This is a genomic window from Bradyrhizobium ontarionense, from assembly GCF_021088345.1.
Taxonomy (GTDB): domain Bacteria; phylum Pseudomonadota; class Alphaproteobacteria; order Rhizobiales; family Xanthobacteraceae; genus Bradyrhizobium; species Bradyrhizobium ontarionense.
The window spans coordinates 7655899-7771241 of sequence record NZ_CP088156.1 but is presented as its reverse complement, the minus strand read 5'-3'; the positions used below and the strand labels follow the sequence as shown (position 1 = coordinate 7771241).

69 protein-coding genes and 1 tRNA gene (1 of these 70 running past the window's edge) are annotated in these 115343 nt (G+C 63.5%); 36 read left to right on the top strand and 34 right to left on the bottom strand.

Annotated elements, in window-relative coordinates; translation table 11 throughout:
- Positions 1-316: 316 nt before the first annotated feature.
- From xoxF5 to LQG66_RS33935, 6 genes are all read left to right on the top strand, one after another.
- Entirely contained in the window at positions 317-2119 is a 1803-nt protein-coding gene (gene xoxF5 / locus LQG66_RS33960) for a lanthanide-dependent methanol dehydrogenase XoxF5 (RefSeq protein WP_231320156.1), read from the top strand.
- Positions 2120-2251: 132 nt separating this feature from the next.
- Positions 2252-2731, top strand: a complete 480-nt coding sequence (locus LQG66_RS33955; protein ID WP_231328051.1) for a c-type cytochrome, methanol metabolism-related — start codon at positions 2252-2254, stop codon at positions 2729-2731.
- Between the two features lie 63 nt (positions 2732-2794).
- A complete protein-coding gene (locus tag LQG66_RS33950; RefSeq protein WP_231320155.1) occupies positions 2795-3904 on the top strand; it encodes an S-(hydroxymethyl)glutathione dehydrogenase/class III alcohol dehydrogenase in 1110 nt (369 codons plus the stop codon).
- Positions 3905-3937: 33 nt separating this feature from the next.
- Positions 3938-4501 carry an S-(hydroxymethyl)glutathione synthase gene (gene gfa / locus LQG66_RS33945; protein WP_231320154.1) on the top strand — a complete coding sequence of 188 codons (564 nt, stop codon included), beginning with the start codon at positions 3938-3940 and terminating at the stop codon, positions 4499-4501.
- 347 nt (positions 4502-4848) lie between these two features.
- The gene (locus LQG66_RS33940; protein WP_231320153.1) at positions 4849-5301 is read left to right on the top strand and encodes a (2Fe-2S)-binding protein; all 453 of its coding nucleotides are present in this window, start codon (positions 4849-4851) and stop codon (positions 5299-5301) included.
- 2 nt (positions 5302-5303) lie between these two features.
- Positions 5304-7637, top strand: a complete 2334-nt coding sequence (locus tag LQG66_RS33935; RefSeq protein WP_231320152.1) for a xanthine dehydrogenase family protein molybdopterin-binding subunit — start codon at positions 5304-5306, stop codon at positions 7635-7637.
- Positions 7638-7708: 71 nt separating this feature from the next.
- On the opposite strand, the gene LQG66_RS33930 is transcribed toward LQG66_RS33935, so the two are convergent.
- Entirely contained in the window at positions 7709-8107 is a 399-nt protein-coding gene (locus tag LQG66_RS33930; protein WP_231320151.1) for a transposase, read from the bottom strand.
- Between the two features lie 283 nt (positions 8108-8390).
- On the opposite strand from LQG66_RS33930, the gene LQG66_RS33925 reads away from it, so the two are divergent.
- Positions 8391-9329, top strand: a complete 939-nt coding sequence (locus tag LQG66_RS33925) for an acetamidase/formamidase family protein (protein ID WP_231320150.1) — start codon at positions 8391-8393, stop codon at positions 9327-9329.
- Positions 9330-9337: 8 nt separating this feature from the next.
- Here LQG66_RS33925 and ccoG read toward each other — a convergent pair whose 3' ends face one another.
- The gene (gene ccoG / locus LQG66_RS33920; RefSeq protein WP_231320149.1) at positions 9338-10819 is read right to left on the bottom strand and encodes a cytochrome c oxidase accessory protein CcoG; all 1482 of its coding nucleotides are present in this window, start codon (positions 10817-10819) and stop codon (positions 9338-9340) included.
- Positions 10820-11286: 467 nt separating this feature from the next.
- Positions 11287-12084, bottom strand: coding sequence for a fumarylacetoacetate hydrolase family protein (locus LQG66_RS33915; protein WP_231320148.1), 798 nt, complete (start codon positions 12082-12084; stop codon positions 11287-11289).
- Positions 12085-13141: 1057 nt separating this feature from the next.
- On the opposite strand from LQG66_RS33915, the gene LQG66_RS33910 reads away from it, so the two are divergent.
- Positions 13142-13756, top strand: coding sequence for an SOUL family heme-binding protein (locus LQG66_RS33910; RefSeq protein ID WP_231320147.1), 615 nt, complete (start codon positions 13142-13144; stop codon positions 13754-13756).
- A gap of 263 nt (positions 13757-14019) precedes the next feature.
- Here LQG66_RS33910 and LQG66_RS33905 read toward each other — a convergent pair whose 3' ends face one another.
- The 12 genes from LQG66_RS33905 to LQG66_RS33850 form a co-directional block, all read right to left on the bottom strand.
- A complete protein-coding gene (locus LQG66_RS33905) occupies positions 14020-14796 on the bottom strand; it encodes a cyclase family protein (protein ID WP_231320146.1) in 777 nt (258 codons plus the stop codon).
- Positions 14797-14844: 48 nt separating this feature from the next.
- Positions 14845-16224 carry an FAD-dependent oxidoreductase gene (locus LQG66_RS33900; protein WP_231320145.1) on the bottom strand — a complete coding sequence of 460 codons (1380 nt, stop codon included), beginning with the start codon at positions 16222-16224 and terminating at the stop codon, positions 14845-14847.
- Complete coding sequence (locus tag LQG66_RS33895) at positions 16221-16835, bottom strand: cysteine hydrolase family protein (RefSeq protein WP_231320144.1); 615 nt, start codon at positions 16833-16835, stop codon at positions 16221-16223. Before LQG66_RS33895 ends, LQG66_RS33900 begins: the two co-directional genes overlap by 4 nt.
- Positions 16832-18892, bottom strand: a complete 2061-nt coding sequence (locus LQG66_RS33890; protein ID WP_231320143.1) for a hydantoinase/oxoprolinase family protein — start codon at positions 18890-18892, stop codon at positions 16832-16834. Before LQG66_RS33890 ends, LQG66_RS33895 begins: the two co-directional genes overlap by 4 nt.
- The gene (locus tag LQG66_RS33885; protein WP_231320142.1) at positions 18889-20622 is read right to left on the bottom strand and encodes a hydantoinase B/oxoprolinase family protein; all 1734 of its coding nucleotides are present in this window, start codon (positions 20620-20622) and stop codon (positions 18889-18891) included. Before LQG66_RS33885 ends, LQG66_RS33890 begins: the two co-directional genes overlap by 4 nt.
- Complete coding sequence (locus LQG66_RS33880; RefSeq protein WP_231320141.1) at positions 20619-21503, bottom strand: isocitrate lyase/PEP mutase family protein; 885 nt, start codon at positions 21501-21503, stop codon at positions 20619-20621. The genes LQG66_RS33885 and LQG66_RS33880 overlap by 4 nt, the downstream gene beginning before the upstream one ends.
- Before the next feature lie 43 nt (positions 21504-21546).
- The gene (locus tag LQG66_RS33875) at positions 21547-22248 is read right to left on the bottom strand and encodes an ABC transporter ATP-binding protein (RefSeq protein WP_231320140.1); all 702 of its coding nucleotides are present in this window, start codon (positions 22246-22248) and stop codon (positions 21547-21549) included.
- Positions 22241-22984, bottom strand: coding sequence for an ABC transporter ATP-binding protein (locus LQG66_RS33870; RefSeq protein WP_231320139.1), 744 nt, complete (start codon positions 22982-22984; stop codon positions 22241-22243). The genes LQG66_RS33875 and LQG66_RS33870 overlap by 8 nt, the downstream gene beginning before the upstream one ends.
- The gene (locus LQG66_RS33865; RefSeq protein WP_231320138.1) at positions 22984-23955 is read right to left on the bottom strand and encodes a branched-chain amino acid ABC transporter permease; all 972 of its coding nucleotides are present in this window, start codon (positions 23953-23955) and stop codon (positions 22984-22986) included. Before LQG66_RS33865 ends, LQG66_RS33870 begins: the two co-directional genes overlap by 1 nt.
- Complete coding sequence (locus LQG66_RS33860; protein ID WP_231320137.1) at positions 23952-24824, bottom strand: branched-chain amino acid ABC transporter permease; 873 nt, start codon at positions 24822-24824, stop codon at positions 23952-23954. Before LQG66_RS33860 ends, LQG66_RS33865 begins: the two co-directional genes overlap by 4 nt.
- A 332-nt stretch (positions 24825-25156) precedes the next feature.
- Positions 25157-26380 (bottom strand): ABC transporter substrate-binding protein, encoded by a 1224-nt coding sequence (locus LQG66_RS33855; RefSeq protein WP_231320136.1) that lies wholly within the window; start codon positions 26378-26380, stop codon positions 25157-25159.
- Positions 26377-27201, bottom strand: a complete 825-nt coding sequence (locus tag LQG66_RS33850) for a GntR family transcriptional regulator (protein ID WP_231320135.1) — start codon at positions 27199-27201, stop codon at positions 26377-26379. The genes LQG66_RS33855 and LQG66_RS33850 overlap by 4 nt, the downstream gene beginning before the upstream one ends.
- 159 nt (positions 27202-27360) lie before the next feature.
- On the opposite strand from LQG66_RS33850, the gene LQG66_RS33845 reads away from it, so the two are divergent.
- The 3 genes from LQG66_RS33845 to leuD all read left to right on the top strand — a co-directional run bounded on the left by LQG66_RS33845 (position 27361) and on the right by leuD (position 31449).
- A complete protein-coding gene (locus LQG66_RS33845; RefSeq protein WP_231320134.1) occupies positions 27361-29349 on the top strand; it encodes an oxidoreductase in 1989 nt (662 codons plus the stop codon).
- Between the two features lie 61 nt (positions 29350-29410).
- The gene (leuC, locus tag LQG66_RS33840; protein WP_231320133.1) at positions 29411-30832 is read left to right on the top strand and encodes a 3-isopropylmalate dehydratase large subunit; all 1422 of its coding nucleotides are present in this window, start codon (positions 29411-29413) and stop codon (positions 30830-30832) included.
- Positions 30829-31449, top strand: a complete 621-nt coding sequence (leuD, locus tag LQG66_RS33835; RefSeq protein ID WP_231320132.1) for a 3-isopropylmalate dehydratase small subunit — start codon at positions 30829-30831, stop codon at positions 31447-31449. The genes leuC and leuD overlap by 4 nt, the downstream gene beginning before the upstream one ends.
- A gap of 950 nt (positions 31450-32399) precedes the next feature.
- Here leuD and LQG66_RS33830 read toward each other — a convergent pair.
- From LQG66_RS33830 to LQG66_RS33780, 11 genes are all read right to left on the bottom strand, one after another.
- Positions 32400-34079 carry a methyl-accepting chemotaxis protein gene (locus tag LQG66_RS33830; RefSeq protein WP_231320131.1) on the bottom strand — a complete coding sequence of 560 codons (1680 nt, stop codon included), beginning with the start codon at positions 34077-34079 and terminating at the stop codon, positions 32400-32402.
- 233 nt (positions 34080-34312) lie between these two features.
- Positions 34313-35752, bottom strand: a complete 1440-nt coding sequence (locus LQG66_RS33825) for a M20/M25/M40 family metallo-hydrolase (RefSeq protein ID WP_231320130.1) — start codon at positions 35750-35752, stop codon at positions 34313-34315.
- A gap of 130 nt (positions 35753-35882) precedes the next feature.
- A complete protein-coding gene (locus LQG66_RS33820) occupies positions 35883-36230 on the bottom strand; it encodes a RidA family protein (RefSeq protein ID WP_231320129.1) in 348 nt (115 codons plus the stop codon).
- Between the two features lie 7 nt (positions 36231-36237).
- Positions 36238-37371 carry an NAD(P)/FAD-dependent oxidoreductase gene (locus LQG66_RS33815; RefSeq protein WP_231320128.1) on the bottom strand — a complete coding sequence of 378 codons (1134 nt, stop codon included), beginning with the start codon at positions 37369-37371 and terminating at the stop codon, positions 36238-36240.
- Positions 37368-38786 carry an NAD(P)/FAD-dependent oxidoreductase gene (locus LQG66_RS33810; RefSeq protein ID WP_231320127.1) on the bottom strand — a complete coding sequence of 473 codons (1419 nt, stop codon included), beginning with the start codon at positions 38784-38786 and terminating at the stop codon, positions 37368-37370. Before LQG66_RS33810 ends, LQG66_RS33815 begins: the two co-directional genes overlap by 4 nt.
- Positions 38783-39079: a (2Fe-2S)-binding protein gene (locus tag LQG66_RS33805; RefSeq protein ID WP_231320126.1), complete on the bottom strand. Its 297-nt coding sequence runs from the start codon at positions 39077-39079 to the stop codon at positions 38783-38785. The genes LQG66_RS33810 and LQG66_RS33805 overlap by 4 nt, the downstream gene beginning before the upstream one ends.
- Before the next feature lie 34 nt (positions 39080-39113).
- Positions 39114-40253, bottom strand: a complete 1140-nt coding sequence (locus LQG66_RS33800; protein WP_231320125.1) for an NAD(P)/FAD-dependent oxidoreductase — start codon at positions 40251-40253, stop codon at positions 39114-39116.
- Positions 40254-40261: 8 nt separating this feature from the next.
- Positions 40262-41071, bottom strand: coding sequence for an ABC transporter permease (locus tag LQG66_RS33795; RefSeq protein WP_231320124.1), 810 nt, complete (start codon positions 41069-41071; stop codon positions 40262-40264).
- A complete protein-coding gene (locus LQG66_RS33790; protein WP_231320123.1) occupies positions 41068-41958 on the bottom strand; it encodes an ABC transporter permease in 891 nt (296 codons plus the stop codon). The genes LQG66_RS33795 and LQG66_RS33790 overlap by 4 nt, the downstream gene beginning before the upstream one ends.
- Entirely contained in the window at positions 41955-42998 is a 1044-nt protein-coding gene (locus LQG66_RS33785; protein WP_231320122.1) for an ABC transporter ATP-binding protein, read from the bottom strand. The genes LQG66_RS33790 and LQG66_RS33785 overlap by 4 nt, the downstream gene beginning before the upstream one ends.
- Before the next feature lie 249 nt (positions 42999-43247).
- Positions 43248-44279 (bottom strand): ABC transporter substrate-binding protein, encoded by a 1032-nt coding sequence (locus tag LQG66_RS33780; RefSeq protein ID WP_231320121.1) that lies wholly within the window; start codon positions 44277-44279, stop codon positions 43248-43250.
- Positions 44280-44497: 218 nt separating this feature from the next.
- Here LQG66_RS33780 and LQG66_RS33775 point away from each other — a divergent pair, with 218 nt between their 5' ends.
- From LQG66_RS33775 to LQG66_RS33660, 24 genes are all read left to right on the top strand, one after another.
- Entirely contained in the window at positions 44498-45412 is a 915-nt protein-coding gene (locus LQG66_RS33775; protein WP_231320120.1) for a LysR substrate-binding domain-containing protein, read from the top strand.
- A 724-nt stretch (positions 45413-46136) separates the two neighbouring features.
- A complete protein-coding gene (locus tag LQG66_RS33770; RefSeq protein ID WP_231320119.1) occupies positions 46137-46817 on the top strand; it encodes a 4'-phosphopantetheinyl transferase family protein in 681 nt (226 codons plus the stop codon).
- Positions 46818-47069: 252 nt separating this feature from the next.
- Positions 47070-47342 carry a DUF6072 family protein gene (locus LQG66_RS33765; RefSeq protein ID WP_231320118.1) on the top strand — a complete coding sequence of 91 codons (273 nt, stop codon included), beginning with the start codon at positions 47070-47072 and terminating at the stop codon, positions 47340-47342.
- A gap of 466 nt (positions 47343-47808) precedes the next feature.
- On the top strand, positions 47809-48027 hold the full coding sequence (locus LQG66_RS33760) for an MbtH family protein (RefSeq protein ID WP_231320117.1): 219 nt from the start codon (positions 47809-47811) through the stop codon (positions 48025-48027).
- A gap of 107 nt (positions 48028-48134) precedes the next feature.
- Positions 48135-48785, top strand: coding sequence for a hypothetical protein (locus LQG66_RS33755; RefSeq protein WP_231320116.1), 651 nt, complete (start codon positions 48135-48137; stop codon positions 48783-48785).
- Positions 48786-49131: 346 nt separating this feature from the next.
- On the top strand, positions 49132-50814 hold the full coding sequence (locus LQG66_RS33750) for a cyclic peptide export ABC transporter (RefSeq protein ID WP_231320115.1): 1683 nt from the start codon (positions 49132-49134) through the stop codon (positions 50812-50814).
- Positions 50815-50869: 55 nt separating this feature from the next.
- Complete coding sequence (locus LQG66_RS33745) at positions 50870-51835, top strand: prohibitin family protein (protein WP_231320114.1); 966 nt, start codon at positions 50870-50872, stop codon at positions 51833-51835.
- 568 nt (positions 51836-52403) lie between these two features.
- A complete protein-coding gene (locus tag LQG66_RS33740) occupies positions 52404-58931 on the top strand; it encodes a non-ribosomal peptide synthetase (protein WP_231320113.1) in 6528 nt (2175 codons plus the stop codon).
- Between the two features lie 10 nt (positions 58932-58941).
- A complete protein-coding gene (locus LQG66_RS33735; protein WP_231320112.1) occupies positions 58942-60483 on the top strand; it encodes a serine hydrolase domain-containing protein in 1542 nt (513 codons plus the stop codon).
- A complete protein-coding gene (locus LQG66_RS33730; RefSeq protein ID WP_231320111.1) occupies positions 60480-61550 on the top strand; it encodes an HAD-IIIC family phosphatase in 1071 nt (356 codons plus the stop codon). The genes LQG66_RS33735 and LQG66_RS33730 overlap by 4 nt, the downstream gene beginning before the upstream one ends.
- Positions 61547-61846 (top strand): acyl carrier protein, encoded by a 300-nt coding sequence (locus LQG66_RS33725; protein WP_231320110.1) that lies wholly within the window; start codon positions 61547-61549, stop codon positions 61844-61846. The genes LQG66_RS33730 and LQG66_RS33725 overlap by 4 nt, the downstream gene beginning before the upstream one ends.
- Positions 61846-63102: an ACP S-malonyltransferase gene (locus LQG66_RS33720; RefSeq protein WP_231320109.1), complete on the top strand. Its 1257-nt coding sequence runs from the start codon at positions 61846-61848 to the stop codon at positions 63100-63102. Before LQG66_RS33725 ends, LQG66_RS33720 begins: the two co-directional genes overlap by 1 nt.
- Positions 63095-63952 carry a 3-hydroxyacyl-CoA dehydrogenase family protein gene (locus LQG66_RS33715; protein WP_231320108.1) on the top strand — a complete coding sequence of 286 codons (858 nt, stop codon included), beginning with the start codon at positions 63095-63097 and terminating at the stop codon, positions 63950-63952. Before LQG66_RS33720 ends, LQG66_RS33715 begins: the two co-directional genes overlap by 8 nt.
- A gap of 1 nt (position 63953) precedes the next feature.
- Positions 63954-64208, top strand: a complete 255-nt coding sequence (locus LQG66_RS33710; protein WP_231320107.1) for a hypothetical protein — start codon at positions 63954-63956, stop codon at positions 64206-64208.
- Entirely contained in the window at positions 64205-65398 is a 1194-nt protein-coding gene (locus LQG66_RS33705) for an acyl-CoA dehydrogenase family protein (RefSeq protein WP_231320106.1), read from the top strand. Before LQG66_RS33710 ends, LQG66_RS33705 begins: the two co-directional genes overlap by 4 nt.
- A 2-nt stretch (positions 65399-65400) precedes the next feature.
- The gene (locus LQG66_RS33700; RefSeq protein WP_231320105.1) at positions 65401-66963 is read left to right on the top strand and encodes an amino acid adenylation domain-containing protein; all 1563 of its coding nucleotides are present in this window, start codon (positions 65401-65403) and stop codon (positions 66961-66963) included.
- 8 nt (positions 66964-66971) lie between these two features.
- Positions 66972-68042, top strand: coding sequence for a GNAT family N-acetyltransferase (locus LQG66_RS33695; protein WP_231320104.1), 1071 nt, complete (start codon positions 66972-66974; stop codon positions 68040-68042).
- Between the two features lie 41 nt (positions 68043-68083).
- Positions 68084-68740, top strand: coding sequence for a sulfotransferase family 2 domain-containing protein (locus LQG66_RS33690; RefSeq protein ID WP_231320103.1), 657 nt, complete (start codon positions 68084-68086; stop codon positions 68738-68740).
- Positions 68741-68744: 4 nt separating this feature from the next.
- A complete protein-coding gene (locus LQG66_RS33685; protein ID WP_231320102.1) occupies positions 68745-76295 on the top strand; it encodes a hybrid non-ribosomal peptide synthetase/type I polyketide synthase in 7551 nt (2516 codons plus the stop codon).
- Positions 76288-86466, top strand: coding sequence for a type I polyketide synthase (locus LQG66_RS33680; protein ID WP_231320101.1), 10179 nt, complete (start codon positions 76288-76290; stop codon positions 86464-86466). The genes LQG66_RS33685 and LQG66_RS33680 overlap by 8 nt, the downstream gene beginning before the upstream one ends.
- A 37-nt stretch (positions 86467-86503) precedes the next feature.
- Positions 86504-89116: a non-ribosomal peptide synthetase gene (locus LQG66_RS33675; RefSeq protein WP_231320100.1), complete on the top strand. Its 2613-nt coding sequence runs from the start codon at positions 86504-86506 to the stop codon at positions 89114-89116.
- On the top strand, positions 89109-93476 hold the full coding sequence (locus LQG66_RS33670) for a type I polyketide synthase (protein WP_231320099.1): 4368 nt from the start codon (positions 89109-89111) through the stop codon (positions 93474-93476). Before LQG66_RS33675 ends, LQG66_RS33670 begins: the two co-directional genes overlap by 8 nt.
- Positions 93473-100456, top strand: a complete 6984-nt coding sequence (locus LQG66_RS33665; protein WP_231320098.1) for a type I polyketide synthase — start codon at positions 93473-93475, stop codon at positions 100454-100456. Before LQG66_RS33670 ends, LQG66_RS33665 begins: the two co-directional genes overlap by 4 nt.
- Positions 100457-100460: 4 nt before the next feature.
- The gene (locus tag LQG66_RS33660) at positions 100461-105878 is read left to right on the top strand and encodes a type I polyketide synthase (RefSeq protein WP_231320097.1); all 5418 of its coding nucleotides are present in this window, start codon (positions 100461-100463) and stop codon (positions 105876-105878) included.
- Positions 105879-106497: 619 nt separating this feature from the next.
- On the opposite strand, the gene LQG66_RS33655 is transcribed toward LQG66_RS33660, so the two are convergent.
- The 8 genes from LQG66_RS33655 to LQG66_RS33625 all read right to left on the bottom strand — a co-directional run bounded on the left by LQG66_RS33655 (position 106498) and on the right by LQG66_RS33625 (position 114976).
- Positions 106498-106573: transfer RNA gene (locus LQG66_RS33655), tRNA-Lys, on the bottom strand.
- Between the two features lie 174 nt (positions 106574-106747).
- Positions 106748-107362: a Spy/CpxP family protein refolding chaperone gene (locus LQG66_RS33650; protein WP_231320096.1), complete on the bottom strand. Its 615-nt coding sequence runs from the start codon at positions 107360-107362 to the stop codon at positions 106748-106750.
- A gap of 150 nt (positions 107363-107512) precedes the next feature.
- Positions 107513-108838 (bottom strand): TRAP transporter large permease, encoded by a 1326-nt coding sequence (locus tag LQG66_RS33645; RefSeq protein WP_231320095.1) that lies wholly within the window; start codon positions 108836-108838, stop codon positions 107513-107515.
- Positions 108835-109401 carry a TRAP transporter small permease gene (locus tag LQG66_RS33640; protein ID WP_231320094.1) on the bottom strand — a complete coding sequence of 189 codons (567 nt, stop codon included), beginning with the start codon at positions 109399-109401 and terminating at the stop codon, positions 108835-108837. Before LQG66_RS33640 ends, LQG66_RS33645 begins: the two co-directional genes overlap by 4 nt.
- A 137-nt stretch (positions 109402-109538) precedes the next feature.
- Positions 109539-110573, bottom strand: coding sequence for a TRAP transporter substrate-binding protein (locus LQG66_RS33635; protein ID WP_231320093.1), 1035 nt, complete (start codon positions 110571-110573; stop codon positions 109539-109541).
- A 272-nt stretch (positions 110574-110845) separates the two neighbouring features.
- A complete protein-coding gene (locus LQG66_RS33630) occupies positions 110846-112423 on the bottom strand; it encodes a 2-isopropylmalate synthase (protein ID WP_231320092.1) in 1578 nt (525 codons plus the stop codon).
- Between the two features lie 141 nt (positions 112424-112564).
- Entirely contained in the window at positions 112565-112693 is a 129-nt protein-coding gene (locus LQG66_RS37295) for a hypothetical protein (protein ID WP_256460593.1), read from the bottom strand.
- 2073 nt (positions 112694-114766) lie between these two features.
- Complete coding sequence (locus LQG66_RS33625; protein WP_231320091.1) at positions 114767-114976, bottom strand: hypothetical protein; 210 nt, start codon at positions 114974-114976, stop codon at positions 114767-114769.
- 182 nt (positions 114977-115158) lie between these two features.
- Between LQG66_RS33625 and LQG66_RS33620 the strand changes: the two genes are divergently transcribed.
- Positions 115159-115343, top strand: partial view of a hypothetical protein gene (locus tag LQG66_RS33620; protein WP_231320090.1) — the 5' end (the start) only. Its footprint extends 1294 nt past the window's final position; the window shows 185 of its 1479 coding nt (coding positions 1-185); its start codon is at positions 115159-115161; the stop codon falls past the right edge of the window.

Here is a 115343-nt window from a genome sequence, read left to right as displayed (position 1 = left end):
CAAATTCCTGGCGCATCAGCTCAGGCAATGTCCCTGTTTGATCCTCCGCCTTCACCTCTGTGACGTCAAGCGAAACGTCAACTCCCAGTGGAACCGGGATGGTGCAAATTGATGCTGTGCAGCAAGAACGTGTTTCATGTTGCGGGCCAGCAAAGCAAAAATCTCCTTCAAAAACTTCTCCGCGCTTCACTCTTGAGCAAGCGTCTTTCTCTTTTGGGCAAGTTTCCCGGTTGGGAAGTGGATAATGAATGATGCCGAAGAACCAATACTGGGCCGCGCCATGCGGAAGCTCAGTTGAACCCGGGAGGAAAAGACGATGCGAAAGGTACTACTCGCAACTTGTCTGACGTCAGTCGCGGCACTTGCCGCGGGTGGCGCATTCGCCAGCGAAGAGCTGGTCAAGATGTCGGCAAACCCGAAGGACTGGGTGATGCCGGCGGGAGACTACGCCAATACGCGTTACTCCAAGCTGAACCAGATCAACGCCCAGAACGTCGGCAAGCTGCAGGTCGCCTGGACGTTCTCGACTGGTGTGCTGCGCGGTCACGAAGGCGGACCGCTCATCGTCGGCAACATGATGTATGTGCATACGCCGTTCCCGAACAAGGTGTATGCGCTCGATCTCGCCCAGGACAACAAGATCGTCTGGCGGTACGAGCCGAAGCAGGACCCGAACGTCATTCCGGTGATGTGCTGCGACACGGTCAATCGCGGCGTGGCCTATGGTGACGGCAAGATCTTCCTGCATCAGGCCGACGACAAGCTGGTCGCGATCGATGCCAAGACCGGCGCCCAGGTCTGGACCGCAGTCAATGGCGATCCGAGCAAGGGACAGACCGGCACCTCGGCTCCGCTGGTGGTGAAGGACAAGGTCCTGGTCGGTACGTCCGGCGGTGAGTTCGGCGTTCAGTGCAGCATGACCGCTTACGACATCAAGAGCGGCAAGCAGGTCTGGAAGGCCTACTCCGAAGGTCCCGATGACCAGATCCTGTTCGACGCCAACACGACGGCGCTCGGCAAGCCGGTCGGCAAGGACTCCAGCCTGAAGACCTGGCAAGGCGACCAGTGGAAGACCGGCGGCGGTTGCACCTGGGGCTGGGTCTCCTACGATCCGCAGCTCGACATGGTCTATTACGGTTCGGGCAACCCCTCGACCTGGAATCCGAAGCAGCGTCCCGGCGACAACAAGTGGTCGATGACGGTCTTCGCGCGCAATGCCGATACGGGCGTGGCGAAGTGGGTCTATCAGATGACGCCCCACGACGAGTGGGACTATGATGGCGTCAACGAGATGATCCTGTCGGACCAGGCGATCAACGGTCAGCCGCGCAAGCTCCTGACGCACTTCGATCGTAACGGCCTCGGCTATACGCTCGACCGCACCAACGGCGAACTGCTCGTCGCCGAGAAGTACGACCCGAAGGTGAACTGGACCACCGGCGTCGACATGGACAAGAGCTCTGCGACCTACGGCCGTCCGAAGGTTGTCGATCAGTACTCGACCGACAAGCAGGGTGAAGACGTCAACACCAAGGGCATCTGCCCGGCGGCGCTCGGCACCAAGGATGAACAGCCTGCGGCCTACTCGCCGGATACGCAGCTGTTCTACGTACCGACCAACCATGTCTGCATGGACTACGAGCCCTTCAAGGTGAGCTACACCGCAGGTCAGCCCTATGTGGGCGCGACTCTGTCGATGTATCCGCCGGCGGGTGAGACCCATATGGGCAACTTCATTGCCTGGGACGGCAAGACCGGCAAGATTGCCTGGTCGAACAAGGAGCCGTTCTCGGTGTGGTCGGGCGCGCTCGCCACGGCTGGCAACGTGGTGTTCTACGGCACGCTGGAAGGCTACCTCAAGGCGGTCGACGCCAAGACGGGCAAGGAACTCTACAAGTTCAAGACCCCGTCCGGCATCATCGGCAACGTCACGACCTACGAGACCAACGGCAAGCAGTACGTCGCCGTGCTCTCGGGTGTCGGTGGCTGGGCCGGCATCGGTCTCGCGGCAGGTCTGACGGATCCCACTGCCGGTCTCGGTGCGGTCGGCGGCTACGCGGCGCTGAGCAACTACACCGCCCTCGGCGGCGCGCTCACCGTGTTCTCGCTCCCGCAGTAAGCTAGGCACCATGGCCCGGCGCATGGACAACGTCCATGCGCCGGTTCGCCTACCCCAAAAAATTAAGGGAAAACGCCCTTGCGTAGAATCTGTTTTGCGGTCGCCGCGGCTCTGAGCCTGGCAACCGGCGGGATGACTGTCGCCGAGAACGCCTGGGCCGAAGGCCCCGGAGACCCTACGGCTGTCAAGTCCGAAGAAGGGAAGTACTTCGATAAGGATGGCAATCCGACCTACAAGGTAGGCGCCGACGGATCGGTCGACTGGTACACCTACTCCGGATACCGCCGTTATCACTCTGAATGCCACGTCTGCCACGGCCCCGACGGCATGGGATCGACCTATGCGCCTGCGCTCAAGGACTCGGTCAAGAACATGAGCTATGGCGATTTTCTCGGAGTCGTCGCGAGCGGCCGCAAGAACATAAGCACGGCCCAGGAGAACGTCATGCCGGCCTTCGGCGACAATCCGAACGTCGCCTGCTACATGGATGATCTCTACATCTACCTGCGCGCCCGCAGCAATGATGCGGTGGGACGCGTTCGCCCGGCCAAGCACGAGGATAAGCTGCCTTCCTACACGGAGGCGGAGAACTCCTGCATGGGCAAGAAGTGACTGAAGGGGACCGCGACCAGGACAGCGTCGCGGGCCCGCGAGAATGAAACAGGAGTTGAAGAGATGAAGACGCGCGCCGCGGTGGCTTTCGAAGCCAAGAAACCGCTGGAGATCGTCGAGGTTGACCTCGAGGGCCCGAAGGCGGGTGAAGTGCTGGTCGAGATCAAGGCGACCGGCATCTGCCACACCGATGCCTACACGCTGGATGGATTGGACAGCGAAGGCATCTTCCCCTCGATCCTCGGCCACGAAGGCGCCGGCATCGTCCGTGAGGTTGGCCCTGGCGTGACCTCGGTCAAGCCCGGCGACCACGTCATTCCGCTGTACACACCGGAATGCCGCCAGTGCAAGAGCTGCCTCAGCCGCAAGACCAATCTCTGCACCGCGATTCGCGCCACGCAGGGCAAGGGCCTGATGCCCGACGGCACGTCGCGCTTCAGCTACAAGGGCCAGGCCATCTACCATTACATGGGCTGCTCGACCTTCTCCAACTTCACCGTGCTCCCGGAGATCGCGGTCGCGAAGATTCGCGAGGACGCGCCCTTCGACAAGAGCTGCTACATCGGCTGCGGCGTCACCACCGGCGTCGGTGCTGTCGTCAACACGGCCAAGGTCACGCCCGGCTCGAACGTCATCGTATTCGGCCTCGGCGGTATCGGTCTCAACGTGCTCCAGGGTGCCAGGATGGCCGGTGCCGACAAGATCGTCGGCGTCGACGTCAATGACAGCAAGGAGGAATGGGGCCGCCGCTTCGGCATGACCCATTTCGTCAACCCGAAGAAGGTGACCGGCGACATCGTCCAGCATCTGGTCGCGCTTACCGACGGCGGCGCCGACTACACCTTCGACTGCACCGGCAACACCACGGTGATGCGCCAGGCGCTGGAAGCCTGCCATCGCGGTTGGGGCGAATCGATCATCATCGGCGTCGCCGAGGCCGGCAAGGAGATATCGACCCGTCCGTTCCAGCTCGTCACCGGGCGCGTCTGGAAGGGCACTGCGTTCGGCGGCGCCCGCGGGCGCACCGACGTTCCCAAGATCGTCGACTGGTACATGAACGGGAAGATCGAAATCGACCCGATGATCACCCACACGCTCAAGCTCGAAGAGATCAACAAGGGCTTCGACCTGATGCATGAGGGAAAATCGATCCGTTCCGTCGTCGTGTTCTGACCCCAAGCACGCAAAACTGAGGAGGATTGCGCCATGACTGTCCACATCCACCCGTCCGTTGATAACGGCGTCAAACAGGGAAGCGGCCACTTCGCCGGCGGCACGCTGGTCTGCAAGTGCCACGACCGGCCGGTAAAGGTCGGCATCAAGGGCGATGTCGCGCACAACCACGCCTGCGGCTGCACCAAGTGCTGGAAGCCCTCCGGCGCAAACTTCTCGGTCGTGGCCGTGGTGCCGCGGCAGAACGTCACGGTGCTGGAGAACGGCGACAAGCTCAAGATCGTCGATGCCTCCGCCGTCATCCAGCGCTATGCCTGTACCGGCTGCGGCACCCACATGTACGGCCGGATCGAGAACACGGGTCACCCGTTCTACGGCCTCGACTTCATTCATCCCGAGCTGTTCCAGGAGCAGGGTTCGGCGGCGCCGGGATTTGCGGCCTTCGTCTCCTCGGTGATCGAGTCCGGAGTGAAGCCGGAGCAGATGGGTGAGATTCGGGCGCGACTGAAGGAGCTGGGGCTCGAGCCCTATGACTGCCTGTCGCCGGCCCTGATGGATGCGATTGCCACCCACGTGGCGAAAGCAAAGGCGGCCTGAGGGCCGCAGCGCTCGAAGCCTATCAACTAAAGCGTTCCTTCCTGAAGACTTGGTGCCTCGCCTGCCCTCACGCCGGCGAGGCATTTTTTTTCGCGATGTTTTTCTTTTCGCGCGTGAATTTTTTCGCAGTGCGTTAGCTGACGTGCCCAGCCTACGATGCAGCGCCGCACGCTGCTCCCGGGAACACACGCGGCTGTGTAGACCGATGCCCATCGCGGTCTGCTATCATGCGTGGCTTTCCAACAACTCTCAATTGAGCCGGCGCGCGCATCCAGGACATGTGGTCCTGCGCGCGTCCACCAGAGATCAGAACTGACGACCATTGGTCCGACAGAACGAGGGCAATCATGATCAAGGTGAAAATCAACGGACAGGAGCAGGCCTGGGATGGCGATCCGAGCCTGCCGCTGTTGTGGTATCTGCGCGACGAGCTCGGGCTCACCGGCTCCAAATATGGCTGCGGCCAGGCGCTGTGCGGCGCCTGCACCGTATTGGTCGACAAGGAGGCCGCACGCGCCTGCATCACCGCCGTGTCGGACGTGGCGGGCCGCGAGGTCACGACCATCGAGGGCCTGCACCCGACCGGCGACCATCCGGTGCAGAAAGCCTGGCGCCAGGTCAACGTGCCGCAATGCGGCTTCTGCCAGGCCGGGCAGATCATGCAGGCGGCCGCGCTCCTGAGCGCGAATCCGAAGCCGTCGCATGACGAGATCCGGGACGCGATGTCCGGCAACATCTGCCGCTGCGGCTGCTATCAGCGCATCGAGAATGCGGTCCATCTGGCCTCGACGGGGGTGTGATCATGAGCATCATTGCAAATCCCGACATCGCGAAGTCGTCGTCGCGCCGCGGCTTCGAGCGGCACCTCAAGGTCGAGAACGTCTCCCGCCGCGCCATTCTGCAGACGCTGGGACTCGCCGGCGGCTTCGTGCTCGCCGCGCCGCTGTTGTCGCGTCCGGCGTTCGCCACCTATGAGACCGGCGCCGGCAAGATGCCCCACGGCACCGTGGTCGATCCCAAGGTCTTCGTCGCGATCGCGCCCGACGGCATCGTATCCATTCTCGCCCATCGCTCCGAGATGGGAACCGGCGTGCGCACCAGCCTGCCACTGATCGTGGCGGAGGAAATGGAAGCCGACTGGTCGCGCGTGCGCGTCGTGCAGGCGCCCGGTGACGAGGTGAAGTTCGGCAACCAGGACACCGACGGCTCGCGCAGCACGCGACACTATCTGCTGCCGATGCGCCAGATCGGCGCCATGGCACGTAGCATGCTCGAAGCCGCAGCGGCCAAGCGCCTCGGCGTGCCGGCGAGCGAGGTGAAGGCGGTCAACCACGAGGTCGTGCACAGCGCAAGCGGCCGACGCCTCGGCTTCGGCGAGCTCGCCGCCGACGCCGCCAATGAGGCGGTGCCCGCAATCGACACGGTGCAGCTGAAGTCGCCGAAGGATTTCCGCTATCTCGGCAAGGGCCAGGTCAGCATCGTCGACCTGCACGACATCACCGTCGGCAAGGCGCGCTACGGCGCCGATGTCCGCCTGCCCGGCATGAAATACGCCGTCATCGCGCGACCGCCGGTCACCGGCGGCAAGTTGAAGTCGTTCGACTCGGCCGAGGCGCTGAAGGTCCCTGGCGTCGAGCAGGTGCTCGAGGTCAAGGGTTGGCCCTGGCCGTCGAAGTTCCAGCCGCTCGGTGGCGTCGCTGTGATCGCACGCAACACCGGTGCTGCGATCAAGGGCCGCGACGCGCTCAAGATCGAGTGGGACGACGGTGACAATGGGAGCTACGACTCGGTCGGCTATCGCGCCGAGCTCGAAGCCGCCGCACGCCAGCCGGGCCTCGTCGTGCGCCAGGAAGGTGACGCGGAGGCGGCACTGAAATCGGCCGACAAGGTCATCACCGGCGAGTACTATCTGCCGCATTTCGCCCATGCCAGCATGGAGCCGCCGGTCGCGGTCGCCGACGTCAAGGGCGACAAGGCGGAGATCTGGGCGCCGGTGCAGAGCCCCGGCGGCACCCACGAGGACGTCGCCAAGACGCTGCAGATCCCACTTGAGAACGTGACCGTCAACGTTACGCTGCTCGGCGGTGGTTTCGGCCGCAAATCGAAATGCGACTTCGCACTCGAGGCCGCCCTGCTCTCGAAAACGCTGGGCGCGCCGGTGAAGGTGCAGTGGACGCGCGATGACGACCTCCATCACGACTTCCTGCACACGGTGTCGGTGGAGCGCATCGAGGCCGGCCTCGACAAGTCCGGCAAGGTGGTGGCCTGGCGTCACCGCAGCGTCGCGCCGACGATCCTGTCGACCTTCGCGGCCGGCGCCGATCATGCGGCGCCGTTCGAACTCGGCATGGGCCTCGTCGACATGCCGTTCGAGATCGCCAACATCAGCTGCGAGAATCCGGCGGCCAAGGCGCATACGCGCATCGGCTGGTTCCGCTCGGTCTCCAACATCCCGCGCGCCTTCGCGGTGCAGTCGATGGTCGGCGAGATCGCCCACGCCACCGGCCGCGACCAGAAGGACATGCTGCTCGAACTGATCGGCAGTCCGCGTATCGTCAAGCTCGCCTCGGTGAAGGATCTCTGGAACTATGGCGAGCCCTATGAGAGCTACCCAATCGATACCGGTCGGCTGCGCCGCGTCGTCGAGTTCGTGGCCGAGAAGGGCAATTGGGGCCGCTCGGTTCCCAAGGGTCACGGCCTCGGCATCGCCGCGCATCGCAGCTTCGTCAGCTACATCGCGACCATCGTGGAGGTCTCGGTCGACGACAAGGGCAAGCTTTTGGTGCATCAGGTCGACAGCGCGATCGATTGCGGCACCTTCGTCAACCCGGAGCGCATCCAGTCGCAACTCGAGGGTGCTGCGATCATGGGGCTGAGCCTCGCCAAATACGGCGAGATCAGCTTCAAGAACGGCCGGGTGCAGCAGCGCAACTTCGACGACTTCCAGGTGGTCCGGATCGACGAGGCGCCGCTGGTCACCAACGTGCACATCGTGCCCGCCGATGCCGACGCGCCGCCGAGCGGTGTCGGCGAGCCGGGTGTGCCGCCGTTCGCGCCAGCGCTCGCCAACGCGATCTTTGCCGCCACCGGCAAGCGCCTGCGCGCGCTGCCGATCGGCAACCAGCTCGCGACCTGACATCGCTGAAACGAGCATGCCATCGGCCGGAGCGATCCGGCCGATGACGCAACGACCCGAATGTCGGCTGGTCAGCGCCCGTAGCGCACCGAGGCATAGCGGCCGATCACGGCGCCACGTCCCTGCCCCGGCGCGCCGGCCACACCGTGAGGCGTGCTGCCGCAATCCTGGCGCAGCGGCCGCGGTGCGGCTTTCACAGAAGCCGGCGTGTTCGGCTGGCCCCCGACGAGCTTCGTCACCAGCGAACGCAGCCGCTGGTTCTCGATCTCCAGCTCCTTCAAGTGGCGCAGAGCAGGACTGCTGAGACCGCCATAGCGCTTGCGCCAACGATAGAACGTGCGCAGCGACACGCCCGCGGTGCTGCAAATTTCGGCAATCGGAACACCCGACTCCGCCTCGCCAAGCAGAACCAGAATCTCGTGCTCGGTGTGCAGGGAACGACGCATGATCAGAGACCCCGACGCGGCCATCACGCGTATTCTCGCATGAATTCCATGAGCTTGGTAGTGGCCCGGCGCCTCGGCCTCGCGACGGCGCACTGCATGCGCAAGCTGCGAGCGTCGCCGGCCGTGCTACCGCTGCGTCATGGCGGCTAGATCGCTTGCGCCGGCCAATTGGCAAAATTGACGTGACACGCCGGAGCAACGCGGCTCTGCCGGTGCGATGAGCAAGGCTGACCAGTTTTTGGCATTGCCGGCTATCGCATCCTGCCTTGAAATCACCTGTAAGAACCAAGCCCCACGGAGCCAGCCCATGTCGAAACGCCACGAAATTCCCGCGACGCATGAGAGCATGGTGTGGGGCTATCTCGACAGCGCCACGCCGCCCGTGCTCGAAATCGCCTCGGGCGACACCGTGACGCTGCATTCGTTCCCGGCCGGCGGCAAGGAGACGCTTCCCGAGGACCGCAGCCTGGTGCCGGCCAACTACCTCACCGCGCTCGACACCATGATCCAGGGCCCGGGACCGCATTTCATCACCGGCCCCGTCTACGTGAAGGGCGCGCAGCCCGGCGATACGCTGCAGGTCGACATCCTCAATGTGAAGGTCAGCCAGGACTGGGGCTTCGTCTCGATCCTGCCTTTGCTCGGCACCCTGCCGGACGAGTTCACCGACTACGAGACCATCCATCCGAAGGTCGATCACGAGCGCCAGGTCTGCATCATGCCATGGGGCACCGAGATCGCGCTCGACCCGTTCTTCGGCATCATCGGCACCGCGCCGCCGCCGGCGTGGGGGCGCTGCGGATCGCCGGTGCCGCGCAGCTTCGGCGGCAACATGGACAACAAGGAGCTGCGGCCCGGCACGACGCTGTATCTGCCCGTGTTCAACGAGGGCGCGCTGTTCTTCGCCGGCGACGGCCACGGCGTGCAGGGTGACGGCGAGGTCTGCATCACCGCGCTCGAGACCGGCGTCACCGGCAGCTTCCGCCTTACCGTGCGCAAGGACATGGACATCACCTGGCCGTTCGCCGAGAACGCCACGCACCTGATGTCGATCGGGCTCGACGAGGATCTCGACGACGCCGCCAAGCAGGCCGTGCGCGAGATGGTCAAGCACGTCTGCGCCCGCACCAACCTGTCGCGCAACCAGGCCTACATGCTGTGCTCGCTGGCCGGCAATCTGCGCGTCACCCAGCTGGTCGACGGCAACAAGGGCATCCACATGCTGCTGCCGAAAGCCTATCTCTAGGCCCTCCTCTACCGATTGACGAAGCGGTCGTGCGCGGACAGCACGGCCTGCCCGCTCGGATCGACCGCCGAGAACATGACATCACCATCGCGCGGCTCGGTCATCGTGAGCGTCACGCGCAGGGTTTCCGAACCCTCCGGCTCGACCGCGATCAACGCCCCCTGCGCATGGCCGACGATGGCGAGCACCGCATCGACGCCGCTGAGCGCGAGCCTGAAGCTCTGCGGCGCGGCCGACTTGTTGAGCAGCTTCACCGTGTAGGCATTGCGCACCGAGCCGTCGGAGAGCCGCACCGCGAGGGGATCGCGATCGTGCTGCACCGAGAGCACGGCCGTGGTCTTGGTTGCGAACGACACCGCGATCACCGCAGCCAGCGCCACGCAGGCGAGCGCGAGCCCGACCGTCTTCGGCCGCACCAGCCGCGACACACGCGTCTCCCCGACGCGGCCGCGCTCGATGTTGCGCCAGCTCTCGTAGTCGATCAGGCCGCGCGGGCGGTCGAGCTTGGCCATCACGCCGTCGCAGGCATCGACGCAGAGGCCGCAATTGATGCAGGCGAAGCTCGGCCCCTGGCGGATGTCGATGCCGATCGGACAGACCGCGACGCAGGCGCCGCAATCGACGCAATCGCCGGCCGGCAGGCCGTGCGATCGCGCCTCGGCGGCCTTCTTCGCCGACATGCGCGCTTCGCCGCGATAGTCGCGATAGTTGACGGTGAAGGCTTCCGGATCCCAGATCGCGCCTTGAAGACGCGGCCACGGACACATGAAGGTGCAGACCTGCTCGCGCGCGAAACCGGCAAGGCCGTAGGTCGTGCCGGCGAAGGCGAGCGTCCAGGTCAGCGCGGTCGCCGACATCTCGCCATGCATGACATCACGCACGAGCTCCGGCGCGTCGGTGAAGTAGAAGATCAGCGTGCCGCCGGTGCCGAGCGCGATTGTCATCCACAGCACATGCTTGGTCGCGATCTGCGCGATGCGCCGCGCGGAGAGCGGCGCGCCGATGTTCTTCAGCCGCTGCCGCCGATCGCCCTCGACCAGTCGCTCCACCAGCAGGAACAGGTCGGTCCACACCGTCTGCGGACAGGCGAAGCCGCACCACAGGCGGCCGGCGAGCGCATTGACCAGGACCAGGATCAAGGTCGCCAGCAGCATCGCCGCGGTGATGAGATAGAGATCCTGGGGCCAGATCTCGATCGGGCCGAGATAGAGCCGACCATGGGCGAAATCGAGCAGCACCGCCTGGCCCGGCGCGTTCGGCCCGCGGTTCCAGCGCAGGAACGGCGTGACGTAGTAGACGCCGAGCGTGAGCACCAGGATCAGCCATTTCAGCCGCCGGATCGGTCCCTTGACGCCCTGCGGAACCACCGGACCGCCGGCGCTGCGCGGTGACCGCACCGGGCTGCGCGCCTGCGCTTGGCCCTGGCTTTGACCCACGCCCTGCGCCATGCGGCGCGTCCTGGCGTGATCGATCTCGATGGTGATGGCCACGGCTGCCCTCGTTCGCTTGCCTGTTGCAGGCGACGGTACGGGGCGCGGCCGGACGGCTCTTTGTCGGCCGACAAACTTGCGAACGGGTGGCAGTGCTTGTTTGCGCGGGAACAACGATGTTCCGCGTCCGGCAGGCGATGAGGGACCCGGCACCGCGAGTGCCGTGGCGGTAGGCGCACCATCCGGTGGGATGATTGCGTCTGCCGCCCTTCTGGCGACGGTGCGCGGGGCGATCGCAGACCGTCGCGCCGATACTCTTTTCGCGGCCCATCCTTCGAGACGCCCGCCTTCGGCGGGCTCCTCAGGATGAGGTCGGAATCCGCAGAGACGTGTCAGTCCCTCATGGTGAGGAGCGCCGCTTGCGGCGCGTTCAGGCGATGCTCTCGCATCGCCTTGAGAACCACGAGGCCCACATCGACCCGATACGGGAGGAATGAGCAATCGCCTCACCTCTCCGGACCACCTCGTCAGACGATCTTGATCGACATGTCCGGCAGGCCCTCGAGCTTGCACAAGAGCACGTCGCCCTTGACCACCGGGCCGACATTTTCCGGCGTGCCGGAATAGATGATGTCGCCGGCCTTCAGCTCGAACGCCTCGGACAATTTCGCGATCTGCTCGGCGACGTTCCAGATCATCTTGGTGAGATCCGAGTTTTGCCGGATCGTGCCGTTGACCGCGAGCGAGATCGCGCCCTTGGTGAAATGCCCGACCTTCGCCACCGGATGGATCGGGCCGAGCACGGCGGCATGATCGAAGCTCTTGCCGATCTCCCACGGCTTCTTCTCGGCGGCCATGCCGTTCTGCAGATCGCGCCGGGTCATGTCGAGGCCGAGCGCATAGCCGTAGACGTGGTCGAGCGCCGCCTCGACCGGGATGTTGGTGCCGCCGGATTTCAGCGCTGCCACCAGCTCGACCTCGTGGTGATAGTTCTTGGTCAGCGACGGATAGGGATGATCGGCAACCTCGCCAACGGCGACGTTCTGGATCGCGTCGGTCGGCTTCTGGAAAAAGAACGGCGGCTCGCGGTTCGGATCAGAGCCGCGCTCGATCGCATGCGCCGCATAGTTGCGGCCGATGCAATAGATGCGGCGGACCGGGAAAACGCCCTGCTCGCCGACGATCGGGATGGTCGTGGCCGGAACGGCGAAGATCGGCGTCGGGCCGGCCTGCGCGGCGGCGGAGCGCGTCTCCGTCATGATCGCGGCCGCCGCAGCAAGGCTGCCGGCACCGACGAGAAGATTGCGACGTGAGGTGTCTGCCATTGGTTCCTCCTGAAATCAGCCGTTGCGACCGGCCGGGTTTATTTTGTTTTGTGCGCTGGTTCGGCGCCCTCAACTGATAAGCATATCCAGTATGCCAGCGCCACCATGTGCTCACGCGCCGTCCGTCTCGCGGCGCAACATGCGTCCGAGGGGATGCTTCGAGACCCTCGCTCGAGCTGCGAGGGCGCAGGGAAGACCGGACCTCGACTGAGGCCCGTGGCCCGCCTGCTCAAAAAAATGCAGGCGGCAGGTACCACAGGTTCAGCCGGACGACCCGGCCCTCCCTGCGCGATGGGTGGAACGTCTGCTCCGTGCTCTCCCCGGGGGACCGGCTGTCTTGCCCCCGTCACCCGCGCGACACGTCATGTCGCAGCAGGCTTGGCGCCAGCATCGGGGCGCCAGGACCACACGGCTTGAACGTCCGCAACGCTTCCAGTCGTCTTGCGCGTCAGCGCCTGGACTCGTGCGGCCACCGCTCCCCGCCCCTACGTATCGTGACGACGCGTACGCCCCTCAGCATGAGGCGGGATGGAGCGGATCAGATCATGATTTCCGATAAAACGAAATAAGAAAATTTTTACAGGAAGGTCTGGACAGAGGTGATCGTGCTGAGGATGCAGCGGAATTTACTTTTTCGGCGAATCTGCAATTGGGCTATGAAGGACGTCCGCGAACTGCGTTCAGCGATTCCATTCGTTGATTGCGCCCGGGCCTGAGTTGCCCGACGAGGCTAACCGGCCCATCAGCAAGACGTCGTATCCTGGAGCAGACGTCGACGCACACGGAAAAAAGTTGCCCACTCGAAAAAGTGGCCTCATGGTTCGAGACGCGCCGCATCTTGCACCGTTCGCGACTGCTCTACGCGTCGCGCGGCGCTCCTCACATGAGGGTCTTAGATTTTGCAGCGAAGTCCGACCTCATCCTGAGGGCCTGCAGGCGGGCGTCTCGAAGGAGCACGTCACTTGCTGATCCGATGAACCCCTGCCCTCGTTCACCCGTTGAAACCATCAAGCAGCACACCGCCATGACTGAGCCGACACGACCGGGGAGACGCCGCATGCTGATCTGGCTGGCTGGCATTGTCGTGCTCGTCCTGGCCGGCGCCGCCATTGCCGCAGGGCCGATCATGAGCCGGGTCGAACATCCGAGATACGAGGTCGTCAGCCGCGACGGCGAGTTCGAGGTCCGCGCCTATGCGCCGATGATCATTGCCGAGGCCGATGTGCACGGCGCGCGCAAACCTGCGATCGAAGAAGGCTTTCGCATCATCGCCGGCTACATCTTCGGCGCCAACCAGGGACGGATGAAGATCGCGATGACCGCGCCGGTGCAGCAGCAGGCCAGCGCGGCTTCGACGACGCACGATATGACAAGCAGCGACCGCTGGACCGTCAGCTTCGTGATGCCTGCGAGCTGGTCGCTCGATATCCTGCCGCCGCCGGCCGACGCCCGTATCAAGCTGACCGCGCTGCCGGCGCAGCGCCTGGTCGCGATTACCTTTGCGGGCTCGACCTCCGACGGAATCATCGCCGAGAAGACGCGGGAGCTGCGTGACTACGTGCAGCGCAAGGGACTGACCGTCACCGGGACACCGCTGCTCGCATTCTACAACCCGCCATGGACGCTGCCGATGCTGAGGCGGAACGAGGTGATGCTGGCGTGTAGTTGTTAGCCAGGCTTTCGCCCGGACATCGGTGCGCTCCCTCTCCCCGTTCTTACGGGGCCGCGACGAGCTTCGCTCGCGCTGAGAGGGTTGGGGTGAGGGGCAGCCGCACGGGAAGTGCACGTGGAGAGACCTGTACCCGCTCACCCGGATTGCATCTTCGATGCAATCCGACCTCTCCCCGCAGGCGGGGAGAGGTGAAGAGCGAGCAAGCCGCGCGACCGGTGATCAAACGTCCTGCCGGTCAGAGCTAACTCAGATCTTCGCTCGCCTCACCCGTCGATGATCGCGACCGCGCGGGTCCAACCCGCCGACGCCCGCTCGATTTTCACCGGGAAGCACGACACGGTGAAACCCGTCGACGGCAGCTGCTCCAGATTGTGCAGCTTCTCGAGGTGGCAATAGCCGATGTGGCGGCCGGCCTTGTGGCCTTCCCAGATCAGGGCAGCGTCGTGGGTCTCGGCGTATTTCCGGGCGGTGAACACGAACGGCGCGTCCCAGCTCCAGCCGTCGGTGCCGGTCAGCCGCACACCGCGTTCCAAGAGATACATCGTCGCCTCATAGCCCATGCCGCAGCCGGAATTGACGTAGTTGGCCTCACCGAAGCGGGCGCCGGCGGAGGTGTTGACGACGACGATCTCGAGTGGCGACAGCGTGTGGCCGATGCGCTTCAATTCCTCCTCGACGTCCTTGGCGGTGACCACATAACCGTCTTGGAAATGGCGGAAGTCGAGCTTCACGCCCGGCTGCAGGCACCACTCCAGCGGCACCTCGTCGATGGTCCAGGCGCGCTCGCCGCGGTTCATCGTCGGATGGAAGTGCCAGGGCGCATCGAGATGCGTGCCATTGTGGGTCGAGAGATTCACCTGTTCGACCGCCCAGCCCTGCCCGTCCGGCAGATCCTCCGCCTTCAGCCCATCGAAGAATTGCAGCATGCGCGGCAGCCCCTGCTGATGATCGATGTACTGGATGGTCGGATGTGCGCCGGGCGGATCGGCCGGCACGTCGTTCTGCAGAGGCACGGAGATGTCGATCAGCTTGCGGGCCATGGGCGGTCCTCTCCTCTTGTCGCAATCGACATTGTCGCTCCGGCGCGCTCAGTGCGCCAGCCCCGCGACGCGGCCGAGCGCGATGGCCGTGAGCAGGCCGTTGCCGGAGAGATAGCCCGAGGCGTCGGCGCCCGAGACGCCGCACGCGGCGCCGCCGGCGGCGAAGAGATTGTCGATCGCGCGGCCATCCTTGCGGACGACGCGCGCGCGGTCGTCGATGACGAGGCCGCCTTGCGTATGGAACAGCGCGCCGGTCACCTTCACCGCGCGATACGGCGGCACGAGCTGCGGTACGCCGACGAAGCTGCGGCCGAAGCGATCGACGTGCTGCTGTGTCTTGGCGTCGGCCACCTCATCGCAGGTCGCCGCGAGCGCATCGGCCGGCACGCGCATGGCTGCTGCAAGGCTCGCGACATCCTCCGCTTCGAGCACTGCGCCATGGTCGACGGCATTGCGAAAATCCTCGAACTGCGCGGCGATGCCGGCGATGCGCGCGTCGAAGATGGTCCAGGCGATGCCATCCCGCTGCGCCAGCACGTGAGCCGCCTGCTCGGAATAGCCGCTGGCTTCGTTGGAGAAGCGCGCGCCTTGCGCATTCACCTGGAAGCCGCCCTCGGTGATGGTGGCCCAGCTGATGAGGATGCCGGCGGGATGCGCCACCGAGCCGTGGCCCTGATGGCCGCCGAGATCGCGCGTCGCGGCGCTCAGTTGCTCGCCCCAGGTCAGTGCATCGCCCTGGTTGCCGACGTGACCGAAGTAAGTGGCGTCTGCCATTTGCGGAATGTGCCGCGCCACCAGCGCCGGATTGCCGCCATAGCCGCTGCAGGCGAGGATCAAACGACCGCAGCCGATCTGGTCCGTGGCGCCGTCGGGCCTCGTAAAGCGCACGCCGACGATGCGCTGCGTAGGATCGACCAGCAAAGTCGTCGCATGCGCGTCGCAGAGAATGTCGATGCCGGCGGCCTCGGCGGCCGTGCGCAGCCGGTCGATGAGCTCGCGGCCCGAACGGCTCGGCAGGCCGTGCATGCGCAAGGCGGAATGGCCGGGATAGGTGAAGTTGTCGACCAGAGAGAGCGGCAACTGATGGCGGTCAGCGAGCCATTCCAGCGTCGGACCGATCGTCCGTGTGACGAGCCGGACCAGATCAGGGTCGGGCTCAGCATGGGCCTTGCGCGTGATGTCGATCGCAAACAGCGACGGACAATCCTCGATGCCGAGCGCGGCCTGCCAGCGCGTGCCCGCCGCCGGGATCAGTCCCGCCGACAAGGCCGTCGAGCCCTGCGGAACGCCGTCACGCTCCAGCACCAGCACGCTCTCGCCATTCTCGACCGCCGACAGCGCCGCGACGAGCCCGGCGGCACCGGCGCCGATGATCAGGCAGTCGACCGCGACCTCGGGCGCATGGTCGATGGTCTCGACCCTGCTCATGGCGCCGCCAGCTCCGTCATGGCCTCCGCGATCGCGGCGACGCGGCACACCGGCTTCAGCGCTGCAATCGCTGTATCATGCGTCTCCGCCGTGAATGCCGCACAACCGTCCTCCAGCACCACCGTCTCGAAATCGCGGATATGCGCGTCGCGCACCGTCGAGGCGACGCCGCCATTGGTGACGATACCGGCGACATAGAGCTTCTCGATGGCGCATTTGCGTAAGACCCATTCCAGCCGCGTCATGTAGAACGCGGAATAGGCGATCTTCTCGATCGTGATGTCGGCCGGCTGCAGTGGATCCACCAATTGGTGGCCCCAGGCGCCCGGCAGGAAATCGCCCTTGGCGAGGAAGGGCCGCAACTGCTTCAGATGCGGCGAGATCAGGGGCTCACCGCCCTTGCCCGGCACCAGCGTGAACTGCGTCGAGATGACGAAGCCTCCCTTGACGCGCATCAGGTCGGCGAACGGCTTGAGTCGCGGCGGCAGCGCCGCGATCGATGCAGCGGTCTGCCCGGCGCGCCCATAGGCGCCCTTCGGATCGAGAAAGTCGTTCTGCAGGTCGACGATCAGCAGCGCGCTGTGCGTGGTCGGAATGACGTGATCGCTCATGAATGACGCTCCACGATGACGTTGCCGAACGAATCCACCCGCGCCTTGAAGCCCGGCGCGATCACCGTGGTCGCATCGGGCTGCTCCAGGATCGCAGGTCCCGCGATCTCGCTACCGACGGGCAGATCGAGCCGCGCATGGATCGCCGTGCTCCACCATTCGCCGTCGAACCAGACCTCGCGCATGCCGAGCCGGGCCTTGGCGAGATCGGCGCTGGCGTCGGGCGCGAGCGCCGAGAGATCGAAGCGCGGCCGCACGCCGATCGCCGCCGTGCGCAAATTGACGATCTTGATCGGCACGCCCGGCAACAGCCGGCTGAAGCTCTTCTGATAGGCGGTCTCGAATGCGGCGCGCACATCGTCCGCGGTCAGCGCGATCATGCCGTCCTTGATCTCGACCGGGAGCGTGGCGCGGATGGTGTGAGTCTGGCCGACATAGTGCATGTCGAGCTCGAACATGATGTCGATGCGCTCGACCGCTAGCCGCGCGTCCTTCACCACGGCCTGCGCATGCTCCGCCTCGGCCAGCATCCAGCGCGTCAGCGCTGCGATGTCGAGACCATCGACGAACATGTTGAGCGTCTGCACCTGGTCGTGGCGGATGTCGGCGATGACGCAGCCGAGCGCCGAGGTGACACCGGGATAGCGTGGCACCAGCGCCGCCTTGAGCCCGACATCCTTGATCAGCGCCGAGACGTGCAGCGCGCCGCCGCCGCCGAACGGCACCGCCGCGAAACGCGCCGGATCATGGCCGCGCTCGATCGACATCAGCCGAATGGCGCCGGCCATCTTGCTGTCGGCGATGCGCACGATCGCTTCCGCCGCTTCCATCACGCCGAGGCCCAAGGGCTCGCCGACGTGCTTGGCAATCGCACGCTTGGCCGCCTCGACGTCGAGCGCCTTCAGCTTGCCGCCGATCGGCCTGTCCGCATTGATGCGGCCGAGCACGACATTGGCATCGGTCAGCGTCGGGCGCTCGTTGCCGCCGCCATAGCAGACGGGACCCGGCCGCGAGCCTGCGCTCTCCGGGCCAACCTGCAGCAGGCCGCCGGCATCGACATGGGCGATCGAGCCGCCGCCGGCGCCGATGGTCGTGATCTCGATCATCGGCGTGCGCACGACGAGGCCGAAATCGATCGTCGTCTGCGCGGCCAGCGAGGTCGCGCCGTCGACCACCAGCGACACGTCGAACGAGGTGCCGCCGAGATCGCCGGTGATGACGTTGGGGAAGCCAGCAGCCTTGGCAATTTCCGCCGCAGCGATCACGCCCGCGGCGGGTCCCGACAGCGCGGTGCGGATCGGGAAGCGCCGCGCTGCCGCGGTCGACATCACGCCGCCATTGGACTGCACGATGTGGAAGCGGCCATCGAAGGCCTCGCCCGCCAGCGCGTTCTGCAGCTTCTGCAGGTAGGAGCCGACGACGGGCTGCAGATAGGCGTTCAGCGCGGTCGTCGAGGTGCGCTCGAACTCGCGGATCTCCGGCAGGATCTGGCTCGAGCAGGCAACATTGTCGTTGGGCCAGATCGCCTGCACCGCGTCGAGCGCGCGGCGCTCATTATCCGGATTGGCAAACGCGTTGATGAACACGATCGCCAGCGCCTGTGCCCCCTTGGCGAGCAGCTCCTGCGCCCTCGCGGTGACCTGCGCGACGTCGACAGACACGCGAACCGTGCCGTCCGACAGCACGCGCTCATCGACCTCGGCGCGCATGTCGCGCTCGACCACGGGGATGAAGTCGCCCCACAGGCCCCAGGTGTTGCGGCGGTCGCGCCGGCGCATCTCCAAGACGTCGCGGAAGCCTGTCGTGGTGATCAGGCCGATGCGCGCGCCCTTGCGCTCCAGCAGCGCGTTGGTGCCGACGGTGGTGCCATGCACGATCGAACTCAGATCCGATATCTTGCCGAAGCCCTGCAGACCTTCGAGGAAGCCCACCGCCTCGTCACCGCGGTTCGACGGCACCTTGTTGGTGCGGAACGTCCGCTTCGCCTCGTCGAAGTAGAACAGATCAGTGAAGGTGCCGCCGACATCGACGCCGACGATGGTGCCGAGCTTGCTCATGCCGTACCTCCCGCGCGCAACGCGCGTGTGGCGGCCTCGTCGATGGCGCCGTCGGCCGACAGCGCGACCTTGTAGACATCGCGCGCCTGTTCGCACGAGACGAAGCCAAGCGCGACGTCGTGCGCAACCGCCGCCGCGGGCCGCGCCTCCGGCGGGCCCCAGCCGCCGCCTCCCGGTGTCTCCAGCCGCACGCGCCGGCCCGCCTTCAGGTGCAGATCGGTGATCTTGGAGACCATCGGCGGGCTCGCCTCGCCGTCATCGGTCTGCCAGGAGAAGCGATTGAGCGCAGCGCTTCCGCCCCCGGCGACGCCGAACGGCGCCGCCTTGCCGCGCTCGCCGAGCAGCGCCACATCGGCGTCGGCCAGCAGCTCGACCTCGTAGATCGCGCCGACGCCGCCGCGATGGGTGCCGGCACCGGCGGAGTCCGGGCGCAGCGCCCATTGCGTGAACATCACCGGATAGGCCGCTTCAAGAATCTCCACCGGCGGAATGGTCGCGGTCGAGATCGGGTTGTTGGCGTGGTTGAGGCCGTCGGTTTCCGGATTGCCGCCGAGGCCGCCGCCGAAGAAGGAGAACATCACGAAGCGGCTATTGTCCTTGCGATGGCCGGCGATCGACAGCGCGTTGATGGTGCCGAACGGCGCAGCGGTGGCGCGCGACGGATCGGCCTTGGCGAGCGCGCCGAGCACGACGCCGATCAGGCGGAGGATGGTCTCGGTATAGCCCGCGACCGGCTTCGGCGGCCCCGCCGCGAGCAACGAGCCCTCGATGATCTCGAAGCTAATCGGCCTGAGGCAGCCGGCATTGGCGGGCACCTCGGTGAAGATGTGCTTGAGCGCGACATAGCAGGCCGCGATCGTGGTCGAGCGCGAGATATTGATCGGGCCCTTGCAGGCGCCGGACGAGCGCGTGAAGTCGAGCGTCATCGTGTCGCCGGCAATGGTGACGTCGAGCGCCACCGTCAACGGTTCGTCGACGATGCCGTCATTGTCGAGCACGTCCTCGAACGAATAGGTGCCGTCCGGCAGCGAGGCGATCGCAGCGCGCATCAGGGTCTCGGCGCGATCGGAGAACGCCTCGAAGGCATCCGCCACGATGCCGTCGCCATACTCGTCGAGCAGCGCGCGCAGTCTGATCTCACCGAGATCGAGCGCGTTGAGCTGGCCGTTGAGATCGCCCCAGTTCGACATCGGCACCCGCGAATTGGCCTCGATAATCCCCAGGATGTCGTGATTCATGCGCCCGGCCGCGATCAGCTTCACGGGCGGAATGCGCATGCCCTCCTGAAAGCTCTCAACCGCCTTCGGATTGTAGCCGCCGGCGACGTTGCCGCCGATGTCGAGCCAGTGCCCGACCGAGGCGATCCAGCAGAACACACGACCCTCGCGGAACACCGGGCGGACGAGACGGAAGTCGTTGAGATGCGTGCCGCCGTCATAAGGGTCGTTGAAGATGAAGGTGTCACCCTCTTCGAGCCCGCCATCCTTCTCGACCTTGGCGATGACCGCGCGTACGGCGAACGCCATCGCGCCGACGAAGATCGGCAGGCCGCCCTGCCCCTGCACCAGCGTGTCGCCCGTGGTCGCATGATAGATGCCGTGACAGGCGTCGCGCGCTTCGGCGATGGTCGGATTGAACGCCGAGCGATACAGCGTCGCGTCCATTTCGTCGGCGATCTGCTCCAGCCGGCCCTTGAGCACCGCGAGCGTGATGGGATCGAGCATGGTCATGCCTGGCCCTCCGCATCCAGATTGGCGGCCTCGTAGCGGGCGCCCTTCGCCAGGATATCGGCGGTGCCGAGCATCGCGTTGAGGCCGGTGAAGTCGAGCATACGGTCGGCGAACGGCCGGGTCGAGCCGGCCTCGGCCAGCGACGCGTAGTAGGCACGCGCGGCGAAGGCGAGCGCGCGTACGATGCCGCCAGGAAAAATCACGAGCTTGAAGCCGAGCGCGCCGAGCTCGGCCGCGCCGTGAATCGGCGTCGAGCCGCCCTCGACCATGTTGGCGACCAGCGGCCGCTTGGACGCGAGACGGCCCGCGATCGCCGACAATTGCTCGCTGCTCTTGGGCGCCTCGACGAACAACACGTCGGCACCGGCCTCGGCATACTGTTCGGCGCGCGCGATCGCGGCTTCCATGCCCTCGGTCGCCAGCGCATCGGTGCGCGCGATGATCAAGGTCTCCTCGGATTGGCGCGCATCGAGCGCGGCCTTGATCTTGCCGACCATCTCGCCGGCGCCGATCACGGTTTTGTCCGTGAGATGGCCGCAGCGCTTTGGCGTGGTCTGATCCTCGAGCTGGATCGCGGACGCGCCCATGCGCTCGAACAGCCGTACCGTGCGCTGCACATTCAGCGCATTGCCGAAGCCGGTGTCGGCATCGACAACAACAGGAAGGTCGACGCGGTCGCGGATGACAGCGACGGTGTCGGCGACCTCCATCATCGACACCAGGCCAATGTCGGGGCGGCCGAGCTTGGTATAGGCGATGCCGGCGCCGGTGAGATAGAGCGCCTTGAAGCCGGCTTCGGCGGCGATGCTCGCGGTCAGCGCGTCGTACACGCCGGGCGCGATCGTCGTCTCGGCTGATGCCAGAGTGGATCTCAGGCTCATTGTGGTTTCCTTGTTCTTCTCAGTTTCGCTGATGCGCCGATCTCTAGAGACCGAGATAGGCGCGCTTCAGCTCGGCATTGGATTTCAGCTCAGTCGCGAGCCCCGACAGCGTGATGAGGCCGTTCTCCATGATGTAGGCGCGCCCCGCGAGCTCCAGCGACTGCACCACGTTCTGCTCGACCAGCATGATCGCGAGCCCGGATGCCGCAAGCCGCGCGATCAGCGCGAACATCTCCTCCACCATTAGCGGCGACAGGCCGAGCGACGGCTCGTCGAGGATCAGCAGCTTCGGCTCGCCCATCAGGCCGCGCCCGATGGCCAACATCTGCTGCTCGCCGCCGGAGAGCGTGCCGGCATATTGGCGCGCGCGCTGCTTCAGCTTCGGGAACGTCGCATAGACCTGCTCGATTTTTTCAGCCCGGCCGCGCCGCGGCCGGCAATAGGCGCCAAGCTCGAGATTTTCGCGCACCGACAAATTGGGGAAGATCTTGCGTCCCTCCGGCACATGGATCAAGCCGGCCGAGACGATCTGCGGCGCAGCGGCGTGCTCCAGCGCCGCACCGTTGAAGCGGATGGAGCCTGCGGTTGCCGGCACCAAACCCGAGAGCACCTTGTTCAAGGTGGTCTTGCCGACGCCGTTAGAGCCGAGCACGGCGACTACCTCGCCCGCCTTGACGTCGAGGCTGACGCCGCGCAGCACTTCCGTTCCGCCATAGCCGGCGCGGAGATCGCGGACCTCAAGCATGGGCCTGCTCCGCGCGCAGCCGCTCGGCGGCGCCGTGACCGAGATAGGCCTCGATCACCTGCGGATCCTCGCACACGGCCTTGGGCTCGCCTTGCGCGATCATCCGCCCCTGCGACAGCACATAGACCTTGTCGCAGAGATTCATCACGGCCTGCATGATGTGCTCGATCATCAGGATGGTGACGCCCTGGTCGCGGATCGCGCGCACCAGCGGCAGCACGTCGCGGATCTCCGATGGATTGAGCCCGGCCAGCACCTCGTCGAGCAGCAGCAGACGCGGCTTCGTCGCGAGCGCACGTGCCACTTCGAGCCGCTTGCGCCCGGCGACGGTGAGATCGGACGACGCCTTGGTGAGATCGCCGCCGAGGCCGACACGCTGTGCGATCTCGGCCGCCTGCCGCATGGCCTCATCAGCGTGCGGCGTGTGCAGGTAGGCGCCGACGGCGATGTTCTCCTGCACGTTCAGACCTTCGAACGGCTGCACGATCTGGAAGGTGCGCGCGATGCCCTGCCGTGCCCGCACATGCGGGGCCAGCGCGGTGATGTCGCGGCCGTCATAATGGACCGCACCGCCATCGGGCTGCAGGAAGCCCGCGACCATCGCAAACAGCGTGGTCTTGCCGGCGCCGTTCGGCCCGATCAGGCCGGTGATCGATCCCTTGGCGACCGACAGCGAGGCCTGGTCGACCGCCACGAGGCCGCTGAAGCGCTTCGTGAGTGCCTTGACCTCCAGCATCACGCCTCCTTCGCCTTTGCTGGCGCGCGCAGGCCGAGACTCTTCATCAGCATCACCAGCCCGTTCGGCGAGAACGCCACCGACAGCACGAGGATGACGCCGAACACCAGCAGGTCCATGCCCGGAATGCCGCCCGAAACGCACTTCGTGAGTTCGCCTAAACCCAACAGCACAATCGCGCCGATCAGGGGACCGAGCACGGTGCCGGCGCCGCCGACGATGGCCGCGAACAGCGCCTCGATCGAGATCCAAGAGCCGAACGCGACGTTGGCGTCGATGAACAGATAGTTCTGCGCATAGAGGCAGCCGGCGGCCGCGGTCAATGCGCCGGAGATCGCGATCGCCTTCATCTTGACCGCGAACACGTCGACGCCGAGCGCCTGTGCCGCCTGCTCGTTCTCGCGCAGCGCCACGAGATAGGCGCCGAAGCGCGAATGCTCCAGCCACCAGCTGACCAGCAGGCCGATCGCGACGAAGCCGATGGTGATCAGCAGGAAATAGCGGCGATCGGCGAATTGCAGATAGGGCAGCCCGGTCTGCAGCTTCAGCAGGATGCCGGCGGCGCCGCCGGTGAAATCGGTACTGTTGGCAAGGATGCGCGCGACCTCCGCGAAGGCCAGCGTGATCAGCGCGAAATAGGAGCCCTTGAGTCCCGAGCGGAAGCTGAGAAAGCCGATGACGGCGCCGACCAGTGCGCCGAGCGCGATGCCGACGACGAGTGCAATCCACGCGTTGATACCAAAGCGGGTCTGCAGCACCGCCATCGCATAGGCGCCGGCGCCGAAGAAGGCGGCGTGGCCGAACGACGACAGGCCGGCATAGCCGCCGAGGATGTTCCAGCCCTGCGCCGCCAGTGCGATGATCATCATGAAGATCATCAGGTTCAGCAGCGCGCCGGACAGGCAGGCGAAGGCAATCGTGGCGAGCGCGACAACGATGATGGCGAGCGTCGGCAGCCTGGGCCTCATCATGTGCGCGCTCCGAACAGGCCGGTCGGGCGCACCAGCAGGGTGACGATGAAGATCAGGAAGATGCCGATCTGGCCGAGGCTGTCACCGAGAAACAGGCTGGAGGCCGCCTCGACCACGCCGATCAAGAGGCCGCCGATCAGTGCGCCGGGAATCGAGCCCATGCCGCCGAGCACGACGATGGTGAAGGCCACCAGCACGAAGGCCGCGCCGGTCTTCGGGCTGACATAGAAGGACGGCATCAGGAGGCCCGCAGCGACCGCGAGGCAGGCGCAGCCGATCGCAAAGGTCATGGCGTAGACGTGCGGCACACTGATGCCGACGAGGCTGGCGCCGAGCTTCTCCTTCGCCACTGCACGGATCGCCTTGCCGATGTCGGTCTGGTGCAGCACCAGCCAGAGCAGCAAGGTGGTGGCGATGGTGACGCCGAAGCCGACCACGCGCGGGAACGACAACAGCAGCGGACCGAGCTCGACGACCTTGAATGAATAGTCGCTGGTGATCGTCCTCGTGTCCGACTGGAACGCGGCGAGCAGTGCGTTCTCGATGATGATCGACAGTCCCAAAGTGACCAGCAGAATGCCGTTGTCCTTGCCGTGGCTGGCGGGCCCGATGATGAAGCGCTGCAAGGCATAGCCAAACGCGAACATGACTGGGGCGACGACCAGGATCGCCAGATACGGATCGAGCCCGAAGCGCGCGCAGGCGAGCCACACCATGAACATCGCCACCGTCAGCAGCGCGCCGTGGGCGAAGTTCACGATATGCAGCACGCCATAGATCAGCGTCAGGCCGAGCGCGATCAGAGCATAGATCGCGCCCAGCATCAGCCCGTTCAACAGCGCCTCCACGACGATCTGGGGCGAGTACATCACATCCTCTGTTTCAGCAGACGCTGTATGCGATCCACCTGGTACGCGACCCGATTGCCGCTTGCTCGATCTTCACCTCTCCCCGCCTGCGGGGAGAGGTCGGATTGCATCGACAGATGCAATCCGGGTGAAGGGGGTACAGGTCTAGCCGCAGACACTTCCCGTGCGGCTGCCCCTCACCCCAACCCTCTCAGCGCGAGCGAAGCTCGTCGCGGCCCCGTAAGAACGGGGAGAGGGAACGCACCACCGTCGCGGCGAACGCTCGGATCCAACGTGAGCGAGCACTGGGCTGCAGCGTTCTACCGCAGCTCGTGCCTCATCCCCCCGCCCAATCAGCCGTTGATCGGGAACACCGGCTTGGCGTCGGCGTAGTCGGCTGGATAGATCACCTTGATGTCCTTGCCCTGCACCTGCGTGTTCAGCGGCAGCGCGCTCAAGTTCTGGCCCTTGGCGTCGAACTTGGTCTTGCCGTAGGGCATGATGCCGCTGTCGAACTCGCCTCCGGCCAGCGCCTCGATGATCTTGGCGCGGTCGGCGCTGCCGGCCTTCTCGACGGCCTGCGCAAACACCTTCATCAGCGAGTAGTTGATCGGCGTATTGTAGGCGTAGAACTTGCCGGCCGCGGTCACCGTCTCGCGCAGCTTGGCCGTGATCGGGCTCTTCGGATCGCCCCAATGATTGCAATCCATCACGCCCTGAGCGGCTTCCGGAAACTCGTTGACGAACCGGTAGCTCGACGCGGCGCCGCCGAACACGGCGTAGATGCCCTTCGGACGGACGCGCTGCTGCTGCAGGGTGCGCGCCATCAGCACGAACTCGTTGAAATAATGCGACGGCACGATCAGGTCGGGATTGAGCGCGCGCAGCCGCAGCACGACGTTCGACATGTCGCGCGCGGGGGTCGGATGCGCGATGGTCTCGACGATCTGGAAGCCGAGCGACGGCAGCTTCTGCTGCATGATCTTGGCAAGGCCCGAGCCGAACAGGCCGTCCTCGTGCACGATCGCAACCGTCTTCACCGGCTTGCCGGCGTCGTCATTCAACTTGACCAGGTTCTTCAGCGCGACATCGGTCGCCATGCTGAAATTGGGATTGAAGCGGAAGGTGTTCTTCAGGCCGCGCTCGGTGATCGTATCGGCCACCGCACAGTCGACCACGAAGGGCAGATCATAGCGTGCCGCGGTCTGCGTCGCGGTCAGCGCAATCCCTGAAGCAAAGCCGCCGAGCACGGCGGCGACGCCGGCCGACTGCAGCTCCTCGGTCGCCTGCGCGCCGGCTTCCGCATTGGAGCGGCTGTCGCCGAGCACGAGCTCGAGCTTGGCGCCGCCGAGCGCCTTGATGCCGCCGGCGTCGTTGATCTCCTTGACGGCATATTCAGCGCCGATCCTGGCGAGATCGCCATCGAGCGCAAAGGCGCCGGAGATCGGCTGCAGCAGGCCGACCTTCACCGGCGCCGGCTCGGCGCGGAGAAGACCGGGTGCCGCCAGCATCGAGGTGAGCGCAACACCGCTCTTGAGCACGGTGCGGCGTGACAGTGACCTTGAACGACGCGTCATGACTTCCCCACTTTCCTGACTGGCGGCCGCCGGCGCGGGCGCTCCCTGCGGTACACCTCGGCGGTCGGACTCCAGTGCCGGTGCCCTTCGTCGCCCGTCCGTTCGAGGTTCATCTGCAATGTGTAGCGGTCGGGCCGGTAGAGCGCCTGCAGATGCTCCATCGGATGACCTTGCTTGTCGTAGACCGTGCGGCGCAGGGCCACGAGCGGCATGCCGACGTCGACGGCGAGCGCCTCGGCCACATCGGGGCCCGACAGCACGGCGCTGATCTCCTGCCGCGCTGATGCACTGGTCAGCCCCGACCGCTCGATCAGCTCCAGCAGCGGCATGCGTGCAAGATCCTCGCGCGAATAGAGGCGACCGATGCGCTCAGACACATGAGCGACGAGATAGGAGAACGGCACGCCGTCGACGAGGCGGACGCGGACCGAGCGCTGCGAGCGCTCGTCCGGCGCAAGCTGCAGCGCCTCGCGGATCTGGTCGGGCGGCGTGACATAGTCGAAGGCCAGGAGGCGGACGTCGGTGGAGCGCCCCATCTCGATCAGATGCGCGAACACGTTGGCGACGTCGGCCAGCACCGTCCGCACCTTCGACGCCGGGCGATGCACGAAGGTGCCAAGACCGCTCTTCTTCTGGATGAGATCCTCCCCCGCAAGCAGATCGAGCGCCTGGCGGACGGTGACGCGGGAGACGTTGTGCTCCTCCGCCAGCGCGAACTCGCCCGGCAGCCGCTCGCCATCCGCAAGCTCGCCGGATGCGATCTTGTCCTTCAAGAGCAGGTAGATCCGTCGTGCCTTCAGTGGCTCGGACGCGGCGCGCAAGGTGGGCTGGCCCCAGTGATTTTGAGCTATCTTGCTTTCAATACATGAGGTGTATAGAAAATATGACAGCTTAGGTCAACGGGATTCGGCCACCGCAATCGAAGCAAGGATCGAGCCATGGATTGAACCTTGGATCGATCGCTGGGAGGATCACGCGATTTGTCGCAGCATCAGCCATTTGCGCAGGCCCTGAGCCCGCTCGACGTCGGTCCGTTGCGCTTCCGCAACCGCATCTTCGTTCCGGCGCACACGACCAATTTCGGCTGTTATCACCTGCCGAGCCCGCAGCACCTCGCCTATCACCGCGCCCGCGCGCGCGGCGGCGTCGGCGCGATCATCTTCGAATCCATCCGCGTGCACGCCAACTCGCTCGGCCGGCCGCAGGCGGTGTGCGGCTTCGATCCCGCCTGCATCGATCCGTTCCGCCGCATCACCGATGCGGTGAAGGCGGAAGGCGCATCCATGCTCGGCCAGATCATCCATCTCGGCCGGCAGGTCGAGGGCGATTTCGAGCGCACGGTGGCGTGGGGCGCCTCGCCGATCCCGTGGTCGATCTCGGCGCTGCCGCCGCGGCCGATGGACGAGTTCGACATGGAGGAGGTGATCGAAGGCCACCTCGTCACGGCACGCAATCTGGTAGCCGCCGGCTTCGACGGCATCGAGCTGCAGATGGCGCACGGCCATCTGCTGCAGCAGTTCATGTCGCCGCTCTCCAACAAGCGTGATGATGACTATGGCGGTTCACTGGAGAACCGGCTGCGCTTTCCGGCCCGCGTGCTCGCGGCCTTGCGCGCAGAGCTCGGCACCGGCTTCTGCCTCGGCATCCGCATCAGCGGCGATGAATACATCGACGGCGGGCTCGGCATCGACGAGGTCGAGCGCATCGTGCCGATGCTGGCGCGCGGGACACGAATCGACTTCGTCAACGTCTCGCACTCGGCCTATGTCGCGAGCTATTCGCTGGCGACGCAGATGGCCGACATGGCGTTTGACACGGCACCGTTCCGCACCCTGCCCGCGCGCATCCGCCGCGAGCTGCGCGCGGATGGTTTCGACACGCCGGTGTTTGCGGTGTGCCGGTTCACCGGACTGGATGAAGCCGATGCCATGATCGCGAGCGGACAGGCGGATGCCGTCGGCATGGCACGCGCGCATCTCGCCGAGCCGGCGATCGTGAGGAAGTCCATCGGGGGCCGCCTTGACGAGATCCGCCGTTGCATCGGCTGCAACCAGGGCTGCGCCGGCATGCTGGAGCGGAACCTGCCGATCCGCTGCCTGATCAATCCCATCGCGGGGCTGGAAGACCAGTTCGAAGAGCCCGAGGCGCTGCCGCGCGCTGCGGCGAAGAGAATCCTCGTCATCGGCGGCGGTCCCGCAGGGCTGGAGGCCGCGCGTGTCGCCGCCGCGCTCGGACACGACGTAACGCTGTGGGAGCGCAGCGATCGGCTCGGCGGGCAGTTGCGCACGGCCTGGCTGATGCCGAAGCGCGCCAACTTCACGGCGTTCGTGGAGTTTCAGATCGCGGCGCTGACGCGGCTCGGCATTTCCATCGTCTTCAACACAGAAGCAGATGCCACCGCGATTGCGGCATTCGGCGCCGATCGCATCATCCTGGCAACGGGCTCGACCACCACGGCGATGTCTATTCCCGGCAGCGGACCTTTGTTGACCCTGCCCGACGCGCTCCAGGCGCCGGACAGGCTCGGCGCGTCGGTTGCCGTGTTCGACCGCACCGGCGAATGGGGCACGCTGGCAGCGCTGGAACATTTCGCCGACCTCGGCAAGGCCGTGACGCTGTTCGTGCCCGCGGCGAGCTACGCCTGGCGCACCACGGTCTATTCGACGCTCGCCAACAGCCGCCGCCTTCGCGAGCGAAGGGTGCGGATCGCGACGTTGCGCGCGGTGCGATCGTTCGACGGCGAGGTCTTGGAGGTCGAGGATCTCTCGACCGGCGACATCGAGCGCCTCGCCGGCTTCTCGGCGCTGATCGCGATCGACCACAACCGCGCCGACCAGACGCTGTATCTCTCCCTGCGCCGCGCCCGGCTGCCGGTGATCCAGGCCGGCGACAACAATGCGCCGCGCACGGCGCTGGAGGCGACGTATCAAGGCCACATGGCGGCGCGCGCCCCCTTCCCATCAGCATGACGGATGACGACATGAAGAACCGTCGCGCGCTGATGACGAGATCGGTTGAGGACCTGCAAGCATGACGGATGAAGCACGGCAGCAGCGCACGCTGTTCGACAAGGTCTGGGATGCGCATGTGGTGACGCGCCGCGAGGACGGCGCGGACCTGTTGTTCATCGACCGTCACCTCGTGCATGAGGGCTCGTTCCACGCCTTCAACAAGCTGAAGGAGAAGCACGCCAAGGTGCGTCGCCCGGACCTCACGATCGGCGTCGCCGATCATTACGTGCCGACACGGACGCGCGTGCTCAGCGAGATCGCGCCTGACATCGCCGGCATGATCAGGCAGCTCGACGACAATTGCCGCGCCAACGACGTCCGCATCTTCGGCTTCGACGATCCGCGGCAGGGCATCGTCCACGTGGTCGGGCCCGAGCAGGGTCTCACCCTGCCCGGCCTCACCATGGTCTGCGGCGACAGCCATACCTCGACGCATGGCGCGTTCGGCGCGCTGGCCTTCGGCATCGGCGCCTCCGAGGTCGCGCATGTGCTGCTGACGCAATGCCTGTGGCAGAAAAAACCGAAGCGGATGCGCATCACCGTCGACGGCGCCACCGCGCCCGGCATCACCGCCAAGGACATCGCGCTGTCGATCATCGCCGAGATCGGCGCCGACGGCGCGCAGGGGCACTCGGTCGAATATGCTGGAACCACGATCCGCGCGCTGTCGATGGAAGGCCGGCTGACGCTGTGCAACCTCGCGATCGAGAGCGGCGCCCGCTGCGGCATGATCGCGCCGGACGAGACCACATTCGCCTATGTGAAGGGACGACCGTTCGCGCCCGAGGGCGAGATGCTCGATCGCGCCATCGCCGCCTGGCATGACCTCGCGACCGATGCAGACGCGGCCTTCGATCGCGAGATCGCGCTTGATGGCCTGGACATCGCGCCGACGGTCACCTGGGGCATCAGCCCGGAGGACGCACTGCCGATCGGCGCGCACGTGCCCGACCCCGCCGGTCTCGACGATCCATCGCGCGCGAGCCATGTGCGCGAGGCGCTGGACTACATGGGACTGACCGCGGGCCAGGCGCTCGACACGATCCGGATCGACCGCGTCTTCATCGGCTCCTGCACCAACAGCCGCATTGAGGATCTGCGCGCCGCAGCCCACGTTCTCGCCGGCCGCAAGGCGTGCGTACCCGGCCTGGTCTCGCCCGGCTCTCACCTCGTCAAGCAGCAGGCGGAGCAGGAAGGCCTCGACCGCATCTTCATCGCTGCCGGCCTCGACTGGGTCGGCTCGGGCTGCTCGATGTGCGTCGGCATGAACGGCGACCTCGTCCCATCGGGTGAGCGTTGCGCCTCCACGACCAACCGAAACTTCAAAGGCCGGCAGGGGCCCGGCGCGCGCACGCACCTGATGTCACCTGCGATGGTCGCGGCCGCGGCGGTGACCGGCCATCTCACCGACATCAGACCACTGCTGAGGCGCGACGTATGAAGCCGTTCGATATCCTGCGGACCACCGCCTGCGCGCTGCCGCTCGCCAGCATCGACACCGATCAGTTGATTCCGGCGCGTTTCATGAAGCGCTCGCGCGCCGACGGCTACGGGCAATATCTGCTCCACGACATGCGCTTCGACGAGACGGGCGAGGCGCGGCCTGATTTCCCGCTCAACGCGGCGACCGCTGATGGCGCCGAGGTGCTGGTGGCCAGGCGCAATTTCGGCGCCGGCTCCTCACGCGAGGCGGCCGTCTACGCGCTGGCCGATTTCGGCTTTCGCTGCGTGATCGCGTCGAGCTTCGGCGACATCTTCGCCTCCAATGCGGTCAACAACGGCCTGCTGCCGGCGCGAGTCGGCGAAGCCGACGTGGAGGAGATTCTCGCACTGCTGCAGACTGGGGGAACCGCGATCACGGTCGATCTCAATGACTGCCTGATCCGACTCGGCAACCGCACCTTCTCATTCACCGCCGATCCGATCTGGCGCACCAAGCTGCTGAATGGCTGGGACGATCTCGACCTCGCGCTGTCGCTCACCGGCGACATCGTCGGCTTCGAAGAACGCGACAGGGGCCAACGCCCCTGGGTCCAACTGGAAGACAACCAGAGCTGACCGACCTCCAAAAAGAAGGGAGCCGCCTGCACCATCGGTCCAGGCGGCCCAAGTCCAGGGAGGAAACGCCCCAAGAAGGGCTTTGTTTGCTCTACTACACTAGGTGAGTCGCGGGTATCCGGTTGTTACCGGAGGTTGCTGCCCTCAACCGGTTCCCTAGCCAGCCAGGAATACCGCTACGGGATGCTTGCTGCACGAGTCCGGGGAAGAACAAACCACCGTGATCAGCGCCACATCGTCGGTATGACGAGCGGCGGCTTGTCTTGGTCCTCCTGGCTGATCACGCCGTGATCATCACTTGCGTGGTCCAGGCCCGCCTCGGGCTCGATTGCAGGCGACCGGTCGAGCTGGAGCAGTGGAACCGTATCGGATGGAACCGCAGGGGTCCGTGTTGCAGAGTCCGGTTCACCGCCAGCCCGATGTATATCGGAACTCGGCTGATGACGGGGCTGATCAACGGGGTCGTGCATGCGACAGCTCCGAGCCCTGAAGCGACAGTTACTAATCCCCTTCGAGATTAGGCGATATCAACTGCGTTAATCCATGCGCGATCTCGCCGCGTGCGGCTGATTCGACCGCAACGTGACGGAACGCGGTCTCCATGCCATCCTTTCGTGGCCACGCGATGACGGCTTCTGCGCTGCGGCAATCAGACGGCACGGCACATGCGGCGCACACCCGTTCGGCCGCGAGCTGATGGAGATGGGTGTCATTTTCCGACGCGCAGCGCATGGAGAAGCAAGCGTTCCTGCATCGGCGACGTCGTTGGAATTCAACAAGGTCGCACAGATGCGCCGGTCAGCGCCGCGCGGTCCGAACCGACGGAGCAAGATAGGGCCTCTCTCGCGACATCAGCCGAAGCCCACGGCGCGAAAGATCAATGCTCAACGACGAACCTGCAGTGCGGAGACGATTCGAACCGAATCATCTCACTCAGGGTATGATGACTTTCAGGCCGCACGGACCTTGCTCAGGAACTGGTCCACGGCGCTGCGCAGCATGCTGGACTGACCGTCGAGGTCACGGGCATTCGACAGCACATTGCTCGCCGCCGTACCGGTTGCCTCCGCGGCGGCACTGACTCCGCCGATGTGGGCGTTGACTTCGCTGGAACCTGCTGCCACCGACTGGATGTTGCGGGCGATTTCCTGGGTCGCGGCCCCCTGCTCTTCGACGGCTGCCGAGATCCGCATGGTGATCTGGCTCATCTGAGCGATGGTGCCGGTGATGGCGCTGATCGAGTTCACGGCTTCGCTGGTTGAGGCCTGCATCGCCGAAACCTGAGCCGAGATCTCCTCGGTGGCCTTGGCGGTCTGGCTCGCGAGCGCCTTCACCTCGGACGCGACGACCGCAAAGCCGCGGCCGGACTCTCCGGCTCGCGCGGCTTCAATCGTCGCATTGAGGGCAAGCAGGTTGGTCTGCGCCGCAATGCTGTGAATCAGTTGCACGACTTCGCCGATCTTCTCGGCGCCGCTCGACAGTTGCTGGACCGTCGCGTTGGTGCGCTCCGCATCGCCGACCGCCTTGCTTGCAATCTCGCTCGATTGCGATACTTGCCGGAGCACTTCGCTGACCGAGGCGGACAGCTCTTCGGCGGCAGCCGCGACGGTGCTGACGTTATCGGACGATCTCGCCGACGCAGCGCCAACGCTTGAGGCCCGCGAGCTGGCATCGCTGGCTGTCGCCGTCATCGATTGCGCACTCGCCTGCATCCCGGTTGCAGCGGCCGACACCGAACGGACGATGCCATTGACGCTACGCTCGAACTCGTCAGCAATCCTCTGCAACGTCGCCTGACGTTCTGCAGCCGCGCGAGCTTGGTTTTCCGCCTCGAGCTGCTCAAGTCCGCGGATCCGCACGGCATTGTCCTTGAACACCTGCACCGTCTTAGCCATGGCGCCGACTTCATCGCCGCGACCGACGCCCGGGATCTCGTCATCGAGCGAGCCGTCGGCCAGCGACTTCATGCGCGCGCCGAGCACGCCCAAGGGTCGGGTGATGCTACGACCGATCAGCCAGGCGATCACGCCGGAAACGCTGCCAATCATCAGCATCGCGATACCGATCGCCGCGATGAGCGGCTGAAGCTTGAGATCGAGATCGTCCAAATAGGCGCCGACGCCAATGAACATGTTCCAGGCCGGGATGCCCCCCACGTAGGACATCTTCGGGATCGGGAGTTGCTGGCCCGGCTTGACGAAATCATACTGTACCGTGCCCTCGCCGGCTTTGGCGACCATGTCGCGGAGCATCCGTGTCACCGGCAGGCCGTTGACCAGGACCTCGAGCCGGTTGGTGCCCGGCTTGAAGCCGGGCAGGTAAACGACCGTGCCGTCCATGTTGTAGACGAAGAGATAGCCAGTGCCGTTGTCATAGGTCATCGGCTCGATTCGATTGACGAACTCGGCAACCGCCGCCTCCTTTGTCAGCTGACCGGACTCGACTTTTTTCTGCAACGACAGCGCAACGTTGCGCCCGACCTCCATCATGGCTCTCAGCTGATCTGTCCGCTCGGCCAACATCTCGCGCTTGACCATATAGGCCGCGAGAGCACCGGCTACACACAGGCCGATAATCGTCACGCTCACGAGAATGACGAGCTTCCATGTGATCTTCAGATTGAGTTTCACGGTAATTTCCTCGGTCTACAGTGACCGAAGGTTACCGGACGTAGTCTTTTGATTTAATTACTTGCGGCATCCAGCCAGCTGACGCGCCAACAATTCATTGAGCACATCCAAGGGATCGGCATCCGTACAAATACGGATTTAGGTGTCCTGATACAGAGGATGCGTGAGCAACGATGATGCCTGCCGCAACAACTTCCCTCGCGGAGAGGATGAGCCGCAGCGTGGTCAGGCAATCAATCAGCCGCGGGCTTGCCAGAGGATCGGGCCGGCGCGGCCCCCTCACCTTCTCGGCTTGAGCCGACGCGGTCGAGCAGCGCGGCCCCGGTGCGGATGCCGTTATAGAAGCAGTCGATCGTCATGTTCTCGTTCGGCGCGTGATTGGCCTCGTCGGCATTGGCATAGGGAACGACGAAGGCGGGCAGGCCCAGGATCTTGGTGAAGACGTAGTCCGGCAGGCTGCCGCCGGTGCATGGAAATTCGAGCGGCATCACTCCTTGCGCGAGCGCGATCGCATCACGAACGATCACGCCATAAGGCGTGTCGAGCGGCACGCGCGACGGCAGCATGCCCCCGCGCGGGATGAACTCGACCTCCGGAGCGTGCGTTTTCACATGGGCCTCGACTTTGGCCAGCACGTCGTCCGGCGTCATCGCTTCGACCAGGCGGATGTCGCACTTCACGAACGCCTCACAGGGCAGAACGGTCTTGCTGCCGGGGCCGCCATAGCCGCCGTGCAAGCCGTTGATGGTGAGCGTCGGGTGGAACATGAGCCGCTCATAGTAGCCGCGCTCCGCCGGCGCATCGAGGCGGCTGAGACCGAGGCTCGCCTTGGCGCCGTCGAGATCGAGCGGCAGGCGCTTGACCGCAGCGACGTCCAACTCGCTCGGCGGCACGATCGCATCGTGCAGGCCATGAATCGTGATCTCGCCGGCCGCGTTCTTCATCGTCCCGAGCAGATGAACGAGGGTCCAGATCGGGTTCGGCACGATGCCGCCGAGATTGCCGGAATGCACGTCGCGGCTGGCATGCCTGGCGCGAAGCTCGAACGAGCACATGCCGCGCACGCCATAGGTCATGGTCGGCCGCCCCGAGGGATGCATCGGGCCGTCGGCGGTGACCACGAAATCGGCCTTCAACTTTTCGCGATGCTCCGCGACGAAAGCGGCAATGCGCGGGCTGCCGATCTCCTCCTCGCCTTCGAGCAGAAAGATCACGTTGCAGGGCAATTCGCCATGCACCTTGAGATGGGATTCGATCGCCATCAACTGCGCGAAGTGCTGGCCCTTGTTGTCGCCGATACCGCGCGCATAGATGCGGCCGTCGCGGATGGTCGGCTCGAATGGCGGACTCAGCCACAGCTCGAGCGGATCCGGCGGCTGCACGTCGTAGTGGCCATAGAGCAGCACGGTCGGCGCGCCAGGCTTCTTCTGCCAGCGTCCGAGCACCATCGGATGGCCGGCGGTCGGCACCGTCTCGGCCTCGAGCCCGATCTCGCGCAGCATCGTCACCAGGAGCGCGGCGACCTCGGCGATGCCGACATTGTGCGCGCTGATCGAAGGATGACGGACGTAGTCCATCACGCGGCCGAGGAAGCGCTCCTTCTCGGCGTCGATGTGGCGGAACACGGCATCGAGGCCAGCGGAGGGAGACGGCAGATGGCGCGCATCGGTCATGAGCTATTCTCTCGTGTCAAGCGTCCGACATGTCTTGACCGAAACGGATAGGAAATCAATGACCGGAGACGCGCGGGCGTGCACCCGCGCGTCCGTCGCAATCAATGCAAGGGATTGTAATCCGCCATGTTCAACCCTTGATCGCAGTGACGACGATCTCGATCAGCGCGCCGCCGCCAAGATCGGCAACGCCGACGGTGGCGCGCGTCGGCAGATCGTCGCCGAAGAACTCGGTCCAGACCGCGTCCATCTCCTTCTTCTTCGACAGATCCGTGACGAAGATCTGGCCGGAGACGACGCGCGACTTGTCCGTGCCGGCCTCTTTCAGGAAGCCGTCGATCTTGCCGAGGATGTTGCGGGTCTGCTCGCCCATCGACACTGAGGTGTCGTCGGCGATGGTGCCGCCGACGAAGACGAAGCCGTTGGCCTCGACGATGCGGTGGTGGATAGCCGAGCGGATCTTGCGGATGATGGTCATCATGTCCTCATGCTGTTGCTGAAGTGGAAGGATTTCGGAACCGCTCGATGCTGAGCTCTCCGATCTGCGTCTGGGTGCCGCCATGGACGATCAGCTCGGCCATGACGGCGCCGGCGCCGGGGCCGAGCTGAAAGCCGTGCAGGGAGAAGCCGAACTGGTGATAGAGCCCCTCGTGCACGGCGCTTGGCCCGAACACCGGAATGTCGTCCTGCATGCGCGCCTCGATGCCGGCCCAGGCGCGCACGATTGTCGCGCTGCGCATCACCGGAAACAGCTCGAACACCGTGCGGGCGCTGATGGCGAGGCTGCGCCAGTCGAGCACGGTCTCGTTGCGATCTTGGTCAGGAATGGCAAGATGCCCGCCGCCGATCAGCACCGTGCCGTTCTTGAACTGCTTGAACGACAGCTTGCGGCCGCGCAGGATCACCACGGGATCGATGAAATGCGGGACGGGCGAGGTGATCATCAGCATCGGTGCAACGGTCGTGACCGGCACCGGCTCGCCGAGCTGCGCGGCGACGCGGCCGGCCCAGGCGCCGGCGGCGTTCACCAGGATGGGCGCGGCATAGGTGTCCCCCTCGACGTCGACATGCCACAACGTGCCCTCCTTGCGGATGTTCGTCGCAGCCATCCCTTCGCGGACGATCGCCCCGAGCTGTTCCGCCTTGCGGCGGAACGCGGTGGTGGTCTTGGCGGGCTGCGCGGCGCCGTCGCGGCGTGACACCACGCCGCCCGGACAGCTCTCCGCCACAGCCGGCACGAGGCGGCGCAGCTCCGCGCCGTCGATCAGTTCCTCATGGGTGAAGCCGCGCGCATTGAGATCGGCGACGCGGGCGCGGCAGGCGTCGAGCTCCGCGTCGTTCTCGGCGACCAGCACCTGGCCGAAACTCTCGAAGCCGCAATCATCGTCGACGAGTTCGGCGATGTTCTCCCAGATGCCCATTGAGCGGATCGACAGCGGAATCTCGGCGACGTCGCGCGCGAGCTGGCGCACGCCGCCGGCATTGACGCCGGAGGCGTGGCGGCCGGCATAGTCTTTCTCGATCAGGACAGGCTTGAGCCCGGCGAGGCAGAGATGCAGTGCCGTGGAGCAGCCGTGGATGCCGCCACCGACAATGATGGCATCCGCTCTCACCGTCATCCGCGCACCACGGCCTTGGTCGCCTCGTCGCTCTTGGGAAGGCTGGCAAGCTCCGACAGCATGATCGGCTTCACCGGCGCACGCAGGCGATAATAGCCGATCTCCTGCGGGCTCTTGCCGCGCGCCTCCGCCATCAGCTCGGTCACGGTGAGGCCGCACAGCCGGCCCTGGCAGGGGCCCATGCCGGTGCGGCGATAGGCCTTGAGCTGGTTCGGCCCGGTGGCGCCGATCGCGACCGACTCGAGCACGTCCTTGGCCGTGATCTCCTCGCAGCGGCAGACGATGGTGTCGCCTTTCGGAATGCGGAACTGCTTCGCCGGCTGGAACAGGACATCGAGGAAGGCGCGGCCGCGTTCGGCGCGCTTGAGTTCGCTGCACAGGGACTGAACAGATGGAAGCTTGGCCACGGCCTGCGGCGCCAGCGCTTCGACCGCAGCGCGGGCCGCGATACGCCCACGCCAGATTGCGGCCTGCGCGCCGCCGATGCCGGCGCCGTCACCGGCAATTGCGATGCCGGGAACGGAGCTGTTGCCGTCGGCATCGAGCACGGGAGTCCAGCACAGCTGCAGATCGCTCCAATGATGCTCGACGCCAGCGGCCATCGCCAGATTGACGTTCGGCACCACGCCCTGATGCAGCAGCAGGAGCTCGGCCGGCAGCGTCTCGCGCTTGCCAGCGGCGACATAGCTCACGCTTGCAAGCTGACCGTCGCCGCCTGCGGACAATTCCGTGACGCCCTTGATCACCGATACCTTGGCCTTGACCTCGCGCATCATCGCCAGGCCCTTCATCAGATACGGCGAGCTCATGAAGGCAAAGGCATGAGGCAGCGCTGTGATGTAGTTGGTGCGCGGCGTGGTGTCGAGCACGCGATCGATGCGGCCGCCGAGGCGCAGGATCTGGGCCGCGAGCAACCACAGCAGCGGCCCCTGTCCGGCGATCACGGTCGGACAATCCGGCACGAGTCCGGAGGATTTCAGCATCGTCTGTGCCGCGCCCGCCGTCATCACGCCCGGCAAAGTCCAGCCGGGGATCGGGAACGGGCGCTCCTGCGCGCCGGTTGCGACGATGACGCGCCTGGCCTTGATGAAGGCCGAGCCGCCGCCGACGGAAACGCCGAGCTCCAAATTGCGGTCGAGGCTCCACACCGTGGCGCGATGGATGATCTCCGCGCCGCTGTCGCGTGCAGCCTCGGCGATCTCGGCCCCGGACCAGTAGTCGGTGCCGAGCAACGCTTCGCTCTTCACCGGCGTCGAATTGATCGCGCGCCAGACCTGTCCCCCGGGGCCGGCATTCTCGTCGAGCAGCAAGGTGGACAACCCGGCACCGGCCGCCGTGGCAGTCGCAGCGAGGCCGGCCGGACCGGCGCCGATCACCACGACGTCGTATTGATCACGTTTCGGCGCCGCGCTCATTTGCCGATCTCCCGCTTGCCCTTCTGGATTTCGATTTGCATGCCCTCAACGACGGGCACCAGGCAGCCCTGCCGGTTGCCGACGCCATCGATGGTGACGAGGCAGTCGAAGCACACGCCCATCATGCAATAGGGCAGCCGCTTGGCGCCGCTGACGGCCGTAGAACGGCGGACGTCGAGCCCGGAGGCGAGCAGCGCGGCCGACACAGTGTCGCCTTCGCGCGCGGCGACCGCCTGGCCCTCGACATGGATCGTCACCGATCGCCTCGCATCCCCGTCAGTTCGTTTGAACATCGTCGTCTCCGTGGCCGTCTCGGGCCGCACACTTTCAGTAATAGCCACTGCCGCCGGCTCCCACTTCGCTATCGAAGCGCTTGGCCGTGAAGGCGCCGATCAGCTCCGGCTCCAGCGCGCCCTCTTTGACCATCCGTGCGATATCGAAGGCGTGGTTGGCCGCGAGCGTCACGCCGGAATGGCAGCAGGCGACGAAGGCGCCCGGATGCGTCTCCGACTGCTCATAGATCGGAAAGCCGTCCTTCGGCATCACGCGGATGCCGGTCCAGCTCCTGACGACGTTGAGCCGCGAAAGATGCGGGAACGTGCGCTGGGCGCGATCGGCCATCACGGCATTGATCGGATGGTTCTGGACGCGATCGTCGAGCTCGTCCTCCTTGCTGTCACCGATCATCACCGTACCCTCGTCGGTCTGGCGGATCGTCGTCAGGGGATGCGGCAGGAACGGCATCGTGCGCTCGGTCACGACGATCTGGCCGCGCGTGGGTCCCATCGGCGCCGACAGTCCGACCATCGGCGCCAGCGTCTGGTTGGCGTTGCCGGCGGCGAGCACCACCTTGGCGGCGCGCACCTCGCCATGCGCCGTCGTCAGCCTGAACTCGTTGCCGTCACGCGTGATCGCGCTGATCGGCCGCTCCGGCAGATAGTCGACGCCGAACTGCTTCATGCCGGCATGCAGCGCGCGGAAGGTGCGCAGCGAATTCACATGGCCATCGTAGGGACAGAAGCTGCCGCCGGAAACCTCCGGCCCGATCAGCGGCAGCATCTTCTTCACCTCCGCCGCCGGCAGCATCTCCATCTGATAGTCGGCGGCGCCGACCTGGTTGTGCATGCGCGCGACGAGCTGACTGCGCTGCTCGTACTCGGCCTCGCCCAATGTGAGATGAAAGCCGCCATTCTGCTGCAGCACGACGTCGAGGTCCGTCTGCGCCTTCAGCTCCTCGGCAAGCTTCGGCCACGCCTTCGAGCCGCACACGGTCCAGCCGGTATAGGCCGGCATGCCCAGGCCCTTGCTCTGCACCCATACCAGCGCGAAATTGGCGCGCGAGGCGCGCTTGGCGATGTCGCCCTCGTCGAGCACGGCGACCCGCTGGCCGAGCCGGCCCAATCCCCATGCGATGGCGGAGCCGAGCAGGCCGCCGCCGACGACGGCGACGTCATAATCCTTGTTCATCATATCTCCTATCGTCCTGCGTCGCCGCCTTTGGCGGTGAGCACCCGGTCGAGCCCGTAGACGCGGTCGAGCAGGATCAGGACGGTCATGGTGATGGCGATGACGCTGGCTGATACTGATGTCACCAGCGGATCGATGTTGTCCTGGATGTACAGGAACATGCGCACCGGCAAGGTCTCGGTGCCCGGCGTCGCCAGGAACACGGTCATGGTCAGATCGTCGAACGACTGGATGAAGGCGAGCATCCAGCCGGAGACGATGCCGGGCAGGATCGCCGGCAAGGTGACGCGGCGGAACATGGTCCAGCCGTCGGCGCCGAGCGAGATCGCGGCCATCTCGACCGAGCGGTCCATGCCGGTCGCCGACGCCAGGGTCAGCCGCAGCGCGAACGGAAACACGACGACGATATGGGCGATCACCAGTGCCGTGAACGTGCCGCCGATGCCGACGGACGTGAAGAACCGCAGGAAGGCGATGCCGAGCACGACATGCGGGATCATCAGGGGTGACAGGAACAGCGCCGACAGCGCATCGCGACCTCGGAAGCGATAGCGGCTGATCGCCAGCGCCGCCGGCACCGCGAACAACAGCGCGACGCAGGACGACAGCGCGCCGAGCCACAGGCTGACGGCGAAGGCGTGGACGAATTCCGGATAGTTGGCGAGCGCCCTGAACCAGCGCAGCGAGAAGCTCGTGATCGGGATCGACAGAAAGCCTTCCGGCGTGAACGCGACCCAGCACACGACCACGATCGGCGCCACCATGAAGACGACGAACAGCGCGTGGAAGATCAGCGCGACAGGACCGTTCCTGCTCATCGGAACATCTCCTGGTAGCGGCGCTCGATCAGCGCGTTGGAGCCGACCACGATCAGGACCAGCGCAATCAGCAGCAGCACGGCGACCGCGGCCCCCAGCGGCCAGTTCAACGTGTTGAGGAACTCGTCATAGGCGAGCGTCGCCGCGACCTTGAGCCGGCGGCCACCGATGATCGCGGGCGTCGCGAAGGCGCTCGCCGACAGCGAGAACACGATGATCGCGCCCGACAGCACGCCCGGCATGATCTGCGGCAGCACGATGCGGCGGACCACGGTCAGCGAGCCGGCGCCGAGCGACAGCGCCGCGTTCTCGATCTGCGGATCAAGCCGCTGCAGCGCGGTCCACACCGCTAGCACCATGAACGGCATCATCGCATGCGCCAGCGCGATCACCATGCCGGTCTCGGTGAACATGAAGCGGACCGGCGAATCGATCAGGCCGAGCGTCATCAGCAGCTTGTTGGCGAGGCCGTTATTGCCGCCGAACAGCAGCGCCCAGCCGAGCGTGCGCGCCACCACCGAGATCAGCAGCGGGCCGATGATGACCAGGAGGAACAGGCCCTTCCACGGCCCCTGCATGCGGTTGAGGATGTAGGCCTCGGGCACGCCGAACGCCGCCGTGATCAAGGTCGCCAGCGCCGCGACGCGGAAGGTGCGCCAGAACATCTCGGCGTAGTAGGGATCGTCAACGATCTCGATCCAGTTCTTCAGGATGAAGACCGGCTCGATGCCCTTGTACTGGCCCCAATCGTGGAACGACAGCATCACGGTCATCGCCAGCGGAAGCACGACGACGCCGGTGAACAGCATCAGGGCTGGCAGCGCCAGCGTCAGGCCCGCGCGGGTCTCGCCTGCGGACGGTGGATCGGCGCTGATGGCGGCGCTCATGCCGCGCCTCCGGCCGCGCGCAGGCTCATGTCCGCGACCTGCCAGACGAGATGCACCGCTGCGCCCTGCTCCGGCTGCCCCTGGCCGTCGTTCTGCCGGATCACGATCGCGGAGCCGCATTCGGTGTCGCACTGGAACAGCCAGTGATTGCCTTGGAAGATGCGGCTGGTGATCCGCCCGGCGAGACCTGCATCCCCGAAGCTGATCCGCTCCGGCCGCACGCTGATCGTGACGTGGCCGCCGACTCCGGCCGGCGCCGGCGCGCTCCACGCACCAGCGACGAGCTTTGCGGGCGCCGTCGTCCGATCGACGGTCGCGACGAATTCGTTGGTCTTGCCGAGGAACTGCGCAACGAAGGCCGAGGCCGGCTGCTCATAGACCTGCTGCGGCGTGCCGATCTGCTCGATCTTTCCCTTGCTCATGACGACGATGCGGTCGGACAGCGACATCGCCTCGATCTGGTCGTGGGTGACGAGGATCGTCGTGGTGCCGAGATTGCGCTGGATCTGGCGCAGCTCGATCTGCATGTCCTCGCGCAGCCGCGCATCGAGATTGGACAGCGGCTCATCGAGCAGCAGCACGCTCGGACGGATCACCAGGGCGCGCGCCAAGGCGACACGCTGCTGCTGGCCGCCGGACATGCGGCGCGGATGGCGGCCCTCATAGCCGGCGAGCCCGACCAGCGCGAGCGCCGAGCGCACACGCTCCTCGCGTTCGTTGCGCGGGATTTTGCGCATCTCCAATCCAAAGGCGACATTCTCAGCCGCCGTCATGTGCGGAAACAGCGCGTAGCTCTGGAACACGATGCCGAGCCCGCGCTTCGCCGGCGCCATCGCAACGAGATCCTTGCCTTCGAGCCGGATCGTGCCGTGCGAGGGGTCGAGGAAGCCCGCGATCATCTGCAAGGTCGTGGTCTTGCCGCAGCCCGACGGCCCCAGGAACGAGATGAACTCGCCCTTGGTGACAGCGAGGCTGAACTCTTCGACGGCCGTGTTGGGGCCGAAGGATTTGCCGACGCGATCGAGTTCGAGGAAGGACATGCGGGTTTCCGAACAATACAGGACTTAAAGATAAGAGGTGCACGGCAGCGCTGAGCCAATGCTCTCGCCATCACCGCTTCCCGCCTGCGGCGAGAGGTCGGATTGCATCGAAAGATGCAATCCGGGTGATGGGGTACAGGTCTCACCACACGCACTTCCCGTGCGTCTGCCTCTCACCCCAACCCTCTCCCCGTGAAGAACGGGGAGAGGGAGCTCACTGCTGTCTGGGTGAAGAGGCGAAGCAGACCTTTACCTCTCGACCTCACGATTCCAGCGCTTGGTCCATTCCTCGCGCTTTTCGTTCACGACAGTCCAGTCGGGTGCGTAGACCTTGGCGGCGCGCTCGCCGATCGGCGCCATCACGCCGACGCCCTCCGGGACCACGACCGACTTCACCACCGGGCCGTAGCCATATTCCTTCAGCATGGTGAGCTGGATCTTCGGATCGAGCAGCAGCTTGATGAAGCTCGAGGCCAGCGGCGAGACCGCGGCCTTGGCGATAGGACAAGCGGTCGTCAGCAGGCTGACGGCGCCTTCCTTCGGATAGACGAAGTCGACCGGAAAGCCGGTATTGGCGAAGCTCTGCACCCGGCCCGAGCCCCACACCGCGATCACGGCTTGGCCCGACTGGAACAGCTCCGTCATCTTGCCCGGCGACGGCTCGTAGGCGAGCACGTTCGGATTGATGTCGGTCTTGAAGATCTTGAAGCCCGTATCGACATTGGTCTCGCTGCCCCCGTTCATCTTCGCCAGCATCAACAGCGCGTTGAGGCCGTAGGTGTTGTTGATCGGCGGGATGACGAGCTGCTGCTTGTATTTCGGATCCTTCAGGTCGTTCCACGACGTCGGTGCGGCCCAGCCTTTCTCGGCGAACACCTTCTTGTTGTACATCAACCCCGTCGCGACGAGGCCGATCGCGACGGCCTTGTCATCCTTGAAGTGCGCGATGTCGAGGAGATCGCCGGGCAACCCGGTGACCTTGTCGCAGAAGCCCAGCTGGATCGCCTGGTACATCGGGCCGTCGTCGAGGATCGCGACGTCGATCTGCTGGTTGCCCTTCTGCGCCTGCAGCTTGGCGAGCGTATCGGTGGAGTTGCCGGCGACGTATTCGACCTTGACGCCGTTGGCCTGCTCGAACGGTGGGATCACCTCTTCGCGGACCGTCTTCTCGAACGAGCCGCCGTAGCCGGCAACATAGAGCGTCTTCTGTTGAGCGCAGACCGGCGAGGCGGAGGCCAGGACGGCGACGCTCACCGCCGTGAGAAGGTGCATTTGCTTCATGAGGACAGATCTCCCGTTTGCCTTGAATGCACGACGGTATTTCGAGACCGTCGAGGGAGGTCGGACTGGTCGGTGGTGCCGGCAGTCCAGAAGACCTGAAGCCGAACAGCCTAAAAAACGAGCCATCCCTCACCCTGCTAAAAAAGATCGCAGTCGAAGCTTTAATCGTCCAATGAATAATGGCACCCTATCCATGCCGAAATATTATGGATGGGATGATGGCGCGGATCAACTCGCGACAGGTCGAAGCCTTCCGGGCGATGATGCTGACCGGCAGCGTGACGGAAGCAGCCAAGCTGATGGCCGTGACGCAGCCGGCCGTCAGCCGCCTGCTGCGCGATCTCCAGGCGCTACTCAAGATGGAGTTGTTCGAACGGCGCGGCACTGGCCTGGTGCCGACCGCGGCCGCGACGGCGCTCTATATGGAGGTCGAGCGCTCCTTCGTCGGGCTCGACCGCATCACGGCCGCGGCCGAAGAGATCCGCGGCCGGCGCACGGGGACGCTGCGCATCGCGGCGCTGCCCGCGCTATCGAACGGATACCTGCCGCGGTTGGCCGGCGGCTTCCTGCAGGAGCGGCCGAACCTGAACCTCGCCTTCTTCGGCGTGATCTCACCGATCGTGATCGACTGGGTGCTGAACGCGCAATGCGACGTCGGCTTTGCCGAAGTGCCGATCGCGCATGCCGGCCTGCCGAGCATCAAGCTGCCGGCGCTGGCACGCGTCGCCGTTCTCCCGGCCGGTCATCCGCTGGCGGCCAAGAGATCCTTGGTGCCGCGCGATTTCGAGGGCGAGACCTTCATCTCACTCTCGGCCGGCTCGACCAGCCGGCATCTGATCGACCAGATCTTCCATCGCGAGGACATCAGACGGGTGCTGCGGGTCGAGACGACGCTGTCGGAGATCATGTGTGGAATGGTGTCGTCCGGACTCGGCGTCGCAATCTGCGATCCCTTTACGGCCCGCGAGTTCGATGGCCGCGGCGTGGTCATGCGACCATTCATGCCGCGCATCGATTTCGAATTCGCCGCGGTGTTTCCCCCGCAGCGCAGCCCCTCGCCGGTAGCGCTGGATCTGGTCGAATCGGTTCGCCGCGCGCTGGACGAACTCGACCGCGTGTCAGTTGCCGGATAAATCCCGGAAGGCTTGGTGGGCGCACCAGAGATCGAACCTAGGACCCGCTGATTAAGAGGCAGCCGCCTCCAGTTGATATTGAAGCGGATGTTTTCCTACTCAGCCAAACATCGGTCATTGCAGATCGATGGCTTGCATCGGAAATTTCAACCGCAGGACGATCGACACCCGACATGGGCGGCGGAATCAAAATCCGATGAAACGCAGATGAGATCCGAGCGCATTCTGAATCTTCTTCCTCCGTTCGCTCATTGACGAAATTGGAATTCTATCCGTTCAGAACGCACGACCAATCCGGGTCAGGAACGGGAGCGTGCGACAAGCGCGCTCGGCCGCGACCGGACTCACAAGTGAGAGACGATGACTGGACACAATCAAAGTCTCTATCGAAAATTGGATCAAATCAACTTTACGATGTAATATCTGGAGACATATGGAATTCTTGCCAGCGGGATCACGCAGATCCGCCGGCACTTCGCATATCCGATAGCACGCGTTCGGCTGCCACCGATCGTCTCGCACGGCTCGAGTGCTGAGGACCACTATTGCTTGTCTGCTGGCCGGCTGGGACTTGTGAGGGGGAACTGGTGCCGAATGACATCGATGCGCAAAGCCAAACGGCATGCCGAGGGTTCATAACAACATGTCGGTGACGGGTCCGCCGAGTGTATCGGACTGGCGACCGCTTGCTCCGTTAACCGAAGGCGTGGTCGTGGTATGGTGGATGGCAATCGAAGCCACTCCGAACGACGCGGTCGCGCGATGGTCCGCTGTCCTGGACGAACAGGAAAGAGCGCGGGCCGATCGCCTCAGGTTCGCTTCGGATCGTCAGACCTACATCGCAGCCCACGCCATGACCCGCATGCTCCTGGCGGCCGTGGGTGGTCTGCCGGCACAGCAATGGCGCTTCGTCACCTCGCCGACCGGCAAACCCGCGATCGCCTCCGTAGCCGGAGAACCGCCGCTACGTTTCAATCTCTCGCACACCAAGGGGCTCGTCACTTGCGCGGTGGGCTTTGGCCACGATGTCGGAATCGACGTCGAAGTCGGCGACCAGATCGAAGACGAACTCGGTTTGGCCGAGCGCTTCTTCGCACCCGGAGAGGTGTCCTTGCTACGTGGCGTCTCCGCCGACAGACGTCGGGAGACATTTTTGCAGATCTGGACCTTGAAGGAAGCCTACATCAAGACCACGGGAGCGGGCCTGACATGCCCGCTAGCCGGCTTTACCTTTGGCTTCGATCCGATTCATATTCGATTTGGTCCCGACATTGCCGACGATCCCGCAAATTGGCAATTTTTCCAATGGCGGCCGACCGACCGGCACCAGATCGCGCTGGCCGCGCGACACGTCCCCGCCAAGTTGCGGGTTGTTCGGCGCAGGATGAATTGGGAAGATCTGTAACCGCCCCGCGAAGCAATGGCTTGCGAACGCAAACCGACGTCTGATCGACGCTCTTGAGTCGTTAAAAATCTAGACCAAAGCTCAGTGAATTTCCCGGCGCTGGCGAATTGGCTATTGACGAGCGAATGGTGCACGCTCATGATCTACGCAACCTCTGGTTACCATTCAAACTGGAGGTGCGTTCGCGTTGTTTTAGCCGCGGCTATGCCCGTGATGAGATTCTAACGAGCAGTTCCAACCCTGGAGAGACTCATGGAAGAGAGGACAACGAACGCTGTCAAGCTGGTCGGCGAGGTCTTCGTGCCCGGTGCCAGCCAGATGATCGAAGGTCATGTCGCCCGCGGAGCCGCCCATTTTGTGATTGGCGGTCTCGTCGTGGCAGCTTTGGCCCCAGCAGCGCCATTGCTCGCCGGGTTGTTCGGACTCGGAGTGAGGCTCAACTCGTTTTCAAGTTCTATGGACGGCAAGAACCTCTGGAACCAGGTCGAGGTGCGCAAGACAAATCCCGAGCCCCACTCGAAATAGCCTCGGCACTTGCGACGCCGGTGCAGGGGACGGCGCAAGGGACTGGACATCTGCGGTGAAGAGTTGCCAGCCCTCTTTATCGACCGGCCCATTTGCATTCCCGGCCGGAATTTATAATCCCCAATCTCGTCCGGCTTCACAAGGAGGCCGTACGTCTTTGCTGGCGAGGAATTCTCGTCATTCTTCTGCTCCGGCGGAGCGATCGAACCGGTCGAGGCTGGTGCTCAGCTGATTACTCGGTTGCCGCATCAAGTTCGGCTCGTCGAATTTCTGCCAGGCACGCCCGCCGAGCTTGGCTAACACAACTACACGAAACGACCAGCTGAACGCGTTGACGAACCCGGTCTATGCGCTTGGGTGACGATGCACTTGAGCGGCATATTTTTTTGATTTTGCAGTCGGACGATTTGGCAGCAATGCCGATCTTGCTCAAGACGGGCGCGAATGCCCGTGGGGACGAATCGCGATGAGCAGAGATGACGAAGAAGAAGACGACGCCCGCTTCAAGGTGGTGATCAATCGCGAGGAGCAATATTCGATCTGGCCCGCTGGTTGCGGCAGTCCCGCCGGATGGCGCGACGTGGATGTAGCCGGCGCGAAAGCCGAATGTCTTGCCTATAACGAGCAGCACCGGACCGATCTGCGGCCACCGAGCCTGCGCGGGTTGGCCAACGGCGATGCCTGACGGCCGTAGACGCTCGACGTGACCGGTGGTGCCCGTCGCAAGATACCAAGATACAAAGAGGCGCCTATGAGCTTGCTTACACTGCGACCGTGGCGGGATTGACCTCGATGTCGACGGCAGAGAGTTTGGGTGCCGCGATCCACGAGATCTATCTTCGCGGTATCCGTCTGGGCCAACGCGGCGACATTCGTTTGCGAATGACGATGCTGTGCATGTTGATGTCCGCCGTGGTTTGGCTGGCAATCGACTCGGGACCGTCCCGATCGGTCCAGCGGCGGATGCTGCTGGCCGATCTCAAGGACGAAAGCGTCTATCGGCCAGGTGAACTGCCCGCCACGATTACATCGCAGTCCTACGGGATTTCCGCCGGGAGCGGCGGCCCGATCCGGGTGGGGATTGCTACATCGATGTTGATCAACGATCTGGCCAACCCGCAGCAGCGCCGCTGCACGGTGCTGCCGGAAGTGGTCAATTCGGCGCAAGTCGGCATCGCCGACCTGGAATTCGGACTCAACTACGTTGATGCAACCGGAAGCACGGTCGCCTCCTCGCTCCACGGCATCCGCATGCTGGGCCGCGGTGAAGCGCGGTATCTGGACTTTGCGCGACTGAACGCACCGAACTGCGAGGGTTTGCGCGCCGAGATGACCGTGAGTTTCTGCCGCAGCGAGAACGGGACCGACTGCGGCAGCAAGGCGATCGGAGCTGCATTCGGATCGATTCCAATCGTCGCCACCGGCTCGGGTCCGAGGGATTAGAGCGTGTTCGACGGGGCGGGAAACAAAAACAAGATGCCTCGCCCACGGAGCGCGTCTCCGCGACAAGCTTGCCCGACGCTCATGGCTCGCCGCGGCCCGGCCCGGGCCCATACATCGCAACCCGCAGCTGCGGCCGGCCCATTCCTTTCGCAATTCGGGGGCTCGTAACGATGGCCGCAACAAGCGTTGATATGAGTAACTGCGCTCCGTTACGGCCGCTCGCGCCGCCTGGCCGTCAGACCGTGGCATCGCGGGATTGGCAGCCGCGCCGCGAGCGAGGTCGCTTCGCCGTATCGGCTCACGTCGCACATCCATCTATGATCACGGCGGTCGGCGGCCTCGACCATTGAGCACCCATCCCGCCCTCAATCCCTATGGTCCGCTGCTCCGGCTGCTGCGCCAGGAAGGCCGTATCGACTTGCGGCGGATGCTGGTCATGCTGGCGGCGTCTGGCCTCGCAAACACCGGCGTGTTCGTCAGCATCAACGAAGCCTTTGGCCACGTCAGCTCGGGAACCTTGCACTGGCGAGAGGGGGCGCTGTTTGCCATCCTGGTCCTGTTGTATCTGATGGCGCAACGTTACGTATTGCAGACCGGTGCACGCGAGGTCGAACAGCTCATCTTTCGGGTGCGGATGGGACTGCTTGAACGGTTGCAGCGCTGCGAATTGCTCGAAGTCGAGCGGCTCGGGCAGGCGCGGATCCATGCCGCTATCGGGGCCGACACCCGGACGCTTTCGCAGTTCTCCATTGCGCTGGTTCTGGCGGCGCAGTCGATGTTGCTCGTGATCTTCACCGCCGGCTATGTCTACTATCTGGCACCGGTCGCCTTCTTCCTGTCGGGACTGTTCATCGCCGGATCGGCGGCGATCTATATTCAGAAAAGCCGGGCCGTGAATGAAGCCCTGGCGCGCGCGTCGATGCGCGAGAGCGAACTGCATAACACGGTCGGTGAGGTTCTCGGCGGCTTCAAGGAGCTGAAACTAAGCTCAGTGAAAGCTCGCCGCGTACTGGCAGATGCTAGTGAACTGACCGCAAGCACCGCCGACTTGCGCACCGAAGCACAGGGCGCGCTGGCGGGCAGCCTGGTCTTCTCTCAGACCGCATTCTTTCTGTTGTTCGGCGTTGCCGTCTTCCTGGTACCGGCCTTCGGCTCGACCTCATCGACCGCCATCGTCAAATCGACCACAGCCTTGCTCTTCATGTTTGGGCCGTTGTCCACGATGATCGGCGCGATTCCGCAGCTCGCAGTCGTCTCGGCCGCAGCAGAAAGCATCCTGGGCCTGTACGATGAACTGGATGCCTGCCTGGCGGCGGCGCCGACGCCGGCCGACCGGCCGCTCCCGATTGCGCCCAGCTTTGCGACCATCGAGCTTGAAGACGTGACGTTTCACTACCGGGACCGGGATAGCGTCGCGTTCAGCACCGGTCCGGTGCGAATGCGGATCACGCGTGGCGAAACAATCATGATCACCGGCGGCAACGGATCGGGCAAGTCGACGCTCATGCGCCTGTTGTGCGCGCTCTATCCGGCGGACGCAGGACATATCCTCGTGGACGGGCGCACGGTCGGCGTCGACGAACGCCAGGCCTATCGCGATCGGTTCGCCGCCGTGTTCTCCGATTTCCACCTGTTCCGCCGCGCCGTCTTCGAAGCCATGAGCGACCCGCAGGAAGTCGCCAGGCTGCTGGTGGCGCTGGAAGTGGACGAGAAGACCGGCATCCGCGACGGCCTGTTCGCAACCGTCGACCTCTCGACAGGCCAGCGCAAGCGCCTGGCGCTCATCACCGCATTGCTCGAGCACCGCGAAGTCCTGCTGCTCGACGAATGGGCGGCTGATCAGGATCCGCACTTTCGGCGCAAATTCTACCTCGAGATCCTGCCGCACCTGAAAGCGCGTGGGCTGACCATCATCGCCGTGACGCACGACGAACGCTACTTCCCTGTAGCCGATCGCCGATATCACATGGAAGACGGGCACATCGTCGAGATCACGCATCCGGTCGAGGGTACAGCGGATGAGCAGTAGAATCGGATTGATAACGGCCCCTGAACCGAGCCATCTCGCGCGCACCCGAGGAACGGTGCGCCGCTGGCTGGTGAAATTCATCTACGACATCACCATTGTCGGGCTGATCCTGCTGTTCCTGCTCCTGCTGTTCTTCGGCAGGATCGTCCATACCATTCCAGCCGGCCATGTGGGCGTGTTCTGGTCCCGTTTCGGCGGCGGTACACGGCTGGATCTGATGCTCGGCGAAGGCGTCCGACTGACCCTGCCGTGGGATGCAGTGTACGTCTACGATGTGCGGCTGCAGCAGCGCCATCAGGTGTTCGACACCCTGACGGCCGACGGACTCAAGGTTCGCGTCGACATCGGGTGGCGCTATCGGCTGGTGCCGCGCTCGGTACCGCTGCTCCACCAGTTCGTCGGCCCGCGCTACGAGGCGGTGATGCTGAATCCCGACATCGGCCAGCGCGCCCGCGATCTGATTGCCCTCTATCGACCGGACGACCTCTACACCGCTCGGCGTCTGAGTTTGCAAACCGAGATCCGCGACGCCGTCGCCTGGAACATGACACACAATCTCGATGTGCCGAATTTTTCCGGCATCGAATTCATTGTGATCCAGAACATTTCGATCCGCGACGTTGAGTTCCCGCCGGACGTCCAGCAGGCGATCGTTCGCAAGAACGAGGCGTTCCAGAGAATCCAGGAGAACGGCTTCCGGATCGATGCAGAGCGCAAGGAAGCGGAACGCCGGCGGGTGGAGGCCGAAGGCATCCGGTCATTCCAGGAAATCGTCAGCAGCAGCCTGTCGCCAGGCTATTTGCGCTGGCGCGGCATTGAGGCGACGCTGGAGCTCGCCAAATCGAAGAACAGCAAGGTCGTCGTGATTGGCAGCGGCCGTGAAGGGCTGCCCTTGATCCTGAACGCGGAAAGCGCCGCCGACCCGTCGGCCGTGACACCGGCTGCGTCGCACACCGATCAGGAAGTTCCGGCAAAAACGCCGGAGCCCGCGCTCTCTCCGATCCGCGGAGCAACGAGATGACCGTGATGCGAACGACCGGCATGAGGCGCGTCAACAGGAGCTCGATCCGAATGCGCACTGATGAGCCTCGAAGCAATCGTGATTACCTGCGGCCTGCACACATGGATCGTGCGTTCGTGACCCTGCGCTGCTTTTCGCGTCCCCAACATGCAACGAGGTCCGCAGAATATCCGCGCCTGCGTGGCTTGCAAACGCCGCTCGCCAGGCATGAGCTCAGCAATCAGCGCCGCATCTTTGCAGCCATGCGGTGAAGCGCCAAAAAAACTGGTTGCGTTATTTTTTAGCGCACCCTAAAATAGATAATTAGATCAACACAACTACTAGAAGAAATTCCTTCGCGCACTCATCGACCGCAGGGTTGGGATGCAAACGGCATGAATTTCTACATTGGCTCGACAAGACATCAACTGATGCGCCTGGCACATCTCATCAAGCCACGAAGTCATCACAGCCATGAAGCGCGATGGCGGGTGAGCTTGGCGTTATCGAGGCAACGATCCTATTAGCGGCCGAAGTCGCGTGAGTCCGGCCGTTACATTATTGGCGAATCCGAATCCAAGTATGGCCGATGCCGGTGACCAATCCCAGTTCCGCTTGCGACACCTTGATCGGTTGCTTTCGCCGGAACGCGGAAACATGCACGGATAAAGTCGGGCTGATCTATCTTGCCGACGGCGAGAAAGATCGCCAATCGATGACCTACGGCGAATGGTATGGCTGGTCCGCAGCGATCGCGGATCAACTCTCGCGAACCTGCGCCCGCGGCGAGCCCGCGCTGCTTCCCATGGAAAACAGCCTCGACTTCTTGGCGGGCTTCATGGGAGGATTGCTGGCAGGAACACCCGTCGTTCCCCTTCCCTCGCCCACAGGCCGCGCAGGCTGGCGCAGATTTCAGGCCGTGGCGCAGGATTGCGCGGCGCGGACAGTGATCACCCGATCCCGCGATCTCGACCGGGCGCGCGCCAGAGCGGACGCGACAGATCACCGGTTCAACTTTCAATTCGTGCTGACCGATGAGGTCGCGCGCGATGGCGGTCACCGGTCGATGGCCGCCAACTCCCCCGACATGCCGGCATTCCTGCAATACACCTCTGGTTCGACCGGTGAACCAAAGGGGGTGATCGTCACGCATGCCAACCTGCTTCACAATGAACGGTTGATCTGCCAGGCAATGGGGAATCATTCCGATTCCGTCTTTTTGACCTGGCTACCCCTGTTCCACGACATGGGCCTGATCTGCTCGGCGCTGCAATCGGTGTATCTCGGAACGACCTGCTATTTGATGTCTCCGGCAGCCTTCATCCAGCGGCCGCTGCGCTGGCTGGAAGCTGTCTCGCGCTTCGGGGTGACGTCCACCGGCGCTCCAAACTTCGCTTACGATCTGTGCGTCGACAAGGCCGCATCGCTTGAGCCCGGTGCTCTCGATCTCAGCCGATGGGAGCTTGCCTTCAACGGTGCCGAGCCGGTACGCGGAAAAACGCTGCGAGCGTTTGCCGAGGCGTTCCACCCATTTGGATTCCGTGATGCCGCGTTCTTCCCTGGCTACGGCATGGCGGAGGCAACCCTGCTGGTTTCGGGCAGCCGCTCTGCCGGAGGACCGCAGGTTTCGCGCTTCGACGGCAAGGCGCTGGCCTGCGGACAGGCTCTGCCGTCGGGTGCCGAGGATGCCGTCGAACTGGTCCGCTGCGGCAACGGCCTGCCAGGACAAGAGATCCGGATCGTCGCGCCGTCGACGGGCGCCTCACTTCCGGCGAACCATGTTGGCGAAATCTGGATCCGCGGCGAAAGCGTTGGCGCCGGCTACTGGAATCGCCCCGAAGCAACCGCGGCAACGTTTTGCGCACGCCTCTCGGATGGCGATGACGATACGTATCTGCGCACGGGCGATTTGGGTTTCTTCCACGATGACGGGCTCTATGTCGCGGGAAGGGTCAAAGATCTCATCGTCATTCGAGGCATGAACCACTACCCCCAAGACATCGAGTATACGGTGGAAGCCTCGCATCCGGCCTTGTTGCCACATGGCAGCGCGGCTTTTTCGGTCGCGCGGGATGATGGTGATCATCTGGTGGTCGTGGCCGAGCTCAGTCGCGCCGGCTTGCACGTCCCCAGCACCGACGACGTCATCGCCGCGGTGAGCCGTGCGATTGCCAGCGAGCATGAGCTCGTCGCGGATACCGTCGTGCTGGTCCGACCTGGCCATCTGCCGAAGACAACGAGCGGAAAAGTGCGCAGGAACGCATGCCGCGATGCCTGGCTGAACCATCAGCTCAACATTGTTGCCTCGGCTGAACGCCGAATGCCGAACGCCGACCCCGCCAGCATGCCGGCGGACTCGGCGCCGCATACGGCGCTGGCGAAGGAGATCACGCGGATCCTCAACTGTCGAGCCGGCGAGATCGCACGCGACCGCCCACTGACCGCCTATGGGATGGACTCGCTGGCCGCGATGAAACTGCAGGAGCGTCTCCAGACCCGCTGGGGGCTGCAGATTTCCCTGGCGCAATTGCTGGATGGAATCGACTTGGCCTCACTGCTCTCGAAGCTGGAATCAGGCCCCCGCGCGAGCCCCGGCAAACGCGAAGCCGGGCACGCCGACTCGCGCTGCGCCGATAATCAGCGGTCGTTGTGGCTGCATCGCCAGGCATGGCCGGATTCGGCGGCCTACAATGTCACGGCGGCATTTTCCCTGCATGGTCCGGTCGATGAGCGGGCCTTGGCCGCGGCATTCGCTTCGGTGGCGGCCCGGCACGAAGCGCTGCGCAGCACGTTCTGCGAACGGAACGGCCAGATCGATCTACAATTAACCCCCGGCGCGGGCGGCAACCTGCACCATTCACGACAGAGCCTCGCCGAACTGGCTGCCATGCCGTTCGATCTTGCGCGCGGCCCTCTGTTCCGCGCCTTTCTGATCGATGCCGAGCAGCAACATCCGGTGCTGGCGCTGTGTGCGCATCACAGCGTGGTGGACCTGTGGTCGATAGGGTTGCTGATGACTGATCTGGGCAATCACTATCGTCATTTGACCGGCGGCGCAGATCCGCCGCGCCCGGCGCTTTTTCAGTATCGGAGCTTTATCGAGAGGCAGCAGAACCTGCTCGCAGGCCAGCGCGGCCAGCAATTGCGCGACTACTGGCGCAACAAGTGCGCTGGTATGCCTGCTCCTCTTCAGATCACCGGTGCGCGGCGGGCGTCCGATGACGACCGCGCCGACATATCCGCGCGGCGACTGGGGCGGGACAGGACGGACGCCATCAAGACGCTGGCGCGCGAAATGGCCGTCACTCCCTTTACAGTGCTTCTAAGTGCGTTCCACATGGCCCTGATGCTGAGGAACCCCACGGCGGCCGGGACCCTTGGGGTAACGACCTCGGGCCGCGATCACCCGGAACTAAGAGAGGTGGTCGGATACACCGTCAACGTTCTCCCCATCACGCTGACATTCGAACCCGGGACATCGTTTCGTTCTAATGTGACGCGCATTCAGCGCGAAATCTTGTCGGTGCTCGAGCACAGCGAGTACCCCCTGCAGCTCATCTTGGAAGATCCGACGCTGAGAATCCGGGAGAAATTATTCCGGATTGTATTCGTCTGGCAGCATCTCGCCGCCGAGTCAGGCCTGGCATCGTCGGTCATGAGGCAGGCGGGTGGCGAGATCCGTTGGGGCGACCTGACCCTCCGTTCCCTGCAGGTGCCCGTCGCCGCCACGCCGTTCGACTTGACGTTCTCCATCATCGAGGACGCCGGTGAATTCTCGCTCGCAACCGAGCACCGCTCATCTGTCTACGATGCCGCGGACATAAGGCAGCTTTGCGACCTGTTCACGACGGTCGTTGATTGGGCGGTCACGCAGCCGGATCTCCCGGCCGACACGGCATGTCAAAGGGCGGCTGCGATCGCTCGACCAGCGAGCGGCGCGGCTGTGACCGTGGCACCGGCAGCTTTCATCCCCGTCCACACGGCATTCGAAAGCAACGCCAGGGCCCACCCGCAACAGACCGCCCTGGTCGAAGGCGAGCGGCGGCTCACATATGGCGAGTTGAACAGCGAGGCTGATCGGATCGCCGCGCGTCTCCAGCGGGCGGGGATCACTGCTGGCGCAGTGACGGCCATATGTCTGCCGAGAAGCATGGACGCGGTGGCAGCGATTCTCGGCATTCTGAAGAGCGGTGCCGCCTATGTGCCGGTGCTTCCCGAGTGGCCCGAACAACGCAAGTCGATCGTGCTGGACGAATCCACTGCGGTTTGCGTCGTGACCTGCCGCAAGCTGCTTTCCGGGCTACCCAAATCATTCCAGAACAATGCCGTCGTTCTGGATGACGACGTCCCGACAATCTCCGACCTGGTGCCTGCGTCCACGGTGCCCGCGGTTTGTCCCGATCAGCCCGCCTACATTCTTTTCACATCGGGCACCACGGGACGCCCCAAAGGCGTCGCCATCACCCACGCCAACCTTGCCTCGTACGTCTATTGGGCGTCCGAATGCTATCTGGCAAACGCCAATGTGCCACGCGGCTTTGCCCTCTTCACGTCGCTCGGCTTTGACCTCACGGTTACCAGCCTTTTCACTCCGCTGGTGACCGGAACGCACGTGATCCTATTCCCGGATGAGTCCGACGAAAGCGCCTTGATCGCGCGGGTGTTACGTCACCCTGAGGTCGGCCTGGTGAAGGCGACACCATCTCATATGCGCCTGGTGCAAGCTCTGCGCCCCACTGCTGGTTCGGTGCATACGCTCATCCTGGGCGGCGAGTCGTTGTCCACGAGCCTCGCCCGTGATCTGACCGCCCGGCTTGGGCCGCGTCTGAGAATCTTCAATGAGTACGGACCGACCGAAGCGACGGTCGGCTGTATCTGTCATCTCCACGACGCCACGAGCGATATCGAGAACGAGGTGCCGGTCGGACGCCCGGTGGCTGGCGCGCGGGCGTATCTGCTGAATGGCGATCTTCTACCGGTCGCGGCAGGAGAGACTGGCGAATTATTCCTGGCCGGTCCCGGGGTGGCGAGTGGATATCAGGGCCGGCGCACGCAGACCGCGGCGTCGTTCGTTCCTGAGCCGCACGGCGATGGCACGCGCATGTATCGCACCGGTGACTTGGCGCGCGTGCGCCCTGACGGAGCGCTCATGTATCTTGGGCGCCGCGATGAGCAGATCAAATGGCGCGGCGTCAGAATTGAGCCGCGTGAGATCGGCCAGTGTCTGGAACGCTATCCGGGGATCCGCGCAAGCGTCGTCGCTCTGGTGACCGGACCGGCCGGCACAGACGTGCTCTGCGCCTGGTACGTGGCAGATGCCGCGATTCCCACCGCGTCGCTGAGCCGATTCCTTGCCGACCAGCTTCCGGACAACATGATTCCGGCATTCCTGACGTGGATCGCGTCCCTGCCCCTCAACGTCAACGGCAAGGTCGATAGGAACGCATTGCCTACACCGCGCGCCGACACCACCGCAGTCGGCCCGCGAACGCCGGTCGAAGCCGCGATCTACGACGTGTGGTGCGACATCTTGGGTCTGGACGATTTCGGAATGACCGACCGGTTCACGGCGCTTGGGGGCGATTCGATCAGCGCCATGCGCGTCGCGGCTGGCCTCGGCGAGCGCGGTCTTTCGGTCTGCGTCCGCGATATCTTCGAGCACAAGACCATCGAAAAGCTCGCGCTGGTGGCAACGCCTGTCGTACCAGAACTGGAATCGCCGCAGAGCGTCGACACTGACGGTCAGGACCTCCGTCCAGGTCCGATGGCCGCGTGGCTCCTCGCGCAACGTCTGGCACACCCCCAACACTATCATCAAGTCGCGACATTGCTTTGTCCCGATGGCCTGGAACCCAATGCACTGCGAGACGCGCTGTCTGCAGTCCGGGCGCACCACGCTGGCCTGCGCCTGAACATGCGGCCTGGGGGAACGGCGTTTTGGAAGAATGACGCGCCCGTTGACGACTCCCTGATCCTGACGACCGTGGATGTCAGCGATCTTTCCGAACCACACGCAGCGAGGCAACAAGCAGCCTTGGTCCGGCAGATCTGCGCGACCACCGATCTTGAAAGCGGCGCTCTCTTCCGTCCCCTGCTGTTTCGCATGCCCGAAGGATCGCAGCTGGTGATCGCCTGTCATCATCTGCTGGTCGACTCGGTTTCGTGGCGGATCATTGCCGAGGATCTCACACGTGCGTGGCGCGCGATTGTCCGTGGAGACCGGCCGCGCCTGAGTTCGTCCGCCGGTCTGCACGAATGGACTCGCGCACTGGAGCGCCTCGAACAGTCTTCGCAATTTGCCGATCAGGTGCAGTACTGGGAGCAAGCTGAACGAGGCCCACGGCCGACGCTGACCGTGTCCGCCCCCCGTCGGGTCCATCGCGAGACCTTCCATCTGACAGACTTTCCCTTGGCAGCCCACGTCCCGTCGTTGAACGAAGGGACCCGCTCGGATTCGGGAGACGGCGACCGGGTCGCCGTGGAGACGATGCTGGTGGCCGCCGCCGCCCGCGCCCTGCTGCAGCGGTTTCAGGTACGGCAGATGCTGATCGAAATGGAGCATCACGGCCGCGATGTTCCGGGCGTCGATCTGTCACGAACGATCGGATGGCTGACATCGCTCTATCCGCTCGCCCTTTCGCTGCCAGCCGCCGATGACACGCCAGAACAATGGCTGGCTTCGATCGACGAACAGCGCCGGCGCGTTCCTGACAATGGAGTTGGATATGGCGTTGTCCGCCAACGCCGCGGATCCGCGATCGCTGATCCGTGGGCGCCCGCCGTCCTGCGCATCAACTATCTCGGCGCCTGGCGGCGGGTTCGACAACCTGACCGCTTCCAACTCGACCCGACGCGCTCCTCCCTTTCGAGCGCCGAACAAAACGCGCCCAGCGTCCTGCTCGAAATGAATGCTTACGCAATCGACGAGAGGATCTGCGTGGAAGCCGGCTTTGACGAGGCGGCGTGGAATAGAGTTGACAGAGCGTGCTTCATGACCGCCTTCGACGCGTCGTTTCGCGCGATGGCGGCCGCCGCCCAGCCCCCCACACCGACGCCCGTGCGATCGTTCGAGGCCGCAGGCCTGAGCGAGCACGAGCTCGATATCCTGCTCGCCTGAGAACGCCGATATGAGCAGCCCGATCACAACAAGATTGTCCATCCCCACGCGGATGGCATGCGCCGTGGTCTCATTGGCTGCGATGATGATCGTGCACCCCTCACTCGCGACGGCCGAAACGGCGACCATCAACGCGCCGACGACGAGCGCACCGCCCGTCGGGGCTCCCGCAACCCACACTTCGGCGATCGACACAGCTGCGATCGACGCCGCGGTGCTGAAGAACATGAGCATCGGCCAGATCCCAGGCACGGCGCTGGTGATCATCCAGGACGGACAGGTCGCATACCAGAAAGGCTATGGGGTCAGCAGTCTTTCGAACCAAACACCAACGACGGCCCAGATACTGTTTCAGCTCGGCTCGACCAGCAAGGCGTTCACCGGTCTTGGAACACTGCTGTGCCAGCAGCGCGGTCTGCTGTCGATGGACGCCCCCGTCACGACGTACCTGCCCTGGCTGGTGTTGAAACATCAGGGCAAGCCGGTCGAAGTGACGTTGAACCAGTTCATGCATCATACCAGCGGAGTACCCGACAGCACCCTGTACACGATCCCCGAGGGCGCTGGACCACAGATGCTCGAGAAGACCGTGCGCATGATTGCCGGAATGGAATTGGCGAGCGCGCCAGGAACGCAATTTGCCTATACCAGCATGAATTATGACGTGCTTGGGCTGGTGATGCAGACCGTGACCCAGACCATCTACGCCGATTTCGTTTCAAAGGAGATTCTCGAGCCGCTCGGCCTCCGTAACACCACCGTTTTTCAAAAGGTCGCCGACGACCGCGGCATTTCCGACGGGTTCAAGATCGAATTCTTGCGTCCCAATGCCTATCTGGCTCCGCCGTTCGACGGCAATCTGCCGGCAGGCTACTACATCAGCGATGGCATCGATGTGGGTCGCTGGCTGCAGATACACCTCGGGACCGTCAGTGTGCCGGATTATTTCAAGCCTCTGCTTGCGGAATCCATCATACCGTACTCCAGCTCCGATCCGTCCTACGCCGCCGGCTGGTATGTTTCCGCTTCACAGGGATTGATCTACCATGGCGGTAACAACCCGAATTATTCCAGCTACTTCATTTTCAGCCCACCCCGCAACATGGCGGTTGGTATCATTGCGAACGTGAACTCGAATTCCACCACCGCCGCCGCGCAAGATGTCGTCAACATTCTGCTCGGTCGTCCCCCCATTTTTCCAGATAACAATCCGACGCAACGCATGGATACTCTGGCGGTCGCCGCCATCGGCGTCGAATCCCTGCTGGCGATCCTGGCGCTTTGGAGTCTTTCGCGTCTGCGCGGTCAGCATCGCTACTACCAGCCGTCTCCGCAAGCCTATGCCATCTCGGCACTGCTTCTGTCGGTGGTCGCCGTCATCGGTTACGTACTGGCGCATTTTCCGCAGCTGTTCCTGTTCGGCTCAAACTGGCCATTCATGGTTGTCTGGGGTCCCCAGACACTGTGGATCGCGGCAATCCTGTGCATGATCCTGGTGCTGCTGGCTTGGTTTGATGTCGTGATCCGGCTCTTCTTTCCGAGACACACATGACCCAATTGCAATCCGCCATCGCCGATCTCGACCGGGCATCCAAGGACGTGAAGTGCGTCATCTGGGACCTCGACAACACGTTGTGGGATGGTGTCCTGCTGGAACGGGACGCCATCACGCTGAAGCCAGGTATTCGCGAGGTCATTCAGGCGCTGGACCGCCGCGGAATCCTGCACTCCATCGCCAGCAAAAACGATCACGATCTGGCGATGCGCAAGCTGCAGACGTTTGAACTCGACGAATACTTCCTCGCGCCGGAGATCGGTTGGAATGCCAAATCAATCTCGATCCGGCGGATTCAAGAATCCCTGAATCTTGGACTCGACAGCTTCCTGTTCGTGGACGACCAGCCGTTCGAGCGTGCCGAGGTCGGATCCACCATCCCGGCAGTAAGATGCCTTGACGCGGCAGCCTATCTCGACTTGCCGCGATATCCGGCGCTACAACCGAGATTCGTTACGGTTGATAGCGCCCGGCGCAGGCTAATGTGCCGAGAGCAGCTCGTTCGCAGGAACTTGGAAGATAGCTGGGAAGGTCCGCATGAGGAATTCCTTGCATCTCTCGGCATGGTGCTGACCGTCGCACATCCAACCGGGGATGACCTGCGAAGGGCGGAAGAACTGACGATTCGCACCAATCAGCTCAATGCAACCGGCAGGTCCTACAGTTATGACGAGTTACAAGCGTTGCTTGCGACGCCGGAACACGAACTCTTCATCTGTGAACTGTCCGACCGCTTCGGATCTTACGGCAAGATTGGCCTCTCGCTGCTGGAGCATGGCGCCGACACGACCCATCTGCGCCTGCTTCTGGTGTCGTGCCGGGTGATGTCGCACGGTGTCGGATCCGTGCTGCTCTCGCTGATGATGCAGCGGAGCAAGGAATGCGGTCGCAAGCTTCGCGCCGATTTCGTCGATACCGGCCGCAACCGCATGATGATGGTCGCATACCGGTTCGCCGGCTTTCAGGCTTCCGACCGTCAGCCGGATGGCAGCATGGTGATGACGCATGATCTCACCGACATTCCGCCCATTCCGTCGTATATCGACGTGAGACACTCGGCATGAACCAAGCAGAACCCGTGGACGCGACCCGAGCCATGCGACCGAAACTGCGCCGTCTGATAGAGCGCAACCTGGCGATTCCCAGCGTTGACCAGATGTTCAGCGACGCTGACGATTTGTTTGTCGGAGGATATGTCAACTCGCTTTTTGCGATGAAACTGCTGGTTTTCGTGGAGAGCGAATTCGGCATCGAGATTGACGTCGAAGACATGGACCTCGCGAACTTCCGTTCCATCGACAGGATTGTTGAACTTGTGGAGCGCAAGCAGTCTGCGACGCAGCCGCAGGGAGTCGATTGATGGCCGGCCTGCTGACAATCTTTCCGGGGGCCGGCTCGCAGTACCCTGCAATGGGCCGCTCGCTTCACGACGCCTACCCGGTTTTTCGCGACACGCTCTCGGAAGCCGGCGACGTGCTCGGGATGGACATCACCGGTCTGTGTATCGATAGAGCGCGAGGCGCGGAGCTCGGCTCGCTGCGCAACGCACAGCTGGCCGTGTTGGCGGTGAGCGTTGCGACATACAGGGTGATGCGGGCCGAGCTGAAACTGGCGCCTCATCTCGCCCTGGGGCACAGCCTCGGTGAATACGCCGCGCTGTGCTGCGCCGGGGCGATCTCGTTTCGCGCGACGCTGGAAATCATCTCACGGCGCGAGGCTCTGATCCGCGAAGATGCCGCGTCTGCAGCGGGAACGATGACGTGGGTCGTCAATCTCGGGCGCAGCGAGGTCGAGGAGATCTGCAGCGCGGCGTCGACGCCGGAAAGCCGGGTCTACGTGTCCGCTTACGATCACGCCACCCAACACTCCATCTCCGGGCAGACCGCGGCGGTCACCATCGCAGCGAAGAGACTGGAGGCCGCTGGCGCAACCCTATTCCCGCTGCGCGGTAGCGGACCATGGCACTGCGCCTTGATGGCCAATGTGGCGGTGCGGCTACGCAGCGTGCTGGATGACTACGAGTTCATGCCAACCCGGTTTCCGGTGATCTCCAACCTCACGGCCCGCCCCTATCCCTCCGCTCCCGGAGAAATGCGCGACCTTCTGGCACGCCAGCTCGAAATGCCGTTGCTGCTGGCGGATTCGCTGCGCTGGGCGGAGTGCCAGGGCACGCGCGCAGCCGTGAGCCCCGGCCCAAAAGAGGTGATGAAGTTTCTGGTGGACAAGAACTCGCGCCGGATCCGGGCCTACGGATTGGAGCGCGCCGAGCAACTCGCAGCGTTGCGGGACGCGCTGGTTTTGGCGCCTGACGATCTCGGTCGCGTGGCTGCCAACTGTCTCCGGTCGATCAACACGACACCCAACCATAACCATGACCCCCAAGCGTATCGCGACCTCGTTGTCGAGCCGTATCGCCGCCTCGAGGCGGTGTATCTCGAGCGGATCTCCTCCGGAACCCGCCTGGCGATGAGCGACGTTGCCGGTATGGCTGATACGGCCGAGGCCATTCTTCGCGCCAAACGTCTTCCTCCCGACGCGGTGTTCGACAGCACCGACCGCATTTGGTGCGGCAAATTTGCCGCCGCCGACGTAACAGCGGAGACCGCCCATGTTTGAACGGGTCGGCGTCATCGGCGCAGGAACGATGGGGTCGGGTGTTGCTGCCGATCTCACGCTTCACGGCATCGGCGTCGTGCTGGTGGATATCGACGCATCTCGCCTCGCCAAGGCACGCAGCGAGATCGCAAAAACCGTGCGCTTTGCTCCCATCGTGTATCCGAAAGCGCCGAAGGTCCCGGTGCAAGAGGCGCTTGGTCGTATCGTTTTCACCCAGGAGTTCAGCGCTATCGGTGATTGCGACTTCGTCATCGAGAACGTGACAGAGAACGCGGCCATCAAGAAGGAGGTCTACCGGAAACTGGACGCGCTTTGTCGGCTGGATGTCTGCTTCAGCGCCAACACGTCATGTCTCTCGATCACCGAACTGGCACGGGGCATCCGGCGGCCAGAGCGTATCGTCGGTATGCATTTCATGAATCCGGTGTTCGCCAAGCCGGTGGTCGAGTTGATGCGGGGCGTTCACACGTCGGATGACACGGTACGCCGATGCGAGGACTTGCTCCGCCAGATGACCAAGGAGGCGATCGTCGTCGGCGATATGCCCGGCTTCGTGTCCAACCGCATCTCGCACCTGTTTATGAACGAAGCCATGTGGGTCGTGCACGACGGTGTGGCAACCGTTTCCCAGGTGGACCAGATTTTCAAGAAGTGCTTCGGGCATGCCATGGGCCCGCTGGAGACGGCCGACCTGATCGGCCTCGATGTCGTCATGGACTCGCTCGACGTATTGTATGCGAGCTACCAGGACCCCAAGTTTCGTCGCTGCCCGCTGCTGAAATCGATGGTCGATTCTGACAGGCTCGGGCGCAAGAGCGGCAAGGGCTTCTACGAATACCAAGAGGAATAAAATGGCAGACTCCTATCGCAACATCATCAGACGCTACCTGCTCGACTCGCTCGCCATGAATGAACTCGACGACGGCATGGATATTTTTGAGGCGCGGATTGCCAACTCGCTGTTTGCGATTAAACTCATGACGTTCATCGAGAAGAACACCCACATCAAGATTGGATCCGGCGATCTCGATATCGCGAACTTCCGGTCCGTGGATGCGATCAGCGAGTTTGTCGATCGCAAAAAAAGCGCGCAGGCTATTCCATGACTATGGGTCTTCTGCCGCAGCAATTGCGCTTCTACGAGAGCATCCGCGACTTTGCCGCGGGCAGCATCGCGGCCGACGCCACGACCTGGGAGATCGAGAAGGGCTTTCCCAGGGACATCGTGAGAAGGGCCGCCGCACACGGTTATCTCGGCGGCCTGCTGCCGACATCGGTCGGCGGCTTGGGCTGGGACGTGACGAGTTACGGACTGTTTACGGAAGCAATCGCCCATGACAGCGTCTCGCTGTCCGGCCTGTTCAACGTCCACACCATGGTCGCGCAGACCATCCTGAAGTGGGGCTCGAGCTCCCAGAGACAACGGTGGCTGCCGGCATTGGCGTCCGGCGAGCGGGTCGCGGCTATTGCTTTTACCGAGCCGCAAGCGGGCAGTGACCTGAACGGCATTCAGACTCGAATCGAGCAGCACGGCGCGAGCCTGCGGCTGTCCGGCACCAAGATATGGATCACCTGCGGCGCGATCGCCGATCTGATCCTGGTGTTCGGCCGTATCGACGATCAGCCGGCCGCCGTGCTGCTCGAAGCCGGCTCGCCCGGACTTGGCGTCAAACCCTTGCGCGACATGCTGGGATTTCGTGCTGCGCATCTGGCGCAGATCGAGATCAAGGACTGCGAAGTCCCGGCCGAGAATCTCGTCGGCCGGCCCGGCTCCGCGCTGCACTATCTGGCGCCATACGCCCTGGATTTCGGTCGGGTCAGCATAGCCTGGGCCTGTGTCGGCATGCTGCGCGCATGTCTCGAAGCCTGCTCGGAGCACGCAATGACGCGCAGAGCAACTGGCCAGTTGCTGCTCGAGAAGGGAATGATCCAGACCCTGCTCACCGACATGGGCGTGGACTTTGACGCCGCATGGCTGATGGCCATGCGAGCCAGCTGCGCACGGGACGCCGGCGAAGTGGAAGCCACCGACGCCATTATGGCCGCGAAGTATCATGCATCGCGTGCCGCCGTGAAACATTCCGCGAACGCGGTGCAGATCATGGGCGCGCTCGGCTGTGACGAGCGCGGCAAGGTTGCCCGTCATTTCCGCGACGCCCGCACCATGGAGATCATCGAAGGGAGCAGCCAGATCATCCAGCAACAGCTGTCGCGGAGCTACGCCATACGCGGCGCGCGTGGACAGGCCCGTCACGCCCGAGAGGAAGCCGGCGCCGCGTGCGCGGCCGGGGAATAGACATGACCAAAGCCGCAACCGCGCCGATGCTCGACCATGCCACCATCCTTGGTCATTTCGAAGCGATTGCGAGCGCCTCTCCGGCTCGGCCGGCGATCTATAGCCAGAGTGATTGCCTGAGCTATGGCGAGCTCGATCGTCGCGCCAATCAAGTTGCGCATGTGTTGCGATCAAAAGGAGTCAAGCCGAACACCGTCGTTGCCATCAGCGCTCCGCGCTCTCCGGAAATGTTGATCGCCCTGTTTGGAATCCTGAAAGCAGGCGGCGCCTACATGCCATTGGCGCCGGGTTCACCACCGCTCCGCCGTGCGCGGATGCTCAGGGACACCCAGGCCGTCCTGCTTCTGACAGACGCTCCAACGGAGCAGGCCGACGAGATCGACACACCGGTTCTTCTGCTGAGCGACCCGGTGTTTACGAACGCACCCGTGAGCCGGCTCGATGTCAGGCACAGCGGGTCCGACCTAATCTATGTGATCTTCACTTCGGGGACAACGGGCCATCCAAAAGGTGTGATGCTGGAGCATCGCGGAGTGCTCAACAGACTGGTGTGGATGCAGAATCGCTATCCACTTTCGGATACGGATGTCATTCTTCAGAAGACGCCATTCATCTTTGACGTGTCGGTTTGGGAATTGTTCTGGTGGTCGATGTACGGCGCCAGCGTTGCCCTGCTCGGCCCCCAAATGGAAAAATTTCCCTGGGCCATTGCCGATGCCGTGGCGGCTCACCGCGTGACAATCATGCACTTCGTGCCTTCGATGTTCAGCATGTTTCTGCACGCGCTCGCAGAAAATCCAGAGGCTCGTACCAAGCTCTCCAGCCTGCGGCGGCTATTCGCGAGTGGCGAAGCGCTCACCGTGGCTCATGTCGAACTTTTCCGCAGACTCTTCGATGCGGAATGCCGGATCGGCTTCACCAATCTATACGGGCCAACGGAAGCCGCCATCGATGTGAGTTACTTCGATTGCCCGGCAGGACCTTTGCCGGCTCGCATTCCGATCGGCCGCCAGATCGACGGCATTCAGCTCCACGTCATGCGCTCCGGCAGAGAGCAGCCCCCCGGCGAAGACGGAGAATTGTGCATCGGGGGGGTCGGCCTGGCTCGCGGCTACATCAATCAGCCCGCGATGACGGCGGCTGCTTTCGTGCCGAATCCTTTTCAGCCTGGTGAGCGGCTGTATCGGACCGGAGACCTGGCGCGGCGTTCCGAGAATGGCGAATTGGAATTCTTGGGGCGACTTGATCATCAGATCAAGATTCGCGGCCTGCGTATCGAGCTCGGCGAGATCGAGAACAATCTCGCGGCGCATCCCGGTGTCGCCGGTTGCTGTGTCGCGGTCGCGCAGCTTTCGGAAACGGTGCCGCAAATAAGCGCCTACCTGGTGGTCCGCGACGAGGGGCTGCGCCGGAAAACGCTGCTGCAATATCTGCAGCGGAGGCTGCCCGACTACATGATTCCCAACCGTTTCCTGCAAGTACAGGCATTGCCGCTGACGCCGAGCGGCAAGACCGATCGGCGGGCGCTGTCAGGACTGACCCAAGCAATCCCTCTGGCGGACTGAGTAGATCCATGATCCAGCAACTTGCCAGCAAGGACTACGGCCGCGTTGCTCCGCTGTTCCGTGGACTTGGCCGTCATCCCATCGTGCAGGGAATTCTCGAAGGACGTCACCCGGGGATGGTGTTCGTCGACAGGCCCGGGACGCCGCGGGTTTCGCTGCTCTGGGCGCTTTCCGACATGCTGTTTTTGGCCGGAGATGCCGGCATCCGTGACTTCACACGGTCGCTGCCGGATCTGTTCGACACGACGATTACGCGCAAGGCGCGTGAAATTGGCCAGGAATTCTTTCAAATACAGACCGAGCCGTCGGACGAATGGGCTGAGATCACGCCGCGCGTATTTGCTCGCTCCGACATCTTCCTGAGCTACCGCTGGGAATTCAGCTTCGACGGCGACGCATACCGCAAGCTGCCGCCTCCCCCGCCACTGACTGCAGATTACGAAATCACGGTGGTAGATGCGGCGGTACTCGACATGTGGCCGGATCTGGCCCACCGCATTGTCTCCACCTGGACCGATGCCAGCAGATTTTTCAACAGCGGCATCGGCTATTGCGCCAAGTCTCGTGGCGAATTCGTCGGCTCGTGTATCACCACCCATGAAGGGGCCGGCGCCTGCGAAATCAGCGTCAACACCGATCTCGCGAAGAGAAACCAGGGCGTCGCGACATGGCTGTGCCGAAAGGCCATTGATACATGCGTTGAGCGAGGCCTGCTCCCCTGCTGGGGAACCGAGACCTTCCGGCTCCCCTCAAACGCGCTTGCGCGCAAGCTGGCCTTTCGTGTCGTGCGCGATTTCCCGACCTATTGCTTTCCCCGAGACGGCCCGACGGACCAGCGCGCGCTCGGAGCGTATTTCTATTCCGAGGCACGGCCTCCTGCAGAAGCTTCGACGAACGAGGATAGCAGTGCCTCTGCCGCACGAGGGTGGAGCCTGGCTGGCGACATCGCCCTCGCCGCTCGGTTCACCGAAGAGGCCGTCAAGGCCGGCACGCTGGATTTGTCGGACCTCCTGCTCTCGCCAGATTTCGAACGCCTGCGTGCCGCCCCCGAATGGGCCGCGCTACGCGCTCGGCTCTAACTTCCGGATTCGACAATCGGTGACGCAGAGAGGTCTGCTCGATGATGATCTGCCACTCCCACCGCTTCATCTTCGTTCATGTCCCGAAGACGTCCGGAACGAGCATCAAGGACGCGCTCGGACAGGCGATTTATGGCGCTGGTTCTGCCCCGGAATTCCTGATCAGTCCGAACCCACATTACCCTCCCGCCTACACGGCATCGGTCGAGGAACACATCACCGCCACCAAGTTGGCAGCAAGCTTGCCTGCCGACGTCTGGGACAGCTATTTCAAGTTTGGCTTCGTCAGAAACCCGTTCAGCTGGCTCGTCTCCAACTATTTCTTTTTCTTGCGCGACCGGACCGATCATCCGGCGCATGAATTCCTGAAATCACAAGGGTTCAGCGGCGCTGTCCGCTTTTTCCTCGATGCCGCAAAAGGGGCTTCGGCTGTAGAGGGAATGCATCTTCGCCAGAGCTACTTCCTGTGCGATGGCGCAGGCAAATCGCTGGTCGATTTCATCGGAAAATATGAAACCCTCGGAGCCGATTTTCATCAGATCTGTGAGCGTGTGGGCATACAGCCGCCGCCGCTGCCCAAGCTGAACCAGACCAGGCACCGTCCGTTCGGCGATTACTACGACGAGACCTTACGGTCCCTGGTTTACCAAGGGATGATCGAGGATTTCCGCGCGTTCGAGTATTCGTCGTCGTGGTAGCGCCATGAAAAAAGTGGACAGGAACAACGTAACCGACATCCTCCGGCTCACGCCGATGCAGGAAGGCATCCTGTATCATCATCTCCGCCGGCCGGGAGTCGCCTACTTTGAGCAGGTCTGCCTGCGCATCGAAGGTCCACTGGATTCGAATCATTTTCGGGAAGCATGGCGGCGGGTGACGGCCCGCCATGAAGCGCTGCGTACCGTATTCCGCTGGGAAGGCATCGATCATCCCGTGCAGATCATTCTCAGGCAACATGAGCCGGAACTGTCGGTCTGCGAGCCGCCGAATGGAGCTGACGCGGAACAGTTTCTTGCCGATCTGAAGCGTCGCGATCGCGAGCGCGGCTTCGATTTCGAGCAGGTTCCGTTCCGGATCTCGCTCTGTCCACTCGGCGATCAGAAAAGCGCTGTCTTGCTCAGCAATCATCACATCCTACTGGATGGTTGGAGCACGGGGCTGATCCTGCAGGAGTTTCTCCAGCAGTATCGCGCGTTAACAGACGGCGAACCGGCTGAAGCGGCGCCGCGGCGCTGTCGAATGAAGGACTTCGTCAAAACACGAGAGTCGCAAAACGCCGCTGGGGCCGAACGATTCTGGAACGACTGTCTGCGAGGTCTGGAACGAGACACGTCGCTCACGTCGAATGCGACATTCGGTCCAACCCACGAACCGCGTACCGATAGTTGCGGGTTGCATCTCGACGATGATGTCCTCGCGGATCTGAAGGACCTCGCGGCGAGCTTCAACGTCACCGCCTCGGCCGTGCTCCACGCGGCCTGGGGGCTGTTGCTGCAACGGTACGCCAACAATGACGATGTCGTTTTCGGTACGGTCGTATCGGGACGCGAAATGCCGCTGCCCGGGATTTTCGAAACGGCGGGCCTGTTTATCAACACGCTGCCGATGCGCTTCCGCGCTGAAGGACGTACCAGGCTGTCGGAGTGCCTGCGCACCGTCCATGCACAGATGGCGCTCCGCTCCGAATGGCAGACCAGTTCGCTTGCCGAGATCGGAAGATGGGCCGGCCTGCCAGCGGGCGAAGACCTGTTCGACACGCTGCTGGTGATCGAGAATTACCCGCTGGACAGCGTTTTGCGAGCCCGTGGACCGCTACGCATCACCGGCCATGAGGTGTTCGAACGCACCCATTACGGCATCACCCTGACCGTCGAGGCATTCGACCGATTGCATATGAGCCTCGCGTGGCGGGAGGGCGGGCTGAACCGCGAATCCGCTTCGCGCCTGCTGGACCATTTCGCGAACATATTGTCGTTTCTGGTGCGCTTCCCGCAACAGACTGTTGCCGAGCTCGATATCATGACATCCGCCGAGCGGGAGCGGATGCTTGGATCGTTCAACCGAACCGCGCTGGCTTTTCGCGATACCGCATCGACAGCAGACCTCATCTTCGAGCAGGCGGCGCGGACCCCTGACCGCGTGGGCCTGGTCTGTGGCGATGACGAACTAACCTATCGCCAGCTCATCGCGCAGGCCGAGCGCATCGCTGGAAACCTGAGCCGAAGCGGTCTTCCAAACGGCGGGGTCGTCGCGGTCAATCTGCCTCCGTGCAACGGACTCATCGTCAGTCTGCTCGGAATCATGAGAGCGTGCGGCGCCTACCTGCCGCTGGATCCGAGCTTCCCCGAGCGCCGCACCGACTTCGTGCTGCAAGACTCCAACGCCGGGTTCATGATCGATGCCGCACCGAATGGCGTCGAGTCCCTGCGTGAACTCCATCCTGCAGGGCCCGCCTCGGGCTGCGCAGCGGCAGCCTACCTGATCTATACGTCCGGCTCCACGGGGGCTCCCAAAGGCGTCTGGGTTTCACACAGCAATCTCGTGAATTTCCTCACCGGGATGCAGCAGGCCTTGCCCGTTGGAGAGCCGGACGTCTTTCTATCGCTCACCACGGTCTCATTCGACATCTTCGGACTGGAGGTCTGGCTGCCTCTGAGCATGGGCTGCAAGGTCGTGCTTGGGACCAGAGAGCAGCAGCTCGATCCCGGCGCCGCCGCAAACGGCATGCTTCGTCACGGTGTCTCGGTCTATCAGGTCACGCCGTCGCGGCTTCGCCTGCAGCTGGAGAACGCCACTTTTCGAGATGCCCTGCGCGGCCTCCGTGTGCTGTTGATCGGAGGCGAGTCGTTGCCCGCCGATCTGCTGCGGCAGGTGCAGGCGCTTACGCAAGCCCGGATCTTCAACCTCTACGGCCCGACCGAAACGACCATCTGGTCCACGGTCTCCGAGCTATCGCGCGCCGACCAACCCGATATCGGAAGACCGATCGCAAATACGTCGATCCACATTCTCTCGCGAACCGGAGCGGTGCAGCCGCCTGGGCTGGCCGGCGAGCTATGCATCGGCGGCGAAGGCGTCGCACTCGGATATCACCGGCGCGAGGCGTTGACGGAGGCCCGATTCCGCGAGGTGGGTTCGCTCGGCAGACTATATTGCACAGGCGACCTGGCAAGATGGCTGCCCGATGGACGGCTGATCTGCCTCGGCCGCATCGACGACCAGCTCAAGATCAGAGGGGTCCGGATCGAACCCGGCGAAATCGAGTCCGCGCTCGCGCGACACCCTGCCGTGAAAGAAGCGGTCGTGGTCGCACGCGACCGCGCCGGCGATCCAACACTGGCCGCGTTCTGGGTTGCCGCGCCAGCCGGCAGCGCCTCCGCCGAAAGTCTGAGGATGTTTCTGGCCGAGACGCTACCCGCGACTATGATCCCGGCCGCGTTTGTCGTCATGGACGCGATGCCACTCACCGGCAACGGCAAGATCGACCGCAAATCGCTGCCGAACCCGTTCGAGGATATCGCGCGTCCGGACGCCGTTGCCGCGGTCATTTCGGAAACCGATCGCAGGGTGGCCGATATCTGGTGCCAGGTCCTGGGCGTGGCGTCTGTTGGATCCGACACACGCTTCTTCGACGCGGGCGGAACGTCATTCGGCTTGATCCGTCTGCACGGGAAGCTGTCCGCGGCATTTGGCAAGCGGCTATCCGTCACCGATCTGTTCCAGCTCACCACCGTGCGGCAACAGGCCGCCCACCTGGCAGGAACTGATGCGTCCATCAGCAAAGCGCCGCCATCCCGCAGTCCGGCCGGGCGAGGCGAGATCGCGGTGGTCGGTATGGCCGGGCGCTTCCCTGGGGCGCCTGATATCGCCAGCTTCTGGAAGTTGATCCTGGAAGGCAGGGAAGGACTGCAGCACTTCTCCGTGAGCGAGTTGCTCGCTGAAGGCATCGAGTCCGAATTGATTGCGCATCCGCACTACGTGAAGGTGAAAGGCTGCCTCGAAGGCGCCGACCACTTCGATGCCGAGTTCTTCAGCGTCGCGCCCAAAGACGCTGAAACGATGGATCCTCAAATCCGTCAGCTCGCCGAGTGCAGCTGGGAAGCTCTGGAAGACGCCGGATACGCTTCCGGCCGCGATGCCGGCCGCTTCGGACTCTTCGTCGGCTCTTCGGCCAACTACCATTGGCTCGACTTCGTCGGCCTCCCCGAGGGCACGACGACCCGGTTCGACACCATCATCCGCAACGAGAAGGATTATCTGGCCACTCGTGTTGCCCACATGCTGAACCTGACCGGTCCGGCGCTGACCGTGCAAACAGCATGCTCGACATCGCTTGTAGCAGTCGACTTGGCGGCGCAGGCGCTGTTGTCGGGAAAGGCTGATCTGGCGCTGGCGGGAGGAATAGGTCTGACCTATCCGCTCAAGAGCGGCTATCTGCACGAAGACGGGATGATCTTTTCGCCTGACGGTCATTGTCGCCCGTTTGACGCCGATGCCGCCGGCACGGTATGCGGCAACGGAGTTGGCATCGTCGTCCTCAAGCTTCTCGAAGACGCCATTGCGGACGGTGATTGCATTCGCGCCGTGCTGAAAGGCATCGCGGTCAACAACGACGGCAGTGCGAAGGTCGGCTTCACCGCGCCCTCGGTCGAGGGACAATCGCGGGTCATCGCGCTCGCACATCGCACCGCCAACGTGGATCCCGAAACCATCGGCTATGTGGAGACCCATGGTTCCGCCACGCCGCTGGGTGATCCGATCGAAGTTGTGGCCCTGACCCGCGCGTTTGCTTCACAGCGACGCGGATTCTGCGCGCTCGGATCGGTAAAGGCCAATGTGGGACATCTCGATGCCGCTGCCGGTATCGCAGGTTTCACCAAGACCGTTCTTGCCTTGCAGCACAAGACGCTTCCACCTTCAACAAATTTCAGCGCGCCGAATTCGGAAATCGATTTCCGAGCCACGCCTTTTTTCGTCAACACCGACGCCCGTGCGTGGGCCGGCGGCCTCCGCCCGCGACGCGCGGCCGTCAGTTCCTTTGGTATCGGCGGAACGAACGCTCACGCGGTGCTGGAAGAGGCGCCGGAGCCGCCGGTCCGAACTATGCCGACTGAAGGGCCGCATGTGCTGTTTGTTTCGGCACGGGCGCCGGAGCAGCTTCAGTCCCTGTCCGAACGTCTAGCATCCCACTTCGAGCGGCACCCCGAGCTTGACCCCGCCGACGCGGCATTCACGCTCCACGCCGGACGCCGACAGTTCGCGTACCGGCGTGTATTGGTTTGTGAAGATCTTCGCCAAGCCGCCGCCGGCTTAGCTAAACCGGCTGCGCCGGCAAAGGCACCGGGGCAGACGCCTCCCGTGGTATTCCTATTCGGCGGCCTCGGCTCGCAATATGCCGGCATGTGTCGCGGGCTTTATCTGTCCGAGCCGAGCTTCCGTGAACCGATGGATCGCTGTTTCGACCTGCTGCTGCCGCGCCTCGATCTGAAGCTGCTGCTGTTTCCAGCCGACCAGGAGACGGCAAGCGAATTGCGACGATTCGACGTCGCGCAGGCGGCCATCTTTGCTTGCGGGTATGCGCTGGCTCGGATGCTGATCGGCTGGGGCGTGCAGCCCTCCGCAATCGCCGGCTACAGCTTCGGTGAGTATGTCGCGGCGTGCATCGCCGGCGTGTTTACGCTCGAGGATGCGATAGAGATCGTCTTGGAGCGCGGGCGGCTCATGAGGCAGACGGAGCCCGGCGCGATGTTGAGCGTGCCGCTTCCCGCGGCGGAAGTTGTTCCGTTGCTGAGGGGATCGCTGGCGCTGGCCATCGATAACGGCCCGTCCTGCGTGGTATCCGGATTACGCGACGATGTCTGCGCGTTCGCCATGGCGATGAAAAAGCGCCGCGTCTGGGCGCTTCCGCTCGACGGCGAACATGCGATGCATTCGCCCGTTGTCAGCATTGCAGGGCAAACGCTCGAAACGACCATCGCGCGCTGCCGGCGTCATGACCCGGCGATCCCGCTGGTCAGCAATCTGACCGGCGACTATTTCCATCCCGGCGTCGCCGTCGACGCCAAATATTGGACTCGTCATCTTGGCGAGACAGTCCGTTTTTCCGACACGCTGCGCACGCTACTGAAGCTCCCCAACGCGGTATTCGTCGAAATTGGTCCCGGCCGCGATCTGATCGGCCTACTGCAGCATCAGGCGGATCCATCCACCGCAGGACGCTCCATTCATTTGGTGCGGCACGTTCAGGATCCCGTCGACGACTGCACTTTCCTGTTGAACAAGATTGGCTCGCTCTATCTGCTGGGCGTCGAGCCTGATGCAGCAGCGTTTCACCGCGCCCGCGGAGGGCGCCGCGTACCGCTTCCCACCTACCCGTTCGAACAGCGCCGCTACTGGCCGACACGCGCCGGACATGCCGGCCCGGCGCTGAAACGGACCGCTTCGGCGACGGAAACAGGTACGAGCAAAGCAGCCACCCTGCTGTATCTGCCGGTGTGGAAACAGGCGCCGCGCCTGAACGACTCTGCCATGCCGAAATCACGGTGGCTGTTGTTTTCCGACGGCAGTTCGTTCCCAACTGCGCTCGCCCGCGAGTTGGCGCGGCGAAACCATGATGTTTGCATTGCTGATCCTGCCGCGCCGCCACGCATACCTGACGGACCGCCCCCCGATCACATCCTTCATTTCCGGACACTGGCGAACGGCGTTGCGGCGCCGGAGGCCGGCCTTGATCAAGTCTGTCGCGACGGCTTTCACGACCTGCTGGATTTGGCCCGTCACATTGGCGAGCGCGCACCCGATCACCGCATCTCGGTTCATGTCATCACGGAAGGCGCCGCCGAGATCAACGGCGAAGGTGGGCTTCGCCCTGCAACCGCGCTGCTGAGGGGACCAGTGCGCGTCATTCCTTTCGAATATCCCAATCTGGCATGTCGTCTCATCGATATCCGACGGCCAGCCGAGGGAACACCGGCCGAACGCGAATTGTTGCAGGCACTGATTGCCGAATGCGCCCAATCCGGAGGCCCGAAGGAGATCGCGCTGCGGGGCCTCTTGCGCTGGGAGACTGTGTATGAGGGGTTGACACCGCCGCGACCGTCAGACGGACACGTCCGCTTTCGCGAAGGCGGGGTGTACCTGATCACCGGAGGTTTCGGTGCGCTGGCTCTCGCGCTTGGCCGGCGTCTCGCCGAGCGCTGGCACGCCAAGCTCATTCTGGTCGGCCGAACGCCGCCGAGCCCCGAGGCTTACGCCGACATCGAGGCTTGCGGCGGCGAGGTCGTGGCGGAAACGGCCGACGTCACCGATCAGTCTGCGCTGACTGCCGTGGTCGAACGCTGCCAAAAGAGGTTCGGTGCAATCCACGGCGTCTTTCACCTGGCCGGAACGGCCGATGGCGCACTGATCCAGGCACGGAGCCGCGAGCAAAGCGACCGGGTGCTGGCTCCGAAGACGCACGGTACCTTGGCGCTCGATGCCGCCTTGCGCGGCATCTCTCCTGATTTCCTGATTCTCTATTCATCGATCAACGCGATCATCGCACCGTATGGTCAGGTCGCTTACACCAGCGCCAACGCCTTCCTCGACAGCTTCGCCTTGGCCCGGACTCGATCCGATCCTTTCACCGTCAGCATCAACTGGGACGCCTGGAAGGAAGCTGGCATGGCCGTCGCCGCGCGCGCGGATGGCGTTGGCGATCTTGAGCAAGGCATCTCCACAGCGCAGGGGCTGGATGCGCTCGAAGCCATTCTACGCGGCTGCGAACCGCGAGTTGCAATCTCAACGACGGATCTGTCGGCAAGGCTGATACGGCACGAGCGCGATGGCGGCGTTCCGGTGGAACGACTGGCGCCGGTATCACAGGTGCTGATCAGCCTACGCGCCCGACCCGACCTCATCGTGGCCTACGCTCCCGCCGACGACAGCATCGAAGAGGATATCGGTGGCGTACTTCGGCAGTATCTGCGGCTCGAAACTGTCGGAATTGACGACAACTTCAACGATCTCGGCGCCACGTCCCTTGATCTGATCCAGATCGCCCAGCTCTTGAAGCGCACGCTCGATCGCGAGGTCGCGGTGCTTGATCTCTATAAAAACCCTACCGTGCGTGGGATCGCGCGCCGCCTCGGACAACGGGCGCAGGCTGCCGAGAGCACCGAACTGATCGTGTCGCAGAGCGCCAAGGAGCGAAGCAATATCGGTCTGAAAATGAAGCGAGAGATGCGAACAGCCGGGCGGGCAAGCCGTGAGTAAAGCACAGATAAGACCAGGACTGGACATCGCCGTCGTCGGCATGAGCTGTCGCTTTCCCGGCGCCAGGAACGCTTCGGCCTTTTGGAACAACCTGCTGAACGGCGTGGAATCGATCTCCTTCTTCAGCCGCGATGAACTCATCGAAGCCGGCATTGATCCCAAGGTCATGGACGACCCGCACTACGTGCGCGCGAAAGGCATGATCGAGGACGCAGACAGATTCGATAACGAGTTCTTCGGCTATTCACCGCGCGAAGCGCGAATGATGGACCCGCAGATCAGAGTCTTTCACGAGGTATGCTGGGAGGCTCTAGAGGATGCCGGCTACGAACCTGGTCGATTTGGCGGGTTGATCGGCCTGCATGCAGGGGCCGCTCCCAACACATTCTGGGAGATTCTGGCGTACCAGGCAGAAGCCGAAAATCTCGGCAACTTCACGGTCGGAATTCACAACAACAAGGACTATCTCAGTTCGCATATTGCCTATAATTTCGATCTGAAGGGACCGAGTTTCACGCTGTTCACCGCGTGCTCGACTTCGATGGTTGCCATTCATCAGGCCTGCCAGGCGTTGCTGAGCGGCGACTGCGATCTCGGAATGGCCGGCTCGGTCGCGATCACGCTGCCTCTGAAATCTGGTTATCGCTACACGCCGGGCATGATCGTCTCTCCCGACGGCCATTGCCGCGCCTTCGACGGCGCTGCGAATGGCACTGTCTATGGCGACGGTGCCGGCGTCGTCATTTTGAAGCGGGCCGAAGAAGCCGTTCGGGATCGCGATCACATCTATGCAGTCATCAAAGGCTCGGCCATCAACAACGACGGCAGCCGGAAGACGGGCTACACCGCCCCCAGCGTCCAGGGCCAGACCGAAGTGATCCGCGCCGCGATGGACCTGGCGCAGACCGCCCCTGACGAGATCGGCTATGTCGAGACCCATGGCACCGGCACCGTCGTCGGCGACCCGCTGGAGTTCGAAGGGCTTAAGGAGGCTTTTGAAACCGAACGCAAAGGATTTTGCGGACTCGGATCGGTGAAGCCGAATATCGGCCATCTCGATGTATCCGCCGGCGTCGCCAGTTTTATCAAGACCGCGCTCATCCTGAAGCATCGCATCATCCCGCCGACGCTGCATTTCCAGTTGCCCAACCCAAGAATGAACCTGGTGGACAGCCCATTCTATCTGGTTGCCGACCAGCGCGAGTGGCCAGCCTCTCCCCTGCCGCGTCGTGCCGGCGTCAGCGCGTTCGGCCTGGGCGGGACGAATGTCCACATGATCCTCGAGGAGCATGACACACCTCAATCCCCGCCGTCGGGGCGGCCGCTGCACCTCCTGCTCGTGTCGGCGCGGTCCGAAACCGCGCTTGAGGATCTATCGCAACAGATGGCCGATCATATCCGGCTCCACGAGGACGTGGAGTTGGCGGACGTCGCGCATACCCTGATGAACGGCCGCAAGCGGCAGCGCTGGCTGCGGGTTGCCGTCGCGGAAGATCGCGCGATGGCGGTCGATGCCCTGCTTGATCCGAAGCATCCGCGCGCCCGCATCGTGGACAGCGCAGACCCGCGCGAACTTGCCGTCTTCGTGTTCACCGACGAGCCGACGGACGTGCAGTGCGCGCAAAATTTCCTGCGCTACGAGCCGCTCTACTGCCAAGCGCTGTCGCGCTGTCTCGACCTTCTGGAGCCGCGGCTTGCCGCCGATGTCAGAGCCCAACTCGAGAACCGAAATGCTGCGGCGAGCGACCTCGCCGGCTTCTGCCACCAGTACGCGGCGGCGTGCTGGTTCATCGAACAGGGCGTTCAACCCGGGGCTCTGGCCGGCTTCGGCCGCGGGGAATTGCTGTCGGCCTGTCTGTCCGGCACGCTGCGGCTTTCTGATTGTCTCGGCTGGATCGTCTCCGGCAACGCGGAGATACAGCCGTCCGCCGACGCACGTCCTCGCATTCCGTATCTGTCGAATGTCACGGGCGAATGGATTACGTCCCGCGAGATCGGCGATGCCAATTACTGGCGCAGCGCCGTATTTCGTCAACCGGCGTCCGGCAGCGACCATTTGACGAAGGCGCTTGGCGAGCTCGCATCCCGAGCCGTTTTCCTGCAGATCGGCGCGAAAGGACGGTCCGACGTCGTTGCGCCGCACGTAGTTCACATCGATGCCGGCGCGGCGGGCCCGCTGTTTGCATTGGCCGACCTTTGGGCAAAGGGAGCCATTGCCTCACCGCTGCGCCTGTACGCCGGCGAAGCTCGCCGGCGCGTTCCACTGCCGACGTCGCCGTTCGAGCGCAAGCGCTTCTGGATCGACGGCTCTCCGTTCAACGGAAAGCCCGCGGTGGAAAACTCCGTCAAGCGCGAAGGTGACACGGGGACTCCGAAGCAATCTGAAGACCAGTGGTTCTATGTGCCGGTCTGGCGCGAGTCGGCCGAACGGTACCGGATGGATCATGCTACAACCGGCGACTGGCTCGTGTTCGCTGATCCGCTGGGGCTCGGGGATGCGATCGCGGCGCGACTCATCGCAGCCGGACGGCGCGTCGCCATGGTTCGCGTCGGCGTCCGCTTCGTCGCACGTGCCGCAGACACTTACGAACTAAACCCCGGATCAGTCGACGATTACGTCGCCCTGTTTGCAGCGCTCGAGCAAGCCGGATTTTCACCGGCTCATGTGTGTCACCTGTGGGCCGTAACGCCATCAGCTTCGCCGGCCAGCATCCTGGACCTCGGCTTCTACAGTCTGTTGTACCTGGGCCAGGCCCTGGGTCGAAGTAACTACTACCACGCCATCACGCTCAATGCGGTCAGCAATCGCATGCACCACATTGCTGGATCTGGAGTCGTGGAGCCGGAGAAAGCCCCGCTGCTGGCGCTGCTGAAAGTGCTGCCGCAGGAATCGCCGACAATGCTCTGCCGCGCCATCGACGTCGATGTGACCGCCGCATTGCCGAGCGAGACGCCGGCCTGGATCGAGCGCTTCGTCGCCGCCCTGTGTGCGCCGATCACCGAGACGGTCATGGCCTATCGTCAGGGGATCCCCTGGACGCGGAGATTCGAACAGCTCCCAGCGCGGGAGGTGCAGGCCGAGGTTGCCGCCTCCGACGCGCCGCCGCCGGGCCTGAGATATCGCGGCGTCTACATGATCACCGGCGGACTGGGACAGGTCGCCGGAGAAATGTCGCGCTATCTCGCGCGGTCGGTTCATGCCCGCCTCGCACTGACCAGCCGCGGCGAATTCCCCGAACGTTCGTCATGGGATCGGTGGATTGCGACGCACGCCCCGGACGACAAGACCAGTGCGCGAATCCATATGGTTCGCGAGTTGGAGTCGCTGGGGGCGGACGTCCTGGTCTGCCAGGCGGACGCGGCGGACGAAGCGTCCATGCGCACCGCCATCGCGCAGGCCGAAGCGCAGTTTGGCGCGCTTCATGGCTTTATCCACGGCGCCGGCATCGTGCGCGCGAAGTCGGGGCGAACGCCGATCGAATCAATCACACGGGAATTGTGCGAGGAGCAGTTCCGTCCGAAGATGACCGGCCTGACCGTCGCCGCCCGGCTGCTGCACGGACGCACGCTCGATTTCCGGATCGCCATCTCGTCCCTCGCACCCATTCTGGGCGGGCTGGGCCATGTGGCCTACGCGGCCGCAAACCTCTACATGGACGGCTTCGCGGAATCACAAGCCGCGGCTCGCGGCGAACGTTGGGTCGTCGTGAACTGGGCCGAGTGGGAATATGACGGCCCCGCTCTGTTCAATTCGAATGTCGGCCAGAGCCTGAAACAGCTCGAACTGACGCGTGAAGAAGGCACCCGCGCCCTGCGATGCGTACTGACTTTCATGTCGAGAGAGCCGATCCACCAGGTGGTCATCTCGACGGGCGACCTGGAATCCCGGATTGATCAATGGATTCGTCTCAAATCGCTGCGCCGGGAGCCTGAGAAGCAGCCAACGCGGGAACGGCGGACAGCTGCGCCGACGGACGGCTTTCGGTCGCCGCGCGCGGCAATCGAGAGCATTATTGGCGACGTCTGGTGCGACTTCTTCGGCGTGGACGATGTCGACACCAGCAAGCACTTCTTCGAACTGGGAGCCAGCTCACTCGAACTGATCCACCTGGTTAGCCGCTTGGGCAAGGCGCTGAAGCGCCACGTTCCGATCGAAGACATGCTGGAGCAGCCGACAATCCGCGCGCTGGCCGCGCATCTTGCCGGTGACAGCGAAGAGAACAACTTCTCCGCGGTTGCCGAGCGGATAACATCAGGCAAAACCGGCGACATCGCCATCATCGGAATGTCGGGCCGTTTTCCGGGAGCCGACAACCTCGATATCTATTGGGACAATCTCCGGAACGGTATCGATTCCGTGAGCCGTTTCATGCCCGATGAACTCGGTGCCGCAGGCGTCCCTGAAGCGGAAAGCCGGCACCCCAACTACATTCCCGCGAAAGGATTCATTCCGGATCAGGATCGATTTGACGCCGAATTTTTCAACTACACGGCGATCGATTCGGAGTTGCTCGACCCACAGACGCGCGCATTCCACGAATGCGTCTGGCACGCGTTGGAGGACGCCTGCATCGACCCTGCCGAGTACAAGGGGGCCATCGGCCTCTATGGCGGCGCATCGCCAAACCTTTATTGGCAGGTGCTGGCGACATTCTCGGAAGCCGGACGTACGCTCGGACAATTCACGACCACGCTGCTCAACGACAAGGACTCGCTTACCAACACGGTCTCATACAAGCTGGGGCTGAGAGGACCCAGCGTAAATCTCTTCACCGGCTGCTCGACATCGCTCGTGGCGGTGGACTCGGCGTGCCGTGCAATCTGGTCAGGGCTTTGCGACATCGCCGTCGCCGGTGCGGTCTCACTCACGCTGCCGGAACGCGCTGGCTATGTTTTTCAGGAGGGCATGCTGTTCTCCTCCTCCGGGCACTGCCGGGCCTTCGACGCCAATGCTGACGGAATGGTGTTTGGTGACGGATGGGGCGCAGTGGTGCTGAAGCCTCTCGAAGATGCGCTGCGTGATGGCGACAACATCCACGCCGTCATCAAAGCCACCGCCAGCAACAACGACGGAAGCCGCAAGGCCGGCTATACGAGCGTGAGCGCGCAGGGGCAGGCCGAGGTCATTCGCACGGCCCAGGCGATGGCTGGCGTGGCGCCTGAAACGGTGAATTACGTCGAAACCCACGGGACCGGGACCAGGCTGGGCGACACGATCGAGCTGAAGGCACTCGGTCTGGCATTCGGCCCGCAGCAGGCCGGCCGGTGCGCCATCGGCTCCGTGAAGAGCAACCTCGGCCATCTGATGGCCGCTGCGGGAATGGCCGGCCTGATCAAGACCGCACTGGCCATGCAGCATCGCCAGATTCCGCCCTCGCTGCACTATGAGAATCATAACCCTGAGTTCATCGGGGACGCGAAGGGCTTCTACGTCAACACGCAGCTCTCCGACTGGAAGCCCGCCGATACACGCTTGCGCGCCGGCGTCAGCTCGTTCGGCATCGGCGGCACCAATGCACATGTGGTTCTGGAGGAAGCCCCCGCGCGGGTCAGCGGCACCCGCGTGCGGCACTGGAAGATTCTTACGCTCTCTGCAGCCACCGAAACAGCGCTGACCCGGCAGTGCGAAAACCTCGCCGACTATATGGTGCGTCATCCGGACATCAACTTGAGCGACGCCGCTTTTTCGCTGCAGGTCGGGCGTCGGCGCATGCCATTCCGCCGCAGCATCCTGTGCGAATCCACAGCTGACGCCGTCGCTTCGCTGCGCGAAAAGCCTGCCAAGCGAGTCAGGACCTGGCATGCGCCGCGCGACCGCGGCGACGTCGTGTTCATGTTTCCCGGACAGGGCGCACAGCGCGTCAACATGGGCCGTTCGCTTTACGTCATGGAGCCTGTCTTCCGGCAGGAGATTGATCGCTGCTTCGATCTGCTTGCAGGCGCACTGCCCCGGCCTGCTCGTGATGTCCTCTATCCGGACAACCCGGATGACCGTCTTGCCGAACTGATCGGCCGGACCGAATTCACCCAGCCACTGATGTTTGCGCTGGAATATGCCCTGGCAAGGACGCTGATGGCCTGGGGCATCCGTCCCGCCGCCATGATCGGCTACAGCTTTGGTGAATATGCCGCAGCTTGTCTGGCAGGTGTCTTCAGCCTCGAAGATGCCTTGGCGCTGGTGACGGAGCGGGGCCGCATCATGGCTAGCCAGGGAGCGGGAGCCATGCTCAGCGTGCCGCTGCCGGAATCCGAACTGGAACACATCTGTGCCCGCTTCGCTGCGGACACCGGCGAGCGCATTTCCATTGCCGTCGACAATGGCGATTCCTGCATCGTGGCGGGGACAGTGGAGGCCATCGCAACATTTGAACTGCGACTTCGGAAACTTCGTCTGCTTTCGATGCGCATTCCAGTGGCGCATGCCGGCCATTCCATCGAAATGGACACGCTGGCCGAAACATTCCTGCAGAGCGTCCAGCGCATGCAGTTGCGGCCGCCGGAGATTCCTTTCGTCTCATCCGTCACCGGACGATGGATCACCAGTAGCGAAGCCACCGATCCCGCCTACTGGGTTCGGCATCTGCGCGATACGGTGCGGTTCGCGGCCGGAGCAGCCGAGCTTGGCAAGAACGCCGATGCCGTCTTCATCGAGGTCGGCCCCGGGCGCGACCTTGCCGTTCTGGCCAACCGCCTCGTCCCCGACGGTACGCGTATTCTGCACGCAATGAAGGCGCCGCAGAGCGAAGACGACGATTGCTTCGCGCTGCTCGACTGTTTCGTCCGGCTCTGGCTGCTCGGCGTGCGGCCAGACTGGAGCGGCTTCTATGCCGACGAACGGCGGCTGCGGATTCCGCTGCCGGGATATCCATTCGATCACAAGCGCTACTGGATCGAAGGCAATCCGCTGCAGCTGGCTGCCGCGGCGGCCGAGGCCGCTTCGACGGAAATCGTCAAGAGAGAGGATGTGGCGGAGTGGTTCTACACACCGCAGTGGCGACGCACGGTCGCCCCCGAGGTGCCCCTGGATCGTCCCGCCCCGACGCATCGCTGGCTCGTTTTTGCTGATTCACACGACCTCGCCCGATTGCTCCTAGATCAGATCGGGCGCCGGCACGAAACGGCGATCGTCGTCACCGCCGGATCGCACTTTGCGCAGAGTGGCGAGGACGGCTATCAAATCGATCCGGATGCGGGCGCCAGTTACGATCAGCTCTGCGCCGCTCTGGTCGCACGGTCTGCCATGCCGACGCGGATTGTGCACCTCTGGGGCATCGACGGCGACGATGTCGCGAGGCAGATCACCCGCGAGGCGGTGAGCGCAGCCAATCGTACCGGCTTCTACAGTCTGCTCTATCTTGCCCAGGCGCTGAACGCGACCGGCTTAGGTTCCGATACCCACATCACCGTCGTGACGCGAGGCTTGTACGAAGTCACCGGCGACGAGCCGCTCTATCCGGAAAAAGCGGCCGTAGCAGGACCGGTGCTGTGCATACCGCAACAGCTCCCACACCTGCAATGCGCCGTAGTGGATATAGAAATCCCCGCGCGCGGCAGTCGCCGCGAAGCATCGCTCGTCGTTGCTCTGCTGGCCGAATGCCTGCAGGACGATGTCGATCGCCAGGTCGCCTATCGCGGCCGTCATCGCTGGGTGCTCGATTGGCATCAGCAGCCGCTGCAGGCGGCCCCGCAGAGCCGGACGCCATGGCGGGAGCACGGCGTCTACATGATCACCGGCGGGTTCGGCGGGGTCGCGGGAATCCTGGCCGAGCACCTGGCGCGCTTGTTCAAGGCTCGCTTGGTCTTGACGGCCCGCGAGCCGCTGCCCGCGCGCGAGCAGTGGTCAGACTGGCTGAAACAGAACGAGCATAGCGGCGATCGCATCAGCGGCAGAATTCGCGCCGTTCAGAAGCTGGAGGAATTGGGTGCGGAAGTCCTGACTGTCGCCGCCGATGTCGCCGACGAGACCGCAATGCGGCATGCGTTCGACGAAGCCGAAGCGCATTTCGGGTCCATCCACGGCATCATTCACGCGGCCGGCGTCACCGATGGGCGCACCTATTCGCTCATCGGCGAAATGGATTCCGAAACCTGCGAGCAGCAGTTTCAAGCCAAAATCCACGGAACCTACGTGCTCGATCGGGCGCTGGCCGGCAGGACGCTGGATTTCTGCGTCCTGATGTCCTCCATCTCAACCGTGCTGGGTGGCCTCGGATACGTCGCCTATGCCGCAGCGAATGCCTTCCTCGATGCTTATGCGCATCACCGCGGCCGCAACGCGACCTACCCGTGGATCGCAGTCGATTGGAGCGACTGGAAGTACTGGACGCAGCGGAAAACGGATAACCAAGTGGGGGCGGTCATCGATGCGCTTTCCATGGAGCCGGCAGAAGGGTTCGAGGCTCTCACCCGGGTTCTGAGTTGGGGCAAGGCTCCGCAGCTTGCCAGTTCACCCGGGTCACTCAAAGCCCGGCTCGATCAATGGGTGAGGCCAGAGAGCGCACACGGCAAGTCCGACGCATCGATTGAAGCAAACGAAGCCGCCCATGGCCGGCCTCAGCTCTCCAGCGATTTCGTCGCCGCCAGCACTGAGATTGAAAAGGCACTGGTCTCGGTATGGGAGCAGATTTTCCGGGTGCGACCGCTGGGGATCCACGACGACTTCTTCGAACTGGGAGGGGACTCGCTGAAAGCCGTGACCGCCGCAGCGCGCATTCGCAAACGCCTCGGCATCGAGATTCCGCTGCTTCAGTTCTTCAAGGTTCCCACCGCCCATGGCATGGCACAGCTCGTTCACGAAGCTTCCGCGGCTGCCTTCCGACCAATACCCAAAGCCGCGCAGCAGCCTCATTACGCGCTCTCTGCGGCTCAACGGCGCCATTACCTTCACTATCGCCTCAACCCGGCGAACACAGCCTACAACGACCCATTCGCAAACCTGATCGAGGGACCGCTGGATCCGGACAAGGTCGAAACGGTTCTGCGTCAGATCGTGGCTCGGCACGAAGCGCTGCGGACCTCCTTTCATGTGATCGACGGCGAGGTGGTGCAACGCATCCATGACAGCGTCGATTTCCATCTCGACCGGTATGAATGCGACCGGCACGATGTGCGGAGATTGATGGCGAGCTATGTTCGTCCATTCGAACTGTCAAAGGCGCCGTTGCTGCGCGTGTGCCTGATTCGAACCGGACCAGACCGCCACGTTCTGCTTGCTGACTTTCCTCACATCGTGACGGACGGTGTATCATTCCAGATTTTTGTACAGGAATTCGCCGAACTGTATTCCGGAAATGCGCTCCCTCCGGTCCCGTTGCAATATAAGGATTACTCCGAATGGCAGCGCCAACAAGACGGCACAGATGCTGGCCAGCCGCATCACGAGATCTATTGGCTCGATCTCTTCTCCGGCGCGATCCCTGCTCTCACGCTGCCCACCGACTTTACGAGGCCGCAGCGGCGAAGCTTTGCCGGAGCGCGGATCACGTTCTTACTGGACGCCGGCCTGACGCATGACTTGAAACAGCTCGCAGCCGACGAGGAAGTGACGCTCTACGTGCTGCTTCTGGCCGCCTTCAACGTTCTGCTGCACGCCATGTCGGGTGCGCAGGACATCGTGGTCGGTTCCCCGGCGGCTGGGCGCTCGCATGCCGACCTGCAGAATGTCATGGGCACTTTTGTCAACACGTTGCCCATGCGTAATCACGCTCGGCCCGATGCGACGCTGCGTGATTTCCTTCAAGAGGTAAAGAAAAACGTGCTGAGCGCACTGGAGCATCAGGATTACCCGCTGGATCGTCTTGTCGCACAGCTCGCGCTCCCGACCGATCTCAGCCGGAATCCATTGTTCAACGTCATGTTCCTTCTGCAGAACACCGCGGTGCAGAACGTATCCATCGCGAATCTACGGATTTCACCACACGATACGTTCCACACCAAAGCGCTGTTCGATCTGATGCTGCAAGCAATTGAGCTCGACGATGTCGTCGAACTGGCTCTGGAGTATGCAACGGATCTATTCACCGCCGACACCGCACAGTCCATCGCCGATCATTACGTCGAGATCCTGGAGCGGATGGCCCTAGATCAGGACTGCCGGATCGGGGATTTTTCGCCATCCATCGAACCGCAACAGCCGATGTCTCTCGAGGCCAGCGGTGACTTCTCATTTTAGGACGCGAGGCGAACGAATCCTACGCAAGGACGACATCATGACTGCGATCCACCGCCGTAAGTCCGAGCACGAATACTGGAACGCGTTGCTGGAACGTCATCCCGAACGTCCGGGCTTCATACGCGATCGCATCAAGCGCACAGCTTCACCGGACTGGCGCGACTTCGCTTTCGAGCTCAGCGGGCACGCGACCCGGGTCGGCGGCGGATCGGAGCAAAGGCTGCTGGCGGTTCTGGCGTCCGCGACGGCTGCATTTGTGCATCGATGCAGCGAAGCGGTTCACTTCACCATCGGCGTTCGCGTGCCAAGAGAGAATGACGAACATGTCTCTGGCAACACCGTTGTGCCGCTTGGAATCGCTATTGCAGATGACGAGTCGTTCAAGACGCTCACCTATAAGGTTCGCGCCTGGCTCGATGACGCGCTGTCCCATGCCAGCGTCCCAATGGGTGCCTGGGCAACGATGCGGTCACAAACCGATGGCCAGCTGTTCGACGTCGCGATATCCATGGCGAACGGCCGCGAAGACTCCGGCCGGGATCTGGCGGGAGCGAGCACGAATTTCTTGTTCCTGCGCGACGGCGATCTGCTCGGCTGCAAGCTGCGATATGACGCGAACGCCTTTCTGGCGGGCGGCGTCGCGCTGCACGCCCGCCGTTTCGCGGTCTTTCTTGACCGGCTGTGTGCATCACCGTTCGATTCGATCTCGGCGATCGACCTCTTCCTTCCTGGCGAACGCGAGTGCTGGGAGCGGCTCAACGATACCGCCGCTCGGTTTCCGCAAGACTGCACGATCGATGAAATCTTTCGCGAACAAGCGGCACGGACTCCCCAACGCGTGGCTGTATGGTTTGAAGACCGTCATCTGACATATAGCGAACTCGATCGGCAGAGCAATCAGATCGCCCATGCGTTGCGCGCACGCGGCGCGGGACCGGAAATGGTGGTGGCCGTTACCGCACGCCGCTCTCTGCAAACCATCCCGGCGCTGCTTGGCGTTCTGAAGGCCGGCGCCGCCTACCTTCCTATCGACCCTCACGAGCCTGCGGCTCGGCAGCGCTTCAAACTGCAGCACAGCGACGTCCGGCTCGTCCTTGATGATTTGTCGGGTGAGCCGCTGCATTGCGACGGTCTCGACCGGATCAATCTTGCCGATCCGCGGCTCTATCAGGGGCCCGATCAGCATCTGGATACGCTGACGCACCCAGCGAACTTGGCTTATGTGCTGTACACGTCGGGCTCGACGGGGAAGCCGAAAGGCGTCGCCGTTCCTCATCGCGGCGTCGTAAATCGACTTCACTGGGGGCAGCAGCGCTACGCGCTGACGCCGAACGATGTGCTGCTACAGAAGACCTCGCTGCTTTTCGATGTTTCGCTGTACGAGCTGTTCTGGTGGGCCTGGGCCGGCGCATCGGTCCGCATGCTGCCGCCCGATGCCGAGCGTGACCCGCGCGTGTTGGCCGAGACACTGCGTTCAACGGGCGTCACCGTGGTTCACTTTGTGCCTTCGATGCTGCCGGCCTATCTCGACGCGCTGCGCCAGGCACCGACGGGTCTGGTTCCCCCGCAATTGCGACTGGTGCTCACCAGCGGGGAAGCGCTGCAGCAAGATCAGGTCCGCGAATTTCTGCGCCTGCTCCGCAGTGCCGGGAATTCCGCCCCGATCGTCAACCTCTACGGTCCGACCGAAGCATCCATCGAGGTGTCGTCATTTGAATGCGCGGACGAGGATGTGCCCGACCGCATTCCCATCGGCCGGCCGATCTCAAACGTCCGCCTTTACGTCTTCGACAAGAACCTGACGCTCTGCCCTCCCCTGATCCCCGGCGAGCTCTACCTCGGCGGCGAGTGCGTGACCCGTGGCTATGTCAACGATCCCGCGTCCACTGCCGCCGCGTTTGTCCCGAACCCGCTGGACGGCGAGCGCGTGTACCGGACCGGTGATCAGGCGCGGCTGTTGCCATCGGGTGAAATCGAGTTTCTCGGTCGACGAGACCACCAGCTGAAGATTCGTGGACTTCGTGTCGAGACGGGCGAAATCGAACATCGCTTGCGTGAACATCCGGGCATCGCCGCGGCGGTGGTTTGTCCCGAGCAGCGAAGAGGCGAGACGATATTGCAGGCCTATGTGGTGACGGGGGGCCAGCCCGATCTGACGGAGCAGACCTTGCGGACATGGCTTGCCAACAGTCTCCCGGACTACATGATTCCGAGCTCATTTTCGGTGCTGCCCACGCTGCCTCTGCTCTCAAGCGGCAAGGTGGATCGCAAGGCGCTCGCGGAGCGTGCCAAGCCGCTGTCGCGCGCAGTGAGCCATGTGGCGCCAAGGGACCGCACGGAGGCTGAAGTCGCGGCGATCTGGTGCCGCACCCTCCAGGTCGAGCAAGTCGGTATTGACGATCCGTTTTTCGAAATCGGCGGAAGTTCGCTGAGCGTTCTGACGATACTGGCCGGCCTGATACAGACATTCGGCCACGACATTCCGCTGGCGGCGCTGTTCGAACATACCACCGTGCGCAAGCAAGCACGCTGGCTCGATGGCGAATTTGCCGCGACCGAAGTCCTCGCGACCATCGACAGCCGCGCTGACGAAGCGGCAAGTATAGTCACGGAAAGTCTCAAGGCGTTCGAGGCAGGCAGCGATGTCTGAATCCACAGGTCTTGAAATCGCTGTGATCGGCTATGCCTGCCGGTTTCCCGGCGCCCCCGATGCCGCCGCGTTTTGGCACAATCTCGTCGATGCCATCTGCTCCGTCAAACACTTCAGCGAACGCGAGTTGCTGGACGCCGGCGTCGCAGAAGCGGCCCTGAACGACCGGAATTACGTCCGAGCGCGTGGCGTCATTGAGCAGGCCGAAGCGTTTGATGCAGCTTTCTTCGGCTACTCCCCTCGTCAGGCGCAATTGATGGATCCGCAATTTCGTCTTCTTCACGAGTGCGCCTGGACGTGTCTCGAACACAGCGGCATCGATCCCATCACCACGGACCAGTCCATCGGTCTTTATGCCGGTGCGGCCGACAACACCTGGTGGAACGCCTTATCCCTGCTGAACCGCTACGGCAATGAAGCCGAGCAGTTCGCGGGCGAGCAACTTTGCAACCGGGACTTTCTATGCACCCTGGTCGCGCACAAACTGAATCTGAAGGGCCCGGCCGTGGTGATCCAGAGCGCCTGCTCCACGTCGTTGCTGGCGGTCCACACGGCTTGCCATGCCCTGCTCACCGGCGACTGCCGGATCGCGCTCGCTGGTGGTGTCGCCCTCGGCTATCCGTTCAACCGCGGCTACCGGTACGAAGAGGGAATGATCTTCTCCGCCGATGGCAAATGTCGTCCTTTCGACTCCAAGGCCAATGGCACGGTGCCCGGCGAGGGCGTTGGACTGGTCGCACTCAAGCCCTTGAAAAAAGCCATCGCTGATAGCGATTGCATCCACGCGGTAATCCGGGCAACAGCAAGCAACAACGACGGCAGTCGGAAAGTCGCCTACACTGCACCAAGTGTGGAAGCCCAAGCAGAGGTGATCCGGACTGCTCTCCGGCTCGCACGCGTGCCCGCCGAGACGATCGGTTATCTGGAGGCCCACGGCACCGGCACGCCGCTCGGCGATCCCGTGGAGATTGCTGCACTGGCCAGAGCGTTTGACAGCAGCCGGCTGGGCTTCTGCCGGATTGGCTCGGTCAAATCCAACATCGGACACCTTGATACAGCCGCCGGCATCGCTGGCCTGCTCAAGACGGTGCTGGCGCTGGAATTCGGGCACATTCCCAAATCCCTGCATTTCCGCTCTCCCAATTCCGCAGCCGGTCTGAGCGAAACGCCGTTTCGCGTTGCTGCGGACGGCATGGAATGGCCGGCCTTGCAAGGCTCTCCTCGCCGGGCTGGAGTGAGCTCGTTCGGAATCGGCGGCACCAACGTCCATGCGATTCTCGAGGAGGCGCCTCCGACCGAGCCGCGAGATGACATCTCGCGGCAACAAATGCTGGTTTTTTCGGCGAAGTCGGCTCCGGCCCTTGATCGTCTGACAGTGCGGATTGCAGCCGCCCTGCGAGATCGGCCGGAGCTCTCCTGCGCCGACGTTGCCTACACGCTGCAGACCGGTCGGGCCGGATTCGAGTATCGAGCGACCGTCGTCGCATCCGGCTTGGACCAGGTTGCCGACGCACTGGAAGGCCGAGCGGCGCCGCTCATGACCCGAGGCCGGGCACCGAAGACCGCACCCGATCTGGTTTTCATGTTTCCCGGCCAGGGCAGCCAATATCTGGAGATGGGCGCCGGGCTCTATGACGAAGCGCCGATATTTCGGGAGCACATCGACCACTGCTTCGACGTGCTGGCGCCATACGCTCCGACCGGGCTGTCGTGGCAGGGTTTTATAGCTCCTCCAGCGTCCATGCGCCGGGAGTATGAAGCCGCACTTCGCCGCACCGAAGTGGTGCAGCCACTGCTCTTTGCTATCGAGTATGCAATGGCGCAATTGGCGCTTTCGTGGGGGCTCAAGCCGATCGCGATGATTGGCCACAGCCTGGGCGAATACACCGCAGCATGCCTGGCCGGCGTCTTCACCGTCGATCAGACGCTTGACCTGCTGGCATATCGCGGACGTCTGATGGGCGAGCTGCCTTCGGGATCGATGCTCTCCACCAACGCTCCTCTCACCGTGCTGTTGCCTTTGTTAGATGGCGTGTCGATCGCAGCGATCAACGGCGCGGATCAGCATGTCGTCAGCGGCCCGCCATCCGCAATTGCCGGTCTCGAAGCCGGGTTGAAACAGCGCGGCTTCCATGCGGTGCCGCTCGATGTCTCCCATGCATTCCACTCCGGCATGATGGATCCGATCCTCGATCGATTGGCGACCCGGATCGCCGAACTAGGTCCCAGGCCGCCTCGTATCCCGTTCATCTCGTGCCTCAGCGGAAGCTGGATTACCGCTGAGGAAGCCACCGATCCGCGTTACTGGGCAAGTCAGCTGAGGCAGACCGTCAACTTTGCCGGCGGGCTTGACACCATCCGCAGCAGCCACAACCCGGCATTGCTCGAGATCGGCCCCGGCGGCGCGCTCAGCGCGCTGGCGCGCCGGCGCTTCTCCTCCACGTTGCCGATTCAGCCGACGATCCGGCATCGCGATCACGCCATTGCCGACCGTGCCTTTTTGCTCGAGGCGGCCGCAACGCTGTGGCGTCACGGCGTCTGCCTCGACTGGCGTGGACTGCATGGCAGTCCGCGCCGAAAAGTCGGACTGCCCGGGTATCCGTTCGAGCGAACCATTCATACGCTCAAGGGCGATCCGGAGCGGCTTCTTTCGGGAACGCCATCCTCCCAAGCGGGTCGCGAAGCGGACGTGCACCTCTACGGCCTCTCCTGGCGTCGGATCTGGCCCGCCATCGCTGGAACTGCTTCGCTTGGAACACCGTCGCAGTGGGCAATCATCACCCGCGACGACAAATTCGGACGAGAGATCGCCGGATTGCTCGGGCAATCCGGGCACCGTCCCGTGGTGCTCGATCCTGATAGTCCTGTAACCGAACTCCATCTCGAATCGCACCATATCCTCTTCCTCGCCCCGGACATCGATGCGTTGGCCGAGAATACGATCTCGCTCGGCTTGCTACCTCTGATCAGACTGTTGAGGGCCCTCGATAAGCACGGATGGGCACGCGGCGGCCGCTTCACCGTGGTGACCCGCAGTGCGTTTGCAGTTTCCGGCACCGAACGGTGCGAACCGGCGTGGGCGCTGTTGACCGGCGTTTGCCAGACCGCCGCGGCCGAATTTCCACAATGGCGATGCCATTCGATCGATGTGGACCAGGCCGACCTTGGGCAAAGCACCGCCAACCTGATATTGCAGATCTGCACTCGCGAAGATCCGCCGGCGCGAGCCGCTTGCCGGGGCGGACTGATTTGGGAGCCGACGCAGGAGCGTCTGCCGCCAGTGTCCAACGGGCCGTCTCCGCTGCGCAGCGGGGGCATTTATCTGATAACCGGCGGGCTCGGTGGGATCGGGCTGACCTTGGCGCTGAGCCTCGCCCGCGATTTCAAGGCCGGCGTGGCGCTGGTGAGCCTCAGCGGCCTGCGCGACGGCTGCGACGATGCCCGGCTCGGCTCGTGGGAAGGCGGTCCGAAGCCGCTCATCATGGCGGCGGACGTTGCCGAACCGGATCAGATGCGGGACGTATTCCAGCGCGCCCGGCAACATTTCGGGAAACTGGACGGCGTCATCCATGCCGCGGGGACCGCCAGCGGACGGTTGCTCAGGGAGCAGAGCGACGCAGAAGTCCGAGCAGCGCTGCGCGCCAAGGTCGATGGCACGCTCGTCGTCGAACAGTTGCTTGATGACTACGAATTCTTCGCCCTGATGTCTTCCGTGGACGCCTGGATCCCGGGCCCCGGACAAGCTGCCTACGCCGCCGCAAACGCATTCCTCGACTCGTTCGCGGCGCACCGGCGCAGCCTTGGAAAGCCTGTGTTCAGCATCAACTGGGATACGTGGCGCGAAGTCGGCATGGCCGAACGCTTCGCGCAAGGCACGGGTATTCCACTCGACCACGGGCTCTCCCCGTCCCAAGGCTACGATGCCTTCCGCCGCGCCCTGCAGTCGGGCAATCCCAATATTCTGGTCTCCGTGGGAGATTGGGAGCGGCGCGCCACGCGGCGCTTGGTTGATGTCCGAGCGACGCCCATCGCTGCGGCAGTCGGCGGCGCCGCCGAGGTCTCGCAGCAGATTCGGGATATCTGGAAATCGCTGTTCGGCGTCGATGACGTGGATACGAACCAGAACTTCTTCGAACTCGGCGCGACGTCTTTCGACATTGTGCAGCTTACGGGAAGACTCCAGATGGCCTTGAGCCGCGAAATCGCGCCGACCATGCTGTACAATCATCCGACGATCAATGCGCTGGCTCGCCATCTGGCTGAAAGCAATAGCGCTCGGCCCGGTTCTACCAGCGCCGATTCCGGCAGGCGCGGCCGAAATCTGCTGACACAGCGCGCCCGGATCGAGATGACGCCATGAGCGAGACCAGCCAAACCGGTCTTGAGATCGCCGTCATCGGCTTGGCGTGCCGCTTTCCAGGCGCGGCGGATTGGCGCGAGCTGTGGCGCAATCTCACCGAGGGCAAAGAGAGCATTCGTTTCTACACGGACCAGGAACTGGTCGCGGAAGGCGTCCCACAGGAGCTGATCGCAAACCCGCATTATGTGAAGGCCAAGCCTTGGCTAGACGATGCTGACGGCTTTGACGGCGACTTCTTCGGTTATCATCCCCGCGAAGCACGCCTGCTCGATCCGCAAATACGCGCGCTGCACGAATGTGCGTGGACAGCGCTCGAAGATGCCGGCTGCGATCCACTCGAATCGCAGCGGTCGATCGCGCTGTTCGCCGGCGTCTCAAGTAATCTCTCGTGGATCACCAGCCATGTGAAGCCGGAGGACGATCCGCTGGAAAGGCGCTTCGTTGCCGAGCTGAACGCCGCCTCCTTCGCGACGACGATTGCCTACAAGCTGAACCTCCGCGGCCCGGCGGTGTCGGTGCAGACGGCGTGCTCCACTTCGCTGGTGGCTATCCATCTCGCCGTTCAATGCCTGCTGAGCGGAGAAGCGGAAATCGCACTTGCGGGCGGCGCCAGCATCGAGCTTCCCAAGCGACCCGGATATCTTTTCCGGGAAGGCCACATCAACTCGCCAGATGGCCACTGCCGCGCGTTCGACAAGGATGCCGGCGGCACTATCTTCGGAGACGGCGTCGGGCTGGTGGTGCTGAAGCGGCTCGCCGACGCGATTCGCGAGCGCGACAACATCTATGCGGTGGTGAAGGGAACCGCGGTCAATAATGATGGGTCCCGGAAGGTTTCCTACAACGCGCCCGCCAGTCGCGGCCAGGCGGATGCAGTGGCGGCCGCGCTGACTGCAGCTGAGGTGGAGGCGCAGAGTATTTCCTACGTGGAGGCCCACGGAACGGCGACGCCGGTGGGCGACCCGATCGAGGTGGAGGCGCTGAAGCGGGCTTTCGCGACGGAAAAACGCGGCTTTTGCGCGCTGGGGTCGATCAAGACCAACATCGGTCATCTGGATGCGGCAGCCGGGGTAGCCGGGTTCATCAAGACGGCGCTGGCGCTCCATCATCGCGTGCTACCGCGCACGCTCAACTTTCGTGAGCCCAATCCGGCGATCGATTTCGCCCTCAGTCCGTTCTACGTGAAAACCGATACCTCTATCTGGGACGGACCGCGGCCCCTGCGGGCTGGCGTGAGTTCGTTTGGCATCGGAGGCACCAATGCGCATGCGGTGCTGGAGGAGGCTCCCGCAACAGCGCCTTTGCGGCCGGATCCTCCGCCGCAATTGCTGGTGCTTTCGGCCCGCACGCCCGCGGCGCTCGCAAAGCAATCGCAGAACCTTGCGCTGTTCCTTCGCGCGCATCCCGATCTCGACCTTGCAGACACGGCTTGGACGCTGCAAACCGGCCGGGCCTCGTTGCCATTTCGGCGCACATTCGTCGCACGAAGCGTCGCGGAGGCTGCAGACCAAGCGGCGGACACAGCTGCGGCCGAACCACAGCTGGCCCTGGACGGAGCGCCCGCAGTTCATCTTTTTATGCCGGACCGGGTCGAGGTCCCCGCGCGCTGGCGCCTCTATGAGGATCTCGCCGTGTTCCGGGATGCCGCCGACGCGTGCTGCGAACAGATTGCCGCCAAGGACGGCGGCGTTGACGCAGCCCAATTGGCGAGGCTCGCCGTCAACCCGGATGCGGAACGTCACGACTGGACACCCGGCCTCGAGTTCGTGTTTCAATACGCGCTCGCGATGACACTTAAAGGCCTGGGATTGTACCCGGCCGCGACGATCGGCGAAGGGATCGGCACCCATGTGGCCAACGCGGTTGTCGCCACGGTGTCGCTGCAACAGGCTTTTCGATCGCTGCTTCGCAACGAGCGTGGCATCGACGCTCCCGCAATGCCGGATCGACCGGCGCGCGCGGCCAATGTCATCATCCTTCGCGTAGCAAGAGTCGCATCGAAACCAAACGTCGGGGAAATGTCCCTGCTCGGGCTGACCGACAATCCAACTGCAGACCTGCTCTCGTGCCTGGGCCAGCTCTGGTCGCACGGCGTGCCCCCGCGATGGGAATCATTGCATAGTGGCTTTGCACCGCGTCGCGTGTCGTTGCCCGGCTATCCGTTCGAGCGACACACCGTGGCGCGACATACGCCCGATTCCCCAGCGCTCACGATCGCAACGGCTCAGGCTCCCGTTCGTCCGTTTGAAGGCGAACTCGCTACGCTGGTCGCCACGGCCATCAAAGGCTATTTCGGCTTCGAGCATCTCAACGCTGGCGACAATTTCTTCGATCTGGGTGCTTCGTCACTCGATCTCGTGAACCTGAGCGCAAAATTATCGGAGACGCTCGGCAGGGACGTCGCGACGCAGATGCTTCTTGCCTATCCCAACGCGGCTGCGCTGACGGACTTCCTCAGTGGGCGATCACCGGCGGCTGATATCAGGTCCGCCCCCATCGGCGTTCGCCCCGTTGCGAGTCCGCGGATCGACAATGCGATTGCCATCGTCGGCATGGCCTTTCGTGGCCCCGGAGCGGCCGACATCGACCAGTTCTGGGAGAACCTGGCAGGCGGCGTTGAGTCCATCCGCTTCTACAGCGATGATGAGCTTCGGGTGGCAGGCGTGCCGGAGCAACATCTCGCCTCACCGAACTATGTGCGCGCCAAAGGCGAATTGGCGGGCATTGAGGAGTTCGAACCTGAGTTCTTCAACTATTCCGGCCGCGAAGCGGAACTGATGGATCCCCAGTTCAGGATCTTTCACGAATGCGCCTGGCAGGCATTGGAGCACGCAGGATACGATCCCGAGCGCTATGCGGGGTCGATCGGCCTCTACGCTGGCGTGACCGCCAACCTGCCATGGCTGACGCGAATTCTCCCGGATCTATCCGAAGCCGAGCAGTTCGGTGCGCTGTTGCTCAATGACCGCGAGTTCTTCGCGCCGCTATTTTCCTATCGCGCCGACCTGCGCGGACCCGCCATCTCGATGCAGACGGCCTGCTCCACATCCCTGGTCAACATCAATCTGGCGTGCAGGGAATTGCTGTCGGGCGCTTGCGACATGGCGCTCGCCGGCGGCGTTACGATTACGATCGATCGCGCCGGCTATTTCTTCCAGGAAGGAAGCATCAATTCCGCCGACGGTCACACCCGCGCCTTTGACGCGAGCTCCACCGGCACCGTGTTCGGCGATGGCGCCGGCATGGTGGTGCTCAAACGGCTTGCCGACGCGCAGCGTGACGGAGACACTGTCCATGCGTTGATCAGGGGCGTCGGCATCAACAATGACGGACATCGAAAAGTGGGCTTCACCGCGCCAAGCCTAGACGGACAGGCAGCCGCGATCGGCATGGCGCTGAAGGCGGCCAATGTGCCGGTGGAAAGCATCGGATATGTCGAGGCGCACGGCACCGGGACGCGGATGGGAGATCCGATCGAGCTGGACGCACTGCATCGTGCGTTTTCCGTGGCGGCTGCATCGCTGCTGCCCGCGGGGTTCTGTTCGATCGGCTCGGTCAAGTCCAATGTCGGTCATCTGAACGCCGCAGCAGGCGTGGCCGGCCTGATCAAGACCACACTGGCTCTGAAACACCGCCAGCTTCCACCCACGCTGTTCTTTGACGCGCCGAATCCAGCCATCGATTTCGCCAACGGTCCGTTCCGCGCGAACACCACATTGACTGATTGGGTTGCGCCGCAAGGACATCCGCGCAGGGCGGGCGTCAGTTCCTTCGGCATTGGCGGCACCAATGCCCATGCGATTCTCGAAGAAGCTCCCGAGACTGGCCCCGCGGCTCCCGGCCGCGCCAACCAGCTTCTTGTGCTGTCGGCGCGCACCCGAGAGGCCCTCCGCACCAAGAGTCTGCAGTTGTCGAGCCATCTGCAGCGCCATCCGGAGCAGGATCTGGCCGATGTGAGCTTCACGCTCGCGAACGGACGTCGCCAGATGGCGCACCGGCGTACGATCTGTTGCCGCGATTCCACCGAAGCCGCGAACATGCTGGCCGGTGATGCTGGCCGATGGCACGTGGCCGATTGGGAACGCCCGCGATGTGTGTTGTTATTCCCCGGTCAAGGCTCGCAATATCCGGGCATGGCGCGAGAGCTCTATCAACAGGAGCCGGCTTTCAGGGCGCAGCTGGATCGATGCTTCGACGTGCTGCGACCTCAGCTTCCCGTCGATCCCAAATCTATTCTGTTCGAAACGAGCCAGGCAATTCATCAGACCGAATACACTCAACCACTGCTGTTTTCGGTCTCCTGGGCTTTGGCCCGGACCCTGCAGGAATGGAATATCCATGCTGACGGCATGATCGGCCACAGCGTCGGCGAGTACGTGGCTGCCTGTCTGGCAGGCTTGTTCGGCCTGGAAGACGCACTGACTTTGGTTGCCACACGCGGCCGCCTGATGGCCAGCCTGCCCGCAGGCGAGATGGTGAGCGTGCCTCTTGAAGAGCACATGGTGACCGCACGGCTAAATGCGGAGCTGGCCGTGGCCGCGGTCAACACCGACCGGTCGTGCGTGGTGTCGGGACCGGCTGCAGCCATCCAGTCGCTCTGTGACGAACTGGAGAAAGACGGTGTGGTGGCCACCAGATTGAAAACGTCCCATGCGTTTCACTCGCCGATGATGGAGCCGATCCTCGCGGATTTCGAAGCGGTGTGCAAACGCATGCAATTCCTCGAGCCGGCAAGCGGCTGGATTTCCAATCTCGACGGCAGGCCGATCGATCGCAACGTTGTGAACACGCCGCAATACTGGGTGAAGCACCTGCGCCGCGCGGTGCGCTTCGCAGAGGGGCTCACGCCGCTGCTTGAACAGCCCGAGACAGTATTTGTCGAGGTGGGACCTGGAAGAACGCTGGGGTCATTCGTGCGCAGACACCGCGCCTATCAGCAGCAGCCGGTATTCAATCTGATGCGCCATTCCGAGGAGCGTACGCCAGAGCAGGCGCAGCTTCTTGGAGCGCTCGGCGCCTTATGGGGGCATGGATTGCCGGTCGATTGGGCTCGCTTCTCGGCTCATGAGTCACGGCGGCGTGTCCCCTTGCCGAGCTATCCGTTCGAACGGCGGCGCATCTGGCCCGATAGCCGCCCGGTGCTCAAAGCGAAGCCGACAACCGCTCCCGAAGCGCGCCATTCCGACGTTGATCGCTGGTTCTATCTTCCCGGCTGGAAGCGGGCGATGGCGATGCCTGCGCCCGCGGACTCGCCGTCGACCATCCTGATTCTTGCCGACGATTCCGAGCTCGGCAAAATGCTCGCAAAGGAAATCGCAAGCCGCGGCGGCCGGACCGTCATGGTAACCGCCGGGGAGCATTATCGCCGCTCGTCCGAAGGCACAGTCACCATCGATCCCAGCCGCGCCGCGCATTTTGAGCAACTGGCGGATGAGATCAAGAAGGCGGGCACCATGCCCAGCCACGTGGTCAACCTGCTTCCGCTGCATCAGAACCGTGGATCGCCCGACGCCTATTACAGCCTGATGTTCGCCGGGCACGCGCTGGCTCATGCCGAACCGGCCGCGAAAATCACCATCACCACCGTGACCCGCGGCATCTTTGACGTCACCGCAGCCGAGGGACTTTCGCCATATCAGGCCATGCTGCTGGGGCCTGCCCGGGTACTCCCGCAGGAATACAGGAACTTGCGCTGCAGACTTGTGGACGCAGGCGACGCGCGTGCCGGCCGCGATTTCATCGTGCGGCTGCTGTCCGAGATGGACTGCGATGATGGCGACGTTGCCTGGCGGGGACCACATCGCTGGATCCGCAGCTATGAGCAGATTGAACCTGGATCAGTTGCACGCTCCGCCGTGCACTTCCGGGAGGGCGCAACATATATGATCCTGGGCGGACTCGGCGATATTGGCCGCCAACTGGCACTGTTTCTTGCGCGCAAGTATAAGGCACGGCTGGCCGTCACCGCCAGGTCGGCCGAAGGCATCAGCCGTCGCTCGCAGGTCGTGAAGGAGCTGGAGGCTCTTGGCAGCGAGGTCTTGCCGCTGGTCGCGGACCTCTCGAATCGCGATCAGCTGGAACAGGCGATGACGCAAGTGGTCGCCCGCTTCGGTGGAGTCGACGGGGTCATTCACTCTGCCGGACTTCCGGGAAGCTTCCATACGATCGATGAGCTGGTGCGTGTGCGCAACGAGGAGCAGTTCGCCGCCAAGGTACATGGTCTCGAGAATCTTCGAAGCGTCCTCAAAAGTCACCCTCCAGAATTCTGTCTGCTGTTCTCTTCGCTGTCCACGGTTCTCGGCGGCCTCGGTTACGGGTCTTATACCGCGGTCAACGCGTTCATGGATGTATTTGCGCAGGCGCAAAGTCGAAGCGGCTTGTTTCCCTGGTACAGCATCGACTGGGACGCCTGGCGGTTTGAGGAATTGGATTCGCCGGTCGGACAGGAATTGGCAAGACTTGCCATCGTTCCGGACGATGCCGGCCGTGTCTTCGAATCCCTGCTGCAGCGGCTGCCGTCGCAGCTGGTTGTTTCCACCGCCGACCTTCAGACCCGTATCGACCGCTGGGTCACGACCATTGGCAATGACGCTGGCGCGGCGCCCAAGAATACGCAGCCACGGCCACAACTGAGGCAGCTGTTCTGTCCACCGACCAGTCCGATGGAGCGCCAACTCCAAGGTATCGTGGCCGAATATTGTCGCCTGGAGCAGGTCGGCATCGACGACAACTTCTTCGAACTAGGCTTGTCTTCGCTCGACCTGATCCAGCTAAGCTCCCGGATTGTTAGATCGGTCCGGCACGAGCTTTCGGTCGTAAAGCTGTTTGCCTATCCTTCCATCCGTCAATTGGCGCAATTCCTTGGCGCCTCCGCTGTGGCGGAAGCGCAGATCGAGCCGGAACAGGAAGTCGCGTCCGGGCGGCAGTACGCACTGCTCGCCAGCCGCCGCCGTCTGCTCGACATTGAAGACGAGGTATGATCCCGTGAAACAGCCCGCCCGATATCACGGTTCCGAAATCGCCCTGATCGGCATGGCCTGCCGCTTCCCGGGCTCTCCTGATCTCGATCGTTTTCGCGAAAACCTGAGGAGCGGCACGTGCAGCATATCATTTTTCGCTGAAGATGAACTGCACCATGTCGACCCCCGGTTGCGCAACAATCCCGACTTTGTTCGCGCCAAGGGCATGCTTGAGGATGTGGAATGCTTCGACGCCGCATTCTTCGGTTTCTCACAAAGAGAAGCGGAGGTGATGGATCCGCAGTTCCGCCTGCTTCACGAGTGTTGCTGGTCCGCACTGGAACATGCGGGTTATCCACCGGGCCAATATAATGGACGCATCGGCCTGTATGCAGGCGCCGCATTCAACGACGGCTGGATCTCCCAGGCCATGAGTAGACTGAGCGGCAGCGACGGTCTCGGCCCGCTGGAAACCTCATTCCTTGTTCTACGCGATTACCTGACGACGCAGATCTCATACCGGTTGAGTCTGCGCGGACCGAGCATGCTGATCCAAACGGCTTGTTCAACGTCTCTGGTCGCGGTCCACCAGGCTGCGCAATCGCTGCTCGCGGGCGAGTGCGGGATCGCTCTCGCAGGCGGCGTCAGCCTCACCACGCCGCTCAAATCCGGATATCTCTATCAGGAAGGCGGCATCCTCTCGCGAGACGGCGTCTGTCGCGCTTTCGACGCCGGAGCAAGTGGCACCGTTTTCGGCGACGGCGTTGGCATTGTCGTTCTGAAGCGGCTGGAAGACGCCTTGCATGACGGCGATACTATTCACGCCATCATAAAGGGATCCGCCGTCAACAACGACGGCGGCCGCAAGGTCGGCTATACCGCGCCCGGCACCCAGGGGCAGATTGCCGTGCTGAAGGCGGCCTATCGCGCCTCCGAGGTTGACCCGCGAACAGTCACCCTCGTCGAGGCGCACGGGACCGGCACGTTGCTGGGCGATCCGATCGAAGTGGAAGCGCTCGCGCGCGCCTTCAATGCCGACAGCACCGGATTTTGCGCGCTCGGATCGGTGAAGTCGAACCTCGGTCATCTGAATGTCGCCGCCGGCGTTGCCAGCCTGATCAAGGCCGCACTCGCGCTGCGCTACCGCGAGTTGCTACCCTCGGTGAATTTCCGCGAGCCGAATCCGAAGCTCAACCTGGAGACTACGCCATTTTTCGTGTGCGACCGACTGGCGTCGTGGCCGGAGGGACCGGAGCCTCGACGGGCCGGCGTCAGTTCATTCGGCATCGGGGGCACCAATGCCCATGTGGTGCTGGAAGAGCCGCCGTCCCCGACAGTCGCTGCGACCTCTCACGCGTATCATCTGTTGCCGTTGTCGGCGCGCACGATGTCCTCCCTGGCCACTGTCACAGCCGAGCTTGGCAAATTGTTGCAAGACCCGGCTGGCCCGCCGCTCGCCGATGTCGCCTTCACGCTGCAGCGGGGACGCGAACAGTTTCCGCACCGCTGCTTTGCCGTCGCTTCTTGCTCGAAGGAAGCCGGCGCAGGGCTGATGAGTCGCGATCACCGCCCGCTCGGCGCCGCAGATCAATCGGGCCTCCGCCCGGTATTTCTATTCCCGGGCCACGGCTCACAGCACGCAGGCATGGCCTCCGGCTTGTATCGTGGCTTCCGCGGGTTTCGCGACCGGATCGACGGATGTCTCGACCAAATTGACAGTGAGCCAGCTCGACGGTTGAGACGGTTCTTCGAACAGGACGCAGTGTTTCCAGTCGAAGCGCTCGATGATGCAGGTATCGTCCATCCCCTGTTGTTTTTGGTGGAACACGCGCTTGCGCAACTCCTGATCGAGTTCGGAATCCGTCCGTACGCGATGGCGGGTTACAGCCTGGGCGAATACACAGCCGCGTGCCTCGCGGGCGTGATGACGGCGCAGGACGCGCTCTCGATCCTGCTGGACCGCGGCCGGCTGTTCCGCGATCTGCCCTCCGGCACCATGATGGTGGTGGCCCTGGCGCCGGATGCGCTCGCGCCGCTTCTTCCACCGACCGTGGAGATCGCAGCCGTCAATACCGACGACATTTGTACACTTGCAGGCCCCTTGCACGCCCTTGAGCTGCTGGGACCAAGACTCTCCGCCCTCGGCCACGCCTGGCAGCGCGTTGCTGCATCGAACGCATTCCACTCCAGCCAGATGGATCCCGTCATTGCACCGCTGCTGAAGCAGTTTTCGGGAATCGCTTTGAGACCTGCGGCGTTGCCGCTGTTGTCCTCGGTGACCGGCGAATGGGCTGGTGCTGAACTTTCCACGCCGCAATACTGGGGGCGCAACCTGCGTGACCCCGTCCGGTTTTCCGATACGATTCGCGTGCTGGGGAGAGAACCCGGCCTGACCTGGATCGAAGTCGGACCGGGGAACATGCTCACCTCGTGCGTGCGCAGCCAGCTCGGCGGAGGCGCGACAGTCGTCAACCTGATGCCCAGCCCGCAGCAGCGGGCCGACGAAGAAGCTTTTCTGTTGGAGCGCCTTGGCGCGCTCTGGGAATCGGGTGCGCAAATCGACTGGGCTGTCATGTATCGCGGCGAGAACCGCCGCCGTGTGCCGCTGCCCGGTTACGCTTTCGAAAAGAAGCGAATTTGGGATGAGCATGCCGCTGGCGGCGTCAAGGCGCCGGCGGTTAAGGCATCCGAGCGTCGATCCGATCCCTCACCATCGACTTCACAAAAGCTGGCAGATCTCTGGGGCACGCTGGTCGGCGCGCGCGACCTTTCTCAGACCGACAACTTCTTCGAGCTGGGCGGGCATTCGCTCACCGCCGCTCGTCTGCGCGCCCTGATCGCGCAACACTTCGATGCGGATCTGGCACTGAGCGACATCTTCCAGCATCCTACGCTCGGCAGCATGAGCGAACTGATTGATCGAGCCAAGCGGACTCGCTCCGAGTCGATCCCGCGCATCGAGAACCGCCCTTCATATGCCACCTCGCCCGCTCAGCGCTACATGTATGAGCTGACTCGGCGCCTGGATACGGGAACGGCCTATAATTTCCCCATCGTCTTGACGCTGGAAGGTCCTGTTGACGCTGCCCGCTTCGAGGCAACGTTCCGCGGCATGATCGCTCGCCACGAGAGCTTTCGTACCGCCTTCGCCGAAGTCGACTGCGAGATCCGTCAAATCATCCTCGAACAGGCGCCCTTCTCGCTGCCGGTCCGCCATGTCGAGGAAGGCGAACTGTCCAAATCGATCGAGGAATTTATCCGGCCCTTCGATCTGTCGGCAGCGCCTCTGCTTCGGGCCGAGTTGTTGTCTGTCGATCCCGGGCGCCATCTGCTGCTTCTGGACATGCATAACCTGGTCGCAGACGGCATCTCCATCAATGTCTTCGTACACGATTTCGCTGCGCTCTATCGCGGTGAGACATTGCCAGCCATGGCGGTGCAATACAAGGATTACGCCGCCTGGCAGCTTGCGCGTTTCACCGGGCCGCGCTGCGGCGAGCTTGAAACCGCATGGCTGGACGAGCTCGCATCTGGGGCTTGTGCCCTGAACATCGCGTTCGACTTTCCGCGCCCGAAGGTACGGACGTTCCACGGAAACAACCTGAGATTCGATATTGGACCGGAATTGCGCGACGCGATGACGCGCCTGGCGCGGGAACGCCGAGTCACCATGAACGTTTTGATACTCGCGCTTTACGCTGTTCTCCTTCACCAATTGAGCGCGCAGGAGACGTTGTCCATCGGCAGCGTCACGGGAAGCAGGCCGCATCCCGATCTTGAGCCTGTCATCGGGCTTTTCACCAACGTCGTGCCGGTGCGCGTCAGCGTCCGACCACGTGAATCGTTTCTGGATTTTCTCGATCGCTGCAGCCGCACATTGCTGGCCGCTTACGATCGCCGCGATTACCCGTTCGAACTTCTGCTGGAGCGGCTCAGTTACGCCTCCGACGGAGCCCCTCTGATCGATACAACATTTACCTATCATAACGAGATCGACTCGAAGACCAGGTTGGAGCTGGAAGGCCTGCGCATCGAGCCGTATGACTTCAACAAAGGCGTGGCAAAGTTCGCATTCAAGCTGGATGCGATTCCATTTCCCGAATGCCTGCAATGCGTGCTCCAGTACAATACCGCGCTGTTCACGGAATCCACTGTCCGCGGCTGGATCGATTCATTTCAGAAGCTGGCCGAGCGGGTGGTCAAGCGCCCGGAAGATGCCATCAACTCCCTGCTCTCGGCCACAAGATCGGCGTCGCTACCGACGGCCGGTGTCGAGGCCACGCTGGTGGAACGTGCCCTGATGGCGCTCGATTGCGAACACCCAAATCCATTTCTTGTCCATCGCAGCGTCGTCATCGAAGGATCATTCACGGCGGGAGGGCTGGCCGCGGCGCTGGAGCGAATGATTCCGGAATGCGCCACGCTGCGAATGCGCTGGAGCGCGCAGGGTGGCACCGCTTGCTTGATTGACGTTCCAACGACGCCCGAACAGCTTCTCCTCGCCGAGGATCTACGTAACGCTATCCCGGTAAGCACCGCGGCGATCGATAGCGCCTTGCAGGATGTCTCGACAGCCTTCGAGGCGTCCGAACCGTTGTGGCGGTTTCGCGCATTGCGGATTGCGGACGAACGCTGGATCCTGAGCATAGTCGCACACCCTGTTGCCAGCGATAGCCTCAGATTGGAGCCGTTGCTCGAAACGCTCCGCAACGCGCTGGAGCATGTTCCTAAAGCCGCGCGTGAGTCTCAGTTTGTGTCCGCGCGGTCGTCCGCCGGGCCCGGCCCGGTCCGCAGAATTCCAACTGCGGGCGCCGTCCTGCGGGATACTCTAGAGAAGACTTCGAGCGGCCATCTTCGCGATCTGTGCCAGGCCGCCGGTGTCACCCTGTTTCACGGGCTGGTCGCTCTCACCTCCGATTGGCTCACCACCCAGGCGTTCGCCGAATTCCCCGGCACGATGGCGATATGGCGCCCGACGGAAACCGTGGATCAAGGTTTCGGCCCGATGATTCATCCGCACTTTATAGACTTTCCCAGCGGCGCAACTCTCCGGGATCGTTTCGACGCGGTGGCGGAGCTATGTACTGCCTCGGTCGGAGACCAGGAGCAGGCATCGCATCTGCTGTCGCTCGCCGAGCACCCTGTCGCGGTCGGGATCACATGGGAAATTTCCAGCCATCCGCGGGACGGTTCATCCATCTATCGCTTCGAGCCATGGGCGCAGGCTCCGGTGCTTTGTCCGTTTCGATGGAATTTTGCATTTGGCGAGACCAGCAACAAGGAGATCAGCTGTCGTTTCAAATTCCAACTCTCGAACTGGGATTCCACGCAAGCAGGCGATGTGCTTCGAGACTGGAAGCGTTTCGTGCAGTCCGCAAGAATGTCGAGTCTCGACAGTTCGACGCGGCCGCTTGGATGGCGGAATGTCGGAGTTCGCGCCTGAACAACTTCCAATCACGGCCCAAAACCTCGAGGCGACGGATCATCGACAGGATCGGCGTGATACCGATGCCACCCGCAATCAGGATCGATTGATCCGCCGTCTCATCAAGCGCGAAATCATTCCGCGGACAGGATGCCGTGACCACATCTCCAGCCCTGATGCGGTCGTGAACGAAGCTGGAGCCGCCGCGGCTTGCCGTATCCTTGTCAACCGCGATCACATGACGATGGCGCTCCCGCTGATCGCTCGGCAGCGGGCAGCTGCGAATAAGGCCGTTCGAGCTGCTCTGTTCCCGAGATCGCGGCGATTACAGGACATCCGATGCAAACGGTGCAGGAGAGCCTCGACGTGCATTACCTGGGAGGCCGAGTCGAGCTTGCTGAATCGGCCATTAAGAAATTGAGCGCGGTCTATGGTCAGGATTGCAAGAGGCAGATAGGCGCGGTTCGCTGCGGCTGATCTTGAGCCCTGTTCCGTGAACTCTTCTCTAGATCAAAACGAGTGACTCGATAGTCACTCCACCTAAAATAGAATATAATTGCGACCAAAAGATCCGGAACAAATCTCCCGACTGAAAGGTCTGTTCTGAAACTTTTAGCGGCTAAGCTCTTGAAAGGCTTGGTGGGCGCAGTAGGGCTCGAACCTACGACCCGCTGATTAAGAGTCAGCTGCTCTACCAACTGAGCTATGCGCCCGGATCTTGCATCCGGAGAAAGCCTTCGCAAGAGCCGGTCGTTTAGCAAAGCGATTCCGGGATGTCCAGCGATCCGACACGAAATTTCGGCATATTCGATCCTGAAAAACCGCCTCGGCAAGGCGGTTTTCCCCTCTTGCAATGAGAGTGGATCAGACGGATCGCCAATGACCCGTCAGAGCCGCCCGGACTCGCGTCCCTCATCCGACCAGCCCATGCGATCCATCGGACGGCCCATCGGCCCCGGGCCGAATCGATGCTCGCCGAAGCGCGGACCGTCCTCCGGGCCGCCCTCGCCGCGCTCCATCCAGCGGTGGTGCCATGGGCCATCCGGACCCATCATGCGTCCCCGGGTCAGCACCGCGAGCCGGCGCTTCTGGCCGTCGTCGAGCGTCTTGTAGAGCGGGTCGGCGGCATCGGCGACCTTCTTCATCGCATCCGCCGTCACCGCCATGGTGTCGGCGTGCTCGCGCAGCCGCGCCACCGGATCGACGTCCTTGTCCTGCGCGTCGTCCGGAGCCTTCATCCGCGCATTGGCGCGGTCGAACCGCAGCTTGACCAGATCACGGACCGCGCTCTCGACCGGCGGCCACAGCTTCTCCTGATCGGCTGACAGCTTCAGGCCGGCATGGACCGAGGCGATGCGCGCATCGAGCATGGCGGCACGGTCTTCCGGATTCATCCGGGCGTGGTGCATGTGATCATGAAACCACGCGCGGTGCTGGGCGTAGACCGCCGTCGAGCCGGCAATGGCGAGCACGGCGACAGCGGCAATGGTGAACCTTCTCATGCCAACCTCCTTGGAAACTCCGACGCAGCATGAGCTTGCCGCGCCGGGCGTTCAACTTACAGTTTGGACAGAGTGTACGACCTTACGAAGATGTAATTGCTTCAAATTCCTTTCTGTTTTTGCAAATCGGTTTCAGTTTGTTGCCGCCCTTCACAGCATGCCGAGCATGCGCGGCAACCACAGCGAGATTTCCGGCACGTAGGTGACGAGCGCGAGGAAGCCCAGCATCGTGAGCAGCCACGGCATCACCGCGATGGTGAGCTCGGTGATGCCCATCTTGGCGATGCCGGAGGCGACGTAGAGGTTGAGGCCGACCGGCGGGTGGCACATGCCGACCTCCATATTGACGACCATCAGGATGCCCAGATGCACCGGGTGGATGCCGAGCTTGACCGCCACCGGAAACAGGATCGGCGCCATGATCAAGACGATCGAGGTTGCCTCCATGACGTTGCCGGCGAGCAGCAGCAGGACGTTCACGACCAGCAGGAACACCGCCCAGTTGACGCCGGCGCCGGCCATCCAGTTGGCGATCTGCTGCGGGATGTTCTCGTTCGCCATCAGGAACGAGAACAGCACGGCGTTGGTGATGATGTAGAGGATCATCGCACTCATGTTGGCCGAGCCGAGCAGCACCTTCGGCACGTCCTTCAGCGACATGTCGCGATAGACGAACACGGCGATGACGAAGGCATAGACGGCGCTGACGGCGGCGGCCTCGGTTGGCGTGAACTTGCCGGTGTAGATGCCGCCCAGCACGATCACGATCAGCAGCAGGCCCCAGACGCATTTGCGGAACGCGATGAAGCGCTCGGCCCAGCTCGCCCGCGGCATCCGCGGATAGTCGTTCTTCCAGGCGCGGTAGAAGGTGGTGAAGCCGAGCAGGCTCGCCAGCATCAGGCCCGGGATCACGCCGGCGATGAACAGCTGTCCGACCGAGGCCGAGGAGACGCGATGGCCGGCCGGATCGAGCGCGATGCTGCCGCCGGTGGCGACCGCATAGACCACCATCACGATCGAGGGTGGGATCAGGATACCGAGCGCGCCCGAGGTGGTGATCACGCCGGCGCCGAAGCGCTTGGGAAAGCCCTGGCGCACCATCGCCGGCAGCATGATCGAGCCGATCGCGATCACAGTGGCCGGCGACGAGCCGGACACCGCCGCAAACAGCGCGCAGGCCATCACGCCGGCTAGCCCAAGACCGCCATACCAATGCCCGACCATCGAGGTCGCGAAATTGATCATGCGCCGGGCGACGCCGCCATGGGTCAGGAAATTGCCGGCGAGAATGAAGAACGGGATCGCCATGATCTCGAAATTGTCGATGCCCGTGAACAGCTTCAGCGCGACCGATTCGGTCGGCACATTGGTCATGAAGAAGACGAAGGACAGCACGGTCAGGCCGAGCGCGATCGAGATCGGCATGCCCGTCAGCATCAGGAAGATGAGCAGGCTGAAAATGAGGAGGCTGCTCATCGCGCGGCCTCCGCACCGTCAGCATCGACGCCTTCGACATAGGCGTGGTCATGATGCGGCAGCTCGTCGTGGCGCAGATAGTGCCAGGCGACCTGCAGGAAACGGAAGCACATCAGATAGGAGCCGAGCGGGATGCAGAGATAGACCAGCCAGCTCGGCAGCTCCATGTCGGGCGTCACCTGGTCGGTCTGCGACAGGCCGTAGACGAACTTGGCGCCCATGGTGCCGATGACGGCGGTGAAGAATGCCCCGCACAGCAGGCCGAACAGGATCGTGACCTTGCGCAGCGACGGCCTGAGCTGGTTGACCAGGACGTCGACGCCGACATGGATGCCGGTGCGCACGCCATAGGCGGCGCCGAACTTCGCCATCCACACGAACATGTAGATGCAGAGCTCCTGCGCCCAGGACATGTCGATGGGAAACAGCAGCGGATAGAACAGCGGCACGCCGACCAGATAGCGATGCAGCACCGCCAGGAAGATGATCGAGGTCGCCGCCGCGATCAAAAATGCAATCAGGATCTCCTCGAGCCGATCGAGGATGCGCAATAAAAACCCCAAGTCCTCTCCCCCACCCCGTCAATCTCAACGCTGCGGCGCTTGAGCGCGCCGTCTGCTTTTCGCGGTGATCCCGCGGTCACATCTCGCTATGATGATGCGCGGACGAAGCAGTCCGCGCATCGCCCCCTCACCGCCGCTCAGTTGGTCGTGCCGCGGGTCTCCTTCAGGAACTCGTCGATCAGCGGCTGGCCGACGCGCCCCGCCACGTCCTTGTAGACCGGCATCATCGCCTTGCGCATGGCTTCGTCCTGCGCCGGCGTCAGCTTGACGAACTCGGACTTGCCGGACTTGCGGATCTCCTCCAGCGCGTCGTCGTTCTCCTTGGCGGACTGGCCGTTGCCGTAGGCGGTGGCCTCGTTCATGGCCTTCTCACAGGCGGCGCGGATGTCCGGCGGCAGGCCGTCCCAGAACTTCTTGTTCACGACCACGACGTAGCCGATGTAGCCGTGGTTGGTGAGCGTGATGTACTTCTGCACCTCGTGCATCTTCTGGGTATAGATGTTGGAGGGCGTGTTCTCCTGGCCGTCGACGACGCCGGTCTGCAGCGCCTGGTAGACCTCCGAGAACGCCATCACCTGCGGAATCGCGCCGAGCGTTCGGAACTGGGCGTCCAGCACCTTCGACGACTGGATGCGGAATTTCATGCCCTTGTAGTCGGCGGGATCGACGAGCTTCTTGTTGGCGCTCATCTGCTTGAAGCCGTTGTCCCAGTAGGCCAGGCCGACCATGCCCTTCGGCTCGAGCAGCTTCAGCAGCCTGGCGCCGAGCGGCCCGTCCGTCACCTTCCGCAGGGTGGGGAGGTCCGGCAGGATGTAGGGCAGATCGAACACCTCGAACTCCTTGATGCCGACCGGGCCGAACTTGGAGTTCGACGGCGCCAGCATCTGCACCGCGCCGAGCTGCAGCGCCTCGAGCTCTTCCTTGTCCTTGTAGAGCTGCGAGTTCGGGTAGACTTCGACCTTGACCTTGCCGTCGGTGTACTTCTCGGCCAGTTCCTTGAACTTGTCGGCCGCGAGCCCCTTCGGCGTGTTCGAGGCCACCACGTGGCTGAACTTGATCACGATCGGAGTGTCGGCGGCGGTGGCCGGGCTGACAAAAGCGAAGGCCGCGAGCGAGGCCGCGGTGGCGATCCACCGACCCGAGGTGAAATGGCGGAATCTGAACTGACGCAAAGTGTCCTCCCGACGTTTCGGGGGGCATTGCAATGACGCCCCCGCTTTGTATGCCACCAGCATTGTTAGCGGTTGGCCGGCGGGAATGCCATTGACCGTTAGCCGCAGGCGCGGGATTCCCGTGCTGCAGCGCAAAATTGTTAGTGGCTGTCATTCCGGGGCAGCCGCGCAGGCGGCTGAACCCGGAATCTAGAGGTTGTAGGAGCCGGTACAAACCAAGCTCGGGATTCCGGGTACGCCTCTGCGAGGCGCCCCGGAATGACGTATTGGGCTCAGCTCGCGGCCACCGCAGAGGCCGATGCCCCCTGCGCCACGTCGCGCTGGCGCTTCATGACGAGCTTGTTCAGCGCCCCCAGATAGGCCTTGGCGGAAGCCACCAGCGTGTCCGGATCCGCCGCGCGGGCCGTCATCGAGCGGCCGTCCTGCGACAGCCGGACCGACACCTCGGCCTGCGCGTCGGTGCCCTCGGTCACGGCATGCACCTGATACAGCTCCAGCTTGGCCTCATGCGGCACCAACGACTTGATGCAGTTGAACACCGCGTCGACCGGACCGTTGCCCTCGGCCTCCTCGATCTTTGACTGACCATCGACATCCAGCTTCATGGTGGCGCGCTGCGGCCCATGGGTGCCGGCGATCACGGTCAGCGACACCAGCTTGATGCGGTCAAAGGCATGCACCATGCTTTCGTCGATCAGCGACTCCAGGTCCTCGTCGTAGATGTGCTTCTTGCGGTCGGCCAGCGCCTTGAAACGGACGAACGCATCCTCGAGCTGATTGGAGCTCAGCTTGTGGCCCATCTCCTCCAGCTTATGGATGAAGGCGTGGCGGCCGGAATGCTTGCCCATCACCAGCGAGGTCTGCTTCACGCCGACCGTCTCCGGCAACATGATCTCATAGGTCTGCGCATTCTTCAGCATGCCGTCCTGATGGATGCCGCTTTCATGCGCGAACGCGTTGCGGCCGACGATGGCCTTGTTGTACTGCACCGGGAACGAGGTCGCCGCCGACACCACCTTCGAGGCGTGCGTCAGCTGCGTGGTGTCGATCTTGTTCCAGAACGGCAGCTTGTCGTTGCGCACGCGCATCGCCATCACGACCTCTTCCAGCGCGGCGTTGCCGGCGCGCTCGCCGATGCCGTTGATGGTGCATTCGATCTGGCGGGCACCGGCGCGGATGCCGGCCATCGAGTTGGCGACCGCCATGCCGAGATCGTTGTGGCAATGCACCGAGAACACCGCCTTGTCGGAGTTCGGCACGCTCTCGCGAACGCGCTTGAACAGGTCGTAATACTCTTCCGGCACCGCGTAGCCGACGGTGTCCGGAATGTTGATGGTGGTGGCGCCGGCCTTGATCGCGGCCTCGACGCAGCGGCACAGGAAGTCGAACTCGGTGCGGGTGCCGTCCTCGGACGACCATTCGACGTCGTCGGTGTGGTTGCGCGCACGGGTCACCGAGGAGACCACCAGCTCGAAGACCTGTTGCGGCTCCATCTGCAGCTTGTACTTCATGTGCACCGGCGAGGTGGACAGGAAGGTGTGGATGCGGCCGCGCTTGGCGGGGCGGATCGCCTCCGCACAGCGGTCGATGTCCTTGGCGCCGGCGCGCGACAGGCCGCAGATCACCGCGTTCCGGGACCGCTTGGCGATCTCGTTGACCGCCTCGAAGTCACCGTCGGAGGCGATCGGGAAACCGGCCTCGATGATGTCGACGCCCATGTCGTCCAGCATGGCGGCGATGTTGAGCTTCTCCTCGAAGGTCATGGTGGCGCCGGGGCACTGCTCGCCGTCGCGCAACGTGGTGTCGAATATGACGACGCGGTCCTTGTCGGACTGAACGGGATTGGACATCTGCTCTTCCTCGAATTTCGGGTGGTGCGCTTGCCGGTCAGGATCTCTGAAGACTTGATCCCTGAAGACCTGGGCGCCGAAGGGTGTTTCGGTCTCGAAGCAACCCCCTGAGTGCCCAGGCGCATCCCGCCCAGCCGGCCCTCAGGGGCAGCTAAGAAGCAGAAGCTCGAGCGCGCCGATCAGGCCGCGAGCAGGCTGCAGCGGGGCGAGCGCGATCAACCGGGCTGATGCCCCGGCGAAAGCCTCGATCTCTGCGCTGCGAATCAGCATTGCCAAGCCCTTTGTGAGACCACCAAAACTCTGCGGCAAAACCATTGATGCTTGGTTGCCGGGGTGCCCTCAATCCAGCTTTTATCGGGAATGCCGGGGCCTCGCAACGCCGAATAAGGGTCAGAAAGGGTGACGTATTGGGGCGCCTGCCGATCTGGGAGATGGCCCGTGCCGTCGCTCCGCCCCCCGCCGTCATACCCCGCGAAGCCGGGATATCCAATACGCCGCGCCGTCTCGGGCGAACCCAGCCGCCGCTGGAATACTGGATCGTCCGCATGCCGTCGGGCGAGCCGGAGGCGAGACCCGGGAGCGGACCATGACCCCCGTGGCAGATGCAGCAGCATCGAGGACGACGGCACCGCGACGGCTTCCATCTCTGCTTGAAACCCGATCCATCCCCGTCATTGCGAGCGAAGCGAAGCAATCCAGACCTCCCGCTCGGCCCTGGATTGCTTCGCTTCGCTCGCAATGACGCCGGTGGTTGACGCAGCAGCGGCGCGTCTCTCTTGTATTCATCACACGCATCAAATGCGCCTGCATCACAGCACACCTCATCGCTCCCGCAGCACAATCGTGCCCGGGGTGATCCTCGGCATCAAAACCCTCGTGATATCGAGGGTGCAGGGAAGACCGGGCGTCTGCCGACACCCGCGGCCCCCGTGCGTGAAGAAGTGCACGGGGCAGGAACCACAGGCACGGCCAGGACATCCCGGCCTTCCCTGCGCCATGGGTTTACGGCTTACTTCGCGCTCTCCCCGGGGACCGGCTTGATTGCCCCCGTCATCGGCGCGCTCGTCCATGAGCGGCGCCGGCTTGACACCAGCATCGGGATGTCAGGACCACACGACTTCGCCGTCCGCAAAACGCCAGTCGTCCACTGGCGCCTCACGGCCATCGCTCCCCGCACTCCACGTATCGTGACGACGCGTACGTCCCTCTTCGACGAGGCGGGATGGCGCATACAATCACAGCTTCTGAAAAAACGAAAGAGATTAATTTTTGCCGGATGCGTTGACCTCGCGTGACGCATTGAAATCGCGGCGAAAAATTCCTGGTCAGCGCAGAAATTTTGAGGCTGCTTTCGTGGTCTTTGCAGCGGTCGCGAACGTCAAATCGCGCAACTGAGTCGCCCGACGGGCACCCCCGGGCACGCGGTCAGTCCCAGGCACAGTGTCTTCTGGGCGAACGCCAGGACCCATAGCCACCGGATGTCGTTGTGACACGGGTGCAGCCTCATCCACCTCATCACATCTTCCCGGCATATGGGTCCCGGCGCGAGGCCTGGCGCGAGCCTGGGACGACAGCAGAATATGCGGAAATACCGCGCTATTTCGCAGCGACTTGTGCAGCAAGGTCGCCTTGGCCAGAAGCGGGCGTCTTGCTTGGGCAACGCACCCTACGGAGTATCACGTCGTGTTGTTGGATTAGGTCGGCGACATTTCGATCTCAAAGGACGAGCGAGCCTGCCGGTGTTCGCTCCATCGATCGCTGTCCCCTCGGCACGGAGACCCGCAATGAGAGCTCGCAGATCACGACATGCTATTCCCGTTTGCACATTGTTGGCGGTGAGGACGATTGCAATCAGTGTCCCCACCGCGCTTGCAGCTGACGCGCCATCGTCATTTCACAGTGGACGATGGCCAATTCACGATGGGCGGAATTACCAGCCAACGGAGAACGACCTGAGATCGCGGCATCTACAGGATGTCACGCCCGATCAGATGCGCAAGATCGACCGATTGTACGACGAGCTACTGGCAGACAAGGTCAAGAAGTTCTGAATCGGCATCTCACGCTCATACAATTGATCGCGCTATTGCCAAAAACCGGATTCGGCCGTTGCCCAAAAACGAGTCATGGTCAGGCTGGCGATGTCCGCCAGCCCGACTTGTCCTGCTTAGTCCTACTGCGCCGTCATTCCGGGGCAGCCCGTCGGGGCTGAACCCGGAATTCTCGAGATTCTCAGGTGCGCAATTGCGCACCATAGTTCGATGCTGGCGCATCGCCCCGGAATGACGCTGAGAGAGGCAGCGCCCCAGGCCTGACGCAGTAAGATTAGCAATGGCCTGCTTATCAATTCATGCTGTTGGGCATGCAGGGAGGTTTGGTGTAGGGAGCTGTGGCAAACGCGCCCACCTTCGGCGCCCGCACACAATCCGTCATGGTGTGGGTTCTGTTCATCGCGTGCCGTGCCGCGGCATTGCTGCTGTGGGCCGCCTGGGCTTGGGTCGTGATGACGGCTGCTGCGATCAGCGCGGCCGACATGAAGATGACTTTGGTCATTTGTTTTCTCCCTATGACAGTCGCCAAGAAAGCTCGGCCCTGTGACGGCTAGAGCGTCGGGTCTCGTGAGATATGTCATCAGGTCCCTTCAACAAAACGCGATGCTGCGGCCGACGGGTTTTGGCCGCGCATCTGGCGGCGCGGGCCGCGGCCGCGGCGCACACGCGATCAGGGAGATATCCATGTCCGATCCTATGCTGGCACGCCGTGAACTGATCGCCTTGTTGTCGCGCATCGGGATTGGCGGCCTTCTCGGCGGCACGGCCGACCGCAGCGCCGCCGGCTCGACCGCGGTGCCGGCTGCCTTCCCGGCCGCCGCGAAATCGCCGCGCGGCGCGGCGCACATAGAGGTCGGCGTTCGCCTCGA

Excerpts from the sequence above, each read along its gene's own strand:
- LQG66_RS33870 (WP_231320139.1), bottom strand. The coding sequence starts at position 22,984 with ATGCTGGAGGTCAAGGCACTCACGAAGCGCTTCAGCGGCCTCGTGGCG.
- LQG66_RS33735 (WP_231320112.1), top strand. The coding sequence starts at position 58,942 with ATGAGCAGCCCGATCACAACAAGATTGTCCATCCCCACGCGGATGGCA.
- LQG66_RS33925 (WP_231320150.1), top strand. The coding sequence starts at position 8,391 with ATGTCGAAACGCCACGAAATTCCCGCGACGCATGAGAGCATGGTGTGG.
- LQG66_RS33725 (WP_231320110.1), top strand. The coding sequence starts at position 61,547 with ATGAACCAAGCAGAACCCGTGGACGCGACCCGAGCCATGCGACCGAAA.
- LQG66_RS33885 (WP_231320142.1), bottom strand. The coding sequence starts at position 20,622 with ATGACCATGCTCGATCCCATCACGCTCGCGGTGCTCAAGGGCCGGCTG.
- LQG66_RS33940 (WP_231320153.1), top strand. The coding sequence starts at position 4,849 with ATGATCAAGGTGAAAATCAACGGACAGGAGCAGGCCTGGGATGGCGAT.
- LQG66_RS33795 (WP_231320124.1), bottom strand. The coding sequence starts at position 41,071 with ATGAGCAGGAACGGTCCTGTCGCGCTGATCTTCCACGCGCTGTTCGTC.
- LQG66_RS33880 (WP_231320141.1), bottom strand. The coding sequence starts at position 21,503 with ATGAGCCTGAGATCCACTCTGGCATCAGCCGAGACGACGATCGCGCCC.
- LQG66_RS33650 (WP_231320096.1), bottom strand. The coding sequence starts at position 107,362 with ATGAGAAGGTTCACCATTGCCGCTGTCGCCGTGCTCGCCATTGCCGGC.
- LQG66_RS33705 (WP_231320106.1), top strand. The coding sequence starts at position 64,205 with ATGACTATGGGTCTTCTGCCGCAGCAATTGCGCTTCTACGAGAGCATC.
- gfa (WP_231320154.1), top strand. The coding sequence starts at position 3,938 with ATGACTGTCCACATCCACCCGTCCGTTGATAACGGCGTCAAACAGGGA.
- LQG66_RS33815 (WP_231320128.1), bottom strand. The coding sequence starts at position 37,371 with ATGACGGTGAGAGCGGATGCCATCATTGTCGGTGGCGGCATCCACGGC.
- LQG66_RS33720 (WP_231320109.1), top strand. The coding sequence starts at position 61,846 with ATGGCCGGCCTGCTGACAATCTTTCCGGGGGCCGGCTCGCAGTACCCT.
- LQG66_RS33780 (WP_231320121.1), bottom strand. The coding sequence starts at position 44,279 with ATGAAGCAAATGCACCTTCTCACGGCGGTGAGCGTCGCCGTCCTGGCC.
- LQG66_RS33865 (WP_231320138.1), bottom strand. The coding sequence starts at position 23,955 with ATGATGAGGCCCAGGCTGCCGACGCTCGCCATCATCGTTGTCGCGCTC.
- LQG66_RS33805 (WP_231320126.1), bottom strand. The coding sequence starts at position 39,079 with ATGTTCAAACGAACTGACGGGGATGCGAGGCGATCGGTGACGATCCAT.
- LQG66_RS33695 (WP_231320104.1), top strand. The coding sequence starts at position 66,972 with ATGATCCAGCAACTTGCCAGCAAGGACTACGGCCGCGTTGCTCCGCTG.
- LQG66_RS33855 (WP_231320136.1), bottom strand. The coding sequence starts at position 26,380 with ATGACGCGTCGTTCAAGGTCACTGTCACGCCGCACCGTGCTCAAGAGC.
- LQG66_RS33915 (WP_231320148.1), bottom strand. The coding sequence starts at position 12,084 with ATGGCAGACACCTCACGTCGCAATCTTCTCGTCGGTGCCGGCAGCCTT.
- LQG66_RS33790 (WP_231320123.1), bottom strand. The coding sequence starts at position 41,958 with ATGAGCGCCGCCATCAGCGCCGATCCACCGTCCGCAGGCGAGACCCGC.
- LQG66_RS33895 (WP_231320144.1), bottom strand. The coding sequence starts at position 16,835 with ATGAGCGATCACGTCATTCCGACCACGCACAGCGCGCTGCTGATCGTC.
- leuD (WP_231320132.1), top strand. The coding sequence starts at position 30,829 with ATGAAGCCGTTCGATATCCTGCGGACCACCGCCTGCGCGCTGCCGCTC.
- LQG66_RS33935 (WP_231320152.1), top strand. The coding sequence starts at position 5,304 with ATGAGCATCATTGCAAATCCCGACATCGCGAAGTCGTCGTCGCGCCGC.
- LQG66_RS33740 (WP_231320113.1), top strand. The coding sequence starts at position 52,404 with ATGCCGGTGACCAATCCCAGTTCCGCTTGCGACACCTTGATCGGTTGC.
- LQG66_RS33890 (WP_231320143.1), bottom strand. The coding sequence starts at position 18,892 with ATGAGCAAGCTCGGCACCATCGTCGGCGTCGATGTCGGCGGCACCTTC.
- LQG66_RS33645 (WP_231320095.1), bottom strand. The coding sequence starts at position 108,838 with ATGAGCAGCCTCCTCATTTTCAGCCTGCTCATCTTCCTGATGCTGACG.
- LQG66_RS33930 (WP_231320151.1), bottom strand. The coding sequence starts at position 8,107 with ATGGCCGCGTCGGGGTCTCTGATCATGCGTCGTTCCCTGCACACCGAG.
- LQG66_RS33625 (WP_231320091.1), bottom strand. The coding sequence starts at position 114,976 with ATGACCAAAGTCATCTTCATGTCGGCCGCGCTGATCGCAGCAGCCGTC.
- LQG66_RS33715 (WP_231320108.1), top strand. The coding sequence starts at position 63,095 with ATGTTTGAACGGGTCGGCGTCATCGGCGCAGGAACGATGGGGTCGGGT.
- LQG66_RS33860 (WP_231320137.1), bottom strand. The coding sequence starts at position 24,824 with ATGTACTCGCCCCAGATCGTCGTGGAGGCGCTGTTGAACGGGCTGATG.
- LQG66_RS33905 (WP_231320146.1), bottom strand. The coding sequence starts at position 14,796 with ATGGCCCGCAAGCTGATCGACATCTCCGTGCCTCTGCAGAACGACGTG.
- LQG66_RS33630 (WP_231320092.1), bottom strand. The coding sequence starts at position 112,423 with ATGTCCAATCCCGTTCAGTCCGACAAGGACCGCGTCGTCATATTCGAC.
- LQG66_RS33950 (WP_231320155.1), top strand. The coding sequence starts at position 2,795 with ATGAAGACGCGCGCCGCGGTGGCTTTCGAAGCCAAGAAACCGCTGGAG.
- LQG66_RS33690 (WP_231320103.1), top strand. The coding sequence starts at position 68,084 with ATGATGATCTGCCACTCCCACCGCTTCATCTTCGTTCATGTCCCGAAG.
- LQG66_RS33770 (WP_231320119.1), top strand. The coding sequence starts at position 46,137 with ATGGCAATCGAAGCCACTCCGAACGACGCGGTCGCGCGATGGTCCGCT.
- LQG66_RS33820 (WP_231320129.1), bottom strand. The coding sequence starts at position 36,230 with ATGACCATCATCCGCAAGATCCGCTCGGCTATCCACCACCGCATCGTC.
- LQG66_RS33700 (WP_231320105.1), top strand. The coding sequence starts at position 65,401 with ATGACCAAAGCCGCAACCGCGCCGATGCTCGACCATGCCACCATCCTT.
- LQG66_RS33755 (WP_231320116.1), top strand. The coding sequence starts at position 48,135 with ATGTCGACGGCAGAGAGTTTGGGTGCCGCGATCCACGAGATCTATCTT.
- LQG66_RS33760 (WP_231320117.1), top strand. The coding sequence starts at position 47,809 with ATGAGCAGAGATGACGAAGAAGAAGACGACGCCCGCTTCAAGGTGGTG.
- LQG66_RS33810 (WP_231320127.1), bottom strand. The coding sequence starts at position 38,786 with ATGAGCGCGGCGCCGAAACGTGATCAATACGACGTCGTGGTGATCGGC.
- LQG66_RS37295 (WP_256460593.1), bottom strand. The coding sequence starts at position 112,693 with ATGCTGATTCGCAGCGCAGAGATCGAGGCTTTCGCCGGGGCATCAGCC.
- LQG66_RS33685 (WP_231320102.1), top strand. The coding sequence starts at position 68,745 with ATGAAAAAAGTGGACAGGAACAACGTAACCGACATCCTCCGGCTCACG.
- LQG66_RS33675 (WP_231320100.1), top strand. The coding sequence starts at position 86,504 with ATGACTGCGATCCACCGCCGTAAGTCCGAGCACGAATACTGGAACGCG.
- LQG66_RS33730 (WP_231320111.1), top strand. The coding sequence starts at position 60,480 with ATGACCCAATTGCAATCCGCCATCGCCGATCTCGACCGGGCATCCAAG.
- LQG66_RS33765 (WP_231320118.1), top strand. The coding sequence starts at position 47,070 with ATGGAAGAGAGGACAACGAACGCTGTCAAGCTGGTCGGCGAGGTCTTC.
- LQG66_RS33900 (WP_231320145.1), bottom strand. The coding sequence starts at position 16,224 with ATGAGCAGGGTCGAGACCATCGACCATGCGCCCGAGGTCGCGGTCGAC.
- LQG66_RS33955 (WP_231328051.1), top strand. The coding sequence starts at position 2,252 with ATGACTGTCGCCGAGAACGCCTGGGCCGAAGGCCCCGGAGACCCTACG.
- LQG66_RS33910 (WP_231320147.1), top strand. The coding sequence starts at position 13,142 with ATGCTGATCTGGCTGGCTGGCATTGTCGTGCTCGTCCTGGCCGGCGCC.
- LQG66_RS33775 (WP_231320120.1), top strand. The coding sequence starts at position 44,498 with ATGGCGCGGATCAACTCGCGACAGGTCGAAGCCTTCCGGGCGATGATG.
- xoxF5 (WP_231320156.1), top strand. The coding sequence starts at position 317 with ATGCGAAAGGTACTACTCGCAACTTGTCTGACGTCAGTCGCGGCACTT.
- LQG66_RS33825 (WP_231320130.1), bottom strand. The coding sequence starts at position 35,752 with ATGACCGATGCGCGCCATCTGCCGTCTCCCTCCGCTGGCCTCGATGCC.
- LQG66_RS33710 (WP_231320107.1), top strand. The coding sequence starts at position 63,954 with ATGGCAGACTCCTATCGCAACATCATCAGACGCTACCTGCTCGACTCG.
- leuC (WP_231320133.1), top strand. The coding sequence starts at position 29,411 with ATGACGGATGAAGCACGGCAGCAGCGCACGCTGTTCGACAAGGTCTGG.
- LQG66_RS33800 (WP_231320125.1), bottom strand. The coding sequence starts at position 40,253 with ATGAACAAGGATTATGACGTCGCCGTCGTCGGCGGCGGCCTGCTCGGC.
- LQG66_RS33670 (WP_231320099.1), top strand. The coding sequence starts at position 89,109 with ATGTCTGAATCCACAGGTCTTGAAATCGCTGTGATCGGCTATGCCTGC.
- LQG66_RS33665 (WP_231320098.1), top strand. The coding sequence starts at position 93,473 with ATGAGCGAGACCAGCCAAACCGGTCTTGAGATCGCCGTCATCGGCTTG.
- LQG66_RS33875 (WP_231320140.1), bottom strand. The coding sequence starts at position 22,248 with ATGCTTGAGGTCCGCGATCTCCGCGCCGGCTATGGCGGAACGGAAGTG.
- LQG66_RS33785 (WP_231320122.1), bottom strand. The coding sequence starts at position 42,998 with ATGTCCTTCCTCGAACTCGATCGCGTCGGCAAATCCTTCGGCCCCAAC.